General features: G+C 29.7%; 103 protein-coding genes, 1 other RNA gene and 1 riboswitch (2 of these 105 running past the window's edge). Of the genes, 32 read left to right on the forward strand and 72 right to left on the reverse strand.

Features of this window, described 5'->3' with window-relative positions; all coding sequences use genetic code 11:
- The 3 genes from H0I28_RS05250 to H0I28_RS05260 all read left to right on the forward strand — a co-directional run.
- Positions 1 to 136, forward strand: the 3' end of a protein-coding gene (locus H0I28_RS05250) for a DUF542 domain-containing protein (protein ID WP_218760835.1). Its footprint begins 578 nt before the window's first position; only the last 136 of its 714 coding nucleotides appear in the window; the start codon falls outside the window, past its left edge; the stop codon is at positions 134 to 136.
- 78 nt (positions 137 to 214) lie between these two features.
- Positions 215 to 1,858, forward strand: coding sequence for an OstA-like protein (locus tag H0I28_RS05255; protein ID WP_254712840.1), 1,644 nt, complete (start codon positions 215 to 217; stop codon positions 1,856 to 1,858).
- Between the two features lie 2 nt (positions 1,859 to 1,860).
- Positions 1,861 to 3,042: an aspartate aminotransferase family protein gene (locus tag H0I28_RS05260; protein ID WP_218760836.1), complete on the forward strand. Its 1,182-nt coding sequence runs from the start codon at positions 1,861 to 1,863 to the stop codon at positions 3,040 to 3,042.
- Between the two features lie 116 nt (positions 3,043 to 3,158).
- Here the strand turns inward: H0I28_RS05260 and H0I28_RS05265 are convergent, their stop codons facing one another.
- The 12 genes from H0I28_RS05265 to H0I28_RS05320 form a co-directional block, all read right to left on the reverse strand.
- Entirely contained in the window at positions 3,159 to 4,073 is a 915-nt protein-coding gene (locus tag H0I28_RS05265; RefSeq protein ID WP_218753286.1) for an anti-sigma factor, read from the reverse strand.
- 75 nt (positions 4,074 to 4,148) lie between these two features.
- Positions 4,149 to 4,820, reverse strand: coding sequence for a Crp/Fnr family transcriptional regulator (locus tag H0I28_RS05270; protein ID WP_218730509.1), 672 nt, complete (start codon positions 4,818 to 4,820; stop codon positions 4,149 to 4,151).
- A 63-nt stretch (positions 4,821 to 4,883) separates the two neighbouring features.
- The gene (locus tag H0I28_RS05275) at positions 4,884 to 5,579 is read right to left on the reverse strand and encodes a peptidoglycan DD-metalloendopeptidase family protein (RefSeq protein ID WP_218760837.1); all 696 of its coding nucleotides are present in this window, start codon (positions 5,577 to 5,579) and stop codon (positions 4,884 to 4,886) included.
- A gap of 64 nt (positions 5,580 to 5,643) precedes the next feature.
- Positions 5,644 to 7,911 carry an aconitate hydratase gene (locus H0I28_RS05280; RefSeq protein WP_218760838.1) on the reverse strand — a complete coding sequence of 756 codons (2,268 nt, stop codon included), beginning with the start codon at positions 7,909 to 7,911 and terminating at the stop codon, positions 5,644 to 5,646.
- A 524-nt stretch (positions 7,912 to 8,435) separates the two neighbouring features.
- Positions 8,436 to 11,213 (reverse strand): bifunctional aconitate hydratase 2/2-methylisocitrate dehydratase, encoded by a 2,778-nt coding sequence (locus H0I28_RS05285; RefSeq protein ID WP_218760839.1) that lies wholly within the window; start codon positions 11,211 to 11,213, stop codon positions 8,436 to 8,438.
- Between the two features lie 234 nt (positions 11,214 to 11,447).
- An RNA gene (gene rnpB / locus H0I28_RS05290) (RNase P RNA component class A) lies at positions 11,448 to 11,750 on the reverse strand.
- A gap of 190 nt (positions 11,751 to 11,940) precedes the next feature.
- A complete protein-coding gene (gene dnaJ, locus H0I28_RS05295; RefSeq protein WP_218753293.1) occupies positions 11,941 to 13,083 on the reverse strand; it encodes a molecular chaperone DnaJ in 1,143 nt (380 codons plus the stop codon).
- A gap of 131 nt (positions 13,084 to 13,214) precedes the next feature.
- Positions 13,215 to 13,763: a nucleotide exchange factor GrpE gene (locus tag H0I28_RS05300; protein ID WP_218753295.1), complete on the reverse strand. Its 549-nt coding sequence runs from the start codon at positions 13,761 to 13,763 to the stop codon at positions 13,215 to 13,217.
- 91 nt (positions 13,764 to 13,854) lie between these two features.
- Positions 13,855 to 14,403: an HNH endonuclease gene (locus tag H0I28_RS05305; RefSeq protein WP_218753297.1), complete on the reverse strand. Its 549-nt coding sequence runs from the start codon at positions 14,401 to 14,403 to the stop codon at positions 13,855 to 13,857.
- 38 nt (positions 14,404 to 14,441) lie between these two features.
- Positions 14,442 to 15,752, reverse strand: a complete 1,311-nt coding sequence (murA, locus tag H0I28_RS05310; protein ID WP_218730516.1) for a UDP-N-acetylglucosamine 1-carboxyvinyltransferase — start codon at positions 15,750 to 15,752, stop codon at positions 14,442 to 14,444.
- A 3-nt stretch (positions 15,753 to 15,755) separates the two neighbouring features.
- On the reverse strand, positions 15,756 to 16,412 hold the full coding sequence (locus H0I28_RS05315; protein ID WP_218730517.1) for a DUF4290 domain-containing protein: 657 nt from the start codon (positions 16,410 to 16,412) through the stop codon (positions 15,756 to 15,758).
- A gap of 141 nt (positions 16,413 to 16,553) precedes the next feature.
- Positions 16,554 to 18,875 (reverse strand): ATP-dependent helicase, encoded by a 2,322-nt coding sequence (locus H0I28_RS05320; protein WP_218760841.1) that lies wholly within the window; start codon positions 18,873 to 18,875, stop codon positions 16,554 to 16,556.
- A 239-nt stretch (positions 18,876 to 19,114) separates the two neighbouring features.
- On the opposite strand from H0I28_RS05320, the gene H0I28_RS05325 reads away from it, so the two are divergent.
- Genes H0I28_RS05325 through H0I28_RS05335 form a run of 3 tightly spaced genes read left to right on the forward strand, consistent with a single transcriptional unit; the run spans position 19,115 to position 20,966 of the window.
- On the forward strand, positions 19,115 to 19,729 hold the full coding sequence (locus H0I28_RS05325) for a sigma factor-like helix-turn-helix DNA-binding protein (protein ID WP_218730519.1): 615 nt from the start codon (positions 19,115 to 19,117) through the stop codon (positions 19,727 to 19,729).
- A gap of 1 nt (position 19,730) precedes the next feature.
- The gene (locus H0I28_RS05330; protein WP_218730520.1) at positions 19,731 to 20,450 is read left to right on the forward strand and encodes a DUF3307 domain-containing protein; all 720 of its coding nucleotides are present in this window, start codon (positions 19,731 to 19,733) and stop codon (positions 20,448 to 20,450) included.
- A 3-nt stretch (positions 20,451 to 20,453) separates the two neighbouring features.
- On the forward strand, positions 20,454 to 20,966 hold the full coding sequence (locus H0I28_RS05335; RefSeq protein ID WP_218760843.1) for a hypothetical protein: 513 nt from the start codon (positions 20,454 to 20,456) through the stop codon (positions 20,964 to 20,966).
- 64 nt (positions 20,967 to 21,030) lie between these two features.
- On the opposite strand, the gene H0I28_RS05340 is transcribed toward H0I28_RS05335, so the two are convergent.
- Positions 21,031 to 22,968, reverse strand: a complete 1,938-nt coding sequence (locus tag H0I28_RS05340; protein WP_218760844.1) for a TonB-dependent siderophore receptor — start codon at positions 22,966 to 22,968, stop codon at positions 21,031 to 21,033.
- 138 nt (positions 22,969 to 23,106) lie between these two features.
- Positions 23,107 to 23,354, reverse strand: a riboswitch (cobalamin riboswitch).
- Positions 23,355 to 23,429: 75 nt separating this feature from the next.
- Here H0I28_RS05340 and H0I28_RS05345 point away from each other — a divergent pair.
- Entirely contained in the window at positions 23,430 to 24,467 is a 1,038-nt protein-coding gene (locus H0I28_RS05345) for a GMP reductase (RefSeq protein WP_218760845.1), read from the forward strand.
- Positions 24,467 to 25,597, forward strand: a complete 1,131-nt coding sequence (locus H0I28_RS05350) for an ABC transporter substrate-binding protein (protein ID WP_218760846.1) — start codon at positions 24,467 to 24,469, stop codon at positions 25,595 to 25,597. The genes H0I28_RS05345 and H0I28_RS05350 overlap by 1 nt, the downstream gene beginning before the upstream one ends.
- A 150-nt stretch (positions 25,598 to 25,747) precedes the next feature.
- On the opposite strand, the gene H0I28_RS05355 is transcribed toward H0I28_RS05350, so the two are convergent.
- From H0I28_RS05355 to H0I28_RS05370, 5 genes are all read right to left on the reverse strand, one after another.
- Positions 25,748 to 27,067, reverse strand: coding sequence for a LuxR C-terminal-related transcriptional regulator (locus H0I28_RS05355; protein ID WP_218760847.1), 1,320 nt, complete (start codon positions 27,065 to 27,067; stop codon positions 25,748 to 25,750).
- A 155-nt stretch (positions 27,068 to 27,222) separates the two neighbouring features.
- Positions 27,223 to 29,976, reverse strand: a complete 2,754-nt coding sequence (locus H0I28_RS05360; RefSeq protein ID WP_218760848.1) for a DNA gyrase/topoisomerase IV subunit A — start codon at positions 29,974 to 29,976, stop codon at positions 27,223 to 27,225.
- Between the two features lie 180 nt (positions 29,977 to 30,156).
- Positions 30,157 to 30,291 carry a hypothetical protein gene (locus H0I28_RS17635; protein WP_302850271.1) on the reverse strand — a complete coding sequence of 45 codons (135 nt, stop codon included), beginning with the start codon at positions 30,289 to 30,291 and terminating at the stop codon, positions 30,157 to 30,159.
- A gap of 46 nt (positions 30,292 to 30,337) precedes the next feature.
- On the reverse strand, positions 30,338 to 30,529 hold the full coding sequence (locus H0I28_RS05365) for a hypothetical protein (protein ID WP_218760849.1): 192 nt from the start codon (positions 30,527 to 30,529) through the stop codon (positions 30,338 to 30,340).
- Entirely contained in the window at positions 30,519 to 32,381 is a 1,863-nt protein-coding gene (locus tag H0I28_RS05370; RefSeq protein WP_218730529.1) for a DNA topoisomerase IV subunit B, read from the reverse strand. Before H0I28_RS05370 ends, H0I28_RS05365 begins: the two co-directional genes overlap by 11 nt.
- A gap of 301 nt (positions 32,382 to 32,682) precedes the next feature.
- On the opposite strand from H0I28_RS05370, the gene lysA reads away from it, so the two are divergent.
- The 5 genes from lysA to H0I28_RS05395 all read left to right on the forward strand — a co-directional run bounded on the left by lysA (position 32,683) and on the right by H0I28_RS05395 (position 37,616).
- Complete coding sequence (gene lysA / locus H0I28_RS05375; RefSeq protein ID WP_218730530.1) at positions 32,683 to 33,912, forward strand: diaminopimelate decarboxylase; 1,230 nt, start codon at positions 32,683 to 32,685, stop codon at positions 33,910 to 33,912.
- A 96-nt stretch (positions 33,913 to 34,008) separates the two neighbouring features.
- Positions 34,009 to 34,620, forward strand: coding sequence for a fumarylacetoacetate hydrolase family protein (locus H0I28_RS05380; protein ID WP_218730531.1), 612 nt, complete (start codon positions 34,009 to 34,011; stop codon positions 34,618 to 34,620).
- A 13-nt stretch (positions 34,621 to 34,633) separates the two neighbouring features.
- Complete coding sequence (locus H0I28_RS05385; protein WP_218761606.1) at positions 34,634 to 35,146, forward strand: GNAT family N-acetyltransferase; 513 nt, start codon at positions 34,634 to 34,636, stop codon at positions 35,144 to 35,146.
- Positions 35,147 to 35,321: 175 nt separating this feature from the next.
- Positions 35,322 to 37,445, forward strand: coding sequence for a Tex family protein (locus H0I28_RS05390; RefSeq protein ID WP_218760850.1), 2,124 nt, complete (start codon positions 35,322 to 35,324; stop codon positions 37,443 to 37,445).
- A 24-nt stretch (positions 37,446 to 37,469) separates the two neighbouring features.
- The gene (locus H0I28_RS05395; protein ID WP_218730533.1) at positions 37,470 to 37,616 is read left to right on the forward strand and encodes a hypothetical protein; all 147 of its coding nucleotides are present in this window, start codon (positions 37,470 to 37,472) and stop codon (positions 37,614 to 37,616) included.
- A gap of 222 nt (positions 37,617 to 37,838) precedes the next feature.
- Here the strand turns inward: H0I28_RS05395 and H0I28_RS05400 are convergent, their stop codons facing one another.
- Positions 37,839 to 38,186, reverse strand: a complete 348-nt coding sequence (locus tag H0I28_RS05400) for a hypothetical protein (RefSeq protein ID WP_218760851.1) — start codon at positions 38,184 to 38,186, stop codon at positions 37,839 to 37,841.
- Between the two features lie 191 nt (positions 38,187 to 38,377).
- On the opposite strand from H0I28_RS05400, the gene H0I28_RS05405 reads away from it, so the two are divergent.
- Positions 38,378 to 40,708, forward strand: coding sequence for a type IA DNA topoisomerase (locus H0I28_RS05405; RefSeq protein WP_218760853.1), 2,331 nt, complete (start codon positions 38,378 to 38,380; stop codon positions 40,706 to 40,708).
- Positions 40,709 to 40,767: 59 nt separating this feature from the next.
- On the opposite strand, the gene H0I28_RS05410 is transcribed toward H0I28_RS05405, so the two are convergent.
- Positions 40,768 to 42,564, reverse strand: a complete 1,797-nt coding sequence (locus H0I28_RS05410; protein WP_218760854.1) for a long-chain fatty acid--CoA ligase — start codon at positions 42,562 to 42,564, stop codon at positions 40,768 to 40,770.
- A gap of 251 nt (positions 42,565 to 42,815) precedes the next feature.
- Here H0I28_RS05410 and H0I28_RS05415 point away from each other — a divergent pair, with 251 nt between their 5' ends.
- Complete coding sequence (locus H0I28_RS05415) at positions 42,816 to 43,742, forward strand: sterol desaturase family protein (RefSeq protein WP_218730537.1); 927 nt, start codon at positions 42,816 to 42,818, stop codon at positions 43,740 to 43,742.
- 202 nt (positions 43,743 to 43,944) lie between these two features.
- Here H0I28_RS05415 and H0I28_RS05420 read toward each other — a convergent pair whose 3' ends face one another.
- The 13 genes from H0I28_RS05420 to H0I28_RS05480 form a co-directional block, all read right to left on the reverse strand.
- Positions 43,945 to 44,415 carry a DUF6495 family protein gene (locus H0I28_RS05420; RefSeq protein ID WP_218760856.1) on the reverse strand — a complete coding sequence of 157 codons (471 nt, stop codon included), beginning with the start codon at positions 44,413 to 44,415 and terminating at the stop codon, positions 43,945 to 43,947.
- Positions 44,416 to 44,478: 63 nt separating this feature from the next.
- Positions 44,479 to 47,652, reverse strand: a complete 3,174-nt coding sequence (locus H0I28_RS05425; protein ID WP_218753328.1) for a carboxypeptidase regulatory-like domain-containing protein — start codon at positions 47,650 to 47,652, stop codon at positions 44,479 to 44,481.
- A gap of 100 nt (positions 47,653 to 47,752) precedes the next feature.
- Positions 47,753 to 48,199, reverse strand: coding sequence for a 50S ribosomal protein L9 (rplI, locus tag H0I28_RS05430; protein ID WP_166384849.1), 447 nt, complete (start codon positions 48,197 to 48,199; stop codon positions 47,753 to 47,755).
- A 14-nt stretch (positions 48,200 to 48,213) separates the two neighbouring features.
- The gene (gene rpsR, locus H0I28_RS05435) at positions 48,214 to 48,510 is read right to left on the reverse strand and encodes a 30S ribosomal protein S18 (RefSeq protein ID WP_068452452.1); all 297 of its coding nucleotides are present in this window, start codon (positions 48,508 to 48,510) and stop codon (positions 48,214 to 48,216) included.
- A gap of 3 nt (positions 48,511 to 48,513) precedes the next feature.
- Positions 48,514 to 48,855, reverse strand: a complete 342-nt coding sequence (gene rpsF, locus H0I28_RS05440) for a 30S ribosomal protein S6 (protein WP_105048729.1) — start codon at positions 48,853 to 48,855, stop codon at positions 48,514 to 48,516.
- 288 nt (positions 48,856 to 49,143) lie between these two features.
- Positions 49,144 to 50,244: an alanine dehydrogenase gene (ald, locus tag H0I28_RS05445; protein ID WP_218730540.1), complete on the reverse strand. Its 1,101-nt coding sequence runs from the start codon at positions 50,242 to 50,244 to the stop codon at positions 49,144 to 49,146.
- A gap of 206 nt (positions 50,245 to 50,450) precedes the next feature.
- Positions 50,451 to 51,539 carry a hypothetical protein gene (locus H0I28_RS05450; RefSeq protein WP_218760858.1) on the reverse strand — a complete coding sequence of 363 codons (1,089 nt, stop codon included), beginning with the start codon at positions 51,537 to 51,539 and terminating at the stop codon, positions 50,451 to 50,453.
- A gap of 102 nt (positions 51,540 to 51,641) precedes the next feature.
- Positions 51,642 to 52,457 carry a hypothetical protein gene (locus tag H0I28_RS05455; RefSeq protein WP_218760860.1) on the reverse strand — a complete coding sequence of 272 codons (816 nt, stop codon included), beginning with the start codon at positions 52,455 to 52,457 and terminating at the stop codon, positions 51,642 to 51,644.
- Entirely contained in the window at positions 52,444 to 53,004 is a 561-nt protein-coding gene (locus tag H0I28_RS05460) for an RNA polymerase sigma factor (RefSeq protein ID WP_218760862.1), read from the reverse strand. Before H0I28_RS05460 ends, H0I28_RS05455 begins: the two co-directional genes overlap by 14 nt.
- A 253-nt stretch (positions 53,005 to 53,257) precedes the next feature.
- Positions 53,258 to 54,367 (reverse strand): efflux RND transporter periplasmic adaptor subunit, encoded by a 1,110-nt coding sequence (locus tag H0I28_RS05465; protein WP_218730546.1) that lies wholly within the window; start codon positions 54,365 to 54,367, stop codon positions 53,258 to 53,260.
- 35 nt (positions 54,368 to 54,402) lie between these two features.
- Positions 54,403 to 55,623, reverse strand: a complete 1,221-nt coding sequence (locus H0I28_RS05470; protein WP_218730547.1) for an ABC transporter permease — start codon at positions 55,621 to 55,623, stop codon at positions 54,403 to 54,405.
- 2 nt (positions 55,624 to 55,625) lie between these two features.
- Positions 55,626 to 56,855: an ABC transporter permease gene (locus H0I28_RS05475; RefSeq protein ID WP_218730548.1), complete on the reverse strand. Its 1,230-nt coding sequence runs from the start codon at positions 56,853 to 56,855 to the stop codon at positions 55,626 to 55,628.
- A gap of 2 nt (positions 56,856 to 56,857) precedes the next feature.
- Positions 56,858 to 57,550: an ABC transporter ATP-binding protein gene (locus tag H0I28_RS05480; protein WP_068452426.1), complete on the reverse strand. Its 693-nt coding sequence runs from the start codon at positions 57,548 to 57,550 to the stop codon at positions 56,858 to 56,860.
- A gap of 244 nt (positions 57,551 to 57,794) precedes the next feature.
- Here H0I28_RS05480 and H0I28_RS05485 point away from each other — a divergent pair, with 244 nt between their 5' ends.
- The 3 genes from H0I28_RS05485 to H0I28_RS05495 are packed head-to-tail and all read left to right on the forward strand — an operon-like array spanning position 57,795 to position 59,991.
- On the forward strand, positions 57,795 to 58,211 hold the full coding sequence (locus H0I28_RS05485; protein WP_218760864.1) for a thiol-disulfide oxidoreductase DCC family protein: 417 nt from the start codon (positions 57,795 to 57,797) through the stop codon (positions 58,209 to 58,211).
- A gap of 28 nt (positions 58,212 to 58,239) precedes the next feature.
- A complete protein-coding gene (locus tag H0I28_RS05490) occupies positions 58,240 to 58,896 on the forward strand; it encodes an HAD family phosphatase (RefSeq protein ID WP_218760865.1) in 657 nt (218 codons plus the stop codon).
- 51 nt (positions 58,897 to 58,947) lie between these two features.
- Positions 58,948 to 59,991 carry an L-dopachrome tautomerase-related protein gene (locus H0I28_RS05495; RefSeq protein ID WP_218753334.1) on the forward strand — a complete coding sequence of 348 codons (1,044 nt, stop codon included), beginning with the start codon at positions 58,948 to 58,950 and terminating at the stop codon, positions 59,989 to 59,991.
- Positions 59,992 to 60,175: 184 nt separating this feature from the next.
- Here the strand turns inward: H0I28_RS05495 and H0I28_RS05500 are convergent, their stop codons facing one another.
- The 17 genes from H0I28_RS05500 to H0I28_RS05580 all read right to left on the reverse strand — a co-directional run bounded on the left by H0I28_RS05500 (position 60,176) and on the right by H0I28_RS05580 (position 79,408).
- Positions 60,176 to 62,527, reverse strand: a complete 2,352-nt coding sequence (locus tag H0I28_RS05500; RefSeq protein ID WP_218760867.1) for a polysaccharide biosynthesis tyrosine autokinase — start codon at positions 62,525 to 62,527, stop codon at positions 60,176 to 60,178.
- 14 nt (positions 62,528 to 62,541) lie between these two features.
- Positions 62,542 to 63,297 carry a polysaccharide biosynthesis/export family protein gene (locus H0I28_RS05505; RefSeq protein ID WP_218760869.1) on the reverse strand — a complete coding sequence of 252 codons (756 nt, stop codon included), beginning with the start codon at positions 63,295 to 63,297 and terminating at the stop codon, positions 62,542 to 62,544.
- Between the two features lie 47 nt (positions 63,298 to 63,344).
- Positions 63,345 to 64,466 (reverse strand): MraY family glycosyltransferase, encoded by a 1,122-nt coding sequence (locus tag H0I28_RS05510; RefSeq protein WP_218760871.1) that lies wholly within the window; start codon positions 64,464 to 64,466, stop codon positions 63,345 to 63,347.
- Between the two features lie 12 nt (positions 64,467 to 64,478).
- Positions 64,479 to 65,201: a WecB/TagA/CpsF family glycosyltransferase gene (locus H0I28_RS05515; protein WP_218730555.1), complete on the reverse strand. Its 723-nt coding sequence runs from the start codon at positions 65,199 to 65,201 to the stop codon at positions 64,479 to 64,481.
- A 14-nt stretch (positions 65,202 to 65,215) separates the two neighbouring features.
- Positions 65,216 to 66,310, reverse strand: coding sequence for a glycosyltransferase family 4 protein (locus H0I28_RS05520; RefSeq protein ID WP_218760873.1), 1,095 nt, complete (start codon positions 66,308 to 66,310; stop codon positions 65,216 to 65,218).
- The gene (locus H0I28_RS05525) at positions 66,310 to 66,828 is read right to left on the reverse strand and encodes a serine O-acetyltransferase (protein WP_218730557.1); all 519 of its coding nucleotides are present in this window, start codon (positions 66,826 to 66,828) and stop codon (positions 66,310 to 66,312) included. Before H0I28_RS05525 ends, H0I28_RS05520 begins: the two co-directional genes overlap by 1 nt.
- A gap of 83 nt (positions 66,829 to 66,911) precedes the next feature.
- Positions 66,912 to 67,823 (reverse strand): hypothetical protein, encoded by a 912-nt coding sequence (locus tag H0I28_RS05530; protein WP_218760875.1) that lies wholly within the window; start codon positions 67,821 to 67,823, stop codon positions 66,912 to 66,914.
- 3 nt (positions 67,824 to 67,826) lie between these two features.
- Positions 67,827 to 69,110: an MBOAT family protein gene (locus tag H0I28_RS05535; protein ID WP_254712841.1), complete on the reverse strand. Its 1,284-nt coding sequence runs from the start codon at positions 69,108 to 69,110 to the stop codon at positions 67,827 to 67,829.
- Between the two features lie 192 nt (positions 69,111 to 69,302).
- Complete coding sequence (locus H0I28_RS05540) at positions 69,303 to 70,406, reverse strand: glycosyltransferase (RefSeq protein ID WP_218760878.1); 1,104 nt, start codon at positions 70,404 to 70,406, stop codon at positions 69,303 to 69,305.
- 6 nt (positions 70,407 to 70,412) lie between these two features.
- Entirely contained in the window at positions 70,413 to 71,342 is a 930-nt protein-coding gene (locus tag H0I28_RS05545) for a glycosyltransferase family 2 protein (RefSeq protein WP_218760880.1), read from the reverse strand.
- Between the two features lie 7 nt (positions 71,343 to 71,349).
- Positions 71,350 to 72,642 carry an O-antigen ligase gene (locus H0I28_RS05550; RefSeq protein WP_218760882.1) on the reverse strand — a complete coding sequence of 431 codons (1,293 nt, stop codon included), beginning with the start codon at positions 72,640 to 72,642 and terminating at the stop codon, positions 71,350 to 71,352.
- A 113-nt stretch (positions 72,643 to 72,755) separates the two neighbouring features.
- The gene (locus H0I28_RS05555) at positions 72,756 to 73,889 is read right to left on the reverse strand and encodes a glycosyltransferase family 4 protein (RefSeq protein ID WP_218760884.1); all 1,134 of its coding nucleotides are present in this window, start codon (positions 73,887 to 73,889) and stop codon (positions 72,756 to 72,758) included.
- Positions 73,890 to 73,893: 4 nt separating this feature from the next.
- Entirely contained in the window at positions 73,894 to 75,033 is a 1,140-nt protein-coding gene (locus H0I28_RS05560; protein WP_218760886.1) for a glycosyltransferase family 1 protein, read from the reverse strand.
- Between the two features lie 84 nt (positions 75,034 to 75,117).
- Entirely contained in the window at positions 75,118 to 76,431 is a 1,314-nt protein-coding gene (locus tag H0I28_RS05565; RefSeq protein ID WP_218760888.1) for a glycosyltransferase family 4 protein, read from the reverse strand.
- Positions 76,421 to 76,987 (reverse strand): serine O-acetyltransferase, encoded by a 567-nt coding sequence (locus H0I28_RS05570; protein WP_218730566.1) that lies wholly within the window; start codon positions 76,985 to 76,987, stop codon positions 76,421 to 76,423. Before H0I28_RS05570 ends, H0I28_RS05565 begins: the two co-directional genes overlap by 11 nt.
- On the reverse strand, positions 76,980 to 78,431 hold the full coding sequence (locus H0I28_RS05575) for a lipopolysaccharide biosynthesis protein (protein ID WP_218760889.1): 1,452 nt from the start codon (positions 78,429 to 78,431) through the stop codon (positions 76,980 to 76,982). The genes H0I28_RS05570 and H0I28_RS05575 overlap by 8 nt, the downstream gene beginning before the upstream one ends.
- Before the next feature lie 449 nt (positions 78,432 to 78,880).
- Positions 78,881 to 79,408 (reverse strand): UpxY family transcription antiterminator, encoded by a 528-nt coding sequence (locus tag H0I28_RS05580; protein ID WP_218760891.1) that lies wholly within the window; start codon positions 79,406 to 79,408, stop codon positions 78,881 to 78,883.
- Between the two features lie 803 nt (positions 79,409 to 80,211).
- Here H0I28_RS05580 and H0I28_RS05585 point away from each other — a divergent pair.
- Positions 80,212 to 80,916 (forward strand): hypothetical protein, encoded by a 705-nt coding sequence (locus H0I28_RS05585; RefSeq protein ID WP_218730569.1) that lies wholly within the window; start codon positions 80,212 to 80,214, stop codon positions 80,914 to 80,916.
- Between the two features lie 66 nt (positions 80,917 to 80,982).
- Here the strand turns inward: H0I28_RS05585 and H0I28_RS05590 are convergent, their stop codons facing one another.
- The 7 genes from H0I28_RS05590 to ytxJ all read right to left on the reverse strand — a co-directional run bounded on the left by H0I28_RS05590 (position 80,983) and on the right by ytxJ (position 88,803).
- Positions 80,983 to 81,261 (reverse strand): hypothetical protein, encoded by a 279-nt coding sequence (locus H0I28_RS05590; protein ID WP_218753356.1) that lies wholly within the window; start codon positions 81,259 to 81,261, stop codon positions 80,983 to 80,985.
- Between the two features lie 67 nt (positions 81,262 to 81,328).
- Positions 81,329 to 82,297: a deoxyhypusine synthase family protein gene (locus tag H0I28_RS05595; protein WP_068452414.1), complete on the reverse strand. Its 969-nt coding sequence runs from the start codon at positions 82,295 to 82,297 to the stop codon at positions 81,329 to 81,331.
- A 9-nt stretch (positions 82,298 to 82,306) separates the two neighbouring features.
- Positions 82,307 to 83,839 (reverse strand): bifunctional GNAT family N-acetyltransferase/carbon-nitrogen hydrolase family protein, encoded by a 1,533-nt coding sequence (locus tag H0I28_RS05600; protein WP_218760893.1) that lies wholly within the window; start codon positions 83,837 to 83,839, stop codon positions 82,307 to 82,309.
- Positions 83,840 to 83,848: 9 nt separating this feature from the next.
- Positions 83,849 to 84,796 (reverse strand): agmatinase, encoded by a 948-nt coding sequence (gene speB / locus H0I28_RS05605; RefSeq protein WP_218760895.1) that lies wholly within the window; start codon positions 84,794 to 84,796, stop codon positions 83,849 to 83,851.
- Positions 84,797 to 84,807: 11 nt separating this feature from the next.
- The gene (locus H0I28_RS05610) at positions 84,808 to 86,199 is read right to left on the reverse strand and encodes an arginine decarboxylase (protein WP_218730573.1); all 1,392 of its coding nucleotides are present in this window, start codon (positions 86,197 to 86,199) and stop codon (positions 84,808 to 84,810) included.
- A 592-nt stretch (positions 86,200 to 86,791) separates the two neighbouring features.
- Entirely contained in the window at positions 86,792 to 88,342 is a 1,551-nt protein-coding gene (locus tag H0I28_RS05615; protein ID WP_218760897.1) for a DEAD/DEAH box helicase, read from the reverse strand.
- A 59-nt stretch (positions 88,343 to 88,401) separates the two neighbouring features.
- Positions 88,402 to 88,803, reverse strand: a complete 402-nt coding sequence (gene ytxJ, locus H0I28_RS05620) for a bacillithiol system redox-active protein YtxJ (RefSeq protein ID WP_218760899.1) — start codon at positions 88,801 to 88,803, stop codon at positions 88,402 to 88,404.
- A 164-nt stretch (positions 88,804 to 88,967) separates the two neighbouring features.
- Here ytxJ and clpB point away from each other — a divergent pair, with 164 nt between their 5' ends.
- Both clpB and H0I28_RS05630 read left to right on the forward strand, forming a co-directional pair.
- Entirely contained in the window at positions 88,968 to 91,577 is a 2,610-nt protein-coding gene (gene clpB, locus H0I28_RS05625) for an ATP-dependent chaperone ClpB (RefSeq protein ID WP_218760900.1), read from the forward strand.
- A 153-nt stretch (positions 91,578 to 91,730) separates the two neighbouring features.
- Positions 91,731 to 92,228: a histidine phosphatase family protein gene (locus tag H0I28_RS05630; protein WP_218760901.1), complete on the forward strand. Its 498-nt coding sequence runs from the start codon at positions 91,731 to 91,733 to the stop codon at positions 92,226 to 92,228.
- Positions 92,229 to 92,359: 131 nt separating this feature from the next.
- On the opposite strand, the gene H0I28_RS05635 is transcribed toward H0I28_RS05630, so the two are convergent.
- Positions 92,360 to 93,106, reverse strand: a complete 747-nt coding sequence (locus H0I28_RS05635) for a DUF6503 family protein (protein ID WP_218760902.1) — start codon at positions 93,104 to 93,106, stop codon at positions 92,360 to 92,362.
- 102 nt (positions 93,107 to 93,208) lie between these two features.
- Here H0I28_RS05635 and smpB point away from each other — a divergent pair, with 102 nt between their 5' ends.
- The 4 genes from smpB to H0I28_RS05655 all read left to right on the forward strand — a co-directional run bounded on the left by smpB (position 93,209) and on the right by H0I28_RS05655 (position 96,587).
- Positions 93,209 to 93,676, forward strand: coding sequence for an SsrA-binding protein SmpB (gene smpB, locus H0I28_RS05640; RefSeq protein WP_165733248.1), 468 nt, complete (start codon positions 93,209 to 93,211; stop codon positions 93,674 to 93,676).
- Positions 93,677 to 93,714: 38 nt separating this feature from the next.
- Positions 93,715 to 94,644 carry a geranylgeranylglycerol-phosphate geranylgeranyltransferase gene (locus tag H0I28_RS05645; protein WP_218760903.1) on the forward strand — a complete coding sequence of 310 codons (930 nt, stop codon included), beginning with the start codon at positions 93,715 to 93,717 and terminating at the stop codon, positions 94,642 to 94,644.
- Positions 94,645 to 94,685: 41 nt separating this feature from the next.
- Positions 94,686 to 95,264 carry a Maf family nucleotide pyrophosphatase gene (locus tag H0I28_RS05650; protein WP_218730580.1) on the forward strand — a complete coding sequence of 193 codons (579 nt, stop codon included), beginning with the start codon at positions 94,686 to 94,688 and terminating at the stop codon, positions 95,262 to 95,264.
- A 519-nt stretch (positions 95,265 to 95,783) separates the two neighbouring features.
- A complete protein-coding gene (locus H0I28_RS05655; RefSeq protein WP_218730581.1) occupies positions 95,784 to 96,587 on the forward strand; it encodes a carboxypeptidase-like regulatory domain-containing protein in 804 nt (267 codons plus the stop codon).
- Between the two features lie 632 nt (positions 96,588 to 97,219).
- On the opposite strand, the gene H0I28_RS05660 is transcribed toward H0I28_RS05655, so the two are convergent.
- The 5 genes from H0I28_RS05660 to yiaA form a co-directional block, all read right to left on the reverse strand.
- A complete protein-coding gene (locus H0I28_RS05660) occupies positions 97,220 to 98,050 on the reverse strand; it encodes a prohibitin family protein (protein WP_218730582.1) in 831 nt (276 codons plus the stop codon).
- A 127-nt stretch (positions 98,051 to 98,177) separates the two neighbouring features.
- Positions 98,178 to 98,567 carry an acyl-CoA thioesterase gene (locus tag H0I28_RS05665; protein WP_218730583.1) on the reverse strand — a complete coding sequence of 130 codons (390 nt, stop codon included), beginning with the start codon at positions 98,565 to 98,567 and terminating at the stop codon, positions 98,178 to 98,180.
- A gap of 14 nt (positions 98,568 to 98,581) precedes the next feature.
- Positions 98,582 to 100,609 carry a VWA domain-containing protein gene (locus tag H0I28_RS05670; RefSeq protein ID WP_254712842.1) on the reverse strand — a complete coding sequence of 676 codons (2,028 nt, stop codon included), beginning with the start codon at positions 100,607 to 100,609 and terminating at the stop codon, positions 98,582 to 98,584.
- A 207-nt stretch (positions 100,610 to 100,816) separates the two neighbouring features.
- Complete coding sequence (locus H0I28_RS05675; RefSeq protein WP_218760904.1) at positions 100,817 to 101,737, reverse strand: EamA family transporter; 921 nt, start codon at positions 101,735 to 101,737, stop codon at positions 100,817 to 100,819.
- Between the two features lie 151 nt (positions 101,738 to 101,888).
- Positions 101,889 to 102,377 (reverse strand): inner membrane protein YiaA, encoded by a 489-nt coding sequence (yiaA, locus tag H0I28_RS05680; RefSeq protein WP_218730585.1) that lies wholly within the window; start codon positions 102,375 to 102,377, stop codon positions 101,889 to 101,891.
- 150 nt (positions 102,378 to 102,527) lie between these two features.
- Between yiaA and H0I28_RS05685 the strand changes: the two genes are divergently transcribed.
- Positions 102,528 to 104,039, forward strand: a complete 1,512-nt coding sequence (locus H0I28_RS05685) for a hypothetical protein (RefSeq protein ID WP_218760905.1) — start codon at positions 102,528 to 102,530, stop codon at positions 104,037 to 104,039.
- 152 nt (positions 104,040 to 104,191) lie between these two features.
- Here the strand turns inward: H0I28_RS05685 and H0I28_RS05690 are convergent, their stop codons facing one another.
- A complete protein-coding gene (locus tag H0I28_RS05690; protein ID WP_218753376.1) occupies positions 104,192 to 104,332 on the reverse strand; it encodes a hypothetical protein in 141 nt (46 codons plus the stop codon).
- A gap of 365 nt (positions 104,333 to 104,697) precedes the next feature.
- Here H0I28_RS05690 and H0I28_RS05695 point away from each other — a divergent pair, with 365 nt between their 5' ends.
- From H0I28_RS05695 to H0I28_RS05720, 6 genes are all read left to right on the forward strand, one after another.
- The gene (locus H0I28_RS05695; protein ID WP_218730588.1) at positions 104,698 to 104,853 is read left to right on the forward strand and encodes a YqaE/Pmp3 family membrane protein; all 156 of its coding nucleotides are present in this window, start codon (positions 104,698 to 104,700) and stop codon (positions 104,851 to 104,853) included.
- Between the two features lie 7 nt (positions 104,854 to 104,860).
- The gene (locus H0I28_RS05700) at positions 104,861 to 105,154 is read left to right on the forward strand and encodes a hypothetical protein (RefSeq protein ID WP_218760906.1); all 294 of its coding nucleotides are present in this window, start codon (positions 104,861 to 104,863) and stop codon (positions 105,152 to 105,154) included.
- Positions 105,155 to 105,156: 2 nt separating this feature from the next.
- A complete protein-coding gene (locus H0I28_RS05705; RefSeq protein WP_218730590.1) occupies positions 105,157 to 105,294 on the forward strand; it encodes a hypothetical protein in 138 nt (45 codons plus the stop codon).
- A 203-nt stretch (positions 105,295 to 105,497) separates the two neighbouring features.
- Entirely contained in the window at positions 105,498 to 105,992 is a 495-nt protein-coding gene (locus tag H0I28_RS05710; protein ID WP_218760907.1) for a hypothetical protein, read from the forward strand.
- Between the two features lie 284 nt (positions 105,993 to 106,276).
- Positions 106,277 to 107,074, forward strand: a complete 798-nt coding sequence (locus H0I28_RS05715; protein WP_218760908.1) for a LytTR family DNA-binding domain-containing protein — start codon at positions 106,277 to 106,279, stop codon at positions 107,072 to 107,074.
- Between the two features lie 93 nt (positions 107,075 to 107,167).
- Positions 107,168 to 108,118 carry a DUF5694 domain-containing protein gene (locus tag H0I28_RS05720; RefSeq protein WP_218760909.1) on the forward strand — a complete coding sequence of 317 codons (951 nt, stop codon included), beginning with the start codon at positions 107,168 to 107,170 and terminating at the stop codon, positions 108,116 to 108,118.
- A gap of 80 nt (positions 108,119 to 108,198) precedes the next feature.
- Here H0I28_RS05720 and hisIE read toward each other — a convergent pair whose 3' ends face one another.
- The 8 genes from hisIE to hisG form a co-directional block, all read right to left on the reverse strand.
- Positions 108,199 to 108,798, reverse strand: coding sequence for a bifunctional phosphoribosyl-AMP cyclohydrolase/phosphoribosyl-ATP diphosphatase HisIE (hisIE, locus tag H0I28_RS05725; protein WP_218761610.1), 600 nt, complete (start codon positions 108,796 to 108,798; stop codon positions 108,199 to 108,201).
- 210 nt (positions 108,799 to 109,008) lie between these two features.
- Positions 109,009 to 109,764 (reverse strand): imidazole glycerol phosphate synthase subunit HisF, encoded by a 756-nt coding sequence (hisF, locus tag H0I28_RS05730; protein WP_218730595.1) that lies wholly within the window; start codon positions 109,762 to 109,764, stop codon positions 109,009 to 109,011.
- Positions 109,765 to 109,849: 85 nt separating this feature from the next.
- Positions 109,850 to 110,587, reverse strand: a complete 738-nt coding sequence (hisA, locus tag H0I28_RS05735; protein WP_218730596.1) for a 1-(5-phosphoribosyl)-5-[(5-phosphoribosylamino)methylideneamino]imidazole-4-carboxamide isomerase — start codon at positions 110,585 to 110,587, stop codon at positions 109,850 to 109,852.
- Positions 110,588 to 110,749: 162 nt separating this feature from the next.
- Positions 110,750 to 111,331 (reverse strand): imidazole glycerol phosphate synthase subunit HisH, encoded by a 582-nt coding sequence (hisH, locus tag H0I28_RS05740; protein ID WP_218730597.1) that lies wholly within the window; start codon positions 111,329 to 111,331, stop codon positions 110,750 to 110,752.
- Positions 111,331 to 112,470, reverse strand: coding sequence for a bifunctional histidinol-phosphatase/imidazoleglycerol-phosphate dehydratase HisB (hisB, locus tag H0I28_RS05745; RefSeq protein ID WP_218730598.1), 1,140 nt, complete (start codon positions 112,468 to 112,470; stop codon positions 111,331 to 111,333). The genes hisH and hisB overlap by 1 nt, the downstream gene beginning before the upstream one ends.
- Positions 112,471 to 112,648: 178 nt before the next feature.
- The gene (gene hisC, locus H0I28_RS05750; RefSeq protein WP_218730599.1) at positions 112,649 to 113,707 is read right to left on the reverse strand and encodes a histidinol-phosphate transaminase; all 1,059 of its coding nucleotides are present in this window, start codon (positions 113,705 to 113,707) and stop codon (positions 112,649 to 112,651) included.
- Positions 113,708 to 113,745: 38 nt separating this feature from the next.
- A complete protein-coding gene (hisD, locus tag H0I28_RS05755; protein ID WP_218760910.1) occupies positions 113,746 to 115,026 on the reverse strand; it encodes a histidinol dehydrogenase in 1,281 nt (426 codons plus the stop codon).
- A 111-nt stretch (positions 115,027 to 115,137) separates the two neighbouring features.
- Positions 115,138 to 115,343 carry the 3' portion of an ATP phosphoribosyltransferase gene (gene hisG / locus H0I28_RS05760; protein ID WP_218760912.1) on the reverse strand. The gene runs 652 nt beyond the window's last position, so only the last 206 of its 858 coding nucleotides appear in the window; the start codon falls outside the window, past its right edge — the gene reads right to left on this strand; the stop codon is at positions 115,138 to 115,140.

Genomic DNA, 115,343 nt, shown 5'->3' on the forward strand with positions numbered 1-115,343 from the left:
ATGTATTTCTTTTAAAGTTTTATACTTAAAACTGCAGCAGTTTGAAGAATTATTAAATAATCATATTCATATAGAGAATAATATATTGTTTCCAAAAGCTAAAAGGTTAGAACAATCTTTAACTATACTTTCATAGATTTATTTCAACTAATTTTTACTTTTCTTTAATACTTAGCCATTATCTTTTCATTATTTTTGCGTAAAATTCATCATCTTGAAAAGAATACTTTTTTTACTTCTTGTTATTTCATCGGCCATTTCTTTTTCGCAAGAAAACAGAAAAATTGAATATTATGCAGAACAGCAAGAAGCTGATGAGGAAAAATATCCTGGAGCAACATTATTAATTGGTAATGTTAAAATGATTCACGACGGAATTATTTTAACAAGTCAACAAGCATTGTACTATAAGGACAAGAACTTCTTTAAAGCTATTGGAAATGTGCTAATTAAACAAGGTGACACCATTACACAAACAAGTAGTTATGCAGATTACGATGCTAATTCTAAGCAGGCAGTTTCTTGGGGAAATGTAGTTTTAAAAGACCCAACAATGACTTTAACTACAGATACATTGCATTTTGACAGACTAAATCAAAAACTGTATTATAAAAGTTACGCTACTATAAAAGACGAAACAAATACCTTAAAAAGTAAAAATGGAAACTTTTATTTAGAAGATAAAAAGTTTACTGCAACTACAAGAGTTACTGTTGTAAACCCAGAAAATCACCTAGAATCTGATCATTTAGATTATTATACCAATTCCGGACTTACCTACTTGTATGGTCCAACTACCATTACAAATACAAAAAATGATAATAGAATTTATTGTGAAAAAGGATTCTATAATACCAAAACAGATGTTTCTCATTTTGTTAAAAATGCAAAACTCTATCTAAAAGAAAGAACTATAGAAGGTGATAGTTTGTATTATGATAAGAGAAAAGGGTTTGCTTCTGCAACGAATAATATTCAGGTAATAGACACGGTTCAAAACTTTATAACCAAAGGAAATTACGCAGAAATATTTGAATTAAAAGATTCGCTGTATATTATTAAAAAAGCTGTTGCCATTTCTATTATTGATAAAGATTCTATGTTTATTCATGGAGATACTCTTTTAGTTACCGGTAAACCTGATAAAAGGGTTGTAAGAACGTATCACAATGTAAAAATTTTTAAATCGGATTTACAAGGAAAATGTGACTCCATACATACAAACCAAGAAACAGGTTTGACAAAAATGTTTAAAAACCCTGTAATATGGTCAGATCAAAATCAAATTACAGGAGATACAATCCACTTAATATCTAACGTAGAAACCGAAAAATTAGACTCGTTAAAAGTTTTAAACAACTCATTTATTGTCTCTAAAGATTCTGTTTCTAACAAAGACTTTAACCAAATAAAAGGTAGAAATATGTTTGGGAAGTTTAAGGAAAATAAACTGCACTTGCTTTTGGTAAAAGGTAATGCTGAATCTGTTTATTTTAATAGAAATGAAGAGACAAATGTGTTAGAAACCATTACAAAAGAAATATCTAGTAACATAGAATTCACCTTAGACAGTGGGCAGATTGAAACTATAAAGTATTTAAAAAAATCTGATGGTAATACCTATCCTCCTTCTAAATTACCAGATGATGTTAGAGAGCTAAAAGGTTTTATTTGGCGTGAAGATGAACAACCTAAAAAGATGGAAGACATTTTTATAAAAGACAATAAAGATACAATCCCTACTAAAACAGAAGATAAAGTCGATAATATTTCTGACCTTCTTAGTCCAAAAAAGAATACGAAAAAGAAAGAAGAAATTAAATTACCTAAGTCAGATATTTCTCCTAAAAAACAATAAGCTTGAAAAAAGATTTTTTTAAATACCAAGCACAAACCACTCCTCACCCACTTGCAATAGAAATTTCTAAGGCAAAAGGAAGTTATATTTACGATACTTCAGGAAAAGCATATTTAGACTTTGTTGCAGGTGTTTCTGCAAATAGTTTAGGTCATAATCACCCTAAAGTTACAGATGCCATAAAAAACCAATTAGATGCGTATGCGCATGTTATGGTTTATGGCGAGTTTATACAACAACCTCAAGTAGCATTGTGTAAAATTTTAGCACAAAATTCTCCAGAGAATTTAAACACTGTTTATATTACAAACTCTGGAACAGAAGCAACAGAAGGTGCTTTAAAATTAGCCAAAAGAGTTACTAATAGAGCAGAAATAATTGCTGCAAAAAACTCTTATCACGGTAATACAATGGGTTCTATGAGCGTTTCTGGGGTAGAAAAACAGAATCAAGCTTTTAGACCTTTAATTCCTGGAACAAGATTTATTGAATTCAATAATGAAAGTGAAATAGATAAGATCACGAATAAAACTGCTGCTGTAATTATAGAAACCATACAAGGTGGTGCTGGTTTTATTGAATCTAAAGATGATTTTTTATCGAAAGTAAAACAACGTTGTTTAGAAGTTGGTGCTTTGTTAATTTTAGATGAAATACAAACAGGAATTGGTAGAACTGGTACATTTTGGGGGTTTGAAAACTACAATGTAATTCCGGATATCATAATTACTGGGAAAGGTTTAGGTGGTGGAATGCCAATTGGTGCATTTATTTCCTCTTTTGAAAACATGAGTTTGTTAAAAGACAATCCTAAATTAGGTCATATTTCTACTTTTGCTGGTCATCCTGTTATTTCTGCAGCAGCCGTAGCAACTGTAAAAGAAATTACTCAGAATAACTTTATTAAAGAAGTTTTACGAAAAGAAGCGTTAATCAGAGAACATTTAGTACATCCTTCAATTGTAGAAATTAGAGGAAAAGGATTAATGTTAGCCGCTATTTTAGAATCTGCCGAATTAAATTCTAAAGTAATTTTAAAATGTTTAGAAAACGGATTAGTTCTATTCTTTTTATTGTTTGAAGAAAAAGCAATGAGAATTACACCTCCATTGACCATTTCTGACGAAGAAATAATTAAAGGCTGCAACATCATTTTAAAGACAATTGACGAAGTATCAGAATAAGGTGCTTTCTAAATTTATCTAACCTTTTTATAAACAGAAAAGGGCAATTATATAATATATAATTACCCTTCAAATAAATCAACCATTAACACAATAGTAGATATATTTTTTTTCTGTTATCTTGTTACACTTCCAGATAAAATTGGTAATGGTCCTGTTACCATATTTATTACTGTAAAAGTCATTGCATCTGCTGGTACAACATGAGCTAAAGGCTTTAAAGCAAAAGGTGCAGAACTATTATCTGGACTTGGCTCTACTGAAATCACCACTGTTTTTCCTTTTAAATCTGTAGGGAAATCTACACCTGCTGCAGATCCTGTTACAAAATCTTCACCGGGATAACCTGGTCCATTACTAACAGACCCTTTAAAAGGTGATGTTGCTGCGTTATCGTCTGCTACATCAACTGCAGTAAAAGTACCTGTACTTACTGGAGTTCCATCTATAACAACCCATCCTTCATATTTCCATCCATCAGTTAAAGTTGGTAAACCTAAACCCGCAACAGTAGGATCGTTAGAATTATCTAAAAACCAAATTCCACTTGCATCATTTGTATCGTCATTATCTGTAGGTGTAGCTAAAATATATTTTCCCCATGAAGATCCTAAATCTTTAATTTCTCCACTAGCATCAACAACTATGTTGTCTGAATTTACACTTGCTATATTTCCAGAAAAGTTACCTGCTAAAAGTTTCGTTGCTGCTGGTGCTAAAGCTTCTGCTCCTGTTTCTCCAGCTGGCTCAATAGATAAAACAAACGTTGTTGCTGCTTGTAAATCATCAATACCAACAGTATACGTTTGTGGAAAAGTTACGCTTGTAAATGTACCTGTACTTACCGGACTTCCGTTTACAATTAACCAACCTTCGTAAACGAAATCAGCTCCTAATGCTTCTAAACCTGTAAAGTCTACTGTTAAATCTCCTGTTGTTGGTGCAATGTTGTTGTTGTTGTCATCGTCGCTACAAGCTACAAAAGTAGTTGCAATTGCAAATGCGAATGCTAAATTTAAAATTTTTTTCATCTTATTAATATTTATGTTAATGTTGATGACAAAATTATAAGTTTAACAAGTCTTTAAATGTTAGCTAGCTAACACTTATGCTATTTTTTGAAGTAATCTTATCTCTTTTCTATTGAAACTGATAATGTTTGCTTCCTTTAACTCATTCATTAATACATTTAAATTAGATCTAGAAGTACCAATTAAAGAGGCTATATCTTTTTGTGTATATGGATGGACTATTACTTTATCACCTGTTTTTTCACAATCATGACCAAATTCCTCACAAAGCTCTTTCATAAATTCTAAAAACCTTGTTTTAGAATCCTTAAATAATATTAATTGTAATCGTCTTTCTAATTTCTTAAAACGAAGTCCTAAAAACTTATAAATTTTTAAACTAAAGGTTTTATTATCACGCATTAAATCGTGCATAGTCTCTACTCCTATGGGACAAATTGATGTTGATGCATCTACAGATTGCGCAAATTCATTTCTTATTTCCTCTCCTAAAATGGCTTTTTCTCCAAACAATTCTCCTTTGGTTAAAATGGCTTTAACAACTTCATTTCCCTCTTCTGTATAATACCCTAACTTCACTTTTCCTTTTTCTATGAGATAAACTTTACTTGCAGAGTCTTCTTCAAAGTAGATGTAATCACTTTTTTTATAAGCATCAAAAGAGTGACACTTTTTATATTCTTTAAATTTGTGAGGACAAAGAAGGTTAAATAAGTTTACGTTATCAAAAAACCATAAGTTATTCATAAAAGGAGTTTTAGTTTTGGTTACCTATTGAGTCTATAAACAGCGTAATAGCTTACAAAAAAACTAAATAGCTAATTTTAGTAATAAATTTGGGTTTGGACAATTATTTTTATAAAATGCTATATTTTCTTTGGATGACACTCCAGGATAGTCTCCAAAATTATCTTCTAAATCTCTAATAATTTGAAAGTGTAAATGTGGCGCATACTCTCCGTTTACAGTAGAACTTCCTAAATATCCAATGGTATTTCCTTGTAAAACAGCATCTCCAACTTTTATATTTTCTATGGATGCTAATGACAAATGTCCATATAAAGTATAAAAAACCTCATTTTCTATTTCATGCTTTAAAATAATAGTTGGGCCATAATCTCCAAAATTTTTATTATTTTTAAAACTATGGACTTCCCCATCCAAGACCGCTAATACTTTGGTGTTTTCTTTACACCATAAATCAGTACCTAAATGAATGTTTCTTTTTTCATTTTCTGATACATTTTTAAAATAATCACTTCTGTCGTAAATATTTCTTTTTTCTAAATAACCTCCAAAAGCTACCTTACCTTTGTTTTGTTCTAAAAATGATTTTATATATCTTTCCCATTCCCAAGAAGAAGAGATATCAAATTGTAATAAATCTTTATTTTGAGAAGAAATTACAATATGATAATAACTCTCTAAAGAAATTTGTAAATCAATTACAGCTATAGGCTCTTTAGATATTTGATTTAAAAACTGATTAAATTTTTCTGTATTCATAATTTGAAGTAACAAAAAAACTCTCGAATTTCTCCGAGAGTTTTATATTTAAAACGCTTAAATTTTAAGCATTTTCTTTTTTAATTAAGTTTAAGGCAGAACCTTCATTATACCATTCAATCTGACCTTGATTATAAGTATGGTTTGTAACAATCATATCTTTAGATCCATCTGCATGAACAACTTCTATCGTTAAAGGTTTATCTGGAGCAAATTCATTTAAATCCACAAAGTTAAACGTATCATCTTCTTGAATTAAATCATAATCTGCTTCATTATTAAATGTTAAACCTAACATTCCTTGTTTCTTTAAGTTGGTCTCATGAATTCTAGCAAAAGATTTTACTAAAACAGCAGCAACACCTAAATGTCTAGGCTCCATTGCAGCGTGCTCTCTAGAAGAACCTTCACCATAATTATGATCTCCAACTACAATAGATTTTATACCTGCAGCTTTATAAGCTCTTGCAGTATCTGGTACACCTCCAAACTCACCAGTTAATTGGTTTTTAACAAAATTGGTTTTCATTCCAAACGCATTTACAGCTCCAATTAAACAGTTGTTAGAAATATTATCTAAATGCCCTCTGTAACGCAACCATGGTCCCGCCATTGAAATGTGATCTGTTGTACATTTACCAAATGCTTTTATCAATAATTTTACACCTTCTAATTTGTTTCCTAAAGGTGTAAAAGGTTCTAATAATTGTAATCTGTCAGAATCATCTTTTACTGCAATCTTTACATGACTTCCATCTTTTTCTGGTGCTAAATAACCATCATCTTTTACTTCAAAACCTTTTGGAGGTAATTCCCATCCTGTTGGTTCATCTAACATTACTTCTTCTCCGTTTTCGTTGATTAATTTATCCGTAATCGGATTAAAATCTAAACGACCAGCAATTGCAATAGCTGCTGTTAATTCTGGTGAAGCAACAAAAGCATGCGTATTTGGGTTACCATCTGCACGCTTTGCAAAGTTTCTATTAAAAGAGTGAACAATACTATTTTTAGGTGCGTTTTTTGGATCTTCATAACGAGCCCATTGACCAATACATGGTCCACAAGCGTTTGTAAAAATCTTTGCATCTAACTTTTCGAAGATGCCAATAATACCATCTCTATCTGCTGTATATCTTACTTTTTCAGATCCAGGGTTAATTCCTAATTCCGATTTTATTTTTAAACCTTTATCCAGCGCTTGTTGTGCAATTGAAGAAGCTCTCGATAAATCTTCGTAAGAAGAGTTTGTACAAGAACCAATTAATCCCCATTCTACTTTTAATGGCCAATCGTTATCATTAGCAGCCTCTGCCATATCTGTTCCTACTTTTGTAGATAAATCTGGCGTAAAAGGTCCGTTTAATAATGGTCCTAATTCTGATAAATTAATTTCTATAACTTGGTCAAAATATTCTTCTGGGTTTGCATACACTTCTGCATCACCTGTTAAATATTCTTTTACTTCGTTTGCAGCATCTGCAACATCACTTCTATCTGTAGCGCGTAAATAACGTTCCATAGATTCATCATACCCAAAAGTAGATGTGGTTGCTCCTATTTCGGCTCCCATATTACAAATGGTACCTTTACCTGTACAAGACATAGAAGTTGCTCCTTCACCAAAATATTCAACAATGGCTCCTGTTCCTCCTTTTGCAGAAACAATACCTGCTACTTTTAAAATAACGTCTTTTGGTGCAGTCCAACCAGATAATTTACCGGTTAACTTCACTCCTATTAATTTAGGAAACTTTAATTCCCAAGCCATACCTGCCATTACATCTACTGCATCTGCACCACCAACACCAATAGCAACCATACCTAAACCACCAGCATTTACTGTGTGAGAATCTGTACCAATCATCATTCCTCCTGGAAATGCATAATTTTCTAAAACTACTTGGTGAATAATTCCTGCTCCGGGTTTCCAAAAACCTAATCCGTATTTATTAGAAACAGATTCTAAAAAGTTAAAAACTTCATTACTGGTATTAAGTGCAGACTGTAAATCCATACTTGCACCGTTTTTAGCTTGAATTAAATGATCACAGTGCGTGGTTGTAGGAACTGCTACTTTACTTTTACCAGCTTGCATAAATTGCAGTAATGCCATTTGCGCAGTTGCATCTTGTAATGCAATTCTGTCTGGTGCAAAATCTACATAGTCTTTACCTCTAACAAAAGCTTTATCTGATGTTTTATCCCATAAATGCGAATACAGAATTTTTTCTGATAAAGTTAAAGGTTTTCCTGTAAGTTTACGAGCAGCATCCACACGTTCTACTACGTTTGAATACACTTTTTTAATCATATTAATATCAAATGCCATAAGATTATATATAATTTAGTTGTTAATATTTATAAGTACACTAAGATACAAAAATATCTACTAGTTTTATAACTGAATTTTGCTAAGAAAAGATTTAATACTGATAGTGAAATAGATAATTTTGATAGAAAATAGTTGCTCGGAATATGCAATTACATCAAAAGATACTAATAGCCTGGGTTAGGGATTGAAGTGGAAATCCTTTTTGAGAAGTATAAACAAAAAGATTGTAATAGAAAGCCCGAACTCGCCTCTTTTGGCGTGGGAACCCCAAACTCTATTCTAAGTTTTATCTACAGTAAATATTATAAATACTTAAAAATCATTTTGACTTTAGATTATTATAATCATCCTACAAGTTTTATTCAAATTATGTGTATTGATATTAAAACATATTGGGTCTTTATACTTAAAATCTATTTAAAACTCTGCAAATTCAAATCAATTTATTTCTTTTATAAGAAGAACAAAAAAAGCCTGAGTTTAAAACTCAGGCTTTTTAATATATAATTAGAAACTTAAAACTATCTCACTAATTGTTTTTGAGATGGCTTAAACTTCGTTAAAACAATTCCGTCTACTGCTGCTTCATATTCAGCCATAGTTGGTGTTCTACCTAAAATTGTAGACAATACAACTACTGGTGTAGAAGATAATAAAGATTCACCTTTTTTCTCTCCAGAATCTTTTACAACTCTTCCTTGGAATAAACGTGTAGATGTTGCCATTACTGTATCTCCTGGTGCTGCTTTTTCTTGGTTACCCATACATAAGTTACAACCTGGACGCTCTAAGTATAACATGTTTTCGTATCCTGTACGTGCTACTCCTTTTGGTGCGTTATCATCGAATTCGAAACCAGAATATTTTACTAAAACATCCCAATCTCCTTCTGCTTTTAATTCATCAACAATATTATACGTTGGTGGTGCAACTACTAAAGGTGCTTTAAATTCAACTTTACCATATTGAGCCTCCACATTCTTTAACATTTGAGCTAATATTTTCATATCACCTTTATGAACCATACAAGATCCTACGAAACCTAAATCTACTTTTTTAGTTCCTCCGTAGTAAGATAATGGTCTGATGTTATCATGTGTATAACGTTTAGAAACGTCATCATTATTTACATCTGGATCTGCAATCATTGGTTCTGCGATTTCATCTAAATCGATAACAACTTCTGCATGATACTTCGCATTTGCATCTGGTCTTAAAGAAGGTTTAATACCTGTTTTAAGTTCTACAATTCTATTTTCTGCTTTGTCTACTAAACCTTTAAGAACTTGTCCTGCATTGTCCATTCCTTTATCAATCATGATTTGGATACGACCTTTTGCAATCTCTAAAGACTCAATTAAAGTATCATCTTCAGAAATACAGATAGAAGCTTTTGCTTTCATCTCTGCAGTCCAATCTGTAAATGTAAATGCTTCATCTGAAGTCAATGTACCAATATGAACCTCAATGATTCTACCTTGGAAAACATTTTCTCCACCAAATTGCTTAAGCATTTGAGCTTGTGTAGCGTGTACTACGTCACGGAAATCCATATAAGATTTCATTTGTCCTTTAAAAGTAACTTTTACTGATTCTGGAATTGGCATAGAAGCCTCACCTGTAGCTAATGCTAAGGCAACCGTTCCTGAATCTGCACCAAAAGCAACACCTTTAGACATACGTGTGTGAGAATCTCCACCAATAATGATATCCCAATCTCCTACTGTAAGATCGTTTAACACTTTATGAATAACATCCGTCATTGGAAAATATTTCCCTTTAGGGTCACGACCAGTAATTAAACCAAAATCGTTCATAAACTTCATTAACCTTGGTATGTTCGCTTTAGATTTATCATCCCAAACAGATGCTGTGTGACAACCAGACTGATAAGCTCCATCTACAATTGGAGAAATCACTGTTGCAGCCATCATTTCTAATTCTTGAGAAGTCATTAAACCTGTAGTATCTTGAGAACCTACAATATTTACTTCTACACGAACATCTGAACCTGCATGTAAAACTGCTCCTGGTGTTGTTCCAACTGCATTTTTATTGAATATTTTTTCAACTGCTGTTAAACCTTGTCCTTCAATAGAAATTTCTTTTGATGGTGCATAAACAGGCACTACATCTATACCTAATACTTTAGAAGCAAAGGTTTGTAATTTTTTACCAAAAACAACAGCATAAGAACCACCTGCTTTCATAAACTCCATTTTTTGTGGTGTAAATGCTGCAGAAATATCTTTTAATTCTGTATCTCCGTTATATAATTTTTTTTCTTTTGTATTAATTGTAAGTACAGTACCTGTTGCAACAGAATACTCTTCTTTTAAAACAGGGTCTCCGTTTTCATCACGAATAGTATTTCCTTCTGCATCTTTCTGTTGTATCCAGTTTTTAAGGTCTAAACCAATACCACCAGTTACACCAACAGTTGTTAAGAAAATTGGAGAAATCCCGTTTGTTCCAGCAATTACCGGAGCAATATTTATAAATGGCACATATGGGCTAGATTTAATACCTGTCCATAAAGCAACATTATTTACACCAGACATTCTAGAAGAACCAACTCCCATTGTTCCTTTTTCTGCAATTAACATCACTCTTTTGTCTGGATGCTGTGCTTGTACTGCTTTTAATTCTGCTTGTTGTTCTTTATTATGCTCAAATAAACACTGACCGTGTAATTCTCTATCTGAACGAGAGTGTGCATCACCACCTGGTGATAATAAATCTGTAGAAATATCACCAACTCCTGCGATAAACGTAACAACATCTATTTTTTCTTCTATTTCTGGTAATTTTGTAAAAAACTCTGCATTTGCGTAACTTTTAATAAGATCAATTGCAATTTTATTACCACTATTAAACGCCTCTTCTAAACGAGCTGTATCTGCTTCGTAAAGAAAAACTTGTGTTTTTAATACATCTGCTGCTTGTTTTGCAATGTCAGCATCTGATCCTAAGGCTAAATCTAATAGCACTTTTACAGATGGCCCACCTTTCATGTGTGATAATTGCTCAAAAGCAGAAGAAGTTGTAATTTCTTTTACGATTGATTCACCTAAAATAATTTCTTTTAAAAATTTAGCTTTCACTACAGCAGCACTTGTAGTTCCTGGTAAAACGTTATATATAAAAAAGTTCAAAGATTCTTCTCTGTACTCGTTTTCTAAATCTTTAATTTGTTCAATGATTTTGCTTAGTAATTCTGCACCATCAATTGGTTGTGGATGAAGCCCCTGTTCTTTACGTTCTTCTATCTGCTTAAGGTAGTCTTTATAAATACTCATGAAAGAAATCTTTAGTTACTGTAGGCCTTTTTAATTCTTATAAACGAAAAGACAAACTGTAAAATTATTTATTTATTTTAGTATGACAAACTTACATTTTTTATATTAAAATTAAAAGATAAATAATAGATTGCGTGAATTAATGAATAAAAAAAAGTTATTCGATAAAACACTGATTTTAAATCAGCAAAAAGGATTGTTTGTTGATTTATTTTGAAGTTTTAATAATTATATAGAAAATGCAGACTAATAAGCCGAATCCTGTTCCTTAAAAAGGCTCTTATCATTTATCTAGAGTTACAATTACTCGTAACTTCTATCTGCCTACCCTTTAGAATCGAGCGAGTAGCTCTCAAGCTCTAATTTACATGGCATTGCACCTCATAGAGTTTACCTGGTTTCACTACAGCCTAACTGTACATTCTTTCTGTTGCACTGGTCCTCAGCTCTCGCTGGACGGATGTTATCCGCTATGATACTCTTTGGTGTCCGGACTTTCCTACTTGCATACACAAGTCGATAAGATAAGTCTGCAATTTCTATATTATGTTATAATTTTATCTTTAGTCATAAAAAAAACCCACTCATAAATGAGTGGGAAAAATTGCTATGAAAAAGAAAAAGTGTTGCCGATAAAATCAGCAACACTGCAAATGTACATTAAATATTGTAAATAAAATACAACTTATTTTAAAAAGATACTTATTAATTTGAAATTAACATTTCGTTAAGAAAACATGTCTTTTACTTTTTCAAAAAATGACTTATCTGATTTATTTGGACTAGGTCTAAAATTCTCGTTGTCAGACATTTTATCAAAGAATTGTTTTTGTTCTTTATTCAACTCTTGTGGTGTCCAAACATTAATATGTATTAAGAAATCTCCAGTACCATATCTTTCTATACTTGGTAAACCTTTTCCTTTTAATCTTAAAATTTTACCAGATTGTGTACCAGCATCAATTTTAATTTTTACTTTACCTGTAACTGTATCAACTTCTTTGCTTGTTCCTAAAACAGCTTCAGAGAAATTTACATATAAATCATAATGAATATTGGTTCCTTCTCTCTTTAAAACATCATGAGGAACTTCTTCAATTAATACTAATAAATCTCCAGCAACAGAATTTTTACCAGGAGCTTCATTCCCTTTTCCTCCTACTTTTAATTGTACCCCTTCTGTAACTCCTGCAGGAATATTAATTGGTACAGTTTCTTCTTTTATAATTAAACCTTGTGCATCTGCTTCACTTGGTTTTGTACTAATTATTTCTCCAGCACCAGAACAAGTACCACAAGTAGTTGCAGTTTGCATTCTACCTAAAATTGTATTGGTAACTCGCATTTGTTGTCCAGATCCATTACACGTAGTACAGGTTTTATAAGTTACTCCGTCTGCTTGTACTTTACGTCTAACCTTTACTTTCTTTTCTACTCCTTTAGCTATTTCTTCTAAAGTAAGTCTTACACGAATTCGCATATTACTTCCTTTTACTCTAGCTTGTCGTTGGCCTCCGCCACCTCCAAAACCACCAAAGCCGCCTCCGAAGCCACCGCCTCCGCCGCCAAAGATATCACCAAACTGACTAAATATGTCATCCATATTCATGCCGCCTCCACCGAAACCGCCGCCACCTTGTGGACCTTCAAAACCTGCGTGACCGTATTGATCATAACGAGCTTTTTTGTTTTCGTCACTTAAAATTTCATAAGCTTCTGCAGCTTTCTTAAAATTTTCTTCAGCAGTTTTATCATCCGGGTTTTTATCAGGATGATATTTGATCGCCATTTTTCTATACCCTTTCTTTATTTCTGCTTGAGTTGCAGATTTTGAGAGACCTAATATTTCGTAAAAATCTTGTTTTGCCATTTTTTATTTTTAATTTTCAGTATTTCATAACAATTTTTCAGCTCTCACTGCTCACTGTCATTAATACTTCTTTAGTTTACAACATTAGTTTTGCATATGTTGCTCACTGTTATTGTAAACTGAATACTTTTTTACTGTCCGATAACTACTTTAGGGTAACGAATAATTTTGTCGCCTAATTTGTATCCTTTTTCAACACAGTCAATTACTTTTCCTTTTAAATCTTCTGATGGAGCAGGAATTTGTGTAATTGCTTCGTGAATTTCAGCATCAAAAACATCACCAGCTTTAGTTTCCACTGTAGACAATCCTTTTAATTCTAAAGTGTTAAATAATTTTTGATAAATTAACAACACTCCTTTTCTTAATTCTTCTGCCTCTTTATCATCTTCAATATGTGACAGCGCACGTTCAAAATCATCAATAATTGGCAGTAAAGATGTCATTAAATCTTGTCCAGCAGTTTTAAATAATTCTATTCTTTCTCTGGAAGTTCTCTTTTTATAGTTTTCGAACTCAGCAAACAAACGTAAAAACTTATCTTTTTCAGTTTGAAGTAACTCTTCTGTTGTAGGTTCTTCTTTTACAACTTCAGCCTCAACCTCTTGATTTTCTTCAACTTGAACAGTTTCTTGTTCGTTCTTTATTTCTTCTTCTTGGGTGTTATCTTTCTTACTCATTATCTTTGTAATCGTTAAAATGTCTACTATTAAAAGGCAAAAACGTTGCCAACAAAAAAATAGTGTCAGATTGACACTATTTTTAACCTCTTTATATTTTAACATGGCTCCAATTTTCTCCAGATTTAATTCTATGAATTTGCATATCTGAAACTCCAAATCGTTTGGCAATCATTGTGATTCTTGTTCTTTTATTTTTAAGTTGCCTTTTTATGATTTTTACTTTTCCTTCTGTAAGCTTATAACTAGTTTTTTTATTTTTAATAGCTTCTATATACACAGGGTTTTTAAATTGATGCAACTCTTTCTCTCTTTTAGTTGCCCACTTTAAATTCTCTACAGTATTATCTGTTTTGTCATAATTTTTATGTAAAACATAAATTTGATCTTCGTTTTCTTTTTCTAAAAAATGCTCTGCCACCAACTTATGTACATATCTACTTGTAGATTTGTTATTAGCAACTTGCTTTACATAAATAGTTTCATATCCATTTATAAAACTCTTATTTCTTAAAAACTCTTTATCTTCTTTAAAATAAAGCACTCTTCCTAAATTAGAAATCTTAAATTTTTTTACATCAGAAATTTTCTCATCAAATTTAATATGCTTCCATTCTTCTTTCCACAAACTTCTTATCATGATCTAAAAGTATTTTTAAATTAATAAAAAACTTTTTCTTATTCAGCAATTCTTTCAATTTTAGCACCAATAGATTTTAAACGAGCTTCAATATTCTCGTAACCTCTATCTATTTGTTCTATATTATTTATTATAGATGTTCCTCTAGCAGATAAAGCAGCTATTAATAAGGAGATACCTGCTCTAATATCTGGCGATGTCATTTTGGTAGCTTTTAATGAGCTCTCAAAATTCATACCAATTACAGTGGCTCTATGCGGGTCGCACAAAATTACTTTCGCCCCCATGTCAATCAATTTATCAACAAAAAACAAACGGCTTTCAAACATTTTTTGATGTATTAAAACAGTTCCCTTTGCTTGTGTTGCAATTACCAAAACAATACTCAATAAATCTGGTGTAAACCCAGGCCAAGGAGCATCTGCAACGGTTAAAACAGAACCATCTATAAAATTCTGTATTTCATACGATTCTTGTTCAGGAATGTAAATATCATCTCCTTTTCTCTCTAATATAATCCCTAATTTTCTAAACACATTAGGTATTTGTCCTAAGTTGTCCCAACTAACATCTTTAATGGTTAATTCAGATCTTGTCATTACTGCAACACCAATCCAAGAACCAATTTCAATCATATCTGGTAAAACTCTGTGCTCACAACCACCAAGAGCATCTACTCCTTCTATGATTAATAAGTTAGAGCCAACTCCTGAGATATTAGCTCCCATAGAATTCAACATTTTACATAATTGTTGAATATAAGGTTCACAAGCTGCGTTATAAATTTTTGTAGTTCCTGTAGCTAAAACAGACGCCATTAAAATATTAGCGGTTCCTGTTACAGAAGCTTCATCTAATAACATATCTACACCAAACAACTCTTCTGCTTCTACGCCGTAAAAATGCTCTTCTTTATTATAACGGAATTTTGCGCCTAATCTTATAAATCCTTCAAAATGGGTATCTAAACGTCTACGACCAATTTTATCTCCTCCAGGTCTTGGAATGTATCCTCTACCAAAACGAGCTAAAAGTGGACCAACTATCATAATAGAACCACGTAAAGAACTTCCGTCTCTTTTAAAATCTGCAGATTCTAAATACTCTAAATTGATTTCATCCGCTTGAAAAGCGTAAGAATTTCTACTTAATTTTTCTATTTTTACACCTAATTCTCCAAGAATAAAAATTAGTTTGTTGACATCAATAATATCTGGAACATTATTTACAACAACTTTTTCTGGTGTTAATAAAACAGCACAGAGTATTTGTAAAACTTCGTTTTTTGCTCCTTGTGGAGTAATGGTTCCGCTTAATTTATGACCGCCTTCAATTTTAAATGATGCCATGTACTAATATCTTTTTCTATTTTTATTTTGATTGCTATGTTGTGGTTTCTTGTAAGTACCTTTACTTGTACTTTGCCCTTGTGTACGTGGCTTTCTTAACAAGTTTTTACTTTCAGAAAGTTCTTCTTCTGTATTTCTTAAATCTAATTTACCATCAGATAAATCGAATAAATGTTTAAAAATTACAGCATCATCTACAGTGTCTTTATTCCAATTTAAATAACACTTTTTCATGTGATTTGCAATTGTAAATACCAAAGCTTCTTTTTTCTCTCCTTCTTCCCAACTTAAAGCAATATCTATCATTGTTTGAATATTGTTACCATAATAACGATATCTAGAGGCTGATTTTGGGTACGCTAATCCTTCTGGCTTTTCTTGTAATTCTTCTTTAGATGGCTGAGGATATGGAGATTCTACATCTAATTTAAAATCTGCCATGATGTATAACTGGTCCCAAAGTTTGTGTTTAAAATCTGGTACATCACGTAAATGTGGTTGTAAATTTCCCATAACATCTACAATAGCTTTTGCCATTTTATCACGTTCATCTTTAGTTTCTAAAGCCAAACAATGGTCTACTAATTTTTGTATATGTCTGCCGTATTCTGGTATTATCATTAACGGTCTTTCTGAATTGTATTCTAAATCGAATGTCATTTTTATATTTTTGAGAAGTGTTCTCGATACATTTTCCTTTATCATTTTAACCAAAAGAAAACACTAGAACTGAAAAATTATAGTTTGTAGTTATTTAACGTTGCAAAATAACAATTTATTTTTAGTTTTATGGATTGATTTTTAACCAATCACTTTTAATTTGGCAAATTGAAGTAATAATTTCTTTTTACCAACAGTACCAAATTTAATTTCTGCCTTTTTATTTGGTCCATTTCCTTCTAATCCAATTACCTCTCCTGTTCCAAATCTATTGTGTTCTACAAAATTACCCACAACAATATTACCATCAAATAAATTGGGTTTTGAGGTTGCTTGAGATACCTTTTTTAGGTTTTTAGGAATAATAATCTCTTTTTTCTTCACCAAATCACGTTCCATTTTTTTACGCTGAATCGGTTTTTGAAAACGAATTCCTTTTGGAGCATCATCAAAAATACTTTTATCAACAAAGTTATTGATTGCTGGATTGGTACTTTTTGGAGTGATGTAATTTAGATACTGATCATCTATTTCCTCTAAAAATCTACTAGGTTCTGCATCTACCAATTTCCCCCATCTGTAACGGGTTTGCGCATAACTTAAATAAGCTACTTTTTCTGCCCTTGTTATAGCTACGTAAAACAACCTGCGCTCTTCCTCTAATTCACTTCGCGTATTCATACTCATTGCAGAAGGAAATAAAGATTCCTCTAATCCAACAACATACACATACATATACTCCAATCCTTTAGACTGGTGAATAGTCATTAAAGAAACAGATGGTTTGTCATCTTCTTTTTTAGCATCAAAATCTGTTGCCAACGCCACATCTTCTAAAAAAGTAGTTAAAGAAGTATCGCCTCCTTCTTCAATTTTATCGGTAATAAAATCTTTAATTCCGTTTAAAAGTTCTTGAACGTTTTCTACTTTACTAACTGCTTCTGGCGTTCCGTCTTTTTCTAAATCTTTTATTAATTGTGCCTTTTTTACAACAGTTTCCGCAATTTCGAATGCATTTTTTGTTTGCGATTCTACTTGCAAACTTTGCATCATCGTCATAAAATTACGAAGCTTATTTTTAGTACCCGTATTTATTTTTAAATCTATTTTGTCAATATATTTAATAATATCGAAAATAGATTTTTTATAATGATTTGCAGCTATTGTTAACCTATCTATGGTTGTTGCACCAATTCCTCTTGCTGGATAATTGATAATTCTTTTTAACGCTTCTTCATCATTTGGGTTGATTAAAATACGTAAATAAGACAAGATGTCTTTAATTTCTTTCCTTTGATAAAAAGAGATTCCTCCGTAAATTTTGTAATCAATTCCTTTTTTACGCAACGCATCTTCAATAGCTCTAGATTGTGAGTTTGTTCTATACAAAACACAAAAATCATCTGGAGTTAATTGATGGTTCATTTGGTTCTCCCAAATGGATTGTGCCACAAAACGTCCCTCTTCTCCATCAGAAATTGTGCGCATTACATTTATGGCATCTCCAGGATCATTAGAGGTCCAAACTTCTTTGTCTAATTTTGTTTTATTTTTTTCGATTACAGAGTTCGCAGCGTTTACAATATTACTTGTAGAACGGTAATTTTGCTCTAGCTTAAAGGTTTTTACATCCGGGTAATCTTTCTGAAAATTTAATATATTCTGAATATTTGCTCCCCTAAAACTATAAATACTCTGAGAATCGTCTCCAACCACACAAATATTCCCGAATTTGTCAGCCAAAGCTCTCACAATAATATATTGAGAATGGTTTGTATCCTGATACTCATCTACCATTATATATCTAAAACGATCTTGGTATTTTGCCAAAGTTTCTGGAAAACGAGCCAATAACTCATTGGTTCTTAACAACAAATCATCAAAATCCATTGCACCAGCCTTAAAACATCGGTCTACATAGGCTCTATAGATATTACCAACTTCTGGTCTACTTGCATGTAAATCTGCTTCTTGTAATTCTGGGTTATTAAAATAGGCTTTAACCGTAATTAAACTATTCTTAAAGGAAGAAATTCGACCTAAAATCTGTTTGGGTTTGTATTGTTCTCTATTTAAATTCTTCTCTTTAATAATTGCTGATATTAAACGAACAGAATCTTGAGAATCGTAAATTGTAAAATTAGTTGGAAACCCCAATTTGTCTGCTTCGGTACGCAAAATTCTAGCAAAAACGGAGTGAAAGGTTCCCATCCATAGGTTTCTAGATTCACTATGACCTACAACACCGGCAATTCTAGCCTTCATTTCTTTGGCTGCTTTGTTGGTAAATGTAAGTGATAAAATGTTAAAAGAATCTACGCCTTGCTTCATTAAATGCGCAATTCTATAGGTTAATACACGTGTTTTACCAGAACCCGCACCAGCAATAATAATCATGGGTCCGTCTTTCTGTAAGACAGCCTGTCTCTGTGGTTCGTTTAAAGAATCTAAATATGTGCTCAATGGTTTATTTTAAAGGAATTTGAAAGCGTGAAATTAACCAAACTATTCGTTTCTATAAAAGAAGATGAATACTATTTATTCACAATTTTTACATAAGAAAACCTAAACATATCTGCTTAAGAGCAGATAAAAACAAATATCTGCCTATAGACAGATAATTTAAAATATCTGCTTACAGACAGATAATATTGTTGTTTAGCTTAATAATTGATATATTAGCTAAAAATTAAGATTTACAAATGACTAGTATTTTAACAGGCGACATCATCAATTCTAGAAAAAAGGATGATAATTTTTGGTTAGAAACGCTAAAAGAGGCGTTAAGTACTTTTGGTGACTCTCCAAAATTTTGGCAGATTTACAGAGGAGATAGTTTTCAATTAGAAATAGAAAACTGTGAAAATGCATTTTATGCAGCTTTAAAGTTGAAATCTCATTTAAAATCTACAGTAGATATAGATGTTAGAATTGGAATTGGAATCGGAGAAAAAGAATTTAATACTCCAGAAATTACAGCGTCTAACGGTGAAGCTTTTATAAATTCTGGTTATGCGTTTGACACTTATTTAAAGAAACAAACCATTGCCATAAAAACACCTTGGCAAGAAGTTGATGCAGAACTAAATATAGCTTTTGATTTAGCTTTATTAACCATGGATTCTTGGACAAAAAACTCTGCAGAAGTATTTAAAATATCCTTAGAATCAGAAAACAGTACTCAAAATGAAATTGCAGCTATTTTAGGAATTACACAAGGACGGGTTAGCGAACGCCAAAAACGTGCTGGTTTTGAACCTATTATGAAACTAGAAAAACGTTTTAGAAAAATTATCAATCAAAAAACACATTTATAAAATGCTCTTATTGTTAAAATTTTTGTTAGCTCATATTTTAGGAGATTTTGTTTTTCAACCAGAAAAATGGGTTGAAAATAAAGAAAAAAAGAAAGTGAAATCGGTAAATTTATATTATCACATTGCGCTTCATGCCCTATTTTTAGCGTTAGTCATTCAATTTAATTTAAAAGAATATTGGCTTGCTTTTTTGTTAATTATAGCATCTCATTATGGTATAGACCTATTAAAACTCTATCTTCAAAAAAAGAAAACAAAACGGATTTGGTTCTTTATAGATCAAGTTTTGCATCTTATCGTACTAGCGTTTGCGACTTCTTTTTATGTGAATTTTTCTTTATCAACTGAAAACTTAATAACAGATCAACTCTTATTATTGATTATCTTTTTACTGTTAGTTATTTTTGTTTCTGCAATTATCATCAAAATAATAATTACACAATGGAACCCTGAAAGTAAAAAAGAAAACGATGATTCTCTTGCAAAAGCAGGTCGTTATATAGGAATTCTAGAACGTTTATTTGTTTTTACCTTTGTAATTACCAATCATTGGGAAGCAATCGGTTTTCTATTAGCAGCAAAATCTGTTTTTAGATTTGGAGATTTAACATCATCAAAAGACAGAAAATTAACCGAATATATTTTAATTGGTACTTTATTAAGTTTTGGTATTGCTATCTTTTTAGGAGTACTATATTTGTACACTTTAAAATTCATCTAATTTATGGAAGATAAACTAATAGAAAGTATTGCTTATATTCTACCCGCTGCTGTTACCGGTTTCGTTGCTTATTATATTTTTAACAGATTAATCATAAAGCTAAGTTCTGATGAAAAAATAGCGCTATTATCTCAAAGAAAAAAAGAAGTTTTACCAATAAAATTACAGGCTTACGAAAGAATGTTGTTGTTTTGTGAGCGCATTAACCCTGTTAAAATGTTGGTAAGAATTAAACCAATTACAGAAGATACACAAGATTATTTACAATTGTTGATTGCAAATATAGATCAAGAGTTTGAACATAATTTAGTACAGCAAATGTACATTACAGACGATTCTTGGACAGCAGTTGTGGCTACAAAAAATACCATTATTAATAAATTAAGACAAGTTGCAGAAACTGCAAAAACTGCTAATGAATTACGCGAAAACGTGATTATCGATTACTCTAAAACATTACCTCCAACAGATACTGTTATAAGTATTATTAAAAATGAAGTAAAAAAGTTATTATAAAAAAGAAGACCATCTAAAATAGATGGTCTTCTTCCTCTTTTCGAAAATAGCAAATTTCCCTTTATTAAAACTGAAGTCTTACTCCTAATTTAAAGTTTCTACCACGTGTAGAAAACCCTAAAATATCATCATAATCTTCGTTTAAAATATTTGTAACTCCACCAAATAAAGTTACAGTGTCTCCTAATAATTTATAATTAGCAGCAAAATCTAATACTTGATAACTCTCTAAAGTAACATCTTCTCCAGCGGTTCCAAAAGAACCATATCTATCATAAATACTTCTATCTCCTACATTTTTATAAGTAATATTGAAGAATGTATTTTTTAAAACATCCACATCTAAACCTGCTACAAATTTATTTGCAGGAATATAATCGTTAAAATCTTCTGTTTTATCTTTATCTACATACGTATAAGAAGCGTTAACAGTTAAGAAATTAACAGGTGTAATATTGGTATTTATTTCAAAACCATTTGCATCTGAAGAACCATTACCATATTTGTAAGTAGCATTATCATAAATAATTGCATCTTCTTCCTTTCTATTAAAATAAACCACATCAAGCTGAAGCCAATCTTTATAATTTACATCAAAACCTGCTTCAAAAGTTTCATTAGATTCTGGTTTTAAATCTAAATTACCAGAAAAACCATCATATAATTGATACAAACTTGGTGTAATAAAAGCTGTACTATAAGAGGTTAATAACTTAATAGTAGCATTTTCATTCTTTAAAACTGAGTACGCAAGATTCCCGTCATAAACTGCATGATTACCATATACATTATGAATATTTAATCGTCCACCTACATTGGCACTTAAACCAAAATCTGTTATATACACTACACTTGCATAAGGATCTACAGTATTAAAGTTTGCAATTCCTTTTTCAATTTCGGCAAAAGGAGTAACTGTATTATTACTATGAATTTGGTAATTTAAACCCGTAATTAATTGAATTTTACCATCCTTAAAATCATATCTATTTACTAAATCTAAATTTACACTTCTACCAACAAACTCGTAGTTATCTAAAGTACCACCATAAGAATTGAATTGCTCTAGATTTCTTTCTACCACATTTGCAGAGGCTAATAAGTAAACTTCTCCTTTATTATAAGTGTATTTTGGTTTTACACCAACTCTAAACTGCTCTTGATCTCCAGTATTTGCATCACTATCAGAAAAAGCCCCTGCGTCAAAATCATAATCAAAATTATCATAATTTAAGAAAGTCTCTATAGAAAACTTATCATTTACCGCATAACCTAATTTTAACAACGCATTTTTACTGTAAAAACTATCATTTTCATAAACAGCATTTGTTTTACTTTTTGCAGCAGACATTCCGTCTGTTCCAGTAATACTAAAAGAACCTAAGAAATTAAGTTTTCCTAAAGTACCGTTTAAACTTACATTCTGGTTATTGTCAGACAATCCGCTTTCTTTAACATTTGCGGTATTATTTGTACCAACACTTGTTTCAAAAGAACCAGAAATTTTATCTGCTGATGCTTTCTTTAAAACAACATTAATAACTGCAGTTGCTGCACCAGAACCGTATAATGTAGATGATGCTCCTTTTAAAATTTCAATAGATTCTATTTGACTAACGGCTAATAAACGTAAATCGAATTGTTGATTAATTGCAGATTGATCTGTGACTGGCACACCATCAATTAGAACCAAAACTTGTCTATTTCTTCCCCCTCTAATATTAATACTTCTTGGTTCAGATGCATTAGAATTTACACCTCTAACATCAATACCAACAACATTATTTAGAATTTCAATAACATTTTTACCAGCATTTTGTTGCAATTCTTTTTGAGTAATTTTCTGAATTACCTTACCAGTATTCTCTTTTTTTAGATTGAATTTTGTTGCTGTAACAACAACTTCATCTAAAGCTTCTACTTTTTCTTTTTGCTGTGCAAAAAGATTTGTGCTAGCAAAACTATATGCCAAAACACCAACAATTAATAATTGTTTTTTCATTTTTAATGATTTAATTTAAGTCTTCTCCTTTTACAAGAAAACAATAATGTTTCACTCCTTGTTAAACAAGGAATCTAAATAAATCAGGTAAATTTGTGTACAAAATAGAATTAGTACATAAACCTTTATCCCGAAAGTTTTAAACTCGTGATTTATGGCAGGTTTCCTGACTCGTTTTATGTTATTATACCTTCCCAACAAAAAAATGTCAGTGGCAAAAGAATTAATAACATCCTCTAAAGAGGGACTAAATGATGCTAAAAATAAACTCAGCACAAACTTAGTATAAACTTACAGTTGCGGGAACAGCTCTGGATTTTAACCAGATTCCCTTTTAATTCGATGCAGATTATCTCTACATCAAAACCAAAATCTTTGCAAATATATATGCATTCTTATGAACAATCTAATTAATTCGTTTCCAAATTTTATACCTTTAAGGATTGATAATTTTGATAGAAATGAGAATAGAAAATGAATTAAAGTTAGGTTTTAAAGATGTAATGATTCGCCCAAAACGATCTACATTAAAATCGAGATCACAAGTAAGTTTAGAAAGAGAGTTTACTTTTTTACACAGCGATGTTGTCTGGAAAGGAATTCCTATAATGGCTGCAAACATGGACACTGTTGGTACTTTTGAAATGGCAAAAGCTCTTGCAAAACACGGACTTTTCACCGCAATTCATAAACATTATTCTATAGAAGAATGGAGAGAATTTGCAGCAAAAGCTGATGAAAAAACTTTAAATAATATTGCCGTTAGTACAGGGACAGGAAAAGATGATTCTGAAAAAGTAAAACAAATTTTATCCGATTTTCCGAAAATAAACTTTATTTGTGTTGATGTTGCCAATGGCTACTCGGAACATTTTGTAAATTTTGTTCAGAAAATGCGTAAAGCCCATCCTAACAAAGTAATTATTGCAGGTAATGTAGTTACTGGAGAAATGGTTGAAGAATTATTATTAGCTGGTGCAGATATTATAAAAGTAGGTATTGGTCCGGGATCGGTTTGCACAACTCGTGTAAAAACCGGAGTTGGTTATCCGCAACTTTCTGCTATTATAGAATGTGCAGATGCAGCGCATGGTATGGGGGGACAAATTATTTCTGATGGAGGTTGTAAAATTCCTGGAGACCTTTCTAAAGCTTTTGGTGGTAGTGCAGATTTTGTAATGCTAGGCGGCATGCTTGCTGGACATGAAGAAAGTGGTGGTGAATTGATTGAAAAAAATGGAGAAAAATTTAAAGCTTTTTACGGAATGAGTTCTACAACAGCCATGAATAAACATGTTGGTGGTGTTGCAAATTATAGAGCTTCCGAAGGAAAAACGGTTGAAGTTCCTTACAGAGGAAATGTAGACGATACTATTATAGATGTTTTAGGCGGAATTAGATCTACATGTACCTATGTTGGTGCAAGTAGGTTAAAAGAATTGACCAAAAGAACTACTTTTATTAGAGTTCAAGAGCAAGAAAATCAAGTATATTCATAATGAAAAACATAAATTTAATTCCTGTTTTATTATTTTTGTTGATGACCGTTTCTTGTAAAAAAGAAGCTGTTAAAGTTGATAATCATACACAAGTAAAAAGTAGTATTAAGTACGCAAAGGGATTTGATATTGTAGAAGATAATGGCGTTAAAAAGTTAGTTATAAAATCTGCCTATCAGAACTCTAAAGAAGTTACTGAATATATTATTAAAAATAAATCAGAAAATAATACACCTTTAGAAAACACCATCTCTACTCCTATTCAAAAAATTGTAGTTACTTCTACAACACATATCCCTATGGTTGAGTTGTTAAACGAAGAAACTTCAATTATCGGTTTTCCTTATGCTAAATATGTATCATCAGAAAAAACAAGACAGTTAATTGATGCAGGAAAAATAAAAGAAATAGGAAAAGAAACCTCTTTAAATACTGAAATACTATTAGACTTACAGTCAGAATTAGTGGTTGGTTATAGTGTTACTTCTGCAGATAAAAGCCTAACAACTATACAGAAAGCAGGAATAAATGTAATTTATAATGGAGATTGGTTAGAAGAAACTCCTTTAGGAAGAGCAGAATGGATTAAATTTTTTGGTGTTCTTTTTGATAAAGAAAAACAAGCTGATAGTATTTTTAAAGTAATTGAAGATAATTATTTAGCAGCAAAACAAATCGCACTAAAATCAACAAAAAAACCAACCATTTTGTCTGGTGCAATCATGAGTAAAGATATTTGGAATTTACCCGCAGGAGAAAGTTTTGTGGCACAATTTATAAATGACGCAAACCTTAATTACTTATGGAAAGACACAAAAGGAAAAGGAAGTTTGTCTCTAAGTTTTGAAAGTATTTTTGATAAAGGTCAGAATGCTGAATATTGGATTTCTCCTGGATTTTTTTCTACCAAAGAGCAATTATTACAAAGCAATAAAATTTATGCTGAATTTGATGCTTTTAAAAATGATAAAGTTTATACATCTACAATCAAGAAAGGAAAAACGGGCGGAATTATATATTATGAATTAGCTGCTACGAGACCTGATTTAGTTTTAAAAGATTTTATTAAAATTACAAATCCAGATTTATTGCCCGATTATAAAATGACATTTTTTGAGAAAATGAAATAAAAAAAGACCTTCAATATTTCTATTGGAGGTCTTTACTTTTAAAATTATTGGGGGTAATTTTATATTTCAAATTTACTATATATATTAAGTAATTCTATTTATTTTACGGGTAGTATTGGGGTAGTATTTGGGTGGTTTCAACTAAAAACCCTAGTGTTTTATGACTTTTTTTAATGTTAAAACTTCTTTTCTACTTTTAATATTTAATTTTCCATAAATATTTTTGACATGAAATTTTACAGTATTTACAGAGATATTTACTTCAGCGGCTATTTCTTTATTTGATTTACTAGATACAATTAAATTAAAAATTTCTCTTTCTCTAAAACTTAAAACATCTAATTTTATCTTTATAGGTTCCTCTTGTAATGTAAGTTGCTCTATTTCTTCTGAAAACTTTATAATCTCATTTTTCATTAAAGAGTTATACTTTCTTAAATCCTTTTCCCTATATATCACAGCAAATGAAAGGATTATAATCTGTATAAAACCACCTATTTTTAAATTAGTGGCATTGGTTTCAAATAAAGAAATTCCGAAATTTTTTAAAACATAAAAATCTATTCCGCTAAACAATATAATTACATAAGAAAACGTAAATAATTTAGTATGCGTGTTTTCCTTAAAAAGTAACACACCTAAAAACCAATAGATAAGTAGAATTATCGATGTTAAAATACCTAAGATTATATATAAATCATTCTTTTTAAAGATTAAAAATAAAATTACAAATAGAATAATAGCACCACCTATAATATAAGTATAGTTTTTTACTTTAGGATAATAGTCATCTATTAACAGAAAACCATTAGCAAACTTAGAAGAGCAATATGTGAGTATCACATAATTTAAAAGAATTAAAAATTCAATATTTTTTTCATCTACAGCAAATAAATGCAAAATACCGTCCGATAAAATAAAACTAAGCGTTAAGCTTGCCAATAAAAAGGCATGATATAAAAATGAATTGTCTTTAAAAAAATAAAAATAATTAATACTGAACAAAATTACTAAAAAAGCGACTCCATAATAAAAACCATCAATAAGTAATTGTATTTTTTCTTCAAAAGTAGCATCTTCCACTGTATTTAATTCAACAGGAAAATAAGAACTAAAATTAGAACTAACTTTTATATAGATTGGTGATCCTCTAGAAAATTTAAAAGATGAATACCTTTGGTTATTCAACTTTTTAATTTCACTTAAATTTTGATATGCCTTTGCATTAGTGGCTCTTATACTTTTAATTCTAAATATATAATTTAAGTCAGTTTTATTAGCAGGCACTTTAAACCAAAAAGTAGCATCAGAATGTTTTTCTAAAACTTGTTTATTTAGAGGTTTAAATTCTTCTTGAGCAATGTCACTATAACTTAAACTGCTATTAGCATCTTTAAAATAATAAATTTCAGATTGAGAAAAAGTAGATACTACAAAAAAAAGAAAAAGTAGTAGTGCCTTAAATTTCATGCAAACGTTCCTATTATTATTATTATTGTTGTTGTTGCTCTTGTTGCTGTTTTGTTTTGTCTTTTTGATATTGAATCTCAGGTGACTTATCTTCCTTTTTATCGTTATCCTTTAATCTAGAATTATCTTCCATAAAACCTTAAAATAAATATTTATTAAAACAATTTCGTCTGATTTTCATCATCTATTTTTTTCTGCTCTGCTTTTTTTCTTGCTATCGATTTTTGTAATGCAATTTTAGCTTTTTCTTCTGCAGACAGTTCTTCTAAAATAGGTTTTTTAGTTTCTGGTATTGGAATATCAATAGGCAATTCATCTTCAATAACTTCTTCATCAGCATCATCTATATCTTCAGATACTTCTTCTTCTGGTTCTTCAAAAGGTAAAGGTGCTAATAAATTAACCTGTTTAATTTTATCTGTTGTTAATTGATTTCCTTGCGCTTTTATACCCTTTACAGCTATAAATTCTTCAAAATTAACTTCTTCGTTTTCTAAACTTCTTTTAGAAAATTGAACTTCAGCAATTGGTCTATAATCAGTTGCAACAATTTCTAACTGACTTTTTACATGATCAGAAATAAATTCTTCTTCTTTTTCAGTTGTTTCAATTAAAAAACGTTTTACATAGTAACGCTCTTTTTCACCATCAAAATATATTGCAGAAATTGGCTTGTTAGGTTTCCATTTTTCTAAGACAATCATATCATCTTCAAAATGCATTGCTAAGTTTGGTTTTACCGCTTTTGCTTTTCCACTTTGTGTAACAATCAATAACTTATCCTCAGCTCTAAATTCACCCAGCAACTCACCTCTTTCATCAACGTTTAAACGCTGCACGGTGTCATCAAACCAAATTTTACGAGGTTTTAATGTAGAAACACCTTCAGATTTAAAATCTACAGATTTAATAGCATACTTTGTAATTCTATTTCCTCTTACCGCTCTACCTTTTACAGCTAAATCTGCAAAATCGATATCCCATTTTAATTTTTTAACACTACCAGCTGCACGTAAATTTACAGTTACAACTTCTGCTTCTCCATTTGGATTTGCACTAAAATAATGTACAATAGACCCTTTATTTCCGTTGGTTAAATCGTATTCTTTATCTCTTGTAACAGACGTAACGTTAAAACGTTTCATATAAGACATGCCTCTTGCTCCATCTCTATACATAAAGTTATAAACGGTTCTTTTGTCTTTCTTTTTAAAGATAGCAACATGAATAATATCTTTACCCACAAAGGTTTTAGAATCTACTTTTGAGACCATCATTCCACCATCTTTTCTAAAGACAATAACATCATCAATATCAGAACAATCGGTTACAAACTCATCCCTTTTTAGAGAAGTTCCTATAAACCCTTCTTCTCTATTTACATAGAGTTTTGCATTATTCATTGCTACTTTAGAAGCCACAATATCATCAAAAATTCTAATTTCTGTTTTTCGTTCTTTGTCTTTTCCGTAAGTCTCTTTTAATCGCTTAAAGTAGTTTATGGCAAACTCTATTAAATTTGCCAAATGATTTTTAACTACAGCAATTTTTTCCTCTAAACCTTCTATAAATTGTCTTGCTTTATCAATATCAAACTTAGATATTTTCTTAATTCTAATTTCTGTTAAACGTGTAATATCGTCTACAGTAATCGCACGTTTTAGATGTTTTATATGTGGTTGTAATCCTTTGTCTATCGCCTCAATTACACCGTCCCAAGTTTCTTCTTCCTCTATGTCTCGGTAAATTCTGTTTTCTATAAAAATACGCTCTAAAGAAGAAAAGTGCCATTGCTCCTCTAGTTCGTTTAACTGAATTTCTAATTCTTTTTTAAGCAACTGAACTGTTAAATCTGTAGAGTGTTTTAACATTTCAGAAACACCTACAAAAACAGGTGTATTATTTTCTATGGTACATGCTAAAGGCGATATAGATGTTTCGCAACTTGTAAAAGCATACAACGCATCAATCGATTTATCTGGCGATACATTTGGCGGTAAATGCACTAATATTTCTACTTCTGCAGCTGTATTATCTTCAATCTTTTTTATTTTAATCTTCCCTTTATCATTGGCTTTTAAAATACTATCAATTAAAGTTGTGGTAGTCGTAGAAAACGGAATTTCAGTAATCACCAACGTCTTTTTATCTAGTTGATGAATTTTAGCACGAACTCTTACTTTTCCCCCACGTTTTCCATCATTATAATGAGTAAAATCTGCAATTCCTCCTGTTAAAAAATCAGGAACAATTTTAAAACTTCTCCCTTTTAAGTATTTTATAGAAGCATCTATTAATTCAATAAAGTTATGTGGTAATATTTTAGTAGACAAACCAACCGCAATTCCCTCTGCTCCTTGTGCTAACAATAACGGAAATTTTACAGGTAAATCTATCGGCTCTTTTCTACGTCCGTCGTAAGACATTTTCCAAGCAGTAGTTTTCGGATTAAAAACAACATCCAAGGCAAATTTAGACAAACGAGCCTCAATATAACGAGAAGCAGCAGCCCTATCTCCTGTAAGAATGTTACCCCAGTTTCCTTGCATATCAATCAGCAATTCTTTCTGACCAATTTGCACCATGGCATCAGCAATAGAAGCATCACCGTGTGGGTGATATTGCATGGTATGACCAACAATATTCGCTACCTTATTATAACGTCCATCATCCAAATCTTTCATAGAATGCATAATTCTACGCTGCACTGGTTTTAACCCATCTTCTAACGACGGAACCGCTCTTTCTAAAATTACATAAGAAGCATAATCTAAAAACCACTCCTTGTACATCCCTGTAACTTTGGTTATGGTTTCTACTGCTTCTGCCGGATTTTCTAGAGAATCAGATTGATTTTCAGGATTCGTTAATTCTTCTTCGTGTTCGTTCTCGTTAATTTCTTCACTCATTTTTAAACGTTTAACAGTTTAATCGTTGAACTATGTATTTTTCTATATTTAAAATATAAATGTAGATAAAGCTTTTGGGCGTTACCTAAAGGTCGGGCTTTTCGTTGTATCTTTTTTATGAAAAATAAAAAAGGATGTCACTTCAATCCCTAACGCAAGTATATTTAACAACTATATTCTTTATTTTTTTCCTTTTTTAAAACCAATTTTATTTCTCTCTAGCGTATTTTCTTTCTTCTCCACCAATTCATATAAGCTAGATAATATGGTAACTCCTTGTTCTGTAAAAACCATTGGAGCATAACGTAAACTCATCGTTTCAGAATTGGAAGTTCCAAATTGAAACCTCCAATTTTCATGCTTATTTTTTAGGTTCTTTATTTTTTATTTGCATAGAAATTATAAACAATGCACCAGATAAAACTCCAAATAATGCACCAGAATTAGATTTACTAGACATGTTATTCCAATCTATTTGAAACAACCAAAACAATAAAATCAAAGCAAAAATTCCGGTTAGAATATTCTTAATTAGTTTTTTATTATATTTCATCCTCTTCAATAGTATCCAATTCAACCTTTAAATTCTCAATAATAAACTTCTGTCTGTCAGGAGTATTTTTTCCCATATAAAACTCTAGCATTTGCTCAATAGACATTTCTTTATCTAACATTACAGGATCTAAACGAATATCATTACCTATAAAATGCACAAATTCATTCGGAGAAATCTCTCCCAAACCTTTAAATCGAGTTATCTCTGGTTTTCCCCTTAATTTATCAATTGCTTCTCGTTTCTCTTCATCAGAATAACAATAAAACGTTTCTTTTTTATTTCGAACTCTAAACAACGGAGTTTCTAAAATATATAAATGCCCTTCTTTTATTAATTCAGGAAAAAATTGCAAGAAAAATGTAATCAATAACAAACGAATGTGCATACCATCTACATCGGCATCGGTTGCAATTACAATATTATTATAACGCAAATCTTCTAAACCATCTTCTATATTTAAAGCAGCTTGCAAAAGATTGAATTCTTCATTTTCATACACAATTTTCTTACTTAATCCGTAAGAATTTAAAGGCTTTCCTTTTAAACTAAAAACGGCTTGTGTATTTACATTTCTAGATTTTGTAATAGAACCAGATGCAGAATCTCCCTCTGTAATAAAAAGTGTAGACTCTAAATACGCTTCTTTTTTTGTATCCCCCAAATGGATTCTACAATCTCTTAATTTTTTATTGTGTAAACTAGATTTCTTAGCTCTGTCTTTTGCTAATTTTCTAATTCCAGAAAGTTCTTTTCGCTCTTTCTCTGCCTGAACAATTTTTCTATGTAACGCATCTGCAACATCTGTATTTCTATGCAGGTAATTGTCTAGTTTTGTTTTTAAGAAATCATTAATATAAGTTCTTACAGTTGGCAAATCTCCTCCCATATCTGTAGAACCTAATTTTGTTTTTGTCTGACTTTCAAATACAGGTTCCATTACCTTAATAGCAACCGCAGAAATAATAGATTTTCTAATATCTGAAGCTTCAAAAGCTTTGCCGTAAAATTCTCTAATTGTTTTTACAATTGCTTCTCTAAATGCAGATTGATGCGTTCCTCCTTGCGTGGTATGTTGCCCATTTACAAAAGAATGATATTCTTCTGAATATTGCGTTTTACTATGGGTAATGGCAACTTCTATATCATCTCCTTTTAAGTGAATTATTGGATACAACATATCATCTACATTGTTGTTATCTTCCAATAAATCTTTCAATCCGTTTTCCGAAAGGAATTTTTCTCCATTAAAAATTATGGTTAAACCGGGGTTTAAATACACATAATATTTTAACATTTTGGCTACATACTCATTTCTGAATTTGTACTTTTTAAATATTTCTTCATCCGGAATAAAAGAAACCTTAGTACCTTTTCTACGAGATGATTCTTCTAAAAATTCTTGATTTTCTAAATTTCCTTGGCTAAATTCTGCCGAAGCAGATTTTCCTTCACGAGAAGATTCTACCCTAAAAAATGACGAAAGTGCATTTACCGCCTTAGTACCAACTCCATTTAAACCTACCGATTTTTTAAACGCTTTAGAGTCATATTTTCCACCAGTATTCATCTTAGAAACTACGTCAACTACTTTCCCTAAAGGAATTCCACGTCCGTAATCTCTAACAATAACTTTGCTTCCATGAATAGAGATTTCAATGGTTTTACCGGCGCCCATAACATACTCATCTATAGAGTTGTCTAAAACTTCTTTTACAAGAATGTATATTCCATCGTCTGCAGAAGACCCATCGCCCAATTTACCAATGTACATTCCGGGACGCATTCTTATATGCTCTTTCCAGTCTAAAGACCTGATATTATCTTCGGTATATTTTGTTTCTTGACTCATGAAATATCTTACTATTGTTAGGTTTGAAGCCTTGCTAAAATAGCATTAAACAAACTAAAATAAAAGGATTCAGACAATTAGTTATCAACATGATTTTAACGTTTTTTTTCTCTAAATTTCATCAACTTATAAAAAATAAAATCTAAAAAAATTAAGGTAAAATCATCAAATTTAACAGGAACTCAAAAATACAAATTCCGCATAAAAATCACAAAAAAAAACAATATGTTATATTTTCAAACAAGTCATTATTTACTAAACAATTTTATTACTTTTGACGTCTGATATAAAATAAAACAAAGTGAAAAACGCACAATTAATTAAGTTAGCAAATACATACGGAAGTCCGTTATATGTTTACGATACAGATAAAATAGAATCTCAATACAACAGACTAACAAATGCTTTTAGTAGTGTTAAAAGTTTAAAGTTAAATTATGCTGTAAAAGCACTTTCTAATATTAATATATTAAAGTTCTTTAAAGACTTAGGTTCTGGTTTAGATACTGTTTCTTTTCAAGAAGTACAATTGTGTTTAACAACAGGAATTGAGCCTCACGATATTATTTACACGCCAAACGGTGTTTCTTTATCTGAAATTGAACAAGTTGCTAAATTGGGAGTTCAAATTAACATTGATAACCTTTCTATATTAGAGCAATTCGGACAAAAACATCCAGATATTCCTGTTTGTGTACGTATCAACCCACATATTATGGCGGGTGGAAATTCTAAAATTTCTGTGGGTCATATCGATTCAAAATTCGGAATTTCGATTCACCAAGTACCTCATATTAAACGTGTGGTAGAAAATACGGGAATGAACATCAACGGAATTCACATGCACACTGGTTCTGATATTTTAGATATCGATACTTTTTTACGTGCTTCTGATATTTTATTTGATGTTGCTAAACAATTCGAAAACATCGATTTTATCGATTTTGGAAGTGGATTTAAAGTTCCTTATAAAGAAGGAGATATTTCTACAGATATAGAGCAATTAGGTTTGCAATTATCAGAAAGATTCAATGAATTTTGTGCTAATTATGGTAAAGACATTACTTTAATGTTTGAGCCTGGTAAATTTTTAGTTTCTGAAGCAGGTTCTTTTTTAGCGAAAGTAAATGTTGTTAAACAAACAACTTCTACCGTTTTTGCACATGTAGATTCTGGTTTCAATCACTTGGTAAGACCGATGATGTACGATTCTTACCACCACATTACCAATATTTCTAACCCAAAAGGAAGAGATCGTTATTACTCAGTAGTAGGTTATATTTGTGAAACGGATACGTTTGCATCAAATAGAAGAATTGCAGAGATTTCCGAAGAAGATGTTTTATGTTTCCACAATGCTGGTGCATATTGTTTCTCAATGGCGTCTAACTACAATTCTCGTTATATTCCTGCAGAAGTTATGGTGCATAAAGGAAAAGATTACCTTATTAGAAAAAGACAAACTATTCAAGATATTTTACACAACCAAGTTGTAGTAGATTTTTCTAAAACAGAAAAAGTAGAAGCTTAAAAAAAGCTTTTAAACAAGTCATAAATCCATCAGAAAATATATTTTTTGGTGGATTTTTTTATTAAATTTACCTTCTACATTTAAAACAAATTTAAAATGAAAATATTAGGAATTGGAAGCAACTACGTTACCGACTTAAAAGATATCGAAGACAAAAAGAAAGGTAAAAAATTCATCTTTTCTAAGCCAGAAAGTAGTTTGGCTGTTAATTGTGATGTAGAATACCCAAGTAGCATTACAAACGAATTAATTTACGAAGTTGAACTTGTTGTTAAAATTGGTAAAGAAGGAAAAAACATTGCTAAAGAAGACGCTAATTCTTACATTTCTGAAATTGCTGTTGGTATCGATTATACGGCAACAGATATTTTAAAAGATGCTAGAGAAACAAAACATCCTTGGGATTTTGCAAAAGGTTTTGATGGCGCTGCACCTATTTCTAGTTTTAAACCCGTTGCTGATTATAATTTAGCAGATATCGATTTCGATTTAAAAATTAATGGAGAAGAAAAACAAAAAAGTAATACGGCTTATATGATTAACGATTTTGCTGATATTATTGTGTTTATATCAAAGTACATGACGTTACAACCTGGAGATTTAATTTTTACAGGAACACCTGCTCTTGGTAAAGGAGAAATTTTTAAAGGAGATCAATTACAATGTTCTGTAAACGGAGAGTTGTTGTTAGATTTTAAAATGATATAATTTATTTTTTTTGATGAAAATTAGACTTTCTAAAATTGAAGACGTTTCAGAAATTATGATTATTATTAATGATGCCAAAGAACTTTTAGCATCTTTACATATTGATCAATGGCAAAACGGATATCCAAATACAGCGCAAATAGAAAATGATATTCTAAAAGGCGAAAGTTACGTTGTTATTAATGATGAAAATCAAGTAATGGCAACTTCTATGTTTACTGTAAATCCAGAACCAACCTATAAAGTTATTGATGGTAATTGGAGTATTGATGAAACAGAAGTATACGGAGTTATTCATAGAATGGCGATTAAAAAGGAATTTAGAAAATTAGGTTTAGCTACTTTTCTATTTGATGAATTTCATCAACAATTAAAAGATAAAAAAGTAAAAAGTTTAAAGATAGATACACATGAAGAAAATATCGGAATGCAATCTTTAATCAAAAAATTAGGTTACACTTATTGTGGAATAATTTACACCAATTACAATGCAAAAAGATTGGCTTTTGAAAAAGTAATTTCATAATATCTCTTCGATCATTGCTGAAATCAAAATATTTTTTGATTGAAAGTAGCAAACGAAGTTTCGAGAACTTTTTAACCTTTCCACTGCGTTCAAGGAGACAAAAATCTATTATATTAGCAACCTCATAAATTCATTTTTATGAGGTTTCTTTTTTCTGATAAAATTCAAATAAAAAATGCAAATCCTTCAATATATAATTCAGCAAACACAACTTTCTTCTAAATCTGTAGAAAACACTATTTCATTGTTAAATGAAGATGCTACAATTCCTTTTATAAGTAGATATAGAAAGGAAATGACAGGTAATTTAGATGAAGTAGAAATTGGAGAAATCGTTAAATTTAAAGAAGTTTTTGAGGTCTTAGAAAAGCGAAAAAAAGCCATTTTAAAAGCATTAGAAGAACAAAATGTTTTAACATCAGAATTAGAACAAAAAGTTACTACTTCTAGAGATTTAATTGCTTTAGAAGATTTGTATTTACCATTTAAGAAAAAACGTAAAACAAAAGCAGAAACAGCTCGTTTACAAGGCTTAGAACCACTGGCAAAAATGATCATAAGTCAGCGTGTAAACAACTTAGAACATACTGCATCTAAATACACATCCAAGGAAGTTGCAACTATTGATAATGCACTTGAAGGGGCACGATTTATTATTGCAGAATGGATTAATGAGCGCACAGATATCAGAAATAATATTAGACGCGAATTAGAACGTTATGCTACAATTTCATCTAAAGTAATAAAAACAAAGTCTGAAGATGAAAAAGCGCAAAAATTTAAAGATTACTTTGATTGGAGCGAATCTTTAAGTAGAATTCCATCACACCGTTTTTTAGCAATTTTAAGAGCAGAAAATGAAGGTTTTATCCGTGTTAAAATAGAAATTGATACAGAAAGAGCCATTCAAAAAATGGAAGAACGAATTATTCGTACGCAAAACGAATGCACTCCACAAATAGAGCTCGCTATAAAAGATGCTTATAAACGCTTATTGTATCCATCTTTATCTAACGAAAGATTATCATTAGCAAAAGAAAATGCAGATGAAGATGCTATAACCGTATTTTCTAAAAACTTAAAGCAATTACTTTTAGGTGCTCCTTTAGGCGAAAAAAGAATCTTAGCAATCGATCCTGGATTTAGATCTGGTTGTAAAATTGTATGTTTAAATGAGCAAGGAGATTTAGAGCATAATGAAACTATTTTTCCGCATGCACCACAAAATCAAACCATAGAAGCCATCAAAAAAATAAATTCTTTAGCAGAAGCGCATAAAATTGAAGCAATTGCTATTGGAAACGGAACTGCATCAAGAGAAACGGAGCAATTGGTAAAGAAAATTGAATTTAAACATCCGGTTGATGTATTTGTAGTAAGTGAAGCTGGAGCGTCTATATACTCCGCTTCTAAAATTGCAAGAGATGAATTCCCAAATTTTGACGTTACTGTTCGTGGTTCTGTTTCCATCGGAAGAAGGTTGCAAGATCCATTAGCTGAATTGGTTAAGATTGATGCAAAATCAATTGGAGTTGGACAATATCAACATGATGTAGATCAAACAAAACTAAAAAAATCTCTTGATACAACCGTAGAAAGTTGTGTAAATACCATTGGTGTAAACATTAATACTGCAAGTGAATCTTTGTTGAGTTATGTTTCTGGAATTGGACCTAAATTGGCCGAAAACATTGTAAATCATAGAAATGAAAATGGTTCTTTTACTTCTAGAAATGCCATTAAAAAAGTACCTCGTTTAGGAGGAAAAGCATACGAACAAGCTGCTGGTTTTTTACGAATTAAAAAAGGAAAGAATCCGTTAGATGATTCTGGCGTGCATCCAGAAAGTTATGCTTTGGTTGATAAAATGGCTAAAGATAATAACATAAAAGTTTCTGAGTTTATTGGTAATAAAGAATTAATTCAGAAAATAAACCTAAAAAATTATATTACAGAAACTATTGGTTTGCCTACTCTAGAAGACATTATTAAAGAATTAGAAAAACCAGGTTTGGACCCAAGAGAAAAAGCGAAAGTATTTTCTTTTAATAAAAACATTAAAACGATTGCCGATTTAAGAATAGGGCAACTCTTACCAGGAATTGTAAATAATATTACCAATTTCGGCTGTTTTGTAGATGTTGGAATCAAAGAAAGTGGCTTAATTCACGTTTCTAATTTATCGGATACGTTTGTAAAAGATGTAAGCAAAATTGTAAATCTACAACAACAAATTATTGCAAAAGTAATAGAAGTTGATATTGCGAGAAAACGAATTCAATTGGCTTTAGTAAAGTAAAATAATAATTCTTATATTTATAAAATGAGCAATAAAACAGAAAAAAATGATCTTTGGGATGACTTAACGGATTCTCAAAAGAATGAGATACAACAAGAAGTTAATGAATCTAACAAAAAGAAAAAAACAACTTGGGACGATGTTAAAAAAGAACTCTCAAAATTGAAGTAATATATTTCCTTCGAATTTTTTTAAAAAAAAGTTTTTTTTGTTTCCTAATTTTAAGGTAAAAAATAATTGTTCTTTTTCCTTCACAATTATTGTGAATTTTTAGAAATTGATATAGCGAAAAAACGAATTCAATTAGCTTTGGTGAAGTAAAATCGTCCTTAAAAAATAAAATAATAGAGAATATAGAATTAAGAAAAAAAACTATATTCTCTATTAAAGTACCTACCTAAGGTCTATTCTATTAAAAGGTTTAGTTTCAATAAATAGCTTATCCTCCATTTCAACAAAGCAACTGTTTATTACTTTATTGTTCTCGAAAAATAGATAAATAACACCTTTTTCAACCCTAAGTACTTTTGTAAAGCCATTTATTTCTTCAGTTTCACCTAATTTTAAATTACTTAAATTCAATAATTTAGTTTCTTTTAAAAGTTTATCCTCCATTTCAACAAAGCAACTGTTTACTACTTTATTGTTTTCGTGAAATAGGTAGATAACACCTTTTTCAACTCTTAATACTTTTGTGAAGTCATTTATTTCTTCTGCTTCACTTAATTTGATAATTTGCATAATTTATCAGAAAGATATTTTAATATTTAAGAACCATTTCTAAAATACGCTTCTTTCTATTATTATATACACATAATATTATAATTGAAAATTTAGAATGCTATCTTCATTTTTAATTTTCTATTTTCTTTCAAAAAAACGAATCAGTATTCTTAATAATTTTCTTAATTTCGAATTCACAAAAAACACAAATGAAAGTCTGTATTGCCGAAAAACCATCTGTAGCAAGAGAAATTGCTAATATTCTAGGAGCCAACTCAAAACGTGATGGTTACTATGAAGGAAACGGTTATGCGGTAACCTATACATTCGGACATCTATGCACACTTTTAGAACCTAAAGATTACAAACCGCATTGGAAAAGTTGGGATTTGAATAATTTACCAATGCTTCCAGAACGTTTTGATACCAAAGTTACAGGCGATGCAGGAATTAGGAAACAATACAATATTGTAAAAGCTTTATTTGATAAAGCAACGGTTGTCATCAATTGTGGGGATGCCGGGACAGAAGGAGAATTAATTCAGCGTTGGGTAATTAATCAGGCTGGTTATAAAGGAGAAGTTCAGCGTTTATGGATTTCATCCTTAACAGAAGAAGCTATAAAAGAAGGTTTTAAAAACTTAAAGCCTGCAGAGAAATATGATAATTTATATTATGCAGGATATTCTAGAGCTATTGGAGATTGGCTTTTAGGCTTAAATGCAACGCGTTTGTATACCGTAAAGTTTGGTGGATTCAAACAAGTATTATCTGTTGGTAGAGTGCAAACTCCTACCCTAGCGATGTTGGTTAATCGTTTTTTTGAAATTAGAGATTTTAAACCACAACCTTATTGGGAATTACAAACAAAATACAGAAATACACTTTTTAATTATGAAGATGGTCGTTTTCTAAAACAAGAAGATGGTGAAGTTTTAGCGAATAAAGTAAAAGAATCTGACTTTGAAATTGTTTCTGTAACCAAAAAGAAAGGAAAAGAATACGCTCCTAAACTTTTTGATTTAACAGGCTTGCAAGTATATTGTAATAATAAATTTGGCTTTTCTGCGGATGAAACTTTAAAAATGGTTCAGAAGCTATATGAGATGAAAGTTGTTACCTACCCAAGAGTTGATACCACTTTTTTACCAAATGACGTATATCCTAAAATTGGCGGAATTTTATCTAAGTTAACAAACTACAGCGAATTAACACAACCTCTTTTAGGTAGTAAAATAAAGAAATCAAAACGTGTTTTTGATGATAAAAAAGTAACAGATCACCATGCTATTATTCCTACAGGAATCCAAGGGAATTTGCAATACAATCAGCAACAGGTGTACGATATTATTACCCGTAGGTTTATTGGGGTGTTTTATCCAGATTCTGACGTTTCTAATACCTCTGTAATTGGGAAAGCTGCAGAAGTACCTTTTAAAACAACCGGAAAAGAAATTTTAACCAAAGGTTGGCGAGTTGCTTTTGAAACAGAAGAAAGCAAAATTAAGAAAGAATTAAACGAGCAAATGACCTTGCCTTCTTTTGTAAAAGGAGAAAAAGGAGCTCATGAACCTTCGTTTTTAGAGAAGGAAACAAAACCACCAAGAAATTTTACAGAAGCTAGTTTATTACGTGCCATGGAAACCGCAGGTAAACAAGTAGATGATGAAAATTTACGTGAATTAATGAAAGAAAATGGAATTGGAAGACCTTCTACAAGAGCAAGTATTATAGAGACTTTATTCCGAAGAAAATATATTGAACGTAAGAAAAAATTGGTTTTACCAACACAAACAGGAATTGATTTAATTAATATTATTGACAACGAATTATTGAAATCTGCTGAGTTAACAGGACGTTGGGAAAAACGTTTAAAAGAAATTGAACGAGGAGAATTCAATGCAGGAACTTTTATTAATAACATGAAAAAAATGGTAGATCAATTGGTCTATGAGGTTCGTTCTAACACTACTAAAAAACGAATTACTTCTACTCCACCTGTCAGTTCGAATGCAGTTGATAGCTCTTCTAAATCAAAGAGTAAAAAATCAACAAAAAAACAAGTAGCAGGAAAAACTTGCCCGAAATGTAAAAAAGGACAACTCTTAAAAGGTTCTTCTGCCTTTGGGTGTTCTGAATATAAAAACAATTGTGATTTAAAAATTCCTTTTGAAATTTACGGAAAAAAGGTTTCTGAAAATCAATTAATACGATTGGTTGATAAAGGTTGCACCACCAATTTAAAAGGTTTTAAAACAGATGCAGGTGCTATTGAAGGATTAATACGTTTTGATGATGACTTTAAATTGAAATTAGAACCCAAACAAAAAGTAGTCACTTCTAACTCTGTCGAAAAGAGTTCGGATAAAATTACGTGTCCAAAATGTAAGCAAGGAACAATTTTAAAAGGAAAAACGGCGTATGGTTGTTCTAATTATAAAAATGGATGTGATTTCGTTTTCTCCTTTGAAAACATCAAAAAAATAGCCAATGGAAAACCATTGACTAAAGATTTGGTTATAAAAATTATAAGTGCTTAAATTTTAAACGATTTATAATTTCGAAATGCGCTTTATACGGCCAATAAGTAAAACACTACTTACTCAGCATACATTTTATCAATAAGTGCTTTATATTTTTTATAAATTACTTTACGTTTTAATTTTAAAGTTGCTGTAATTTCTCCGGCTTCAATACTAAACTCTTTCGGTAATAAAGTAAATTTCTTAATTTTTTCAAACTTAGAAAACTCTTTTTGTAATTCTTCAAAACGTTTTTCTAACATCGTTTTAATTTGATTGTTAGCAATCAAATCTTCTATATCTTTAAAACTAATTTTATGCTCTTCAGCATATTTTTTAATATTCTCGAAACTTGGTACAGCCAAAGCTGTAACATACTTTTGTTGATCTCCTATTACTGCAATTTGCTCAATAAAAGAATCACTAACTAAAGCCATTTCAAGTTTTTGAGGAGCAATATATTTACCTCCAGAAGTTTTCATTAAATCTTTAATCCTATCAGTAATTACTAAGTTTCCTAATTCATCAATTTTTCCTGCATCGCCTGTTTTAAACCAACCATTATCAAAAACTTCAGCAGTAGCTTCCGGTTTTTTATAATATCCTTTCATAACACCAGGACCTTTTACCAAAACTTCATCATTAGCGCCAATTTTAATTTCAGTTCCAGAAATTGGCTTACCTGCAGAATTAAATTCAAAAAACTGATTTCCGAATAACGTAACGGTAGCAGTTGTTTCTGTTAAACCATATCCACATTTTATATTTAATGCAAAAGAATGAAAAAACGAAACCATGTCTGGCACTAAAGGTGCTCCGCCACAAGGCATAAATTTTATATTTCCACCAAAGACATCACGTAATTTACTAAGCACCAATTTATCTGCTATTTTATATTTTAGCTGTAATATAGCTGGTACTTTTTTATCAAGACGCTGATACTTATTATGGTATTTATTTCCAACCCCTAATGCCCAACTTGCTAATTTCATTTTAGTAGGTGAAGCTTCTTTTCTTTTTTCTTGAATAGCAGCAAAAATTTTCTCAAAGATTCTAGGAACCGTACACATTAATGTTGGTTTTACTTCTTTTAAAACATCTGCTATTTTTTTAGGGTCTTGATTAAAATAAACCTGAATTCCTTGTTGTAAACAGAAAAACACCCAACTACGTTCATAAATATGACTTAATGGTAAAAAACTTAAAGAAACATCATTTTCATCCACATCTAATTCTGCTTCATGTGCTTTTAATGAGGATGCAAAATTATTATGATCTAACATTACACCTTTAGGTTCTCCTGTTGTACCTGAAGTATAAATAATACTTGCTAAATCATCTAATTTAGAATCTAAATGACGCTTTTCTAAAACTGTTTCAATGCTTTTTGGAAATTCTGCATTTATAAAATCAGTAAAATAAACAGCGTTTTTATGACCTCTTAAATCTACAGTACATGTTAAGGCTACTATTAATTTTAGATATTTATTATTTTCAGATATTAATTCTACTTTATCAAACTCTTCTTGATCACCAACAAACAACACACTAATTTCTGCATCATTTACAACGTATTCAACTTCCTTTTGAGAGTTTGTTGCGTAAATAGGAATCGTTACGGCTCTTACTCCCATAATCCCTAAATCTGCTATAATCCACTCGGTCATATTTTGAGCAAAAACACCAATATTGTCCTGTTCTTTAATTCCGAAATTGATTAAAGCTTTAGAAACTTGTTGAATTTGAAAATAAAAAGAATCCCAAGAAATACCTTTCCAATTTTTTGAAGCTTCATCTTTATAAAAAACTGCTTCTTTAGTTGTAAATCGACTAGTGTTATCTTTAATTACTTTTAGTAAATGTTTATAATTCATCTTTCGATTATTTTAAATAAGGATTTTATAACCATCAAATTTACGAATATTTCAATGACTTGTACATATATTAATGTTAATGAAATACAAAACCAGTTTATAATTTCATTTTTTTTATTAAATTTTTACATATTAAAAATTAATATTTTCCTTTTTAAACTTTTTATTATATTTTTAACAATAACTAATGATAAAACCTATAGCTGTTTCCATATTTTACCTTAGTTTTATCAAAAATTTTAAAAAAGTAAATGGATTTTACAAACCCACTAGTATATGGTGTACCATGTTTCTTAGCACTTATTTTAGTCGAATTAACATATAGTAAGCACAATAAAAAAGAAGAAAAGAAGAAAATTTATAAATGGAAAGATTTAGCAGCTAGCCTTACCATGGGTATTGGTTCTGCTATTCTAGCTCCTTTAACAAAAACAATCGCGGCAATTGTACTTTTTAGTTTTGTCTATGAAATATTCAACCCTTTAGTTGATGGAGTTCGTACAAATATTATGGGGTACGAATCTTTTGGTTATGCTTGGTATATTTGGCTTATTTGTCAGGTATTAGACGATTTTAGTTATTATTGGTTTCACAGACAAAATCATAATGTTCGTTTTTTATGGGCGGCACATATTGTACACCATTCTTCCGACAACTTTAATTTAGGAACTGCCGTTAGAAACGGATGGTTTACCATTCTTTACAAACCTTTCTTTTATGTTTGGATTGTTGCTATTGGTTTTCCTCCAGAAATGTTAGTAGTTTGTTTAGGTATAGAGGCTTTGTGGCAATTTCAATTACATACCGTTTACATTGGTAAATTAGGCTTCTTAGATAAAATATTAAATACGCATACCATGCACCAAGTGCATCATGCTCAAAATTTTGAGTATATGGATAAAAATCATGGTGGATTTTTAAATACTTTTGATAAAATGTTTGGTACTTTTAAAGAATTCGACGAAAATATTGACATCAAATATGGTGTTACGCATCCACCAAATTCTTATAATCCATTTGTTATTCTAACACATGAATATAAAGATATTTGGAATGATATGAAAAAATCTAAAAACTGGTATCATAAATTTATGTATGCATTTGCCGCACCAGGTTGGAGTCATGATGGAAGTACACTAACCATTAAACAAGCCCGTAAGGCTTTACAAGAAGAATAATATTTGTTTAAAAAGTAAAACTTTTCAACTAAAAAAAAAAGGAATCTCAAAATAAATTTGAGATTCCTTTTTTAGTTAAATCAGTTAATAGGCAATTAAACTTAGCCCTAACTAAAACATCATACTTTTTGAGGCACGAAAAAGATGCCGTCTTTCTACTTCGCTCAAGATAAATTCCAAAGAGGAAATAGCTTCTATAAAACTAAGAAGTTATTTGACTAAAAAACTCAAAAATCTCTCCTTTAGAAATAGAACTTCCTTTTTCTATTAAATCGAAAATTTCGCTATTTCGGTCCTCTTTATTATAAGGCTTTGTGCCTTTAAAAATCTCTACAGAATTATCCATAGGGTTTTGCATCAACCATTCAAATCCTTTTTGCTCTAATAAATTAATATCCCAAGTAATTTTAATAGCAATTCTATGTATTTCTTCTGCATCACACTTAAACAGGTTTACAGAGGTTTTAGAAAAATGTTCTACGTAATTTGTTTTTGTTAGCACATTATCCCAAACAACATCAGAAAAAACATTCATCTCCTCTTCTGCAACTTCTGGTGTTTCTTCTTTTATTTGATTCCATTCTTTAACGTCTATACTTTGGGTTGCTAAAAAACGGGCAAAATCTTCGTGTAAGCTTTCGAATTGTTCTTTGGTAAGTTGTCTATATTTCATAATTTATGGTAAAAAAAAACCGCCCAATTATGGGCGGTTCAAATATCTGAATTCTTTATTGATTTAGAAAGAATATCTTAAACCAACTTGTGCTTGCCATCTAGAAAGTAACGTAGAATTATATACAAAAGTTTCTTTTAAGTCTGAATTAAAACTATAGGTTGGTAAACCTGTATTATCTACAGTAACACCTAATAACTGTACTGCATCTGGTTGTTGCACTAAGCCCCAGTTTGAGTTTAATAAGTTACCAAAGTTTAAAATATCTATAGTAAACTCTAAAGAATTATTGTTTCCTAATTTTAAATTCTGAATAAATTTTACATCCATTTTTCCTCTCCAAGGTGATAATGCTCCATAACGTTCTGCATATTCTCCCTGTCTATCACTTAAATAATCATCTTGATTGATATAATTTCTTAAGCCATCTTTTTGATCTTGAATAGATAAGTCTCCAGTATTTACTGGTGCTTTAAATGTCATTGCATCTATTTCGCTGTCTGTTGGTATGTAAATTAAATCATTTAAGTTAGAACCATCATTATTAAGATCGCCTGCGTATGTGTAGTTAAAACGACCTCCTTTTGCCAATTCATAGAAAGAAGAAATTGTGGTTGTCCATTTATCATTTGTTCCATAATTCCAAGATTTAGAAGCTACCGCAATAAAACGATGTGTATCTCCATATTTAGAATGTGCTAATGTTGCATCATTTGCATTAGATAAAACTGGATTAAAATCGAAAGCATCTCCAGTTATTTCTGCTTCAATAGAGTTTACATCTTTAGAATTTAAGTAATTATAAGCTGCCATTAAATACAATCCATTATCAAAATTTCTCTGTGCTTTTAAGGATGCATTTAAAGTTCTTCCTTTATCAGAGTTGGTAAATACGTAAGCATTTGATTTATCATTTGGACCTCCCCAATTAGGACTTCTATCTGTATCTGTGTATACTAATCTGTTGTCTATTCCTCCTGCTAAAGTTCCGGTTGGTGTTTTTAACCCCCAGTTTTGTACATGTGCTCCATTAATGTCTTTTGTATAAGAAAGGTCTGTAGTTAAAATAGTACCATCTTTTAATTTTACATCTGCTCCTAAACTTGTTCTCCAAACTTGTGGAAATTTAAAATCTGGATCTACTACTTGATAGAAATATACATTAGGATTTGCTATTTGGTTACCTAACCAAACAAAAGGAAAACGACCTGTAAATAAGCCAGAACCACCACGTAATTGTAAAGAGTTATCTCCATTTACATCCCAGTTAAAACCAATTCTTGGTGAAACTAAGAAGTTATTATTTGGCATTTTAGTAGAATCAAATAATACTGTTTCTCCTGTAGAAGGATCTGTGTATGGATTATTAGGTAAGTAAAAACTTTTATCTATAACATCTTGTGCTTTATCTGCAGAATTAAAAAATAAAGGTTTATCAAAACGAACACCATATGATAATTTAAAATTATCGTTTATATTCCAATCATCTTGTACGTAAAAAGCAAACTGACCAACATTTGTTTCTGCTAACGCCCAAGAATCATTGGCGTTATTAGTTGTAAATGTGCTTTGAGCAGCAGCCATAGCATCAGCTAAAAGACCATTAGAAACTCCTGTTCTAAAGGCATCCATATTGGCAAAATCTCCACCAAATGCACCAACATAACCTCTTGCATCTCCAAAACCATATGCTCCTAAATTAAACGAATTCTCAAATTCAAATTTTTCAAAAGAAAAACCAATTGTATAGTTATGGTCCCCATTACTGATATTTAAGTTATTTGTAATTTGAAAAACTTTTTGATCTAATGTATTGTTAATTGAAAAAGGTTCATGACCTGAAATTATATAATTCCCTCCGTTACCATCTTGAATTCTAAATGCTGGCATAGGTGCTGATTTAGGGCTTCTAAAATCATCGAAATGTGTATATCCTGCTTGAAACTTGTTTGTTATATTATCTGTAACAGTAGAATTTAATTCAAGTAAAAAAGAATTTAAATTATTATTAATTTGGTATCCAGAATTTTCGAATTGTAACATTTGAGAACTTGGACCTCTAAAACCTAGCGCTGTTGGATGCGCTGGCAAATCTCTAGAGGCATTTAAAAAATTATAGACAAATGATAAACGATTGTCTTTGGTGATATTCCAATCTAACTTAAATAACCCTTTCGTACTGTTAGAGTCATGGGTAAAACCTTCATAAGCACCGGTACTGTAACCAATACCTGCTAATGCGCTTTGAACTTCATCTAAATCTGATTTTAAAACTCTAGACTCATTAATAGCTCCCGAGCCTGTGTTTGGTAACCAAGACTGACCTAAATCTGATCTATTGTCTTTTTCGAAATTTATAAAAACAAATAATTTATCTTTTATAATCGGTGCGCCTACACTAGCTCCTACTTGAGATTGTGATAATTTAGGAACAAAAATACTTTCTCCTTTAATTTTACCTCCTGTAAAATCTTGATTTCTGTAATATCCGTAAGCAGTTCCTGTTACTGTGTTTGTTCCACTTTTGGTTACTGCATTTACAGAAGCACCTGTAAAACCAGATAAAGTAACATCATAAGGTGCAGTAGAAACAGAAATTTGCTCAATCGCATCTAAAGATACTGGTTGAGAAGCTGTTTGCCCACCAGGTGTTGCTGCATCTAAACCAAATGGATTGTTAAATATAGAACCATCTAATGTAAAGTTATTAAATTGGTCATTTCTTCCCCCAAAAGATCCACCTGAAGCAGAAGGGTCTAAACGTGTAAAATCTGATGCCGATCTAGATATCGTTGGCAATATCTTTAAATCTTTAGTTCTAATACTGGTTTGCGCTCCTGTTCTATCGTTATTAAAAACAGCATTTTTACCAGAGCTAATTACAACTTCTTCTAAAGTATTACTGTCTTCGGATAAAACAACATCAATATTTGAGGTTTTACCTAAGGTTAAAAAGATATTTGTTATCTTATTAGATTTAAAACCTAGATAACTAATTGTAATCGTATAAGGACCTCCAATTCTTAAGTTAGATAGCGCGTATCTACCATTATCTTGTGCTGTTGTACCAGATACAGTACCTGTAGGAGTATGCAAAGCAACAATAGTTGCTCCGAATAATGGTTCTCCAGAATTGTCCGTAATAGTTCCGTTAATTTTTGATGTTGTTGTTTGTGCGTTTGCAACAAAACTAAACATTAAAATAAATGAACATAAAAAAAATAATTTTTGCTTCATGTTTTTGGATTTAAGTTTATATAACCAAAAATAAAGCAAAAAAAAAGTCTACTCGTTAAAGTAGACTTTTAGTTCTTAACAATTATTTAACAATTGTTATTTATTCAGCAATAACTTCAAAAGAAATTTCAGCAACTACTGCTCTGTGTAATCTTACAGAAGCTTCATATTTACCTAATCTTTTTACAGAACCACCAACAACTTTAATAAATTTCTTATCTAAGTCTGTTCCTGCTTTTGCAAGTGCTGCAGCTAAATCGATGTTGTTTACAGAACCAAATAATTTGTCTCCTGAACCAACTTTAGATGCAATTTTAATTTCATATCCTTTAACTGCTTCTGCTATTACATTAGCGTCTTCAATTAATTTAGCTTCTTTGTAAGCACGTTGTTTTAAATTCTCTGCTAAAACTTTCTTTGCAGATGAAGTAGCTAAAACTGCTTGTCTTGTAGGGATTAAGAAGTTTCTACCATAACCGTTTTTCACGTCTACGATATCATCTTTAAATCCTAAATTTTCTACGTCTTGTCTTAATATCAATTCCATGTTCTACCTCTTTATTATTTTAACATATCTCCAACGTAAGGCATTAACGCTAAATGACGCGCTCTTTTAATTGCTTGCGCAACTTTACGTTGATATTTTAATGAAGTTCCTGTTAAACGTCTTGGTAAAATTTTACCTTGTTCGTTTACTAAATACATTAAGAAGTCTGCATCTTTAAAATCGATATACTTGATATCTTTTTTCTTAAATCTACAGTATTTAGCTTCTTTTTTAGTGTCTATATCTAACGGCGTTAAATATCTAACGTCAGCAGATTTACCGCCTTTTGCTTGTTGTTCTATTGATGCCATTTCTTATTTTTTTGTAGATTTAACACGTTCAGTTCTAATTTTTGCCCAAGCAGCTGCATGTTTGTCTAATTTAACAGTTAGGTAACGCATAACGCTATCATCTCTTCTAAATTCTAACTCATATGCAGAGATTTCTTCTCCAGCAATTTTAAACTCAAATAAGTGATAAAAACCACTTTTTTTCTTTTGGATTGGATATGCTAATTTCTTTAAGCCCCAATTCTCTTTTGAGATCATTTCAGCTCCTTTGGAAACTAAATAATCTTCGAATTTTTGTACTGTCTCCTTTATCTGAGTATCAGATAAAACGGGATTCAAAATGAAAACAGTTTCGTAATGATTCATAAATTAAATATTTATTGTTTATTTTTAAGGCTGCAAATATAATAACTTTTTTATAACTAGCGTTATATATAACAGTTATTCTTATCAACTTTAAGTAAAAGTGGAAAATTCTAGGTAAAAAAATGTAGATACTTCTATTTCTTTACATCAAAAGTAAAATTCTTAGATATATTTCTAAAGAATTAAATTTTTATTTATAAAAGTGTAATTAACAAAAAAGGTTGATAAAACCTCTAGGTTGAAACACAAAACAACACCAGAGGTTTATCAAAAATATTCTAGTTAAAATTAGACTTCAAAAGCCTCTAAATGAAAAGCTTCGCTAATTTCTTTATAAACAATTTTTCCTTTTATAATATTTAATCCTTTTTCTAGAGATACATCTGTAGCACACGCTTCTTCCCATCCTTTGTTTGCGATATTTAAAATATATGGCAATGTTACATTTGTTAATGCAATTGTAGAAGTATAAGGTACAGCTCCTGGCATATTTGCCACACAATAATGTACTACATCATCTATAATATAAGTAGGATCTTCGTGTGTTGTTGCTTTTGTAGTTTCAAAACATCCACCCTGATCTACAGCAACATCTACTATAACAGTTCCTGGTCGCATGTCTTTAAGCATGTCTTTAGTAATTAATTTTGGAGCCTTTCCTCCTTTTACTAAAACACCTCCAATAATTAAATCGTGTGTTTTAATTAATTGTCTAATACTATATTCACTTGAAAAAGCTGTTGTAACATGGTTTGGTAATACATCATTTACATAACGTAAACGTTTCATATTAATATCCATAATAGTTACATGAGCACCTAAACCTGCTGCCATTTTTGCTGCTTGTACTCCAACAACTCCTGCTCCTAAAATTAATACTTTTCCTGGAGCAACACCTGGTACACCACCTAATAAAATACCACGTCCTTTAATTGGTTTTTCTAAATACTTAGCACCTTGCTGAATTGCCATTCTTCCTGCAACTTCAGACATTGGTGTCAATAAGGGTAAAGTTCCTTCACTATCTTCTACCGTTTCATAAGCAATACAAATAGATTTACTTTCTATCATTGCGTTTGTTAAAGGTTCGCACGATGCAAAATGAAAATACGTAAAAACAATTTGATTTTCTTTAATTAAAGGGTATTCCGAAGCAATTGGTTCTTTAACCTTTACAATCATTTCACTTTGGCTGTAAACTTCTTCTATGGTAGGTAAAATAGTTGCTCCTACCTTAATGTAATCTGCATCAAAGAAACCACTTCCTTCTCCTGCTGTTGACTGTACGTAAACAGTATGATTTTTTTTCGTCAACTCAAAAACACCTGCAGGTGTCATACCAACTCTACTTTCGTTATTCTTAATTTCTTTAGGAATTCCAACTTTCATTATTGCTTAATTTAGATGTTTTAAGCAAGTAAATTTACAGTCTTTTTGTTTGTATTTTAACAAAAAAAATAAAAATTGTTATTTTTACTGATGTCCTATTTTTTATTATTTTAAAATGATTTAAACCAAAATTCTATTCATTAAAATTATCAAATACTCAATAAAACTCACAAAAAATTGACGACAGTAATATTATCTTTAACGATTTAATCTAAATCTAAACGAATTCCCATAGAAATGTTTCTAGTTTCGGTATTTTTAAACAATGGGTTCAAATCATATTTCACATAAAAACTAGTAGATCTATAACCTACATAAGCACTTAATCCATAGTTAACAGTATTCATATTAAAATTATTGAATTGCACTTCTTCAACTTCAACATTGTTTTCATCTTTGTATTCTAAATACTGTCTTGTTCCTAATTTAAAACCAACAAAACCTCCAAGACCTAAACGAACCGATCTGTTTGTTCTATCTTTTACAAAACCATCTTTATCCGTCTTATTTTTAGAAAAATCCCACTCTACATGCATCGGAAAATTCATTTGTACATGACGCAATCTGCTTTCTGATAATTTATTATCAAAGACCTGAACTTCTGTCATATCGCCATCTTTTACATGGATACTATTATTATCTAAACGTAAGTTATTCCAAAGAAAAGAAAGTCCGTATTTAAAGTACAATTTAGAAGGTTCTTTAGTAAATCTTGTTTTCCACGTCCAGCCTAACTCATAAAAATGAGACTGCCAGAATTTATAATCAGAATCATTTAAAGAAGATACTTCATGGTCATTTAATACATTATTAACCCCCATAGAAAACACAAACTGAGATGTAGTTTTTCTATTCATTTTTCTTTTTCTCTTTTCTATTCTTTCACTTTTATCATCATTATTTAAGTTAAATGAAAATGTTTTCTTTCCAACAGTAAACGTATTATTGTCATCATCAAACTCACTATCTTCATCTGAACTCGCTATTCTACCATTGGTTTTATCTTGCACCAATAATTGCAACAAACGCTCTTGTTCTCCTATTAACTTTTCAATTCTTCTAGCATGATAAGAAGCAACCTCTTTCTTTAAAGTGTTAGAAGTTACTTTTGTAATTTCTCCTTTTTCTAGCCTTTCATCAATAGCAATCACTTTTATTCGTAAAGAATCTTTTTGATTTGCTGTAATGTGCTCTATCCTTTTAGATATTTTATTTACTTCTTTCTCAAAAGTTGTTTCTTGAGATACGGCAATAGTTGTACTAAACAACACTAATATTAGTAGTATTCTTTTCATCTTGTATGTTTTAAAAAATTGTTTTTGCTTGATAAAATCCTTTCATAAACTAGTTTCAATTAAAACGTCTTTTAATTTTACTGCAACAAAAAGTGATTTAACTTAGTTGTTTCTACTTGCAATAGCAGTTGCAATATCTGTTACTCTTTTCTTTAAAGATTGTAAGAAATTATTCTGAAAATCTTCTTCTCCAATAGTGCGTTCTACTTCAGCCAAAATAGCTTCTGGACTCACTTTAATATTAGAGTTTTTAAGCTCATTTTTAATCGTACTTAAAACATCTTCTCTAGTTAAATTTAGTTTTGCATAATACTCCTTTACTTCTGTAGACGAATGTGTTACCGCGAATAACAAATCATCACTATTAATTTTTATGCTACCATTAGGGTCTTGTTTTAAGGTTTCTTTATTTATTGTTTTCTCCTTCGTCGGATTATCTTCAGATACTGCTACCACTGTTTCGATAACTTCCTCCGTTGTCGGAATTACATTGTTTTTGTTATTTGCAACTATAGAATTATTGATTGATTTTTTAGATTCCTCCTTTGTAACTTTATTTTTATTAGAAATCTCCACTTGCTTCTCTTCTACTTTATCAATCTTAACAATTGCTTCTTCTGCAGGAATTTCTTTTATAAATTGATCTATTTTTGCATCAATTGTAATCGTATCTATTGGGTTTTCAACAATAATTTCTAATGGTTTAACATCTTCATTTTTATTGAAAAACAGAAAACCAACACTAACTAACAATAAAATACTTGCCGCAGCTCCTACATAAAAAAACCACCCTTTTTTCTTCGCTTTTGGTTGCTCGTCTAATTGTGTAGACAAACGTTCCCAAGCAGAAGCCGATGGATTGATCGTTCTATTTTGAAACTTGTTTTTTATGTTTTTATCTATATTATTTGTCTCCATTACTCACTGTATTCATTTTGTAATAATTCTGTTGCAATAATTTACGTGCTTTAAATAATTGCGATTTAGAGGTACTTTCTGAAACATTTAATTTCTCTGCAATTTCTGAATGTTTATACCCTTCTATGGCATATAAATTAAACACCATTTTGTAACCTTCTGGCAATTGATCTATCAATTTCTGAATATCTTCTACAGACGTGTTTTCTAAACTTTCTGTAGCTGCATCATTAAAGATATAATCTTCGTCTGATAAATCAATTAAATTCTTTTTACGGAGATAAGAAATACAAGTATTCACCATAATTCTGCGAATCCAACCTTCAAAACTACCTTCGTGTTTAAACTTGTGTAAGTTGGTAAAAACCTTAAAAAAACCTTGTAATAATAAATCTTCTGCATGATGCATATCTTTTACATATTGCCTACAAACTCCCAACATTTTAGGAGAATATTGCTCAAACAATTGTTGTTGCGCTTCCCTATTGTTGTCTATCGCTTTTTTAATTAACGATTTCTCTTTGTTATGTAATTTTATAATTTTCAAGCCTCTCGTTTCGTTTTAACTGCCTTACAAATATATAGACTACAGAAGTCTTAAAAAGGTTGCTTGAAGATAAAAAAAAAAATTATTTACCCCACAAACCAAACTTAAACCCCTTGTTTTCCAAATAATAAATGAAAATAAATTATTTTATTTTTAATAAAATTAAGAACATTATTATTCATTCTTAATTACTAGAAATAAAAAAAGGGACTCAAAACTGAGCCCCTTTTTTTAAATAGAATATTAAAAATTCTTAATTATTGTTATTGTCTTTATCATCTTCTTTAGAAGTTTGATTCCAAATTTTAATATCATCATCTTTGGTAACTCCTTCTAAAATCTCAACATTTACACCGTCTGACGTTCCTAATTTTACATCTTTCTTATCAAATGTTCCTTCTGCATTTTTAATTTCTACATAAGGCAATTCCGTTTTTCTATCAAACTGTAATAAAGATTCTTTAATAGATAAAACACTGTCTTTTCTTTCTAATACAATTTCTGCATTTGCACTGTAACCAGCTCTAATAAAATGCTCATCATCTAAAGAAACATCAGCTTTAATTTTAAATTGAACTGCTCCTGCTTCTTCTGTTCCTTTTGGTGCAATAAAGTTTAAAACTGCTGGAAACTTCTTGTTTTCGATAGCTCCTAGAGAAATTTCTATTTCTGTTCCTTTTACCAATTTACCAACTTCAGATTCATCTACCTTTCCTTCAAAAATCATTTTAGTCATATCTGCAATCGTAGCAATTGTGGTACCTGCACTAAATCCATTTGTTTCTACAACCTGATATCCTTTTTTAACAGGAATTTCTACCACCATACCAGAAGTTGTTGCTCTAATATTTGTATTTGCACCAGAAGAACCTGCAGATCCTTTTTTAATAATCTGATAATCATTTTGTGCGTTACGTAAATCGTTTTTTGCTTGATTATATGAAAGTTCTAAAGACTCAAATTCTTGACGAGAAATAACTCCTTTATCAAATAATTTTTTATTTCTGTCGTATTGTACTTTTGTATTGTTCAATTGAATTTGAACAGAATTAATACGCCCTTTTGCACTTGTTAAAGACTGTTCGTTTGGTACAACTCTTACTGTTGCTAACAAATCTCCTGCTTTTACAATTGCGCCTTCTTCCACAACAATTTTATCTATAATACCTGCTATTTGCGGTTTTATCTCTACTTCCTCTAACGGAGTAACTTTACCAGTAGCAACACTTTTTTTAACAATTGTTGCTTTAAAAGCTTTTTCTGTTTTGTACTCTATCGGTGATGCACTGTTCTTTTTACCAAACCAAATTAGTACTGCTATTAATGCAACAGCTATTCCTCCAAAAATGATTACTTTTTTCATTTATCTTCTATTTATTCTTGTTAGTTGATTTTTTTTTATTCTTCTCTTAATGCGTCTATTGGTTTCACTATCGTTGCCATATACGCAGGTATAAAGCCTATTAATGTTCCTAAAAATACTAATACTGCATATGCTATTAAAACAATAGGAATATCTACTGTAGGATTTACAAGAAATTCTACAAAATTATCTAATAACATTAAAACTAATCCACCAGCAATGATTCCTAAAGAACCCGCCAACAGTGTTAAAAATAACGATTCTAATATAATTTGTTGTCTTACTTTATTTGGCGTTGCCCCTAAAGCTCTTCTAATTCCTATTTCTTTTGTTCTTTCTTTAACAGTAATCAATAAAATATTACCAATTGCAAAAACACCAGCTATTAAGGTTGCAATACCTACAAACCATGTTAAAAACTGCATACCTGTTAAAAAACCTGTAACTTGTTTTATACGTTCTCCTAAATTAAATCCTCTAAATGCTCTGTTATCATCTGGGTGAATTTTATGTAAATTTTTCAATAATAATTTTACATCAGATTCTAATTGAACAATATCAAACTCTTCTTTTCCGGTTACAACCATCCATTCGAATTTATCTCCTTTATTATAAACTAATTTAAAGGTACTAAAAGGAATGTGGATGTTGTTTTTCCCTTCAAACTGACTTGTTTCATAAACCCCAACTACTTTATAATTGATGCCACTTACTTTTATATAAACACCTATAGCCTCTTCATTTCTATCAAATAATTCTTTATAAACACCTTCACTAATAACACAAACCTTTTTGTTTCCGTCCATGTCATTTTGATTGATAAATCGACCTTCTATCAAGTTCTTTTTTTGAACTTCATCTATTAAAGGAAAATCTCCAAAAATGGTGAAATTACCAGTCTTTAGACCATGAACCACTTGTCCGCCAGTTGCATTTCTTGGCACTACAAACTGAATACCTTCTATTTCTGAACGAATTTTATCTACATCACTTAATCTTAAACTAATTTGGCGTCCTTCTTGAAAACCTTTAAAAGGCATTGAAGTTCTACTCCCAGACATAAAAACACTGTTAGTAGCAAAATTACCAAACATGCTATTAAAACTATTTTCTATTCCTTTGGCTGCACCTAATAAACCTACCAGTAATAGAATTCCCCAAAATGCCCCAAAAATGGTGATTGCAGTTCTAGTTTTATTCTTTCGAATACTACCGTAAATTTCTTGCCAAGTATCTTTTTCAAATAAAAATCTCATAATTAATCTGAATTTAATGCTACCACGGGTTTAATTTTTGCTGCTTTTTTGGCTGGTAAATATCCTGCAATTAAACCTGCACAAACTAGTGTTAGGGTTGCTCCAATAACTACAGGTTGAGAAACACTTGGATTTAAAATAAAGTATTTTTCTAAACTTGGTCCAGCAATTTCTAAAATCCCTATTCCCAGTAGTAAACCTGAATAACCAGATATTGCCGTAATAAAAACAGCTTCTTGCATTATCATGGCAACAATCATACTTGGTGTTGCGCCAACTGCTTTTCTTATTCCTAATTCTTTAGTTCTTTCTTTAACGATGTACACCATAATATTACTAATACCTACAACTCCAGCTATTAGGGTTCCAAAACCAATTACTAGAATTAAAATGCTTAAGCCAAACATCATCCCAGATACTTCTTTATTATTTGTTGCGTAGTTATCTAAGCCAATTCCTCTTTGGTCGTTAGGCGAAACATTGTGTCTTTTCTTTAATTCTCGGTGTAATTTACTACTAAATGCAATGGCTTCATCGATACTTAAATCCGGGTTATATGTAATTCCAAATTCATCTACATAATCATTATTACCATACATTCTTTGCATTGTAGAAAATGGTGTATAAATATATCTTTCATCACTATCTCCTCCAGGATCAGAGAAAACACCAATAACTTTATACATAATTCCTCCTATATTTATTTGTTTTCCAAAAGCACTTAATTGACCAAACAAATCTTTTTCTACCATTCTACCAATTACAACAACTTTTCCTCTTTCTTGTATATCTCTATAATTTAAAAAACGACCTTCTGTTACTTCTGCAGATTCTAACACGTAATATTCTGGATATACACCTCTAATGGTGTAGTTATCTTTTTCGTCTTTATAAACAACATTTTCAGATCTCTGAATTCTTGGACTTATGGTTTGAATTTTATCTCCAAAATTCTCTTTGATATAGGTAAAATCATCATTTTTAAACTGAATTCTTCTGCCTATTTGGTTTCCTTTATAAGCTATTGTGGTGTTATTACTCCAAATATAAATGGAGTTCATAGCATCTTTTGCAAATTCATTTTTAAAGGTATTTTGAAGTCCGTTACCAATACCAAAAAGTAACGTAAAAAGTAAAATAGCAAACGCAACCGTAAAACCAGACAACGCAGAACGCAACTTGTTTTTACTAATGCTTTGAAAAATTTCTCTCCAACGATCTAAATCAAACATAATTAAACTGTTTTAGATACATTTGTATATTCATCACTAATAATAAGACCGTCTTTCAAACGTACAATTCTTTTGGTTTGCTCTGCAACTTCCTCCTCGTGCGTAATAACAAACACCGTCATTCCTTCATTATTAATGTCTTTTAATAAATCCATTACAGAATCTGTAGTTGTAGAGTCTAAAGCTCCTGTTGGCTCATCTGCTAAAACAACTTTTGGTTTTGTAACTAACGCTCTTGCAATTGCTACACGCTGTTTCTGTCCTCCAGAAAGTTCGTTTGGTAAATGGTTTGCCCAATCTTTTAAACCTACTTTTTCTAAATATTCTAAAGCTTTTTCTAAACGTTCTTTTCTTGCCATTCCTTTATAATACAAAGGAAGCGCTACATTTTCTAAAGCAGTTTTGTAAGAAATAAGGTTAAATGATTGAAAAATAAACCCTAAGAATTTATTTCTAAGAATTGCTGCTTTTTTCTCATTCAAGTTCTTTATTAGTTGTCCGTTTAGGTAATAATCACCTTCATCATGTTCATCTAATAAACCAACAATGTTTAATAAAGTAGATTTACCAGAACCAGAAGATCCCATAATAGAAACAAATTCGCCTTCTTTTATATGTAAATCGATACCTTTTAAAACATGTAGAGAATCTTTACCTATCGGATAAGATTTGTGTAGTTTTTCTATTCTAATCATTGGTTGGTTAATTTTAAGCTAAAATATTAAAAGTAAATATCCTTAAAAAAAAGACCTATTTACTCGAATACTAACATAAGACGCCTCATTAAAAAAAATGTTACAAGAAAATTACATTTTTTTTAATTTTGCTGATATATTTAGATTTTATTATAGAGAAAACTACTTTAGAAACCATAGTTCTTTTTTATGGGTTTCGAAAAAAGATAAAGTATCTTTGTTTTCTTTAATTTTGAGATGCAAAATGATTGATTTACCAGAAGACAAAAAGATTATTTTATTTGATGGAGTTTGTAATTTATGCAATGATTCTGTCTTAAAGGTAATAAAATACGATACAAAAAACACCTTTTTATTTACAGCCTTACAGTCTGATAAAGGGAAAGAAATCATCAATCAATTAGGAATTGACATTTCTAAAATTGATTCTATTGTTTTGTATGAACCTGGTGTTTCTTATGAAATAAAATCTACAGCAGCTTTAAAAATAATGAATGACTTTGGAGGAATCTGGAGTCTAAGTCAAATCTTTTTATTTTTGCCAGAAGGATTTAGAAATTATGTCTACGATTATATTGCCAAAAACCGTTACAAATGGTATGGAAAAAAAGAAACTTGCATGATTCCTACACCTGAATTAAATGCGAAATTTTTAGATTAAAAATAAAGAATAGAAAAAAATTATATAAATGAACGTACCAAAAGAAATAAAATGTGTCATTTTTGACATGGATGGCGTAATTATAGATTCAGAAGAAATTCATAAAAAAGCGTATTACGAAACCTTTGCCTCTATTGGTGTAACTGTTTCTAACGATTTATACAAAACTTTAACAGGTTCGTCTACCATTAATGCTTTTCAGAAATTAGTAGCACACTTTAAGTTAGATTTAGATCCGGAAGAATTGGTTTTAAATAAAAGAAAACGCTATGTAAATTTCTTTGAAAATGACCCAACATTACATTTGGTAAAAGGTGTAGAGGATTTAATAAAACATTGTCATAAAAAAGGTTTGACCTTAATTTTAGCATCTTCCTCTGCGATGGTCAATATCGATAGAGTTTTTAATCGATTTGATTTAAACAAATATTTTACAGCTAAAATTAGTGGAGCAGATTTAACGGAATCGAAACCAAACCCAGAAATCTTTAACAAAGCAGCTACTTTAGGAAATACACCAAAGGAAAACTGTGTGGTTATAGAAGATTCTGATAATGGTGTTAAAGCAGCCAATGATGCAGGTATTTTTGTATTTGGTTACAGAAACCCAATGGCCGAAGATCAATCTTTAAAAAATGCCGATTTTATCGTTAATAATTTTAAAAGGTTGCATAAAATTATCTAAATCGTTATTTATCGTCAAATTAGTAAGAAAGAACTTTATTAAAACATTATAATGAGAAAAATATTAGTACTGTTTATCATATTTGGAATTTGGAGTTGTAAATCTGATAAAAAACAAATTGAACAAGTCACTTCTTTTAAAGGGCAACAAGTAACAGGTGTAACTGTTAGTGATAAAGGTAGAATATTCGCTAATTTTCCAAGATGGAGAGAAAACATTAAAAATTCGGTTGTTGAAGTTCTTGATGATAAAAATTCGACTGCTTACCCTAACCAAAAATGGAACAGTTGGAAATTAGGTGCAGCAATGTCTGATAGCGTATTTGTAGCAGTACAATCTGTTGTTGCATTCGAAAATATTGTGTATGTTTTAGATACCCGTAACCCATTATTTAAAGGGGTATTAGATAATCCTAGAGTTTTTGCTTTTAACCTTTCTACAAATCAATTGATAAGAACCTATATTTTATCCGAAGATAGTTTTCTAAAAGATTCTTATATAAACGATTTACGTGTTGATAAAAAAAAGGGTAAAATATACTTAACAGATTCTGGACATGCGGGACTTGTAGTGATTGATATAAATTCTGGAGATTCTTTTAGAGTATTAAATAATCATACCTCAACACTTGCAGAAACCAATCACTTAACTTTTAAAAACAGTGTATGGAAAAACACGGTTCATTCAGACGGAATTGCATTGGACACTAAAAATGATATTTTATATTTTCATGCTTTAACGGGTTATAATTTATATGCTATATCTACTGAATTTTTATTAAAAGGTAATAACACTAAAATTGAAAAAAATGTAAAACTTATAGCAAAAACAACTGCTCCAGATGGAATGATTTTTGATCAATCAGGTATTTTATTTCTTGCTGATTTAGAAAGTAACAAGATTATGAAATTTAATATATCTAATGGTAAAATAAGTGTTTTTGCTGAAGGTGAAAAAATTAAATGGGCAGATACATTTAGCATCTATAACGATGAATTATACTATACCAATTCTAGAATTAATGAAGTTAAAGAAGATATTATAAACATGGAATTTACTATTCATAAAATGAGCATAAACGGAGCAAAACAATAGCTAGAAACTTACTGTTTACTTCATTTTAAAGCTTTTTTTTTATTCTGTAATAATTATCACAAAAATAGCCTGGAAAACCTCCAAGCTATTTTTTATTTTAAACCACAAAATATTCAATTCTAGACAACCAATTTAATATTGGCTAATCCTCTAATAAATGAATTATATTTTTCAAATAGTTCTTTTATCCTCTTTTCCACCAAGACTTCTTAACCTCAGCTTCTCCATAACCGTAGCCATAGCTATAACCGTAACCATACTCTGCTTCTACATCTACATCATTCAATAAAACGGTCATATTAGGTAAACGTTTGTCTTTGTATAACTTTGCAGGTATTTCTAACAAACGTTTGTCTAAATAATTGGCTCTAATTGTATAAATAAACAAATCGGCACTTCTACCTAGTAACATAGTATCTGTTACTAATTTTACCGGAGCTGTATCAACAATTACAAAATCGTAATGTTCTTTTCCATACGCTAAAAGATCTTCAAAACGTCCGTTACTTAATAATTCCGAAGGGTTTGGTGCTATTACACCAGAGTGCAACACATCAATATTAAGTGCATCTACATGTTCAATTACATCAGGAACTTTTAACGAATTATCTGTTAAATAATGGGTGATTCCTTTTCCTAATTTTATACCTAGATATTCTTCTAAACGAGGTTTTCTAATATCCGCACCAATTAATAATACCTTTTTGTTTGATAATGCCAATACCGCAGATAAATTTACAGAAATAAAAGTTTTACCTTCACTCGGTAATGTAGAAGTTATAAAAATAGTTTTTCCTACATCTTTAATTCCGGCTCCAGAAAGCATAAAATCTAAATTTGTTCGAATCATTCTAAAAGATTCAGACAAACCACTTCTATCATCTTTCTGAATGACTTTACTAGTATCCTTTGTTTTTGGAATTTCTCCCATTAAAGGTGCTTTTACAACAGATTCTACTTCTTTGGTGTTGTGTACTTTATTATCTAATAAAAATAACACATAAATAATTGCAAATGGTATTGCTAAACCTAATGAAATAGCAATCAAATATACCACTTTACCTTTAGCATTTATTGGGCTATCACTACCTCTTGCGGTATCAATTACTTTTGCATTAGGTACTGTTACTGCTAGTGAAATTGCATTTTCTTCTCTCTTTTGTAATAAGTACAGGTATAATGTTTCTATTATCTGTTGTTGTCTTTCAATATCCCTAAACTCTCTATCTTGTTTAGGTACAGAAGACATTCTATAGCCTACTTTACTTTCTGCTTTTTTGGCATCAATTAAAGAAATAGTTAAAGATGATTTTAAATTTACCAAACTTTGATAAATACTACCTCGTAACTGAGCAATTTGAGAGTTTAAATTAACAATTACTGGATTTTTAAGACTAGATCCTTTTAAAATTCTATTACGTTCTAAAATTAGCTCATTGTACTGAATACTGTTGCCGTCTAAATTACCATCATTTAAACCTAAATTAGCAGGTATTAAATTTTCTTTATTTTCAGTGATATAAGACATTACATAATCAGTTAACCTAATCTGCGTATTTAAATCTACAATTTTCTTTTCTAACTCTGCATTATTTTCTAGTACTATGGCCGCTTCCGCAGGAATACCAGTTAACCTGTTATTAGATTTAAAATCTTCTACTCCTTTATCCACAGCAGATAAGTCTTTTTCTATAACAGCCAACCTCTCATCAATAAAAGTACGAGTATTGTTACCTATTAAATTTTTACCAGCAACAGCATCTTCATTATACTGTCTTACCAATCCATCTAAAATTGCTATTGATTTTTCTTTATTTTGAGATATTAAACTAAGTTCTAATAAGCTAGATTTTTCAAACATTAAACCTACTTGCAGCGCTCCTCTTAAACCTTCAACAACATTTTTTAATGCAGATATTCTAACCGTTATGGTTTCATTAATATTCTTAATTTCTGTCTTTGTAGGTGTTATCGTTATCTTACCAAAGACGGTACTTACACTCTCGCCAAAGACATGTTTCTTAACACTTTCATCTTCTGAAATAAGCTCAAATTGAGATGCAGATAGTACATGAATTTTAAATGTAGTATTTAAATTATATACTTTTTCTTTAGAAAAAAAAGTTATTTTAAAAGGTACTTCTGTATCATACAATTCTGTAATACGCCCTCTATCTTCTTTGTAAAATGTTGTATAGACTCCTAATTCCTTTACAACACGCTCCATAAGCGTATACGATTTTAAAACTCCTATTTCATTGTCTATCGATTTTTTTCCTCCTCCTATTAAACCTAAATCTTCAAAGGCAGAAAGCTCACTAGATAAACCACCATTACTGTCATCATCAATTAAAATTGTTGTTGCTACTCTATATTGGCTTGGTGTATAATAAGAATACGCATATGCTATTCCTATTGCTACTATTGTAGTAAAAACAAACCATTTCCAATGAAATAAATATTTTTCTAACTGTTCTCTTATATTTATAGGTTCTTCTTCCTGAAAAATATAATTTAAAGGGTTCTCTTGTTGCATAATTTAAAAAATAGTTATTGTATTAAAATGGCAATAATTGATATAAACGTGGCTATCGAAGTAAATATAACACTCGTATTTGCCCCTATACCAGAAGAGTTAATCTTACTTTTATTGGGTTCCACATAAATAAGATCGTTTTGTGACAAGTAGTAATATGGGGAATTAAATAAGGCTTTATTGGTAATATCTATAGGTATAAAAACACGTTCTCCATCTCGCTCTCTTATTAATGTAATATCTCTATTTCCATTAATTGTTAAATCTCCAGCTAAACCTAAAGCCTCTACAATGGTGATTCGTTGATTTTGAATTTGATATGTACCAGGCTTATTAACCTCACCCAAAACAGTTACTTTAAAATTGATGGTACTAATATTTATAATAGGATTAGATATATATTCTGCCAATTTTGTATGTAAAAACTTACTTAATTCGTTAGTTGTCATACCTGTTACTTTTAAAACACCTAATACCGGAAACTTAATTTCGCCACTAGCATTTACTAAATAGGGTAATGGTTTTGCACTTCCAATTGAATTATCTAAAATTGGAGTTTCATAAAGGTTAAAAGGTAAAACGGCTTCTGCATTTGCTGCAGATACATTTATATTTAATAAATCATCTTTTTGAATAGTAGGTTCATACTTTTGCAATCTACTATTTACTATCACCTTTTTTTTATCTCCGAAATACACAATCTTTTTTTTAGAAACACATGATGTGACTAAAAATAAAAGCAATACAGATGTTACATATAGATACTTCATTTTTTTTATAGATATTTAATTATTGATAAAATTCTTTTTTACAGTTATTATATTATACTTTCTATTTTCTCATCTTTAATTTTTAAGCGTTCTGTATTAATACTACTTTTTAGTCTATAAAAAAGCAATAAAAACAATCCGAAAGCCAGAACAAACACACCTAACATTTGAAAACTATTTAAGTAAGTTCCTAATTTTATGATAAAGATTACAAATAGGTAATTAACAAGACCTAATAACATAGTTGCCTTAAAATGAGACATACCAAAATCTATTAAAACATGGTGAGAATGGTTTCTATCTGGATAAAACGGACTTTTCTTTTGCAGTAAACGAACTCCAATTACTCTTAACAAATCGAACAAAGGAATACATAAAATAGCCATTAAAACAAAAAAGCCATTTTCTGGTTTAAATGTAAAATGACTATACATGCTAATATCTATCGCCATAAATCTTAAAGACAAAAAAGCAATACAAAATCCTATTAGTAAAGAGCCTGTATCTCCCATAAATATTTTTTTCTTGATAGAAAAATTAAAAAATAAATAGGCTAATAACATCCCAATAAAACTTAAACAGATTAAGTAATAGAAAAACAAACTAATAGCATAAAATATTAGGCTAAATACACTAAAGATTATAATTGCAATAATAGACGCCAAACCATCTATACCATCTATTAAATTATAGGCATTTATAATTGTTAAGACCAATAAAGTACTAGCAATATATACTAGCCATAATGGTATTTCATAAATCCCCAAAAAACCATACAAATTATTTCCTTCTAAAGCATTATGAAAAAACAAAAACAATACAGCCAATGCTTCCATAAATAGCTTTGCTTTTGGAGAAGAAACGACTAAATCATCTTTAACTCCTACCATAAATATGAGTGTAGTACTTGCTATTAAATTTAAACCAATATTTTCTGTATCGAAATGTTGAATAAAAAATAACATTAAAATTAAAGTTATAAAAAAGGCAACTCCAGCCATTGTAGGCGTTGCTCCTTTATGAGAACTACGCTCATTGGGTTTTTCATTTAAATTACGCCTTATTATTACCCAACTAATTTTAGGTATTATATAATAAACTAATAAAAGTGAACTGATAACAGTTAGTATGCTTACCACCGTTAAGTTAGACAAAAGTTGTTGTAGCATTTTTAGTAGGTTTTATTTATAATTTTTTGCTTTTAGCAAATCCCATAAAAAAAGGGGTGTAGACACAAAATTCCGTTTCCATAAACGTTTAGGTTCTCTTAATAATCTAGGGAACCATTCTAATCCTAATTTAATCCAAAAAGGACTAGATCTCTTTACGGTACCTGCATAAAAATCAAACACAGCACCAATACAAGTAATCACTTTAACATCTAAAAAGACACTGTTTGTATGTACCCATTTTTCTTGCTTAGGAGCCGTCATACCAACAAATAAAATATCTGGTTTGCATTTATTAACTGCGGCTATCATTTTAACATTATCCTCTTTAGAAAATTCCGGTTTATACGGTGGAGAATAACTATTTACAGTGATAGATGGAAACTCTTTTTTTATTCTTGTATTTATTAAACTTAAGGTATTATCAGAAGCTCCTAAATAAAAAACATTTAGTTTTTTTAATGCTGCTTCTTCTAACAAAAATTGATGTATATCTGCACCTGCAATTTTTTTTATCACTTTTCCATTAAGTACTTTGGTTGCTAAAACAATTCCGGTTCCATCTGGTAGCAATACATTACTTTCATTTAAAGCTTGACTAAAAAATTGATCTTTTTTAGCCTCACAATAAGAATGAGGGTTTATTGTATTAATTATTTTTTTTGTTTTAAAAAGTGACAATTCACTTAAATCGTTAGAATAAACCTTTTCTATAACATCTTTTAATTTAATCATCTCTTGGTTTTATTTTAGATAGAATTTAAAATATTAAACATATTTTTTTCAAAAATTTTCAACGTATAAGATTCTTCATATTTCTCTTTAGCAGCTATTCCTAAGCGATTTCTAAGAGGGAAATCATTAATTAATATCTCTAACTTATTTGCTAAGTCAACTACATTTTGCTGCTCTACTAAAAAACCATTTACACCATCCTTTACAATTTCAGGTATTGCACCTTCAAAAGTTGTAACCATAGGTAAACCAAACTGAGAGGCTTCTAATAAGACTAATGGAAAACATTCATTATGATAAAACGTTGGCAATACAAATATGTCTGAAGAATTAAATATTGCTGTTTTATCACTATTATACTTTTTACCTAAATAAAAAACGTTATTTATCAATTGCAATTCTTTTAACTTTTCTGTAAATATTTCTTTTGTAACATCTCCTTCTCCTCCAACAAAATTACATGTAAAGTCAACTCCTTTTTTATTTAGAATTTGTAGTGCTTTTAAAAGAACAATAACACCTTTAGACGCTATTAAATTTGATAGAAATAATAATTTAGGTGTTTCATTTTTTAGCCGTTTAGTAACCGAGTCTTTATTTATAGGAGGTATTCCATTTGGGCAATAGTATACATCGTTTTCATCAACATATGTCTTAATATCAAAATATAAGTGCTTAGAAAGTAGGATCACTTTTGTGTTTTTGAATACCTTTTGATATAAAAAATTATCAAATCTTTTTTCTTGTCTCGTATGTACCCCTTTGTTATGAAAATGTAGTACTAATGGAACTCGGAAACACTTTACCAAAAACACAATAACAGCATCTTTATAAAAACCGAATCCCTTAGCCGTCATAGCTAAATAGATTAAATCGGGCTTGTTAACTAACAGTTGCTTAAACGTCTGAAAAACAATAGACAAATACCTTAAAATTTTTCCTAATGGATTTTTACCTATTTCATCAATCGTTTTTGATGTTCCTAAATCGATATAATTGGTTTCAAAATTTCTATTAATTAAATCGCTTTCCTTTATAAATTGCCCCACCATAGAAGAACCATGTACCGGAGGTGGTAAATGCAAAAGGAATAGTATTTTTTTAGTCATTAAATATCTTCTTTTAAAACACTAATTACTTTTGCAGGATTACCGGCTACTACAGTAAAAGGAAGTACGTCTTTTACAACCACAGATCCCGCACCAATAACAGCATTATTACCAATAGTAATAGGACCAATAATTATACAATGAGGTCCAACTAATACGTTATCTCCAATTATAGGAGAACCTAAATCTTCTCCTTTTAAAGATTCTTTATTTCCGATGGTAGTATTATGTTTTAGAGTTACATTTTTTCCTATTACAACCTTGTTGTTTAAAACCAAACCAGTAACATGATGAATTACTAAACCTTCTCCAATAACCGTTGATGCTGGAATTTCACACTTCAATAAAAAATCCGTTATAAACTTGTATAAAATAATAACAGGAGAGAATAAGATTTTAGTAAAAATGTTATTCATTCTAATTCTAAAATATCGCATAAAGACATAATTGCAGACTACAATTTTTCCTTTAAAATTAGAATTCTGTTTTCCTGCTTGTATTATTTGAGAAATCAACATACTTTTATCAATAATGTCATAGAACTAAATTTGTACTTCTTATTTTACCTACAAGAAATACTATTGTATTAATTGGAAGCGTACTATTTTTTTAAATATTCAATAAAGCTAGCAGTAACTAGCTTTTGCCCTTCAGGATTTAAGTGTATTCTGTCATAAAACAAATCTGCATTAGCACTATATAACTCGTTATAATCTAAAAACTTTATATTACTAAACTTAGATTCAATGTTTTTGAAATAAGTTATTTCAGAATTAAATTTTCCAACTTCAGCGTTGTTATATATTGAGGAGGTTGGAACGTACAACAATATGATTTTCATGTTTTTTTGAGTGATCTTTTTTAATGTATTCTCAAATATTTTTCTATTCTCTTTTGTAGAAACAATCTTTCTAAAATCACCTTTTTTAATATCAGAATTCAAAGCAACTGTATCTAGAATTCCGACTTTTAAATTGTCCCAACTTTTTAAATAGCCTCTAAAACTACCACTAACTAGACCTTCGTTATATCTAGATGATTTTATAATTTGATGCTGCCAGAAATCTCCAAATGTTGCGTTTTCAAAAACATAATCATTAATTGTCTTTTCCCCCATAAAAGGATAAAACTGTTTGTAAGAGTTTTCACTTAATCCCTCTCCTGTAAACATCCAAGCATCTACAGCGTATACTACTAATTCTAATTGTTGATTACTTTTTAACAATTGATCTATCATTAAATCTCTTTCAACAATGTTTACTCCTTCTCTTGTATATTTAGAAACTTTTACATTAAGTTCTTTCTCCATCTTTACCTTATCAATACCTAACATTAAATGAGAGTGACCAACAAGCGCAATTTCATTATCCGTATATAAACCATAATATTTATATAACCCATTTAATAGAAAATAATTAACTCCGTTATCTAAAACAATAAGCAATAACAGAAATAGTAATCCTTTTTTTACGTAGTCCTTAAAAAGCTTGTTGCTAATCTCCTTTTTAATCATAATTTAAAATTGAAAATAAATAAAAGCATTCGAAGACATTCCAAATAAAGCAATTGTAATTAACAAAAAGGCATAAGACAGCCACTCAACAAAACTTGGCAATTGAGTTTTTGAAAAGTAAATGGATACCTTATTTTTGAATTGCAAAATTTGCACTCCTATTAAAAATAAGATTAACAATACAGAAAGTACTGTTGTTACAGAGGATCCACCTGTCCATAATTGCCCTGAAAAACTAATTATTTTTGTAATAATCAAGAAAGCATCAGAAACAGAATTTGCTCTAAAAAATATCCAAGCAAAACAGACCAAAATAAATACAATAATAATTTTAATAAATTTATAGTATCCTCTTTTCATTACATCGTTAGCTCCTATTAATACCAGCATTTTTTTACCAATAAATTCAATAAAATAATAAAAGGCATGCAACGCTCCCCATATAACAAATGTCCAATTGGCTCCATGCCAAAGCCCACTAAGTAAAAACACTACCGAAATATTAAATGCCCAACGACTAATTGAAACACGGTTTCCTCCTAAAGGAATATATACGTAATCACTAAACCAAGTTGATAAAGAAATGTGCCAACGTTTCCAAAACTCTCCTATAGAATTCGATAAATAAGGTAAATTAAAATTCTGCATTAAACGAAATCCTAACATTCTTGCACTACCAATAGCCATATCTGAATACCCACTGAAATCACAATAAATCTGAAAAGTAAAAAATACAGTTGCTACTATTAATGTTGGACTCGAATGTGCTTCTGGATTGTTAAAAACCGAATCTGAATAGACAGATAATCTATCTGCAATTACTATTTTTTTAAATAAACCCCAAATAAACAATTTTGCTCCTTCTACAAATCTTTTAATATCAAATTCATGTTCCTCATAAAATTGCTGTAGTAAATTAGTGGAACGCTCTATAGGTCCTGCAACTAATTGAGGAAAAAAAGCAACATAGGTTGTAAATCTAACTAAGCTAGTTTCTACACCTACCCTATTTCTATAAATATCTATAGAGTAACTTAATGCCTGAAAAGTAAAAAATGAAATTCCGACTGGTAGTATAACATTTAAAGTATATTTATTAGCATGGACATCAAAAAAATTGGCCAAATTAGAAAATGAATCAATAAAAAAATTGGCATATTTAAAATAAAATAAGGGCAACAATGAAAACATCAGTGCAATTGCAAACCATTTCCTTTTTGCCTTTTTAGTAGCAGCATAAAATATTTTTTTTCCACAAAAAAAATTTAAAACACTTACTCCAAACATTAGCAACGCAAATTTCCAACTCCATACCGAGTAAAAAATATAGGACGCAATTAATAGAAAATGTATGCGCCATTTATGTATTAGAGAAAAGTAAATAACTAAAACAACGAAAAAAAAGAATACATACTGCCAAGAATTAAATAGCATAATTTATTTATAGGTTTATATTTTTTGATATAACTATAGAGATTATTATATGTTTTTTAATAAGTCTTGCATTTTTTGATCAAAAGTAAATAGCATTGCGCTATCTCTTAATTCAGTAATACTAGTCCCTAATGGTTTCGCTTCTTCAAAGGCTTGTTGTAACTTCGTTGATAAATCATTTTCGCTATTAGGATTAAATAACACCCCATTATTCTCATTTATCAATGATGATGCACCTGCAACACTTGAACATAAAACACGACAACCACCAACTAAAGCTTCATTAACAACTGCTCCAAAAGGCTCATAGGTACTTGGTAAAACAAATAATTGAGAAAAAAGATACCAATTGTATAATTCTACACCTTCTTTTCTACCTATAAATAAAACGTCCTCTAAAATGCCTAATTTCTGTGTAAACTCAATTAATTTTTCTTTCAAAACTCCTTCTCCAACAATTACCAGTTTTTTATCACTTCCTTTAACATTGGAAAAACATTTTATTAGAAAAAATAAATTTTTAACAGCTACTAATCGTCCAACATAAAGCAATATTTTTTTATCTTTTAAATCATATTTGACAATATTTGTGTTGGCTTGATTTATAGCATTTGAATATTTTTTTACAAGTGATTTTTCTGAATGAATAACAGGAAAATCAAGTGTATTATTAGTAATGCTAACATTGTTTTTATACCAATTAGAAACCTCTTTACTCGTAAACACAACTCCATTAATATTCTTTGAAATAAAATTTCTAAAAAACAACCTCAAGCCTTTTCTGTCTTCAGAATTTTTTATACTATCATCACTTAGAGTGTATATTTTAATTTTAGGATTCCAAATTTTACAATACAAAAATGCCAATAATGTAATTTGACTATATTCTGCACAAAAAATAATATCTGGATTTTCTTTTTTAATAATTGAAAAAACACCGGTTCTTATTGATCTTCCAAAAACTTCGAAGCCATTAGAAACATAGTTACATTTAAAATTACAAAGAGATTTTAAGTTCTCTTGATTAAATTTTTGATCGCTAACATTTTTTAAACTAAAATAAAATGAAGCTAAATAATACTCATTTAAAGAATTAAAAAAATCGACTCTGTAAGGTGCTAAGGCAGGATGAAAAATTAATGCTTTCATTTAATTTTATTTTTGATTCTTCTTTAAAATCTTGTTTAAAACTGAACTCGGAACTATTGTTAGAAATAAGTAAGCGTAAACTACTTTATTTGAAGGGTTATAATATATCGCTTCTAAAGATTCTTTAATTGATTTATATCTTAAGCCTAATCTTAAATAAATGGAAGCTCTCATTTTTTTCCAAGAAGAAATGTATTCTTTTAAACAAGTTACATCCTTATTTTTTTTATATAAATCATATAATTCCTGACCTACTATATCTATTTTTTCTGGTATTCTATTCGGTTTATTGTCATAGGTATGTGCACTATCTTGCACAAAAACAGCCAATGCATTTAAATTATAAGCAATCTGATTTTTAATTGCCAATTTAGCCCATGTTAATAAATCCTCTCCAGATTTAATACCCAATGGAAAACCATTAATTTCTAGTAACGCTTCCTTTTTGATTACAATAGCAGAAGACCAAAGTGGCGGATGAGAACAGGAAGCTACTTCAAAATAATTAATTAAGATTCCTGTATCTCCTTTAAATGGAATTTTATTTAATTTTATAGGTGTCTGTTTTCCTTTATAATCTTCCATTAAATAAGCAGTTGCCAATACATTGCTATTTGGGTACTTTTTTGACAGTGCTTTAATTTCTTTCAGGTAATTTATATTCCATATATCATCTGCGTCTAAAAAGGCAATCCATTCATATTTAGCTTTATCAACTCCTGTATTACGAGCAACCGAAACACCAGAATTATTTTGATATATTAATCTTATTAATGGATGCTCTAATTTAGATACAATTTTATCTGAACCATCTGTAGAACCATCATTAACAATAACTATTTCATCTGGTAAAACAGTTTGGTTTAAGACTGTTTTAATAGTATTAACAATACTATCTTTCTTATTGTAAAGCGGAATAACAACACTTATTTTCATGATAAAATTACTTTCTTTTAGATTTCATTACCAAAGCAAAACCAAAAAATATATAAGGATAGCTTAAGGTAATTAAAGAATAGTTTACAACATTGTCTGTAAACGCTGTTGCCATAATACCACACAGAGAAGTACCTGCAATAAATGCAGCATATCTTGCAGAAACATTATTTTTTTTATTGTTATAAATTCGAAATGCTTGCCAAACAAAACTTATTATTATGAGTAAGTATAAAACGAATCCTATTTGGCCGGTATCACAAAGTATTTGAAGGTAATCGTTATGAGCTATTCTTATTACTCCAAAAGGATGATTTCCAGAATAAAAACGAGCTTGCATTTGCCCTAAACCCGCACCCATTAATTCATTTCCTTTATAGAAAACTTTTAAACTCCATTCCCACATTGCAAAACGACCATTACTATCAATAGTGTCTGGTGATATTTTACCACTCATATTAAGAACTTCTTCTGCACTATTAAAAGAAGTCCTAAACATTTTATCTCTTACTGTAGGCACAAATAAAACAGACGCTACAAAACTGGCAATTATCAATATAAATACAGGAAGTGCTTTTAACTTATACTTAAAAAAGGACACCGCTAAAAAAAAGACACCAATACCTATTAAACCTGTTCTAACACTCTCTACTATTGGAATACTAATAAAAAGAAGTATGGCAAATAATACATATTTCTTTTTTGAAAACTTGTACAATAATATTCCAGTACCTATAAAAAATGGATTTACATCTATTACTGCAGGAGGCCACCATAAAATAGGGTTATAAATAGAATAGATGGGAATAATTTTCATCAATACAATACATCCATTTATAAAAACACCTGCTAAAAAACTTATTTTTAACGCTTTTATAAAAAATACATCCGTAATTTTTATAGAAGTAACAACCAATATGACTAAAAAAGGAAATAAAAATTTAAAAAAGACACGAATACCATATCCTTTTTCAGTTGTTAAAACCAACGAAAAAAGAAGCCAACACAAATACAAGGCGTAAATTTTAAGCATTGGTGATGAAAACATTTGAATGCCATACTTAAATAATAACCCTAATAAAAATACCATCCAAATTAATAACAACAATGCAGAAAAATTCCCTGCCTGTACAATTGCTGTCGCTAATAAGAATAAAATAAAACGTTGTTGCGTGTTTACTTTAAATTTAACTTTCTTATTCCAAGTAGTACTTACCAAATAGGTTTTACCTAAAAAGGCATATTCAAAACCATAAATGATTACAATTAAAAAAGCTAATAAACTTAATCCTATAGCCATTTATTTTTGAAGATATAAAAACATTCTTTTCTGATTAAAAACAACATTTTCTAATCGTTTTATATAAAGTTGTAATTTCTTTATATAATTAATGTATATTTTTATTAGAATATTCATATTGTATCATTAAATAATTTAGTCCACTTTCTCATAATTTCATCTATATGAAAACGTTTCACATTCTGCGATGCTTTTTCTCCCATTAACAACCTTAATTCCTTATTTATCATTAATTTTTCTAAAGATTTTGAAAAAATTTCTACGTTAAAATCCGCTATTAAATAACCGTCTTTCTCATCAGTTATAATTTCTGAAGGACCACATTCACAATTAAAAGCTACACAAGGGACCCCACATTCCATTGCTTCTGTTAACACCAACCCAAAGCCTTCATATCTTGACGGAAAAGCTAGTATAGAACTATTTAATAATGCTTCTTTAATCTTTTTTGTTGGTGGTTTTAATAAAATTATATCTTGTAAATTATAACTTTTTATAAGCTCTAATAAATAATCTTGATCTTGACCTTCACCATAAATCGTTACTTTCCAATCGGGATTATTTTTTGCAATTAAACTAAAACCTTTAATTAATAAGTCAAATCCTTTTTGCGCTATAAACCTACCAATGGCTATAATTTCTTTTTGTTTACCATTCGATTTCTCTATAGAATTAAAAGATAAAGGATTTGAAATTACAGAACTATTTACAGGATTATTCCACAGTAATTGATCTTTTTCTGTTAACAACACAAACTTATCATACTTTAAAACTACCCTTTGCTGCTTGTACTGTAGATACGAAGCATATAACTTTCTAAGCCTTCTAAATGATAGATTAGATATATTCGACATTAAGTGACTCAAATAGTTTTTAGAGAAATGAAATTCGATAATTTTTTTACTACCATCCTTAATCGTATGTAAAAACTGATATTCATCTCCAAACATACTAATAGTGATATCAGGTTTTAATTTGAATAATTTTTTAGATAACTCCTTTTTAAACTTTTTTCTATCCGTTTTAAAAATTAGATTTAAAATATTACTGTTAGACTGTTTTAAATTTAAATTTTCTACAGTTATATTTTTATCAAGATCAAAAAAACAACCGTTTTTATTATCAGTTCTAGAAATAATAATTACCTCAAATTTTCCTTGAGATGCAAGCCAATTAACCTTAGAAGTTAAAACGCGTTCCATACCGCCAGAATTTTCTAAAGAATTAATAATATATACAATTTTCATTCTATTAATTAATGGCTAAATATTTATTATAAATAGTAATATATTTTAAAGCTGTATCTCTCCAAATAAATTTGGAAGCTTGTACCAATCCTTTCTTTTTTAATTCATCTATGTCAAAAGACTTATTTTCAAATTGTTCGAGCGCATAACAAATATCCTCTGGTTCTGAAGATTTTAGATATAAAGCAGCATTCGCCCCCACTTCTTTTAGAGAACTATTACTACATGCTATAACAGGGCAACCACAAGCCATGGCTTCTAAAATAGGCAATCCAAAACCTTCATAAGAAGATGGAAACACCAACGCTGTTGCTCCATTGTACATGATAGATAATTCGCTATCTGTAATGTTCGATATAAAATGAATTCTTTCTTTGCATTTAGATCTCTCTATCATTTCTAAAACATACAAAGGTGGATTTCCCCAAATAAGTACTAAATCATTCATAGGAGACTGTTCAGATAACTGTATATATGCTTCAACTAACTTGTGTGTATTTTTACGTTCTGCATTACACGATACGCTTAAAAAGTATGGAGAATCAATTCCAACTACCTTTTCAATTCCTTTTTTTAGTAAATCATCTTTTAATAATTTATAAAACACCTCGTGTTTTACTCCCCAATAAACTACATCAATTTTAGAGGGATCTATTTGCATCGTTTCAACAATATCTTTTTTAGAGGCTTCAGAACAAGTTATAATCCCTTTACACTGCTGCATTAAAGGCGGTACATCTTTTACCATTTGATTATGATTAAAAGCTTTTTCTTGTATTTTCATAAATAAGGCATCATGTAAAGTTATAATGGCTTTTTCGGGTTTATAAATCCGAGCATAATTATGAGGAACGTGCATTAAGTCGTATTTTGTAAAGCTTTCTTTTATTGGTAATTTTTCAATTATTTTATTGATAACTTCTCGATGCGGCAGGTATAAATGCTTTGTTTTAAAATCATCAATAAAATCTTTTGCTCCAATGCCTTTCATGTTTTGAGAATACAAAGTAATCTCAAAAGGTAAATTTTCTTCTAATTTAGAAAACGAATCAATTAACTCTAAAGTAGTTCTGCCAACTCCTGTAGTTTTACCCGTTAATAAATAAGGAACAACAGAATTAATGTCAAATAATATTTTTTTCATAATTACCTATAAACCCTGGACAATTGATACTTAAGAAATAATCTAATTTTAGAAGTCGATGAAATAAATGCTCTCTTAAGTTGTCTATACAAAACCTCTATAAACTTTCATTAAATCTTGTACATGATTATCTATTAAGTTTACTTTTAAAGTGGTTTTTTGTTTTAACTTAAGTAATAAATCTGGCGATTCTATTATCTCTATTATTGCTTTCTTTAAAGCATTAACATTATTAGGAGCTATTAATAAACCATTTTTATTGTGAATAATTTGCATTTCTGCTCCACCACATTTTGTTGCTATTACAGGTTTACCCATTAGTAAAGATTCAGAGATGGTAAGTCCAAATACTTCTAAAAAGAAAGCAGGATGTATCATAACATCAAACATTTTTATTTTTTCATTTACTTCACCTGGAAGTACTTTACCATGCCAAATGATGTTTTCGTTTTTGTATTTTTTTTTCAAATATTTTAAATACTTTTCTTCCAAATGATTACCTGTACCTCCTATAACATGAATTTCTGCAGGTAAGGTTAAATTATTAAAGGCTTCCAACATAACATGTACACCTTTCTCTCTGCAAATTCTTCCTATATAAAAAAACTTTACGGGTTTCTTTTCTTTTGATACTTCTATGTCTTTCTTTACCTCAGTAATTTTATTTACATTTATAGAAGGTATTCCATGAGTAATAACTTTTATTTTATTTTCCGGAGCTCCATTCCGTAACATTGCTTTTTTAATAGCTGTTGATGGAGCTATTAATAAACTTGCATTATTATAAATATTTTCCCATTCCATTTTTTTATTCTCTATAGAAACGGTAGTAGTAACAATGGGTGTAACATAATAAATAAAAGGAATTTTATTAAATACTTTACCAATTGCTAACCGTAATTTAAATGGAATAAACTTTTGTAGTGCTAAAGTAAATGTACCTCCCTTTACATTCCTTAATACACAAGGTAAACAGTTGGTACCTGATGCTGCAACCGTACAAATTTTATCTTTAGAATTTAACAATGCTCCTGCCGGACAAACTAAACCACCATGATGCGCCGTAACAACACATGGTATACCTAATGATTTACAGGCCAAAGAAAAAGGAGCCTTAAAACCATGAAGATGCACTATTGTTGGTTTAATCTCTTTTATAAAATTTCTTAATTCTAATAAATCTCCCTCTAACATTTTATTCGTAAAAGTATAAACAGGTTTTTCTTTATAGTGAGATAACTTTGACCCAGAAATTACTGGTGTTGCAATACTAACATCTATATCTTGCGCAATCATTTGGTTTACAATGTTTTTTACATAAACCTGACCTCCTCCGTAATTAGAGAAAAAATTAGCTGATGATATTATTAAAATCTTTAAAGGTTTTTCATCGTTCATCTGCCTTTGTATACTTTATTATTTTTGCAGGAATACCCACAATAGTTATATTAGATTCAGGAAAAGATTTTGTAACAACTGTATTTGCTCCAATAGCAACATCATTACCAATTTTTATATTACCCATTAATTTAGCACCAGGACCTATGTAAACATTACTCCCAATAATTGGAACTCCATTATTATTAATTCCTATATTAACACCAGCTTGTAATACACAATTAGCTCCTACTTTTGCAAAAGGATGAACAACGATTGTTCCATAATGTGGTATTCTAAGACCTGGCCCAAAAACATTTGGTGGTATAGAAAAACCTAATTTATAGCCTAACTTTTTATATTTAACTAGATAATATTTTCGCTTTAATCTAGATGCTATGTCTTTTTTATTTGCATTCAAATAATATTCATAATGTCTTAAATATTTAAGAAATAACCATAATAAATTAGGTGTAAAAATTGTTAAAAACAATTCGTAATTAGTTAAAGAAATTATATCATTAGCTTTAGCATCTTCCTGAAGATAGAGCTTTAAGATGTTTTTATTTTTAACCATTTTTTATATTTAACACTTCTTTAATTTCTTTGACCATTAAAATTAAATCCTTTTTCATGAACACAAAATAGAAAGTCAAAAACACAATTAAAAAAGTAATTGAAGAGATTAAAAGGTCTATATGTAAGATTTGTAAATAAACATATTGTTTCAATCCAAAAATAATTAATATTGAAACTAGGTAGATTACCATATTTTTAATTGAGATGTAATACAATTCATTTTTAAAGTTTAATTTTTCTGAAATCACTATTAAACCTGTAAAAAAAACAATAATCTGAGCACAAACGAAGCCTATTAAATAGCTATTTAAATTCCCATAAAACAAAAAAATAAAATTTGCAAAAAACAATATCTTACTAAAAACATTAATCTTTAAATACAACCCAGACAACCCTTTACTTAATAATATATTATAAAATAAATTAAAAATTTGTGGTGCAAAAGCACCAAATATAATTATTTGAAATATACGTACTGAAGGTTCCCATTTATCAGAAAACAACAATAATATAATTTCATGTGCTCCAACTAAAAATACTCCACAAGCAAGAAAAGACACAAATGAAATTATCTTAAAAAGTTTTAAAACTGTATTTTTATATACAATTGGTTCGTTATTAATAGTACTTAAACTAGGTAATAAAATATTTGATAATGTAGAAGCTGTATATCTAAATGAAAAATTTTCTAAAGATTTTGACCTATAGTAATATCCTAAAGTGGCTGGATTTAATATTTTTCCAATTATTAACGAATCTAAATTTATAAATATAGTATCTAAAACTCCTGTTAAAAAAATTTTCGATCCAAATCCCCATAATTCTTTTACTGCGTTTAGACTAAAAACTAGTTTAAAGCGAAACTTACTTAGTACAAAAATTAAAATATTGTTAAGTATTTCTGAAATCAATATTTGTACAACCAAACTCCATACTCCATAACCATTATATGCCATATATACAGCTATAAAACCACTAATAAAAGCAGATATAATATTGGATACAGATATGATCTTAAAATTCATGATCCTTCTTAAATACGCTCTGGTTACATTACCAAATGAATTTATAACAAAACTAAAAGACATAACTCTAATAAGATTTGTTAACACCTCTTTCTCATAAAAATTGGCAACCAATGGAGCTGTAAAAAAAACAAGCCCTCCTAAAAAGACTCCCATAATTACATTCATAAAAAAAACAGAAGCGTAATGTTCATTAGTTACATTAGTACGCTGAACTAAAGCTGTACTAAAACCAAAATCTAAAAAGACATTTGCTAAATTTATAAAAACGGTAATTATGGCCAATAAACCAAAATCTTCAGGTAATAAAATTCTAGCTAAAATTATGGATACAAAAAAGCCAACTCCCTGCAATCCTAATTTTCCTACAAAGTCCCAAACAAGACCTGTTAAACTTTTTTTCTTTAAACTTGTCATTTAACTTTATATCCTATTTTCAGAATATTAACTTCTTCACTGTATTGAAGACTCTACCTCAATATTATTAATAGAATTACACTCTCTTAAAACTAGATTATTAAAAAAAACTCCTTTACTTTCTAACATATAAATAATTGTAGACAACGAAACTTACTAATACCCCATTAAAATCCTTTTTTTACAAATGCCTATTGGCTTAAGTTCTTTTAACGCTGTATCGTTACTATCTGAAATAATCAGTATCAGTTAAAAAAATCTAGAATTCCATTCAATAAAACAGTTGATTTTTATGGAAACATTATAAAATTCACAACAGCAGTTAATACCATACCTACTGTTGCTACTAATGCAACTCTTAAAACTTTTTTAATTACGCTCATAGCTATCTGTTTTTATTAATTAATAAATATATTTTATTTTGAAACAGTCTTTTAAATTAAAAAGCATCATACTTTTTGCAGACTATTTATAGGTAATGTTACTTCAACGTAACTCCCTAAGGCTTCCATTTCAATAATCACTTTGTCTTTCCCTGAATTAGATAAATAACTACCATACAAACCTTTAAAGGCTCCTTCAGAAACTGTTATTTTTGTTCCTTTCGCGAAACCTGTTGGTCTTTTATACACTGTGGTTAGTGAATAACTATTTGTAGATAAAATTCTTAAATTTTCAATTTCATAATTTTTAACTACAGCATAATTTCCTAAATATTTTAAAATAGTTAGTACCCCTGCTGTTGGATAAATTTGAGCTAAATTTTTCTGGGTTGACTTTACAAAGACATAAGAATTAATAAAAGGAACTTGTGTTTTCTTTTTACGATCACTCCATTGTTTAACTACAGTTTGCATTGGCAAAAAAGTATCAAAGCCAGCAACAGAGAGTCTTTCCTTTACTTTTTGTTCGGCCTTAGGTCTTGTATAAACGGCAAACCATTGTAATTCTTCTTTTCTTTTTCTGATTGTATTCATACTGTAACGTTTTTCTTATCTCCAATTAATATGTGTTTATATTAACTACAACAGTAATGGTTATTAATATTTTAAGGGGAAATTTGTGTACGTGAAAAACTTCTTGATAAAGGAGTATATTCAACAGTAAAAATTAGGGGAAGGTATTTGCATCTATTTTACGGCTTCGCCATCGAAAATCACATTCTGAGTAGTAAATTATAGAAATTTAAAACTAAAAAAAATGACGACGATGCTAGTACTTAGAAAAATAAAAATGATATATAATAAATAATTTAGGGAGAAATTTACTATTGTTTATTGATACCAATATAAAATGGATTTGATAAACAGTAGATTAATTATTTATATTTATACACTGCTAATTTATACCATTTTGATTCTTGAACAAATTTAATTGACAAAAAAAATCTGTTTTTTTATTAAGCTCTATTCTTCCTCATAAATAATAAAACCAGATATTAAGTTTTAAGTAATTTTATAAGAATAATTTTACATTTTTAGGAATAACGACATCAAAAAACAGATATTTTATAAAAAAATGAATTAAATCTACATGTCTACTTATTATATAAAAAAAGAAGATAATTACTATTCAAGATAATTTATCCACTTTCAATTTATAAAAAAATAAGTATTAACCTTTATAATTTAGGGTAAAACACTCTTTTATAATTTATAAAAAAATATTACTTTCTATAATTTATGTTAAAGTGCTTTTCTTAATATAGAATAATTAGCAAAAATCTTAAATTTGAAAAAACTGTACATAAATTTTATGTATTAAATTAAAAACCAAATTCATGAAAAAACAATCATTATTAATCGCTTTATTAATTTCAATTTTATTTACAAGTTGTGCAGACAAAGTAGAGAAAAAAGCAAATACGGAAGAAAATGAAACTACAGAACTAAAGCAAATTGCTAAAAAAGAATTAACATTCACCAATGAACAGTTTTATGACGCTGATGGAAAATTCTTAGAAGAAAAAGCAAAAGATGCATTAATGGAAATGTTAGCTTATCACGATTACCCTGTTTTCGAAGGTTTACGTGAAAGAATTTGGCTTACCGATTATAAGAAAGGAAAATATGCCGAATTAGGTTTAGCTTCTATAATGTTTGTAAACAATGAAGTAGATAAATACATGCTTATGGACATCTTTTTACTTCCAGGTCAAATGTTAGGAGAGCACATGCACTTTGCTGCTGATGGGAACCCTGCAAAAATGGAAGGTTGGGTTGTAAGACACGGAAAAAGTTATGTAGCTGGTGTTGGTGTTGACAATAGAGCCGATTTCCCTCAAGTTATAGTTCCTCAGTTTCACTGGGATGGAAAAGTAACAGCAAATCATATTATTGAAGCAAATGAAGGTGATTTTGCTAAATTAGAAGAAGTTGAATCTGCGCATTGGCAAATGGCGGGTCCGGAAGGTGTAGTAATTACAGAAGTTGGTAATGTACATACAAATGCTGGTGTTAAAAGGTCTGACCCTGCAATGAATTAATAAGAGAATAATTATTCTTGATAAAAAAATAGCTTGGAAAAATTTCCAAGCTATTTTTGTTTTTACCTATATTTCCCCCTCTATATCATCAACATCTATATCTCCATCCTCATCAAAAGAATCTTCATCTTCTGCATAATCCTCCATAGTCTGTTCTAGCTTAGAACTGATTTTTACAAGATAAATAGTTTCTTCTGTCTTCACTTCTACTGCTTTTACAGTTTCTCCTTTTGCATTTTTAAAGGAAATAATGTCTTCATAGTCATATCCGTCAGGATACTTTTCTACCAACATATCTAATATATCAGTAGTCAATTTTGCGTATTCTACGATTACTCTTTTCATTTTTATATTTTTTAATTATAAGTTAAAAATTAGCAATTCTGCTTTTATAATAAAAGCATCTGCGACGCTACATTTCTAATAAATAAGCAAAAATTAATGGTGCCACAATCGTTGCATCACTTTCTATAATAAACTTTGGCGTATCAATATCTAATTTACCCCAAGTAATTTTTTCATTTGGTACTGCTCCAGAATATGAACCATAACTTGTTGTAGAATCTGAAATTTGACAGAAATAACTCCAAAATGGTGTTTCTGGTTTTTCCATGTCTTGGTACAACATTGGCACCACACAAATAGGAAAATCTCCTGCAATCCCACCTCCTATTTGGAAGAAACCAATTCCGTTTTCCGAATTATTTGTATACCAATCTGCAAGGAACGTCATGTACTCAATTCCTGATTTTACAGTGCTTGCTTTTAATTCTCCTTTTAACACGTAAGAAGCAAAAATATTACCCATGGTAGAATCTTCCCAACCCGGACAAATAATTGGCAAGTTTTTTTCTGCAGCAGCATACATCCAAGAATCTTTAATATCTATCTCGTAATATTGCTCTAAAACACCAGATAGTAATAATTTGTACATGTATTCATGTGGTAAGTAACGCTCACCTTTAGCTTCTGCATCTTTCCATATTTTTACAATATGTTCTTGAATTCTTCTAAAAGCTTCTTCTTCTGGTATGCAAGTATCTGTAACTCTGTTTAATCCTTTTTCAAGTAAATCCCACTCGTCTTGTGGCGTTAAATCTCTATAATTAGGCACACGTTTGTAATGAGAATGTGCAACAAGATTCATAACATCTTCTTCTAAGTTTGCACCTGTACAAGAAACAATTTGTACTTTATCTTTACGAATCATTTCTGCAAAGATCTTCCCTAATTCGGCAGTACTCATTGCTCCTGCTAAAGAAACTAACATTTTAGATCCTTTGTTTAATTGTGCTTCGTACCCTTTTGCAGCATCTACTAAAGCTGCAGCGTTAAAGTGTAAAAAGTATTTTTCTATAAAATTTGTAATAGGTTTGCTCATTTTGTTTTTTTATTTTTTTGGAAGTTTTCTTACTTCAAATATATCTGTTCTTCTATCTTTTAAATTTCGTACGCTACCAAACTGGTTTAAATCCTTTAGTAAATCTAAATCTACATCTGCAATTAAAATCATTTCAGTATTTGTAGTTGCTTCTGCCTTTATCCCGTTTGCAGGAAAAGAAAAGTCGCAAGGTGTAAATACCATAGATTGTGCGTATTGAATATCCATATTATTTACTTTTGGTAAATTACCAACACTACCTGCAATGGCTACGTAACACTCGTTTTCTATAGCTCTAGCTTGTGCACAATGACGTACTCTAGAATATCCATTTTGCGTATCCGTTAAAAACGGGACAAACAAAATATCCATTCCTTCTTCTGCTAAAAGTCTACTTAATTCTGGAAACTCAGAATCATAACAAATTAATACGCCAATTTTACCACAATCCGTATCAAACGTTTTTAACTCATTTCCTCCTTGCATTCCCCAAACTTTTGCTTCATCTGGTGTAACATGCAATTTTTCATAACGTTCTGTAGATCCATCTCTTTTACAGATGTAGCCTGCATTGTACAACAATTCATCTTTAATTTCTGGCATACTACCAGTAATAATATTAATGTTATACGTAATTGCCAACTCAGAAAATTTCTGAACAATTTGTGGCGTATATTTTGCCAATTCTCTAATTGCTTCAGATTCTGGTAAATGATTATTATCTGCCATTAAAGGAGCGTTAAAAAACTCTGGAAACAATGCAAAGTCCGACCTGTATGCAGAAACTGCATCTACAAAATACTCTGCTTGTTGCATTAATTCTTCCAAGTCTTTATACAAACGCATTTGCCACTGAATCAATCCTAAACGCACTACTTTTTTCTTTGTAGCTGCTTTTTTAGACTTTTTCTCGAAATAAATATTATCCCATTCTAATAAAACTGCAAACTCACCCGAATTTTCATCACCTTCTAAATATCCTTTTAAAATTTTTGAAGGATGAAAATCATTCGAAATTTGAAAGTTTAAAACCGGATCGTGAATTTCTTTACGTTTTACACTTTCTATATACTCTTTTGGTGATAATGTTGCTACATATTTATGATAATTCGGAATTCTACCTCCAAACGCAATTCCTCTTAAATTTTGTTTTTCGGCAAGTTCTTTTCGATAGTCATACAACCTTCTACCTAAACGTAAACCTCTGTATTCTTTTTTAATAAAAACATCAATTCCGTATAAAACATCTCCATTTTCATCATGTGTATCAAAGGTATAATTCCCCGTAATATCTTCATACGTATGCTGATCGTCGAAACTATCATAATCTAATTTAATAGACAATGCACAACCTGCTAACTCACCATTTACTTTAATAATAACTTGTCCTTCTGGAAATTTATCAATCAACGATTTAATTTGATTTTCTCTCCAATAAGAACCTGGCATACTTGAATATGCCTGAATCATTGCTTCTTTTAACTGTTTATAATCAGTTAACGTTAAATAATGAAGCTCAATGTTCTCGATGTTTTTAATCATTTTATAGAACTAAAAATCGTCGTTATCATCACCTTTAAACTTAGACAATTTACTAAATGGATTTACATCAGCAGCATCATCACCAATATCATAACTATCATCATTAGAAGCAAATTTGTAGCTTAACATTTTGTAAAATAATTTTGCTGCTAAAAAGTCTGAAGATTTTTCACTTTCATTAGGGCACAATTCTACCATATCAAAACCAACAACATTCTTTTGTTTAAAAACTTGTTTTAAGAATTCTAATGTTTCATAATAAAACAATCCGCCTGGTTCTGGAGTTCCCGTAGATGGCATAATCGAAGGATCTAACGCGTCTAAATCAAACGTAATAAAAACATTTTCTGTTAATTGATCAATTACATCTTCTACCCAATCTTCATTTACAGCCATATCATGTGCAAAGAAAACTTTGTCTAAATTCATTTCTCTTTTTTCAGAAATATCCATGCTTCTAATACCAACCTGTACCAAATTTGTATTTTGGTTAGCTTCATAAACCGCACAAGCATGGTTGCATTTAGAACCATCATATTCTTTTCTTAAATCTGCATGTGCATCAATATGTAAAACAGTTAAACTACTAAAACACTCATTAAAAGCTCTTATAGTTCCTATAGACACAGAGTGCTCTCCACCAAAAGCAGTCACAAATTTATTTCTGTTAATGTACTTTTTTGTAACTTGATGTACAGCATCTACCATTGCTTCTGGTGAAGTATTTTCTGTAATAGCATCTGCCAAATAAACACCTTCTTTATAAACCTCAGAATCTGTTTCTATGTCATACAATTCCATATTTTCTGATGCTTCTAAAAAAGCTTGTGGTCCATTGTCTGCTCCTTTTTGCCAAGTACTTGTTCCATCATAAGGGATAGGAATAATTACGATCTTTGATGTTGAAAGGTTTCCAAATTCTTCTGGAATTCCTGCATATGTTTTATTTTTGTTCATTTTTTTTCTTTTTAATATCCTAAAATTGATAATAATTCGCTACTTTTTTGTTGTTCTTTAAAGACTCTTGAAGTTAAATTTCCGTCTTCATCTCTATCTAAAATTAAATGTTTTGGATGCGGAATTAAGCAGTGTTGTAAACCTCCGAAACCTCCAATAGATTCTTGATATGCTCCAGTGTTAAAAAAACCAATATACAACGGATTATCTTTCTCATAAACAGGTAAATAAATTCCGTTTATATGTTGTTCAGAATTATAATAGTCATCACTATCACAGGTTAAACCACCTAATAAAACTCGTTCATATTGTCTGTTCCATTTATTAACTGGTAACATAATAAAACGTTTATTTATAGCCCAAGCATCTGGTAAAGTTGTTATAAATGAAGAGTTTATCATATTCCAACGCTCTCTATCATTTTGTTTCTTTTGATATAAAATCTCGTAAATAGCTGCTCCAGATTCTCCAACGGTAAAACTTCCAAACTCTGTAAAAATATTTGGTACTTCTACACCTGCATCTTTACAAACTTCATTTATTTGATTGATAATTTCATCAATCATATACTCGTAATCATAATCAAATGCCAATGAATTTTTAATAGGAAAACCACCACCAATATTCAAACAATCTAACGTAGGACATATTTTCTTTAGGTTGATGTAAACGTTTAAACATTTCATCAATTCGTTCCAATAATATGCATTGTCTTTAATACCCGTATTGATAAAAAAATGTAACATCTTTAAATCTACTTGTGTATTAGTAGCGATTTCTCGCTCATAAAAAGCAACAATATTTTTGTATCCAATACCTAATCTAGAAGTATAAAACTCAAATTTAGGTTCTTCTTCTGATGCTATTCTTATACCAACATTTATCTGTTTATCAGTTTCATCTAATAATAGGTTGATTTCTTCGTAATTATCAATAATAGGAATCACATTTGTATGACCAGAATTAATTAAACCTCCAATATTTTTAATGTATTGGTCACGTTTAAATCCGTTACAAATAATGTACGTATTGTCTTTTATCTTTCCTTCTTTTTTAAGATTATTTACAATATCTATATCAAAAGCAGACGATGTTTCTATATGAATATCATTTTTTAAAGCTTCATGTAAAACATGTTTAAAATGAGAGCTTTTAGTACAATAGCTATAAAAATACTTTCCTTTATAGTTATGTTTTTCAATACTATTTTGAAACCATCCTTTTGCTTTGTTGATGTTTTCTGAAATTTTTGGCAAATACGTAAATTTTAATGGTGAACCATATTGTTCTATTAATTCCATTAAATTAATTCCGTGCCAAAACAATTTATTATTTTCTGTTTTGAATTCTTCTTGTGGGAAATCGAACGTTTGCTCGACTAAATCTATGTATTTTGTATTCACTTTACTTTTTTAATTATATATGATAAATCCGTCTAAACAAAAACAAACGAATGTTTTAGAATAGAAATTATAAGCCTGAAAAAAGGATGTTATCACTGTAATATTTGCAAGTAAACAACGTGCAACTTTGAAAAAAGCTGCAATTCTTGAAGAATTGAAAATGGAGATACCTTAATTTTTTCGTTGCATTTCCAAAATGCGATATAACTTTCATTCTCCGATAGAAAGATATTTCCGAAATAAGAAAAACTAAACATTTTACTTAAATAAGTTAAGCAAATGTATATTTTTTTTGAATACAAATAACAAAATCAAAAAAAAAATGACATTTTTTTTGGTTATTAATTTTACTTGTAAATAATAGTGATTAAAGGAGTTACAAACACTTCTTGATAAGAAGCTAAGAGATATAACCAAAATAAGGATATAAAAGTTTCTAAAAGAAACTTTTATTTAGCAGATTAAAGGAAAGATATTAAAACAAAAAAAACTCTGAAAATTCAGAGTTTTTTGTCAATCTGAATTTCTTCAGAATTTATGATTAATTCATTTGACTTCTTGAAACAACTTCAAAAGATCAATTTTATTTTTTTTATTCTTCAATTGGTGGATGACCATGAATTTCCTCAAAATCTTCATCGAAATTAGTTCTTAAATAAGCATTTAATTTCTTTCTATAATCGTCTTTTAACCACGTTACAAAATTGTGAGTACTTTTAGAAATACATTTTGCATATCTATTAATTCTATCATCAATTTCTTCTCCTAATAATTTTGCTAAGATTAATGCGTCAAAAACATCTTCACTATTTTCAATACACATTTTTGCATGATGTACAATAGATTTTTCTAAAACCCTTTTAGAAGATTCTCCTTGTCTAATAGTATCTATATATACTTTTTTCATATCGAAATAAGTATCTGTAGATTTTTCAAATTCTTTTTTAACATCTGCAGTTAACTCATATCTAAAGGTACTTTCTATATCTTCATCAGAAAGAATTGCATTTAAATAATAGTCTGGCGCTCTAAACATTTTTTCCCAATCTAAATCTGCTCCCCAAGGACCAAATCTATGAAAGTTGTTACCTAAATCGATAACATCAAAAGTGCTTTTGTTATTTAAAACCCTAGAACCACGACCAATCATTTGGTAGTATAAAGTCAATGATTTTGTTGCTCTATTTAATATAATTGCTTCAATGGTTGGCTCATCAAAACCAGTTGTTAAAATACTTACAGAAGTAATAATTGCTCCTGGAGTTTTCTTAAACCACTTTAAAATGAGTTCACGTTCTGCTCTTGTATTTGTATTGTCTAAATGAGCAATTGGATACCCCGCCTTTTTAAATGCATGAAACACTTGTATAGATGTGTTAATACCATTATTAAATATTAAGGTTTTCTTTCCTTTTGCAGTTTCTTCATATGCAGAAACTAATTTAGAAAGCATGTCTGAATTCGTATATAAATCTTCAGAAGATTTTACTGTATAATCTCCATTTGCTCCTACTTCCAAAGAAGTTAAACCAACATTATAAGAATATAAATTTGCACTTGCTAAATATTCATGATCTATTAAATGCTGAATCGTTTCTCCAACAAATAACTCTTGATAATTCTCATACATTGGTAATTTAATGTTAGAACTCAAAGGAGTTGCTGTTACACCAAGTATAAAAGACTCATCGAAAAACTTAAAGATTTTTGTAAAAGAATTGTAATGTGCCTCATCTACAATTACCAAACCGATATCAGAAATATCTAATTTATCATCATTTAACCTATTTTTTAAGGTCTCAACCATTGCCACAAAACAATTAAAATCGTCTTGATCATCTAAAACAGCTGTAGAATTGATAATTTTATTAGAAACTCCAAATTCTTTTAACATTTTAGAAGTTTGCTTACTCAGCTCAATTCTGTGTGTTAAAACCAAAACTTTCTTTTTAAAAGTTTCTAAATAACGTCTAACTATTTCAGAAAAAATAACAGTTTTACCACCACCTGTAGGTAATTGATACAATAAATGGTAATCTTTAGGTGCATCTTTAAACCTCCTAAAAATCTCTTGAAGTGCATCTTGTTGATAACCGTATAATTCTTTACCTACTTTCTTTACTGAAGTGTCTATCTCTGCCAAAGGAATATAAATTTAGGCTACAAAAATAAGACTTAAATAAGGGTTTATGCAAGTTTATCCTATATAAATCTCGATAAATTTGTATTTGTGATCTCATAATGAGACGCATTCTCTATAGAAACTCCATTTTTAACTGCAATTAATTGCGGTGATTGATGCATTACTTGAAAAGTAAACCCAACTTCATCAGAAATATCTCTATAATTTAATAAATCTAAATAATAAACTTTTAAATTTTGATGTTCTTCTGTAAAAAGCTTTTCAAATTGCTTAATTACCATACTGCTAATTCCACATCTAGTAGAATGTTTAAAAATTAAAACAGCTTCTGTTTTAGAAATTTCTTTAATTTCTTCTAATTGCTCTATAGAAGTTAAAGGAATCCAGTTTAAGTATGACACTTTTTGTACTTTTGATGTAGCATCTTCTTTTGCTCCAAAAATCTTATTAAATATACTCATTGTATGTTTTTTATTGGTTTGTCGATGTAAATATACGAAACTTTCATTTGTCAAAAAGTCAGCAAAAACAATCACTCACAAGACAAAATGACTCATTTTAAACCTAATGAACGGATGGTATTAAAATTGCTCTATTGTTATCAAAAAAAATAAAAATTTAGAAAATGAACTTTAACAATTATACAACAAAATCGCAAGAGACCATACAAATGGCGCAACAGATTGCGCAAGGTTTTGGTCATAATCAAATAGAAAATGAACATATTTTTAAAGCTTTAACAGAAGTAGATGAAAATGTTTTACCTTTTCTTTTGAAAAAACTGAACATCAATATAAATATTGTAAACCAAATTTTAAACAAACAATTAGAGAGTTTACCTAAAGTTTCTGGTGCAGAATTAATGATTTCTAGAGAAGCTAGTAAAACCTTAACAGAAGCAGCTGTTATTGCAAAAAAGATGAAAGATGATTATGTTTCTATCGAACATTTAATTCTAGCTATTTTTAAATCTAAAAGTAATATTGCACAAGTTTTAAAAGACCAAGGGGTCACAGAAAAGCATTTACAAGCAGCTATTGATGAGTTAAGAAAAGGAGAAAGAGTAACTTCTCAAAGTCAAGAAGAAACCTATAATTCTTTAAATAAATTTGCTAAAAACTTAAATCAATTAGCGCAAGACGGCAAATTAGATCCTGTAATTGGTAGAGATGAAGAAATCCGTAGATTATTACAGATTTTATCTCGTAGAACAAAAAATAATCCAATTTTAGTTGGAGAACCAGGAACAGGAAAAACAGCTATTGCCGAAGGTTTAGCGCACAGAATTGTTGATGGTGATGTACCAGAAAACCTAAAAGGAAAACTAATTTTTTCTTTGGATATGGGTGCATTAATTGCAGGTGCAAAATATAAAGGAGAATTTGAAGAGCGTTTAAAAGCTGTAATTAAAGAGGTAACAAGCGCCGATGGAGATATTGTACTATTTATTGATGAAATTCACACTTTAGTTGGTGCTGGTGGTGGAAATGGAGCTATGGATGCTGCAAATATTCTAAAACCCGCTTTAGCTCGTGGAGAATTGCGTGCAATTGGTGCAACTACGTTGGATGAATATCAGAAATATTTTGAAAAAGACAAAGCTTTAGAAAGACGTTTTCAGAAAGTGCAAGTTAATGAACCTGATACAGAAAGTGCCATTTCTATTTTAAGAGGAATTAAAGATAAATATGAAACACACCACAAAGTTCGTATTAAAGATGAAGCCATTATTGGTGCGGTAGAATTATCTCAGCGTTATATTACCAATCGTTTTTTACCAGATAAAGCGATTGATTTAATGGATGAAGCAATGGCTAAACTGCGTATGGAAATTAATTCTAAACCAGAAGAACTAGATGTTTTAGACAGAAAGGTGATGCAATTAGAAATTGAAATTGAAGCCATAAAACGTGAAAAAGATGAGAACAAGTTAAAATCTTTACGTTCTGATTTAGCGAATCTAAAAGAAGAACGAAATGAGATGAACGCAAAATGGAAATCGGAAAAAGATGTAGTTGATAATATCCAAAATGCAAAAGCTACCATAGAAGATTTAAAGATGGAAGCGGAAAAAGCAGAACGTGATGGAGATTATGGTAAAGTTGCCGAAATTAGATATGGGAAAATTAAAAAAGCCCAAGAAGATTTAGAAGGTTTCCAAAAAGTTTTAGCAGAGAATCAATCTGAAAAATCTTTGATAAAAGAAGAAGTAACTTATGATGATATTGCTGAAGTAGTTGCTAAATGGACAGGTGTTCCGGTGACAAAAATGATTCAATCTGAGCGTGAAAAATTGCTTAGACTAGAAGGTCAATTACATAAAAGAGTCGTAGGCCAAGAAGAAGCAATTGTTGCCATTTCTGATGCCGTTAGAAGATCTAAAGCAGGCTTACAAAACCCAAACAAACCTATTGGTAGTTTCTTGTTTTTAGGAACTACGGGAGTTGGTAAAACCGAATTAGCAAAAGCCCTTGCAGAATATCTTTTTGATGATGAAAACGCAATGACACGTATTGATATGAGTGAATATCAAGAAAAACATGCTGTAAGTAGATTGGTTGGTGCGCCTCCGGGATATGTTGGGTATGATGAAGGCGGACAATTAACAGAAGCTGTTAGAAGAAGACCTTATTCTGTAGTACTTTTAGATGAAATTGAAAAAGCGCATCCAGATACTTTTAATATTTTATTACAAGTGTTAGATGAAGGAAGGTTAACGGATAATAAAGGACGTGTAGCTGACTTTAAAAACACCATTATCATTATGACCTCTAACATTGGTAGCCATATTATTCAGGATAAATTTAGCGACCCAAAAGCAGATTTAGAAGCTGTAACTGAGTTGGCAAAAATAGAAGTTTTAGCCTTGTTAAAACAATCTGTAAGACCAGAATTTTTAAATAGAATTGATGATGTAATTATGTTTACACCTTTAAACAAGGAAAATATATTTGAAATTGTAAAATTACAAATAGATCATTTAAAGAAAATGATTGGTAAACAAGAAATTACTTTAGATGCAACCGATGAAGCAATTACGTATTTGGCTGAAAAAGGATATCAGCCAGAATTTGGTGCCCGTCCTGTAAAAAGAGTGATTCAGAAGGAAGTTTTAAACCTGCTTTCTAAAGAAATTTTATCCGGAAAAATCACAACAGATAGTATTATCTTAATTGATGCTTTTGATGATAAATTGGTTTTTAGAAATCAGTCTGATTTTGTAGAAAATGTATAATTTTGTCATCCTGAATTTACTTCAGCATTAAAAGCAAGAATCTAAAACAAGTTTTAGTTAACAATAAAGAGTTTTAGTTCGTTTGGAAAAAGCGGTGTTTGAAAAAACATCGCTTTTTCTTTTTGATTACATTTGTTCTCTAAACCAAATATAATGAAGAAATTTTTACTGCTTTTTGTTTTCGCTTTTACTTTTATAACTGCTTGTTCTTCCGATGAAACAACCACGTATTATTTAATTCGTCATGCAGAAAAAGACAGAACAAATAAATCTAATAGAAATCCTAATTTAAATAAAAACGGAATAGAAAGGGCAGAAAAATGGGCAAATCATTTTAAAAACGTTCCGTTTGATGCTATTTACTCAACAAACTACAACAGAACTATAGAAACTGCTACACCAACCGCTGAAGATAAAAAATTAGAAATTTTAAAATACAACCCGAGTAAAATGTACGATTCCATTTTTCAGCAAGAAACAAAAGGCAAAACCGTTTTAATAGTTGGACATAGCAACACCACTCCTGCTTTTGTAAATAAGATTTTAGGAGAAAAAAAGTATGAAGATATAGACGATAACAATAACGCTAACTTATATATTGTTACTATTTCTGGTGATAAAAAAACAAGTGTTGTAGAAAAAGTTGAATAACTTATTTTTTATACATAAACTTATCTAAAAAAAACGATTAGTTTGTATTTCATATTTAAAATAGCGAGTTCTTTCAGCTTCATTCAAGATAAACTCCAAGTAGGAAATAGCTTCATAAAACACTACTTCCCTTACTCTAAAATCTGTACTTCTATATTTTCTAAATTTATTTCTGATAATTTTTTAAGTTCATTTTTTTCAAACGCCTTATCTATATCAATTAAAGAAATCCCATCATTTAAAGGCTTATAATTATCATAATTCACAAAACGAATTCCGTTTTTTAAGACTTCTTTGTTTATAGCTCTAAAACGTTTTCCTCCACCATTTGTATGATAAGAATATGCTAAATAATCAACTAAAAAATCTTGTTTTCCAATCCAATAAATAAAAACATCATCAAAATCTTCTCCTCCTCCATCTTCAGAGAAAGTAACTTGTACTTTATAATACTCTTCGTCTTTTATCGAAGTTGATGGTAATAACTTTTTTATAACTGCTTTGTCATTTAATCCGAAGGGTAACACAGAAAAATAGTGTACAGAATTTACTGAATTCGCTAAAATGTTAGCTATCGAATCGTTTACTTGATATGGAATGCCATTTACTATTCTTTCAAATTTATCATTACTTAAAACATCAGAAATAAACCCTACTTTGTCATCTTTCTGCTTTCTTGTAAGCTTAAAACTTCCATTAGGTTTTCTATTTGCAATATATTTTTTGTCTCTAAATTCAAAATTAATTTCGGAATTAGCTACTTTATCTGACCCTGATGAAATAATAGCCTTATCTATAATTTGTTGTGCAGTCAACTTGTTTTCAGAAGGTTTACAAGAAATTAAAAAAGCTAAAAAAAGAATTGGTAAATATTTCATGGTTTGCTGTTTTATAAGATGGATAATAGATTTCAAAATTACATTTCTTTGACCAAAGTAAAAATGTATCTTTGTTAAAATTATTAAAATTAAAATCAGTCTATGGCTGTTCAGAAAAAGATAAACATAAAGAACAAAAAAGCACGTTTCGAATTTGAAATTCTAGACAAATACGTTGCTGGAATTCAGTTAACCGGAACGGAAATAAAATCTATTCGTTTAAGTCAGGCTAGAATTACAGAGAGTTTTTGTGAATTTAATGATGGCGGAGAATTGTTTATTGTTAATATGTATATTCAAGAATACATGTTTGGGCATCACTTTAACCACAAACCAAAAAGTGAACGTAGATTATTAATGCACAAACGTGAATTACGATCTTTAAGAAAAGACGTTGAAGCAAAAGGAAATACCATTGTTCCTTTACGTTTGTTTATTAATGATAAAGGTTTTGCCAAATTAGAAATTGCATTGGCAAAAGGAAAACAAACGCACGACAAACGAGAAGTTATTAAAGACAGAGATAACAAACGTGATTTGGCACGTATTAAAAAGAGTTTTAACGGTTAATGGATTTTTTAAGACTTATTCGTTACAAAAACCTATTGATGGTTTTATTAACAATGGTTTTAACCAAATACGCGCTAATAGATTCTATCTTTTTTAGCAATCTTAGTTTTAAAAATTACACCTTAATACACACTACTTATTTAGGAATTACCTTAACTCATTATCTATTTATATTATTTGTTTTCAGCATTTTATGTATCACCGCTGGCGGATATATTATAAATGATATTTTTGATGTAGAAACTGATAAAATAAACAAACCATTAAAAGTAATTATAGAAAAATCTATTTCTAAAAAAAAGGCTTGGATTCTTTACTATTTTACCAGCATTCTAGGTTTACTCTCTGGTATATATTTATCCTTTACTACCGAAAACAATCTGTATAGTTTCTTTTTTTTAGGAACTATTTTAGCTCTCTTTTTATATTCTAAATACTTAAAAAAAACTCTTTTTATTGGTAATTTACTAGTTTCAGTTCTCTTAGGTTTGGTGGTCTTTATAACCGTAATATTTAACGAACCAAAAGCACATAACAGTAATTTGTTAGAATTAATAATTAACATGGCCACAAGTATTCGTTTTCTTTTTATAATGATAACTTATATTGTTTTTTCTGTACTGACCAATCTTATTAGAGAAATTATTAAAGATATAGAAGACATTAATGGCGATTTAAAAATAAAAGCTAATACATTACCTATTTTGTTTGGAAGAAAAAGAGCTTCTAAAGTCGCTTTTTTCTTTAGTGCCATTTTACTAGTGTTTCTTTTAATCGTTTTACAATCTTTAATTAATGACTATATACTATTAACTTACGGAATTCTATTAATTCTACTTCCACTACTTTATTTTATGTACAAATTATGGTTTTCTGAAAGCAAAAAGGAATTTAGTTTTCTAAGTAATTTAATGAAAGTAATAATGCTTTTCGGAATTTTATCTATGATATTATTCAAACTGAAATAAAAAATAGATTCCTGCTTCCGCAGGATGAACAACACAAATATATGTTAAGAGAAAAATTAAAAGAGTATAACGTAATATTAGCTTCTAAATCTCCAAGAAGACAGCAATTCTTTAAAGATTTAGATATAGATTTTACAATTCAATTAAAAGAAGTTGAAGAAATTTATCCACCTGAATTAAAAGGAACAGACATTACAGATTTTTTAGCAGATTTAAAATCGAAAGCTTTTTCAAATTTATCAGAAAAAGATATCTTAATTACTTCAGACACCATTGTTTGGTTAGAAAATACAGCTTTAGGAAAACCAAAAGACGAAGCAGATGCTTTTGCCATGTTAAGGGCGTTATCTGGTAAAAAACATGAAGTAATTACTTCTATAAGTATAAAGAGCAAACAGTTTCAAAAGATTATAAATGACATTACCGTAGTTTCTTTTAAAGAACTATCTGATGACGAAATAAACTATTACATCAAAAATTACAAGCCTTATGACAAAGCTGGAGCATACGGTATACAAGAGTGGATTGGTTTTATAGCTATTGATAATTTAGAAGGAAGCTATTTTAATGTGGTGGGTTTACCGGTTCAAAAATTGTATGCCGAATTAATGAATCTATAAAGCAATCAAAAACAGTAAAACAGAAATTTATTTCCCTCAACAACAACACGTTACCATAAAGCAAACAATTTCTTAACCTAAAGTTAACATACTATACAAACTCATTAAACCTGTTGTTTTTATAACATTATAAACTGCGTAATTTTGCACCCGCAAATTAAGCAATTTATGAAAACAAGTAATCAGAAAGTAAAAAGTAAAGTTGGTGAACCAACAAAAAATTTAAGCAACACAAATTCAACGCTTTGGAATTTAAAAAGACGTTATAGATAAATATAGTTCCTTTTAACTTATAAGCTCTTTTCTATGAAAAGAGCTTTTTTTTCGTCTCATAATTAAGATAGTGAACATCTTCAACTTTTAGATACCTACAATTTAGATAAGCTCTAAATAAAGTTAAAGAGCTGTTTTTCTACTAAAAAACACTTCGCTTTTATATTTAATCCATTTTTACAAATAAATCATCGGGTTTCACAAAAAATTAACCTTTCTAAAAGCAATTATTCATATTATTGCAATATGCAAAGACTATTATACATTTTGTGCTTATTCGCTTCTTTAAGCACACTCTCACAGAACGATACCATTCGTGTTAAAACGTTAAAAGGACAAATTATTCACGCCGAAAGTAAAAAAGCTTTAAGCGCTTCTCATATATTAAACCTAAATACAGTTCAAGGAACCATTACAGATGATAGAGGTTTTTTTGAAATACCAACAAGAGCAAACGACACAATCTTAGTTTCTTATTTAGGATACGAATCTATAAAACTAAAAATTACAAACGATTTATTAAAAGGAAACGAACTACTAATTGCTTTGTATGAAAAACCAGAAGAAATTAGAGAAGTTGTTATAAAATCCACACAATTAATAGGTGTTTTAGAAATTGACGTAAAACAAGTACCAAAAGATCGATTTACAAGAATTAAAATAAACGGACTACCACAAACCTATGAGGTTGGTAAACCTAAAGGAAAAGACTTCTCATCTCCTATTGCGGCATTATTTCAACCTGTAGATTACTTATACAATCTTTTTGGAAGCAAACCGAAACAATTAAAAAAATTACAGAAGCTTAAAAAAGAGGATGATTTACGTAAAATGTTAGCTGGTAAGTTTGACAGAGAAGTAATGATGGAATATCTGCAAATGGACAGACAAGAACTTACAGAATTACTTACAGACTGTAACTACTCTGAATACTTTATTAAAAAGGCGTCTGATTTACAAATGATAGAGGCTGTATTGGATTGTTACGAAAACTACAAAGCCATTAAAAACGGTAAAATTGAACGTGATAAAATTCCCGTAAAAAATTAATTCTATACATATTCTAATATAGAAATAACAATATTATTACAACCTTGAGGCTACACCCTCAAGGTTTTTATTTATAAGAACTTTTTCCATCTTCTTTTATTGCCATTTTATTTCTACAAACTTATTGACAACTAATATTTCATTCTTAAAAAATTACCCAAAACTGAAAAGAGTCGAAAACAATATTGCTTCCGACTCTAATCAACTATTAAAACTAACTATTAACCAACTAAAATACAGTGTTACTGTATTTGTCTCTAAACTTTATTATCTCTTCATCAATACCTTTTAAACTTCCTTTATCCTATTTTAATTCTTTTATATAATCTTGAATCTCAAAAACCATAATGTTATTTTGAGGTATTTTTGATAGTAAGTAAATCTTAAACAAGTTCTAAGTCTAAATCACCTCATACTAACTTATCTAAATTTTAAAACTTACAAAAGGTCAATTCTACTACCTACATTTATAAGACACAAAAAAGGAAGTATCGTTACAAGTTAAAATGTACTTTAACAGAACTTTAAGTTTCTAAAAATAAGCACAAAAAAAATCCAGCTATCGCTGGATTTTTATTGAGAATAATTTCTCTTATTAATTTTTACATCCCGCGTTAGCGGAAATTATCTTTTTACTGATTTCCTAAAATAATAGGTAAACCATCTTTACCAGAACCAATAACAATAACTTTACTATTAGGTGATTTAGACAACTCTAAAGTAGCACCGATTCCTTTTTCTTGTAAAATTTTATCAGTTAAAGAAGCACTTAAAATCTTATTTGCAACCGCTTTACCTTCCGCATCAATTTTTTGTCTTTCTGCTTCTTTTAACGCTTTAGCTAATCTAAATTCATATTCTAAAGATTCTTGCTCTTGCTTTAACTTTGTTTCAATGGCAGTTCTAATGGTAGTTGGTAACTTAACATCTTCTACTAAAACTCTTTTTACTGCTAAAAATTGACCTTTTAAAACGATTTGAATTTCATCTAAAATTTCTTGTTCAATTACATCTCTTTTACTAGAATATAACTGCTCTGGAGTATAACGACCAACAACACTTCTTGCAGCTGCATTAATTGCAGGATCTAACAATTCACGCTCATAATCCTCACCTTTTGTTTTAATTAATTTCCCTAAATTAGTAAACTCTGGCTCATACCAAATTGTACCATTTACCTTTACCTCTAATCCGTTAACAGAAAGTACATTCATTTCTGTAGAAATAGCTTGCTGACGCACTTTTCTTACAATCATACGATTCCAAGGAGCTACAATCTGAAAACCTTCTCCGTATGTTTTTTCTGTATTAATACCATCTCCCAATGCCTCAAAAACAACACCACCTTCTCCAGGCCCAATAGTCACTGTAGATTTAGAAAATAAAATGATTACTACTACCGCTAAAATGATAAAAAAAACACCTCCCTTAGGAAACTTTATATCTACTTGATTATTCGCCATACTTATAAATTTTGATTAATTACAAATTTACAATTTAACTTTGTGAAACACAATATATATAATCTATATATTAGCTAAAAAGCGTTAATACTTAACATAATTTTAGATATAAAAATGAACATTAAATCTAATCTTCTAATCGATTTTTTACATATTCAATTTCTGTTTTTCCATGCTTTTTAGGGTGCCCATTTTCATCCAAACAAACCATAACAATTTTATCTACCACAATAATGGTTTTTCTTGTTAACTTATTTCTAACACTACATGTTAAAGTTATAGAGGAATTTCCAAATTTTAAAACATCAATTCCTATTTCAATAATATCACCTTGTTTTGCAGAACTAACAAAATCTATTTCAGACATGTATTTTGTAACTGTTCTTGTGTGCTCTAGTTGAATAATTGCATAAATAGCTACCTCTTCATCAATAAACTGTAATAATCTACCTCCAAATAAGGTTCCATTTGGGTTTAAATCTTCGGGTTTAACCCACTTTCTTGTGTGAAATCTCATATTAATTTTTAAGTTTAAATTTTTCCGTAATATTTTCTAATAAACCACTCTATTGATAACAAGCCTATAACAACAAATAAAACCCATTTCCAGTCTATTAAATTTTGTTCTTTAATAATTGATTTTTGAGTTGTATAAGACGATTTATCTTCTAGAAGAACTTTCTTTAATTTCTCTATTTCATTTTTAAAATACAACTTACCTCCTGTTCTATTTGCCAATTTTTGCAACTTTTCTGAATTTGCATTGGTAAACTGTTCTTCTATTTGATAATCTGTAATTTTAAACTTACCGTATTTATGAATATTTTGCCCTTTTACTGAAACTTTATACTCATAATCTCCCGCATTCAGATTTTCTATTTCTGTTTGATAAGCGTTATTTATTAATGAAAAAGGATTTTTTACAACTTCTTTTGTTGCAGAATTCGTAACAGTGATCTCTAAGAAAGCTCTTGAATCAAACAGGTAATTTTTATCTGTATAAAATGCCGATATTTGAATGCTAGCATTGGCAGGATACAAACTTTCCGCATTAACTTCTAAGCGATTTATCTTTTTATTGGAAGCTAAATATTGCACTAAATTTCCAATAAAGACATCAAAATCTTCAAAAGAATTTGAGTTTAAAAAACTAGTAGCTCTCCATTTCCATAAACCTTCGCCAAACAGAACACCTATTTTCTGATTATTCTCTTCTAAAGTGGCCAATAATGGTTGCTGGGTTTCTAATCCGTTTATATTTTGAAACAATAATGTTTGATGTTCTTTAGAGATACCAACTTCTCCAAACTGATCTTTAAGTGGCGGGAATTGATTAAAACCAATATCTTTTTGAGAAAAAGTTAAAAAAGAATTACTAAAAGATGCCCCATAATTTTCTGTTTGATTCAGAGCGTTTTTAGTAAAACCTAATTGTTGTTTATTGATAAAATTCCAATCTGTATTTGCTCCCGAAATTAAAAAATAGTTACTATTACTCGATTTAACCTCATTTAAAATTTTATTAAAGCTATTGTTTGGTTGATTTAAAACAACTAACTGATAATCATTGATATTGAATTTAAATTTATCAATTAAAAAAACATCTACAGAACGTTGTTTATTACTTTCTATTGATTTTTTTAAAACTCCTAAATCCGGATGTAACACAGAAGTTAGAATTAATACTTTTGTTTGTTCATCGATTACTTCTACAGAGAAACTTTTGCTATTATTCTTTGTGTTTTTCTCTCCCTCTATCTTATTAATTGATGCCGTGTAATATTGAAGTCCTTCTTTACTTGAAGTTATATTTGTCGAAATTGTTTGAACATTATTCGTTTCTGAAAACTGTATTTTTTTAGTAAAAACAGTTTTTCCTTCTTTATAGATCGAAAACTGAGAAGACACATTTTCCTTTCCTTCATAATTCAAGAATACTTCAACCGGAAATTTATTCTTTATATAACTGTATTTATTAACATTTAACTGACTTATTTTTAAATCTTGATACTGTATGGTATCACCAAAAACAATGGGATATATTTTTTGCTTAGAATTGATAAATTCATAATCATTCCCAATCGTTTGGTTTCCATCTGACAATAAGATTATCGGCGCAATTTTATCCTCATACAAATCATTTACAGCAGTTATTGCTTTAGACACATTGGTTTCATTTTCTGTAAAAGAAAGAGAATCTAAAGGCTTTACATTACTTCCGAAACTAAAGCTATTGATATCAAATTTCTCCTTAATGTTATTATCGTTTTTAATTTCTGATAAAAAGGTTGTAATACGCTTCGTTTCTTTAAAATACGGAATGGATTTAGAATTATCTACTAACACAGCTAAAACAGGCTTTGTATTTATAAGTTCTGTTTTTTTAATTGTTGGGTTTATCAGCAACAAAAGCAATAAAAAAAGACTCAGTGTTCTTAAAACAAATAATACAACATTGATTTTAGCCTTATTTTTTTCTTTAAAAAAGTACTGAAAATAAGCTACCGAAAGACTCAGTAACAAGGCTAAAATGATATATAGAATTGTAATTGTTTGCAATGATTATTATTTATGTGAAATATATAAAGAACTATTTATAAACGAATGTTAATTATTGTGATACTTGAGTTATGGTTAAAAGATTCTATATTTTCATGATTACTTAAACCTCAATAAAACTAAGATAAAAAAGACTCAAAAAAGGATTTAAACATCAAAATAACTTCCTGAATTATAAAAGATAACGAATTTTCGCTTTTCACTTATCTAAGGTTTTATAACTTCTTCTGCATCTACCTTTGCAATCCTTTTTCTAGAAGTAATAAAATAGACACCTGTTAATAAAACCATAGACGCAATAATAGATTGACTTGTAAGTACTTCATCTAAAAAGTACCATCCTAAAAGCATTGCTATAATAGGATTTACATAAGCAGAAGTAGCAACTTTTTCAGGAGAAACTAACTTTAGTAAATAATTAAAGGCTGTAAAAGCAATAATGCTTCCAAAAACAACCAACATCCCCATAGAATACTGCACTTCTTGAGACCAGTCTAAAGGTGAAATCATGGTTTCACCAAAAGAAAAACTCATTATAATTAGAAACAAACCAGCAAACAATGTCTGATACCCTGTAGTGATAAAGAAGTTTTTAGGCAAATCTGCTTTAGATACGAACACGCCTCCATAACTCCAACTTAACACACAAGTTAAAATCATAAAAATACCGAGTAAACTTCCTTCTGATGCAGTTATAGATTGTTGACTCACCAATAAATACATTCCTAAGATCCCCAAAGAAACACCAATTATAGATTGTTTTTGCATTGGTTTTCGATCTATCAATCTTAATAATATTAATACAAATAATGGCTGAGTAGACGCTAACAAAGCAGCAAAACCGCTATCTAAATACACAAGTGCCCATACAAAAACACCATTACCATAGACCAAGAAAAAAAAGCCAGAGATACAGCAGTTAATTAGTTGTTTTCTTGTAATTCTAAGATCTAATTTCAAGATTTTAGAAATAATCATTATTAAAATTCCAGCTCCTGAAAAACGTAACGAAGCCATAAAAAATGGTGGTAACGCCGTTACCGCAATTTTATTAAATAAATAAGTGGAACCCCACACAATGTAAATTGTAAAAAAGGCTAAAACTATTAATATTTTTGATTTTTTCAAAACAAGTAATTTATCAATCAAAGATAAATATAGATAGTCTATAAATAAAATTACTGCTTAACCTATTTTGCATTAAAATTAACTTCTTATAAAATTTAAACCTCACAAGTAAATACTTGTGAGGTTTTGGTTATCTAAAACCATTACTAAACTAACTTTTTTCTTCTTCTATTTTCTTGTTTATAAAATCGATATCTCTTGTATTTTTCTGAACAGTAATGGCTCCAAATAGACTTAACAAGAAGGACATTCCGTAAAATCCTTTTTCACTTAATAGTAAATCTGCATTTCTAAGTCCAATGAATAACAATAATATTGCTGCAAGAACCACAACCCAACTTATTCCGTAATACATTTCACTTACTTTAATCTCTTCCGCTTTATCTCTTACTGCTTTTTGAAGAGAAATTACAGCGTAAATACCCATTAAAAGAATAACAAAATAAAATCCTTTTTCATTCAATTCCATAGTAGCATTCCACAAACCGATACAGTAAGAAACCAAACCAATGGTTAATGCTCCCCAAGAAGCGCCTACATAGGCAGAAGTTGGTTTTGAATTTAAATTATTCTTTCCATTTTTCTTTTTACTTTCTTTTTTAGTTTCTTCATTAATTGAAGATGTTGTTTGATAATTCATAATATTTAGTTTAATAATTATGATACAAATTTGCGACTCTTTTAAAGTTCTAAGAACTCAACTTTCAATTATTACTGACGATATAATTTTATTAAAATATATAAAAATTTATAAATTCAGTATATTTACAATACATTAACTGACGATATAATGATAAATTTAAAAGAAGTATTAAGTACTTTTACCAAGGAACAACAACAAGATTTCCTCTCATACCTTGATAAAAAAAACAAAAGAAAAGATACTAAAAACTGTCAACTAGTAAACCTTTTGCTAGAAGACAATTTATCTTCTAAAGAAATTTCTAATAAATTGTATGGTAAGCAAAACAAAGCAGCCTTACACGCATTAAGAAAACGATTGTTTCAATCTATTATAGATTTTACCGCAAATACTAGCATGAAAGAAGAAAACTCTATCGATATTCTTTTGATAAAAAATATTCTTTCTGCTAGGTATTTTCTAAAAAAGGGGCAACTAAAAGTTGGATATCAAATTTTAGACAAAACAATCGTAACAGCAAACGAATACCAACTATTTGCAATTTTAAATGAAGTATATCATACTAAAATTCAATATGCACATTTAAACCCAGACATAAACCTAGATAAGTTAATCGCCGATTTTAAAGAGAACCAAAATCGACTAGTCTTAGAAGACAATCTAAATATTGCGTACGCTAAAATTAGAACTTCATTGGCTAATTATCGTCAAAATAAATCTAACATTGATATTAAAAAATTGATAGATGTTGTTTTAAAAGAACAAAACATTACAATTAGTGATTCTTTATCCTTTAAATCATTATATCAAATTATTCAGATAACAAGTATATCTTCTGCTCAAAAATTTGATTATTATAATATTGAAGAATTCATTATTGAAACGTATCAAGTTATTCAAAATCATACATCAAAAGACAAACAACTCAATTATCACTTAGAGGTTTTGTATTTAATTGCAAACGTACTTTTTAGAAACAAGAAGTTTGAAGAATCCGAAAATTATTTAAAATTGATGCTCGTTTATATGAATGCAGAAAGGAAAAAATATTATAATGATTTTATTCAGAAATATGATTTATTACAAGCTCTAAACTTGAACTACACAAATAAACAAGTCGAAGCTATTTCTTTATTAGAGCCTTATATTGATAAAAAAAACACAGATATTGTTGCTCAATTAGATTTCACACTTTCTTTAATTGTTTTTTATTATCAACATAAATCCTTAGAAAAAGCTCAAAAAATGGTATCTAAACTTTACCATACAGACAAATGGTATATTGAAAAAGCAGGCATTGTTTGGACCATCAAAAAAAACTTAATTGAAATTTTATTACAAATAGATTTAGGAAATATAGATTTGGTAGATTCTAGGTTAAAAAGTTTTAAAAGAAACTATTTTTCGAATCTTACAGAAATAAACCAAGAAAAAGTAATTACCTATTTAAAATTAGTAGAAATCTATTATAAAAATCCAGAGATAGCTATAACTGCAACTTTTAAAGAAAAAGTACAGACTTCTTTTAACTGGTTAGACAGCAAAAAAGAAGATATTTTTATGATGAGTTTCTTTGCGTGGTTAAAAGCAAAAATGACCAAACAAGATATCTATGTAGTCACTTTAAATATGATTGACAATCAAAAAAGAGAAATATGATTTTTTAAGTGATTTTAAGAAAGAATTGAAAGAAAATAATCTGTAATTAAAAGTAATTTTAATGAATGAGATTTAATATTTACTTTTTTTCAAATAACAAGCCCTTAAAAAATTTTCTAAGGGCTTGTTATTTGAAAAGTTATATAATTTTATTATTTCTCTTTTTCTTCAATAATAGTATCATTATCAATACTGAATTGTTTATTTTTTTTGTCTTTAACCCCTTCTATATTCATAGGGTTGTCTTGTGTCTTTGTTCTTTTAAATTTTCTACTTTCTTTAATTGTGCTCATCTTCATTTATTTTAAGTTCAAATCTAAATTACACAAAAACAGACTGTTATCAAAAAACATACTGTTAAAAATTGTTAAGATTAAATAATAAAAGTTAAAGTTTTATATGAATTAAAATAAACCTTATATGAGCAAAAGTCTTCTGTACATACCTATTAATTTTAAACAGTTTAGACGTAACACAATTTAATGAAGCAACTACTTTTTACAATTTAAATTAATAATGATGGGTTACAACATTATATAAAACCACATCTCTATTTCTAATCTGTAAAAATTAGCTTATGAGTTAATAAAAACAGCTATAACGATCATTCAAACCTTTTTGTGTCTGTAAATTGCAACATAACCAAATTGAAAGAACTATGTCTATTTTAACAATAATAATAAGTGTATTACTTCCACCTTTAGCCGTTTTTTTAAAACACGGAATTGGAAAGCAATTTTTACTAAGTATTTTATTAACTATTTTAGGATGGTTACCAGGAGTTGTACATGCACTATATGTAAATAATAAATAATTTAATTATGGAAACAAAGAAAACAGAGGAGAACACCTATAATTCAGATATCACAAACGAAGATTTACAAGCTTTAGGAGATAAAGCAGGAAATCTAAGAAACGATAATGCAGATGACGAACTTATAAAAAATAAAGTAAATAAACCTGATTTTAGTGGACAAGCGTTAGATATTCCTGGTAGAAAATTACCAAAAAACAAAACGAATGAAACATTAAAAGATGAAGAGAATCAATTATACAGCATTGATAGTGATGAAAATAAAAATTCAGAAATTGATACAATTGATAAACCTAAATAATTATGATGAACAAAGAAGATAAAGCACCAAGTAAAAAAAATAAAAAAAAGAATTTAACCTTAAATTTTGATGATAAGGATAATCCGAGCTCGAATAACAGAACAGGAATTAATTACATTCCTGATAAAGAAATAAAATAAGTTTTTCGAATCTTAGAAATAATAAAACCTAACAAGTATTTTACTTGTTAGGTTTTATTATGTAAAATAACTACATTTTTCTTTATGTATTCCTTTTAATTCTTCTTCAATATCTTTTAAAGTGAGTACTTTTACTTGCAAAAGCATTAAATAATGGCACAATAATTGGTTAATAATATTTCAGAAAACCAAAAATTGCTACTATGAAAAACATCTATATATTTCTTTTAATTCTTACTACTTTATTTTTATATAACTGCAGTAAAGACGAGAAAGCAATAGATGTTAGGTATACTATTAATGATTTACAAAAAATCCATGGAAACGGTTCTAAAACATGGAAAATTGAAGGTTTTTACAAAACCTATGAAAATGATTTACTCAGCGAATTTAACGATTGTTATACCGATGATGAGTATACTTTTTTCTACGATACAAATGAAGCTCAAGTAACACTTGGTAACACTTATTGTTACTATGATAACCCAACAGAACAAGATGGTCGTTTAACCTATAGCTTTCACGAAAGTACAGGTAAAATTTTCATCAATATTTCTAAAGGAGAAAGTCTTGATGAAAATTTTAGAAATATGCTTACTATTCTTAGTTTAGAGGAACTTAGTGAAACTAGAATGGTTTTTACAGGAGGTGAATATCCTTATTATGGAAAAACTTTAGTCTTTACATCAATACCATAATTTTTTTTCAGCCTATCTTTTAATTCTTCTTCAATATCTTTTAAAATAGTCCCTTTTGTTTGTAATAACATTAAAACTGTAAATTATAAGTAAATAATTTATGGGTATCCTTTTCTTTAATAGCTACTGCTTATTTATCTACTTTATTAATCCCTTAAAAAAATAAATTAGCTACATACTTATTTTACTTTTAGACAATTAGCTTGCTCAATAAATGATTAAAAATCATTTCATAGAGATAAAAAAAGACTCTTTAAATTATTATATTTGAAAAAAAGCTAAAATTGAATAAAAAATACCCTTTCGATCCATCCATAAAACACCATTTAATTATTGCAATTAGTTTAGCTATTTGGATTTTTGTATTTCTTTACTTTACAGAACCTTTTGATGTAAATGTCTTTAGCGATTCAGAAAAATTAATTTACTTACCACTTTATGGGGTATTAGGTGCTATTTGTTATGTTCTTTTTTTACCGGTACAGCATTTTCTATTCATAAAAAATAATAGAAATTGGTTTATTAAAACAGAACTATTATTCTTTCTAATATTTATTTTTATTGGAATTATTGCTACGAGATTGTTTTACTTATATGTAATTGTACCTGGTGAACCTTTTCCTCATGATTTAAGCTACCAACTTAAAACAATAATTTTACCCGTATTTGCTACCATTTTACCAATTATACTTTTTGGTCGTTTTGCTTTTGGAAAATACAAAAACAAAAAAACGGAAGCTCAGAAAATTGAAATAAAAGGTCAAGGAAATTACGAAGGTTTACGTTTGTATCTAAATGATGTTATTTGCATACAATCCTCTGATAATTATATTGAAGTATTTTATATTTTGGAAGATGATTTAAAGAAAAGTCTAATTAGAAATAAACTATCTATTATTACTGCAGAATTCCCTCAACTTTTAAGAACGCATCGCTCTTTTTTAATCAATCCACATCACTTTGTACAATGGAAAACAGAAAATAGTAAACTTTTTACACTGTTATCTCACCACATAGAAGTGCCTGTTTCTAGAACCTATCAAAATGAAGTAAAGTTAGTATTGAATTCTACCACAGAATAGCTGCATTTCGCCCCAAAGGCCTTTATATATTGATTTTATAAAAGATTACTTTCTAATTTTGTTTCAGGAAATTTAATCACAAAAATTAAAATCATGAAAACTAAATTCACTTTTACAGTAACTTTTTTACTATCATTCTTTGTTTTATCTGCTCAAAATAAACAACAAGAAATTGTAATTATAGGAACAATGCACACAGTTCTTAAAATTGTAAAAAAAAGCTACAAACCAATGCTAAAGTTTGCAAAAAAATATAAACCAGAAACTATCTACGTAGAAGCACCAATGGCAAGTGATTCTATATCTTGGCAATATTTAAAGAATGGTTGGTCTAAAGGGTATCAGAAATTTTATAAATTATCAGATTCTTTACAAAAAAAATTCAATTATAACGATTCTCAATTCAATGCAACTATTAGCAAAGATTTTTCAAAAATGAATAATGTTGATTTAGATTATTTGATAAAATGTTTCATTTACAAAAGAGATCATGGAAATTATGAATTGTATTCTTACATAAAAAAATACGGTGTAAATGGAGCAAAAAAACCAACAAGACATGAAGATGGAGATTTAACTTACAAATTAGCTTTATACATGAATCATAAAACAGTTATAAATATTGATGACCAGCAAACTAATAAAGAATATCATGATGCATGGGGCAAATGCAGTAAAGAAGGGGTTAGCAACGGTAACAATGCAGCAAATTCTAAATTATACAAGAAAAATTATAATAGCGCTATTTTTCCTGCAATTTTTAGAGGTTTAGGCAAACACACAAATAAAAGAAAATCACTTCAACAATTACACGATATGGCGTCATTTTCTTATGTTGTTAAAGATACAGAAGGTTGTAAGCAAGGCAGAAAGTATTTCGATGAAAGAAATATGAGAATAGCTAAAAACATTTCTAGTCAAGTAGTAAAATCGAAGAAAAACAGAAACGTTGTTATTATTGGTGCAGCACATGTAATTGGTTTAGAAAAAGAATTCAAAGAAAACTACCCTAATTTTAAGGTGATTTTAATGAAAGATTATTAAACCTTTTTCACTCTTAAAAATAAAAAACCCTCACAATTAATACCATGAGGGTTTTTTATTTATTTTAGAATAAAATCAAACTACTTATGTCTACCTTTTAACTCTTCTTCAATATCTTTTAAAGTAAATCCTTTTGCTTGTAATAACATTAAATAATGGAACATTAAATCTGCTGATTCATACAAAAATAACTCGTCGTTATTATCCATTGCTTCAATTACAGTTTCTACAGCCTCCTCACCTACTTTTTGTGCTACTTTGTTAATTCCTTTAGAAAACAAGCTTGCTACATAAGATTTTTTAGTGTCTTTGTTAGCTACTCTTTCTGTAATTACGTCCTCTAACGTAGAAAAGAAACCATAGTTTGGTTTGTTTTCTTCTCCCCAACACGTTTCTGTTCCTTTATGGCAGGTTGGACCATTCGGATTTACAGAAACTAATAAAGTATCATTATCACAATCTAGCTTTATATCTACTAAATTCAATACATTTCCACTTTCTTCACCTTTTGTCCAAAGCCTATTTTTAGTTCTAGAAAAGAAAGTAACTAATTTAGTTTCTTGCGTTTTTACAAAAGCTTCTTCATTCATATACCCCAACATCAATACATTTTTTGTCGTTGCATCTTGAATGATTGCAGGTACTAATCCGTCGTTGTTTTTATTGAAATCGATATTCATAATATTATTTTTATACTGTATTGTCATTTCAAAATGAGCTTTTTTAGAGATTTATATTTCTCCTCATTCTTTATTCGGAATGACATTTTTATTTCTGTTATTTTCTGTCAGTTCGTGTGATTTCGATTTTTCATCGAAATTGTATCGAGAACTTTTTGTTTATTATCAATTCTGAAATTCCTTTTTCTTAGGAATAACATTCTTTATATTTTATAGTCTAACTGGTATATTTTGTTTTTTCAACTCCTCTTTCAACTCCAAAATAGGAATTTCGCCAAAATGAAAAACACTTGCAGCTAATGCAGCATCTGCTTTCCCTTCTTTAAACGTATCTGCAAAATGCTGAATTGTTCCTGCACCTCCAGAAGCAATAATAGGAATGTTTAATATTTCTGATAAATGAGCCAAAGCTTCATTTGCAAAACCTCCTTTTGTGCCATCATGATTCATAGAAGTAAATAAAATTTCTCCTGCTCCACGATTTTCAACTTCTTTTGCCCAATCAAAAAGTTTGATTTCTGTAGGAATTGTTCCTCCAGCCAAATGCACAAACCATTCTCCATCAATTTGTTTTGCATCAATTGCAACAACAACACACTGACTTCCGAATTTCTCTGCCAATTCATTAACCAATTCAGGTCTTTTAACGGCAGATGAATTGATGGAAACCTTATCCGCTCCCCATTTTAACAACTCATTTACATTTTCTACAGAAGAAATTCCGCCACCAACTGTAAACGGAATATTCACTTGTTCCGCCACTTGGTGCACCATTTCTATCATGGTTTTTCTACCTTCTAACGTTGCAGAAATATCTAAAAAAACCAATTCGTCTGCACCTAAATCGGCATATTGCTTTGCTAAAACCACAGGATCTCCTGCATCAATTAAATTTACGAAATTAACACCTTTTACAGTTCTTCCGTTTTTAATATCTAAACAAGGTATTATTCTTTTTGTTAACATATACGTTATTCGTCATTGCGAATGTAATGAAGCAATCTGTCAATTAATCAGGAGATTACTTCGTCATTCTTCCTCGTAATGACATTTATTTTGTTAATATAAATTGCTCCAACTGTTTTAAGCTGATTTTATTTTCATAAATAGCTTTTCCTATAATTACACCTTCACAACCACTTTCAGCTAACTTTGGGATTTCATCAAAAGTTGAAATTCCTCCAGAAGCAATTAATTTCACATTGTTTACTTCAGATAAAATTTGATTATAAATATCAAAACTTGGTCCTTGCAACATACCGTCTTTAGAAATATCTGTACAAATGATATACTGAATTCCTTTTTGCTGATAATCTCCAATAAAAGGAATCAATTCTAAAGAACTTTCTTCTTGCCAACCATTGGTTGCAATCTTTCCTCCTGTTGCATCAGGATAAAAATCAGCTCCTAAAATAATTTTTTCTGAACCATATTTTTCAATCCAACTTTCAAATATTTCAGCATTTTTTACAGCAATACTTCCTCCAGTAATTTGATTAGCACCAGAGTTGAAAGCAATTTCTAAATCTTTATCCGATTTTAAACCACCACCAAAATCAATTTTCAAATTGGTTTTAGAAGCAATTTGCTCTAAGACTTTATAGTTGATAATTTCACTTGCTTTTGCTCCATCTAAATCTACAACATGTAAATATTCGATTCCTGCAGCTTCAAACTCTTTGGCTACTTCTAAAGGATTTTCGTTATAAATTTTCTTTGTGTTATAATCTCCTTTTGTTAAACGAACACATTTTCCGTCTATAATATCTATTGCTGGTATTATTCTCAAAATAGTCTTTTTATTAATTATTTTCATTTCAAAATGAGCCTTTTAGGCAATTGAGAAATCTTTTAATGAGATTATTAGATCTCTATTAATTAGCTTCGTTATTTAATTTCAATCAAAATATATTTTGATTTCATTAACATTCTGAATGACAAACGATTTTATTTATAAATTTAGAAAGTTCTTTAATATTTGTTCTCCTGCTAAACCACTTTTTTCTGGATGAAACTGAGTTCCATAAAAATTATCTTTTTGTAAAGCAGATGCATATTCAAATTCATAGTCTGTAGTTGCAATGGCTTCTTCACAATTTTCTGCGTAAAAACTATGCACTAAATACATAAATTCTTTTTCTTTAACACCTGTAAATAAATCCGATTTCAAATTATAAATCACGTTCCACCCCATTTGAGGAACTTTTACAGCATTCGAAAACTTCTTTATTGCTACATTAAATATCCCTAATCCTTTCGTATTTCCTTCTTCAGAAGAATTACACATCAATTGCATTCCTAAACAAATACCTAAAACAGGTTGTTTTAAAGTAGGAATTACTTTATCCAATCCGCTTTCTTGTAACATTTTCATGGCAGAACTTGCCTCTCCAACTCCAGGAAAAATCACTTTGTCCGCCCCTTTTATTTCATCAATATTATTTGATAAAACAGCATCAATTCCTAATCTCTTAAACGCAAACTGAATACTTTTTATGTTTCCTGCTCCGTAATCTATAATTACTAATTTCATTATAAAACTCCTTTTGTTGATGGTAAAAACATCTTGTTTGCATCTCTTTTAACCGCCATTTTCATCGCTTTTGCAAAAGCTTTAAAAATCCCTTCAATTTTATGATGCTCATTTGCGCCTTCTGCCTTAATATTTAAATTACATCTTGCTCCGTCTGTAAAAGATTTAAACAAGTGTAAAAACATTTCTGTTGGCATATCTCCAATCATTTCACGTTTAAAATCAGCCTCCCAAACCAACCAAGGTCTTCCTCCGAAATCTACAGCTGCTTGTGCTAAACAATCGTCCATTGGCAAACAGAATCCATAACGTTCTATACCTAGTTTATTTCCTAATGCTTTATTGAATAACTCACCTAAAGCAATCATGGTATCTTCTATGGTATGATGTTCATCAACCTCTAAATCTCCGTCTACTTTTACAGTTAAATCCATCGCACCATGACGACCAATTTGATCTAACATATGGTCGAAAAACTTAACTCCAGTAGAAATATCATTTTTACCAGAACCGTCTAAATTTAGTTTGATGTAAATTTTAGTTTCGTTGGTATTTCTAGTGATTTCAGAAACTCTATCTTCTAATTTTAAAAACTCATAAATAGCTTTCCAATCGGTAGAAGTTAAAGCGATACAGTCTAAAATTTCTTGTTTAGAAGTTTCAATTTCATCTACACCCAATTCTGGATCTTCAGATAAAAAGATTCCTTTTGCGCCTAAATTCTTAGCCAATTCCATGTCTGTAATTCTATCTCCTAAAACAAAAGAATTTGCCAAATCATATTCTTCAGAAAAATACTTGGTTAACAAACCTGTTCTTGGTTTACGAGTTTCTGCATTTTCATGCGGAAACGTTTTATCGATACAAACTTCAGAGAAAACAACACCTTCCTTTTCAAATGCTGATATTACTTTATTTTGTGCTGGCCAAAAAGTATCTTCCGGAAAAGAGTCTGTACCTAATCCATCTTGATTGGTTACCATCACCAATTCAAAATCTAGTTCCTCGGCAATTCTTGCCATATAACGAAACACCTTCGGATAATACTCTAACTTTTCTAGACTATCCAATTGATAATCTACAGGCGGTTCTAGTACTAAAGTTCCGTCTCTGTCTATAAATAATACTTTTTTACTCATCTTATATTTTTTCCTGCAGGTTTTTTAGAACCTTGTAGATTTGTTTTATTTTAATTTTATCATTTCGAAATGAACTATTTTAAGTCTTTCACTATACTCAGAATAAACTCTTGAGAAATATTATTATCAGATTTCTACTCAATGAACTTCTTCCGGAATGACACTCCGTATTAATAGATTACTGTATTGCCTTTAAAGCTCTTAGTAATCTTTGATTTTCTTCACAAATACCGACACTAATTCGCAAACAGTTTTCGCATAAAGGTTGTGTAGTTCTGTTTCTAATAACCACGCCATATTCAATTAACTGTTTATAACGTTTTGTAGCGTCATCTACCTTTAGCAATAAAAAATTACCATCCGAAGGATATACTTTTTCAATATAACTCACACAACATTCTAACTCTTTTTTAAGACGCTTTCTTTCGCTGATTAGTTGAGAAATTTCGTTCTCTACTTCATCAATCTTCTCCAATCTTAAAATAGCTCTTTGCTGTGTTAGTTCATTTACGTTATAAGGTGGCTTTATGTTGTTTAAAATTTTAATAATTTCTTTGGATGCATAACAAACTCCTAAACGAATACCCGCTAAACCAAATGCTTTAGATAAAGTTTGTGTAATGATTAAATTAGGAAATTGCGACAATCTTTCTAACCAACTTTTTTGTTCAGAAAAATCGATATACGCTTCATCAATAACAACTAATCCTTTAAATTTTGTAAGCAACTCTCTAACCGATTCTGCTGTAAAACTATTTCCTGTTGGATTGTTGGGTGAACACAAAAACAAAATCTTACTATTTGCATCTACAGCTTTCAAAATCTTGCTAACTTGTGGCTGAAAATCACCTTCACTTAACAATACCGTTCTATTTTCTATGGCATTAATGTTTGCCAACACATCATACATTCCATATGTAGGTGGCAATGAGATTACATTGTCTTTATTAGGTTCGCAAAAAGCTCTATAAATTAAATCTAAAACCTCATCACTTCCATTTCCTAAAAGAATGTTTTCTTTACTGACTCCTTTAATTTCAGCAAGTAAATCTTTTACACCATTTTGTTGTGGGTCTGGATATCTATTAACACCGTTTTCAAAAGGATTCTCATTAGCATCTAAGAAAATCATTTCTGTAGTATTAGCATCTTTATATTCATCTCTTGCAGAAGAATATGGTTTTAGAGATTTTATATTTTCTCTGATTAAGCTCTCTAGGTTAAAGTTTGTTTTCATAATAAAACCTCTCGACTGCGCTCGAGGAGACATTTAATTTATATATCTTTTAAACGGATAGAAACTGCATTTTTATGCGCATCTAAACCTTCTGCCGCTGCCATTAACTCAATAGATTTCCCTATAGTTTTAATACCTTCTTTTGTAATTTGTTGAAACGTAATACTTTTGGTAAAACTATCTAAATTTACTCCAGAATAAGATTTAGAAAACCCGTTTGTTGGTAAGGTATGATTGGTACCTGAAGCATAATCTCCTGCACTTTCTGGTGTATAATTGCCGATAAAAACAGAACCTGCATTTTCTATATTATCTATATAAAAATCATTATTATTTGTACAAACAATAAAGTGCTCTGGACCATATTCATTAATCAACTCTAAAGCGATTTCATCATTCTCTACAAAAATAGATTTTGAATTATTGATAGCTTTCTGAGCAATTTCTGCTCTAGATAATTTAGCTAACTGAACATCAATTTCTTTGGCAACCTCTGCAATCATTTCTTTGGATGTTGAAACCAAAATAACTTGACTATCAGCACCGTGTTCTGCCTGACTTAATAAATCTGAAGCTACATAACTTGCGTTTGCAGAATCGTCTGCAACCACCAACAATTCACTTGGTCCTGCAGGCATATCTATGGCAACACCATGTTTTGTAGACAATTGTTTTGCAACCGTTACATACTGATTTCCTGGACCAAATATTTTATAAACTTGTGGTATCGTTTCTGTACCGAATGTATACCCTGCAATTGCCTGAATTCCGCCAACTTTTATAATTTTTGTAACACCACAAAGATTTGCAGCATACAAAATAGCTGGATGAATTTTTCCTTCCTTATTTGGAGGAGAACATAACACAATTTCTTTACAACCTGCAATTTGTGCAGGAATTGCCAACATTAAAACCGTAGAAAACAAAGGTGCTGTTCCGCCAGGAATATACAAACCAACTTTAGTAATTGGTCTTTTTTCTTGCCAACATGAAACTCCGTTTGCCGTTTCTACAAAAACTTTTGCTGTTTTTTGAGCAGTATGAAATTTGGTGATATTTTCTTTTGCAAGAATAATTGCATCTTTTAATTCATTAGAAACTAATGAAATCGCTTCTTTTATCTCATCAAGCGAAACAATTGTATTTTCTATAGAAACACCATCAAACTTTGTTGTGTATTTCTTTACAGCTGCATCTCCATTTGCTTTAATATCTGCAAAAACATCGTTTACGACTCCCTCTATGTCATCAACCGTTTTTGTGGGTCTCTCTAAAATTTGAGACCAATCTTTTCTTGATGGATTTATAATTGTATTCATGATTAACTTGTTAATCACCCTGAATTTATTTCAGAGTCTTTTACTATATTTCTTTTATTAAGATACTGAAACAAGTTCAGTATGCTTTAAATAGATTTTTCTAAAATATTTTTAAAGCACCATTTTTTCAATAGGACATACTAAAATACCTTCTGCTCCATTTGCTTTTAACTCATCTATAATTTCCCAAAATGCATTTTTGCTAATTACAGTGTGCACAGAACTCCAGCCTTTTTCTGCCAATGGCAAAACAGTAGGACTTCTCATACCTGGTAACACTTTTAAAATAGCTTCTAATTTATCATTCGGTGCATTTA

Origin of the sequence: Polaribacter sp. AHE13PA, from assembly GCF_019278505.1 — a bacterium.
Taxonomy (GTDB): domain Bacteria; phylum Bacteroidota; class Bacteroidia; order Flavobacteriales; family Flavobacteriaceae; genus Polaribacter.

What these genes read in the sequence shown, in the direction of transcription:
- H0I28_RS05330 (WP_218730520.1), top strand. Translation starts at nt 19,731, where the DNA reads ATGCTCTTATTGTTAAAATTTTTGTTAGCTCATATTTTAGGAGATTTT.
- H0I28_RS05495 (WP_218753334.1), top strand. Translation starts at nt 58,948, where the DNA reads ATGAGAAAAATATTAGTACTGTTTATCATATTTGGAATTTGGAGTTGT.
- H0I28_RS05590 (WP_218753356.1), bottom strand. Translation starts at nt 81,261, where the DNA reads ATGAAAAGAGTAATCGTAGAATACGCAAAATTGACTACTGATATATTA.
- H0I28_RS05635 (WP_218760902.1), bottom strand. Translation starts at nt 93,106, where the DNA reads ATGAAATATTTACCAATTCTTTTTTTAGCTTTTTTAATTTCTTGTAAA.
- H0I28_RS05340 (WP_218760844.1), bottom strand. Translation starts at nt 22,968, where the DNA reads ATGAAAAAACAATTATTAATTGTTGGTGTTTTGGCATATAGTTTTGCT.
- H0I28_RS05285 (WP_218760839.1), bottom strand. Translation starts at nt 11,213, where the DNA reads ATGAGTATTTATAAAGACTACCTTAAGCAGATAGAAGAACGTAAAGAA.
- H0I28_RS05695 (WP_218730588.1), top strand. Translation starts at nt 104,698, where the DNA reads ATGTCTATTTTAACAATAATAATAAGTGTATTACTTCCACCTTTAGCC.
- H0I28_RS05630 (WP_218760901.1), top strand. Translation starts at nt 91,731, where the DNA reads ATGAAGAAATTTTTACTGCTTTTTGTTTTCGCTTTTACTTTTATAACT.
- H0I28_RS05595 (WP_068452414.1), bottom strand. Translation starts at nt 82,297, where the DNA reads ATGAGCAAACCTATTACAAATTTTATAGAAAAATACTTTTTACACTTT.
- H0I28_RS05475 (WP_218730548.1), bottom strand. Translation starts at nt 56,855, where the DNA reads ATGTTTGATTTAGATCGTTGGAGAGAAATTTTTCAAAGCATTAGTAAA.
- H0I28_RS05585 (WP_218730569.1), top strand. Translation starts at nt 80,212, where the DNA reads ATGAAAAAACAATCATTATTAATCGCTTTATTAATTTCAATTTTATTT.
- H0I28_RS05355 (WP_218760847.1), bottom strand. Translation starts at nt 27,067, where the DNA reads ATGAAATTTAAGGCACTACTACTTTTTCTTTTTTTTGTAGTATCTACT.
- H0I28_RS05275 (WP_218760837.1), bottom strand. Translation starts at nt 5,579, where the DNA reads ATGAATACAGAAAAATTTAATCAGTTTTTAAATCAAATATCTAAAGAG.
- H0I28_RS05425 (WP_218753328.1), bottom strand. Translation starts at nt 47,652, where the DNA reads ATGAAGCAAAAATTATTTTTTTTATGTTCATTTATTTTAATGTTTAGT.
- smpB (WP_165733248.1), top strand. Translation starts at nt 93,209, where the DNA reads ATGGCTGTTCAGAAAAAGATAAACATAAAGAACAAAAAAGCACGTTTC.
- dnaJ (WP_218753293.1), bottom strand. Translation starts at nt 13,083, where the DNA reads ATGGCAAAACAAGATTTTTACGAAATATTAGGTCTCTCAAAATCTGCA.
- hisC (WP_218730599.1), bottom strand. Translation starts at nt 113,707, where the DNA reads ATGAAAACAAACTTTAACCTAGAGAGCTTAATCAGAGAAAATATAAAA.
- H0I28_RS05645 (WP_218760903.1), top strand. Translation starts at nt 93,715, where the DNA reads ATGGTTTTATTAACAATGGTTTTAACCAAATACGCGCTAATAGATTCT.
- H0I28_RS05660 (WP_218730582.1), bottom strand. Translation starts at nt 98,050, where the DNA reads ATGGCGAATAATCAAGTAGATATAAAGTTTCCTAAGGGAGGTGTTTTT.
- H0I28_RS05555 (WP_218760884.1), bottom strand. Translation starts at nt 73,889, where the DNA reads ATGAAAATTGTATATATTATTAATTCTTTAGAAAATTCTGGCGGTATG.
- H0I28_RS05685 (WP_218760905.1), top strand. Translation starts at nt 102,528, where the DNA reads ATGATAAATTTAAAAGAAGTATTAAGTACTTTTACCAAGGAACAACAA.
- rplI (WP_166384849.1), bottom strand. Translation starts at nt 48,199, where the DNA reads ATGGAATTGATATTAAGACAAGACGTAGAAAATTTAGGATTTAAAGAT.
- H0I28_RS05470 (WP_218730547.1), bottom strand. Translation starts at nt 55,623, where the DNA reads ATGAGATTTTTATTTGAAAAAGATACTTGGCAAGAAATTTACGGTAGT.
- speB (WP_218760895.1), bottom strand. Translation starts at nt 84,796, where the DNA reads ATGAACAAAAATAAAACATATGCAGGAATTCCAGAAGAATTTGGAAAC.
- H0I28_RS05560 (WP_218760886.1), bottom strand. Translation starts at nt 75,033, where the DNA reads ATGAAAAAAATATTATTTGACATTAATTCTGTTGTTCCTTATTTATTA.
- H0I28_RS05500 (WP_218760867.1), bottom strand. Translation starts at nt 62,527, where the DNA reads ATGCAACAAGAGAACCCTTTAAATTATATTTTTCAGGAAGAAGAACCT.
- H0I28_RS05350 (WP_218760846.1), top strand. Translation starts at nt 24,467, where the DNA reads ATGAAAAACATAAATTTAATTCCTGTTTTATTATTTTTGTTGATGACC.
- hisB (WP_218730598.1), bottom strand. Translation starts at nt 112,470, where the DNA reads ATGAGTAAAAAAGTATTATTTATAGACAGAGACGGAACTTTAGTACTA.
- H0I28_RS05535 (WP_254712841.1), bottom strand. Translation starts at nt 69,110, where the DNA reads ATGTTTGGAGTAAGTGTTTTAAATTTTTTTTGTGGAAAAAAAATATTT.
- H0I28_RS05385 (WP_218761606.1), top strand. Translation starts at nt 34,634, where the DNA reads ATGAAAATTAGACTTTCTAAAATTGAAGACGTTTCAGAAATTATGATT.
- H0I28_RS05335 (WP_218760843.1), top strand. Translation starts at nt 20,454, where the DNA reads ATGGAAGATAAACTAATAGAAAGTATTGCTTATATTCTACCCGCTGCT.
- H0I28_RS05420 (WP_218760856.1), bottom strand. Translation starts at nt 44,415, where the DNA reads ATGAAATATAGACAACTTACCAAAGAACAATTCGAAAGCTTACACGAA.
- H0I28_RS05540 (WP_218760878.1), bottom strand. Translation starts at nt 70,406, where the DNA reads ATGAAAGCATTAATTTTTCATCCTGCCTTAGCACCTTACAGAGTCGAT.
- H0I28_RS05505 (WP_218760869.1), bottom strand. Translation starts at nt 63,297, where the DNA reads ATGAAGTATCTATATGTAACATCTGTATTGCTTTTATTTTTAGTCACA.
- ytxJ (WP_218760899.1), bottom strand. Translation starts at nt 88,803, where the DNA reads ATGAGTATATTTAATAAGATTTTTGGAGCAAAAGAAGATGCTACATCA.
- ald (WP_218730540.1), bottom strand. Translation starts at nt 50,244, where the DNA reads ATGAAAGTTGGAATTCCTAAAGAAATTAAGAATAACGAAAGTAGAGTT.
- H0I28_RS05400 (WP_218760851.1), bottom strand. Translation starts at nt 38,186, where the DNA reads ATGCAAATTATCAAATTAAGTGAAGCAGAAGAAATAAATGACTTCACA.
- murA (WP_218730516.1), bottom strand. Translation starts at nt 15,752, where the DNA reads ATGGCATCATTTAAAATTGAAGGCGGTCATAAATTAAGCGGAACCATT.
- H0I28_RS05405 (WP_218760853.1), top strand. Translation starts at nt 38,378, where the DNA reads ATGAAAGTCTGTATTGCCGAAAAACCATCTGTAGCAAGAGAAATTGCT.
- H0I28_RS05570 (WP_218730566.1), bottom strand. Translation starts at nt 76,987, where the DNA reads ATGGTTAAAAATAAAAACATCTTAAAGCTCTATCTTCAGGAAGATGCT.
- H0I28_RS05325 (WP_218730519.1), top strand. Translation starts at nt 19,115, where the DNA reads ATGACTAGTATTTTAACAGGCGACATCATCAATTCTAGAAAAAAGGAT.
- H0I28_RS05565 (WP_218760888.1), bottom strand. Translation starts at nt 76,431, where the DNA reads ATGAACGATGAAAAACCTTTAAAGATTTTAATAATATCATCAGCTAAT.
- H0I28_RS05575 (WP_218760889.1), bottom strand. Translation starts at nt 78,431, where the DNA reads ATGACAAGTTTAAAGAAAAAAAGTTTAACAGGTCTTGTTTGGGACTTT.
- H0I28_RS05690 (WP_218753376.1), bottom strand. Translation starts at nt 104,332, where the DNA reads ATGAGCACAATTAAAGAAAGTAGAAAATTTAAAAGAACAAAGACACAA.
- hisD (WP_218760910.1), bottom strand. Translation starts at nt 115,026, where the DNA reads ATGAATACAATTATAAATCCATCAAGAAAAGATTGGTCTCAAATTTTA.
- H0I28_RS05345 (WP_218760845.1), top strand. Translation starts at nt 23,430, where the DNA reads ATGAGAATAGAAAATGAATTAAAGTTAGGTTTTAAAGATGTAATGATT.
- clpB (WP_218760900.1), top strand. Translation starts at nt 88,968, where the DNA reads ATGAACTTTAACAATTATACAACAAAATCGCAAGAGACCATACAAATG.
- hisF (WP_218730595.1), bottom strand. Translation starts at nt 109,764, where the DNA reads ATGTTAACAAAAAGAATAATACCTTGTTTAGATATTAAAAACGGAAGA.
- H0I28_RS05415 (WP_218730537.1), top strand. Translation starts at nt 42,816, where the DNA reads ATGGATTTTACAAACCCACTAGTATATGGTGTACCATGTTTCTTAGCA.
- H0I28_RS05520 (WP_218760873.1), bottom strand. Translation starts at nt 66,310, where the DNA reads ATGACTAAAAAAATACTATTCCTTTTGCATTTACCACCTCCGGTACAT.
- H0I28_RS05650 (WP_218730580.1), top strand. Translation starts at nt 94,686, where the DNA reads ATGTTAAGAGAAAAATTAAAAGAGTATAACGTAATATTAGCTTCTAAA.
- H0I28_RS05480 (WP_068452426.1), bottom strand. Translation starts at nt 57,550, where the DNA reads ATGATTAGAATAGAAAAACTACACAAATCTTATCCGATAGGTAAAGAT.
- H0I28_RS05370 (WP_218730529.1), bottom strand. Translation starts at nt 32,381, where the DNA reads ATGAGTCAAGAAACAAAATATACCGAAGATAATATCAGGTCTTTAGAC.
- H0I28_RS05360 (WP_218760848.1), bottom strand. Translation starts at nt 29,976, where the DNA reads ATGAGTGAAGAAATTAACGAGAACGAACACGAAGAAGAATTAACGAAT.
- H0I28_RS05710 (WP_218760907.1), top strand. Translation starts at nt 105,498, where the DNA reads ATGAAAAACATCTATATATTTCTTTTAATTCTTACTACTTTATTTTTA.
- H0I28_RS05720 (WP_218760909.1), top strand. Translation starts at nt 107,168, where the DNA reads ATGAAAACTAAATTCACTTTTACAGTAACTTTTTTACTATCATTCTTT.
- H0I28_RS05580 (WP_218760891.1), bottom strand. Translation starts at nt 79,408, where the DNA reads ATGAATACAATCAGAAAAAGAAAAGAAGAATTACAATGGTTTGCCGTT.
- H0I28_RS05390 (WP_218760850.1), top strand. Translation starts at nt 35,322, where the DNA reads ATGCAAATCCTTCAATATATAATTCAGCAAACACAACTTTCTTCTAAA.
- H0I28_RS05665 (WP_218730583.1), bottom strand. Translation starts at nt 98,567, where the DNA reads ATGAGATTTCACACAAGAAAGTGGGTTAAACCCGAAGATTTAAACCCA.
- rpsR (WP_068452452.1), bottom strand. Translation starts at nt 48,510, where the DNA reads ATGGCATCAATAGAACAACAAGCAAAAGGCGGTAAATCTGCTGACGTT.
- H0I28_RS05705 (WP_218730590.1), top strand. Translation starts at nt 105,157, where the DNA reads ATGATGAACAAAGAAGATAAAGCACCAAGTAAAAAAAATAAAAAAAAG.
- H0I28_RS05450 (WP_218760858.1), bottom strand. Translation starts at nt 51,539, where the DNA reads ATGAAAAGAATACTACTAATATTAGTGTTGTTTAGTACAACTATTGCC.
- H0I28_RS05490 (WP_218760865.1), top strand. Translation starts at nt 58,240, where the DNA reads ATGAACGTACCAAAAGAAATAAAATGTGTCATTTTTGACATGGATGGC.
- H0I28_RS05365 (WP_218760849.1), bottom strand. Translation starts at nt 30,529, where the DNA reads ATGAAATATAATAAAAAACTAATTAAGAATATTCTAACCGGAATTTTT.
- H0I28_RS05395 (WP_218730533.1), top strand. Translation starts at nt 37,470, where the DNA reads ATGAGCAATAAAACAGAAAAAAATGATCTTTGGGATGACTTAACGGAT.
- H0I28_RS05655 (WP_218730581.1), top strand. Translation starts at nt 95,784, where the DNA reads ATGCAAAGACTATTATACATTTTGTGCTTATTCGCTTCTTTAAGCACA.
- H0I28_RS05410 (WP_218760854.1), bottom strand. Translation starts at nt 42,564, where the DNA reads ATGAATTATAAACATTTACTAAAAGTAATTAAAGATAACACTAGTCGA.
- H0I28_RS05700 (WP_218760906.1), top strand. Translation starts at nt 104,861, where the DNA reads ATGGAAACAAAGAAAACAGAGGAGAACACCTATAATTCAGATATCACA.
- H0I28_RS05300 (WP_218753295.1), bottom strand. Translation starts at nt 13,763, where the DNA reads ATGAGTAAGAAAGATAACACCCAAGAAGAAGAAATAAAGAACGAACAA.
- H0I28_RS05270 (WP_218730509.1), bottom strand. Translation starts at nt 4,820, where the DNA reads ATGAATAACTTATGGTTTTTTGATAACGTAAACTTATTTAACCTTCTT.
- H0I28_RS05485 (WP_218760864.1), top strand. Translation starts at nt 57,795, where the DNA reads ATGATTGATTTACCAGAAGACAAAAAGATTATTTTATTTGATGGAGTT.
- hisH (WP_218730597.1), bottom strand. Translation starts at nt 111,331, where the DNA reads ATGAAATTAGTAATTATAGATTACGGAGCAGGAAACATAAAAAGTATT.
- H0I28_RS05280 (WP_218760838.1), bottom strand. Translation starts at nt 7,911, where the DNA reads ATGGCATTTGATATTAATATGATTAAAAAAGTGTATTCAAACGTAGTA.
- H0I28_RS17635 (WP_302850271.1), bottom strand. Translation starts at nt 30,291, where the DNA reads ATGAGTTTACGTTATGCTCCAATGGTTTTTACAGAACAAGGAGTTACC.
- H0I28_RS05380 (WP_218730531.1), top strand. Translation starts at nt 34,009, where the DNA reads ATGAAAATATTAGGAATTGGAAGCAACTACGTTACCGACTTAAAAGAT.
- H0I28_RS05600 (WP_218760893.1), bottom strand. Translation starts at nt 83,839, where the DNA reads ATGATTAAAAACATCGAGAACATTGAGCTTCATTATTTAACGTTAACT.
- H0I28_RS05515 (WP_218730555.1), bottom strand. Translation starts at nt 65,201, where the DNA reads ATGATTAAATTAAAAGATGTTATAGAAAAGGTTTATTCTAACGATTTA.
- rpsF (WP_105048729.1), bottom strand. Translation starts at nt 48,855, where the DNA reads ATGAATCATTACGAAACTGTTTTCATTTTGAATCCCGTTTTATCTGAT.
- H0I28_RS05315 (WP_218730517.1), bottom strand. Translation starts at nt 16,412, where the DNA reads ATGACATTCGATTTAGAATACAATTCAGAAAGACCGTTAATGATAATA.
- H0I28_RS05465 (WP_218730546.1), bottom strand. Translation starts at nt 54,367, where the DNA reads ATGAAAAAAGTAATCATTTTTGGAGGAATAGCTGTTGCATTAATAGCA.
- H0I28_RS05265 (WP_218753286.1), bottom strand. Translation starts at nt 4,073, where the DNA reads ATGAAAAAAATTTTAAATTTAGCATTCGCATTTGCAATTGCAACTACT.
- H0I28_RS05545 (WP_218760880.1), bottom strand. Translation starts at nt 71,342, where the DNA reads ATGAAAATAAGTGTTGTTATTCCGCTTTACAATAAGAAAGATAGTATT.
- H0I28_RS05550 (WP_218760882.1), bottom strand. Translation starts at nt 72,642, where the DNA reads ATGGCTATAGGATTAAGTTTATTAGCTTTTTTAATTGTAATCATTTAT.
- H0I28_RS05530 (WP_218760875.1), bottom strand. Translation starts at nt 67,823, where the DNA reads ATGATTAAAAAGGAGATTAGCAACAAGCTTTTTAAGGACTACGTAAAA.
- H0I28_RS05510 (WP_218760871.1), bottom strand. Translation starts at nt 64,466, where the DNA reads ATGCTACAACAACTTTTGTCTAACTTAACGGTGGTAAGCATACTAACT.
- yiaA (WP_218730585.1), bottom strand. Translation starts at nt 102,377, where the DNA reads ATGAATTATCAAACAACATCTTCAATTAATGAAGAAACTAAAAAAGAA.
- H0I28_RS05305 (WP_218753297.1), bottom strand. Translation starts at nt 14,403, where the DNA reads ATGATAAGAAGTTTGTGGAAAGAAGAATGGAAGCATATTAAATTTGAT.
- hisIE (WP_218761610.1), bottom strand. Translation starts at nt 108,798, where the DNA reads ATGAATATCGATTTCAATAAAAACAACGACGGATTAGTACCTGCAATC.
- H0I28_RS05525 (WP_218730557.1), bottom strand. Translation starts at nt 66,828, where the DNA reads ATGTTGATTTCTCAAATAATACAAGCAGGAAAACAGAATTCTAATTTT.
- H0I28_RS05455 (WP_218760860.1), bottom strand. Translation starts at nt 52,457, where the DNA reads ATGGAGACAAATAATATAGATAAAAACATAAAAAACAAGTTTCAAAAT.